Consider the following 95,460-nt stretch of genomic DNA (forward strand, 5'->3'; position numbering starts at 1 on the left):
CAGAGCCTCCACAAAACTGAACTGACCGCTCGGCTTCGTCGTCATCGCAAGATCCCTGTTTCAAAAACAGGGAATCACATCCACACAATTTTGCAACAGGCCCGCAAGGGGGGAGATTGGATGTCGCCACCGCTTTCGCTAATCGCCGACGTTGCAGGAAAAGCGCCGTCGTTAAAACTACCGATCTCCCCCCGTGCGGGGGAGATGGCCGGCAGGCCAGAGGTGGGTGCTGTCCCTCCACATTTCCAATTAATCGGCAGCTCCGGCGCGCCAAACAAGTGAGGCCTCTCATGACCGATTCCCGCGCCCGCGATATCCTGTCCCGCCAGTCCGAGCTCGAGAGCGAGCGCAGCCAGTATGAGGCTGTGTGGGAGCAGGTGGCGGAATTCTGCGACCCCGATGCGCCCGATATCTGGAGCGGCCGCCGAACCGGCGGCCCGGATTCCCAGGCCGAGCGGCAGGAGCGGCGTGGCGCCCGCGTCTATGCCAACACCATCAACTCGGCCGCCAACCGGCTCGCCGCCGGCCTGGAAAGCCTGATCATCCCGCAGTCGGAAAAATGGCATGGCCTGTCGACGGCGGCCATGAACGACGAGGAGACCGACGAGGAGAAGGAATGGGCGGAGGCCTTGCGCGATTTCCTGTTTGCGCTGCGCTACTCCGCCAATTCGAATTTCGTGCCGGCGACGCAGGCCTGCCTGCGCAATGTCGTGCGCTATGGCCCAGCCTATCTCTATGCCGAGGAAGGGTTCGGCGCGACGCTGATCCGCTATGCCTCGATCCCGGTGGTCGAGGGTTATCTCAGCCGCAACCGCTGGGGCCAGGTCGACATTTTCCACCGCCGCTACGAACGCACGGCGCGGCAGGCCGCGCAGCTGCTCGGCTATGACAAACTGCCGGTGCGCATCAAGGTTCTGGTCGACGATCCGGCCAAGTGCGAGACGAAGATCTCGCTGATCCAGTGCATCCAGCCGCGCGACGAGCGCAAGATGTATCGGCTCGGCGGCCAATACCAATATCTCGACACGGCCTTCGCCTCCTTCCACGTCATCGAGGACGAGGAGGAAATCGTCCGGGAAAGCGGTTTTCGCACGTTTCCGGTGTCGACCTTCAACTGGCGGCGTTACGAGGGCGACCCCTACGGCATCTCGCCGACCATAGAGGCGCTGACCACCGTGCGCGAGGAGAATGCCGTGCGCCGCTCGGGGCTTCGCGCGCTGCAGCAGATCACCGATCCGGCGACCGCCTCGAAGGCCCGGCTCGACTATGTGCCGGTGCTCAACCCAGGCGAGAATTATCCGGGCCTGATCGACGACAATGGCAGGCCGCTGATCGCGCCGATCTCGACCGGGCAGAACCCGACCTACGCCTTCAACTACGCGCAGAGCCGCGCCGACGAGATCCGCGACATGATGTTCGTCAACCTGTTCCAGACGCTGGTGCAGAACCCGCAGATGACGGCGACCGAAGCGTTGATCAGGCAAGAGGAAAAGGGCGCGCTGCTCGGCCCGTCCGGCTCGATCATCCAGGCCGGTTTCGCCAGCAATCTCGACCGCGAGCTCGGCATTCTCGAGGACAAGGGGCTCTATGACGAAGATAGCCGCTTTGTGCCGCCGGAGAGCCTCGCCGGCAAGGCGGTGCGGCCGACCTTCACCGGCCCGCTCGACGTGCTGCGCCGCTCGGCCGAAGCGCGCGACACCATCCAGGTGGTGACGACGGCCATGCAGATGGCGCAGTTCGACCCTGGCGTGATGGACAACATCGACAGTGACGAGGCGATCAAGATCGTGCAGAGCGCCGGCCGCAGCCCGCAGCGCATCTTTCGCCGCAAGGAAGAGGTGGACGAGTTGCGCGGCGCGAGAGCCAAGACCCAACAGGCGCAGGCCGGCATGGCGGCGATCGCCACGGCTGGGAAGGCCGCCAAGGACGCGGTGCCGGCTGCGGTGCAGGCCCGCGACAGCGGCCTGCTCGACGGCTTGCAAGGCATGCTGCAGGGTGGCCAAGGCGGGGAGCCCGTCGGCCCGGCAGGTAACGGCGCATGAGCCGGAAACGCTTCGCCCATTCCGGCCAGGCCGGCAGTCCTGCCAGGGCGCGCGACGCGCTGGCCAAGGCGTATCTCAGGGTGTTTTCAGGCGAGGATGGCGAGATGGTGCTCGCCGATCTCGCGGCGACGACCGGCTATTACCGGCGTCCGTCCTATGGCGAGTGGATGGCGCGCACCAGGACGCCCAATGGGTTCGAATTGCACAGCGCGCTCAGCAATGCGCGCGCCGAGGTGGTGCAGCATATTATGGGGTTCCTGACGCTGGACAATGCGCAGCTCGCGGCGCTGGAGAAGGCGGCGCGGGCGGAGGGGTAGGTGGGACGTAAAAGCTGCCAATCTCTCCCCTTGTGGGGGAGATGCCCGGTAGGGCAGAGGGGGGGCACTGTTCCGCCGACCTTGCCGCGTTCATCGCACGACAATCAAATCACAAGCGGCCGCTCAAGCTTGGCCGTAGGCGGCCAAGGTATGGGTATGTTCAAAGTTTGGCGACGACAGAGGTAGGCGCTCTACGGCGCCCCCTCTGTCCTGCCGGACATCTCCCCCACGAGGGGGGAGATTGGCTGCTTCGGCGCCGGCGCCTCAACAATTGCCGTTGCGATGGTGGTTGTCGCAAGGCGCCATATAGATGCGGCCATAGCGGTCGCGCGGCTCTGCGACGTGGTCGCGCTGCCGACAAGGTCCACTGACCCACCCGGGCAGCACCACTGCTCCAGGATTTTCCAGAAAAGTCGAGCCGACAGAACCCCACGAACGCGACAGCCAGCGTGCGATCGGCCGCGCCGTGATCGCCGGCGCCGCTTTTGTTCAAAGCCAGTTGGGCAGGAAACAGCCAATGGTCAGCGTCATCCCCCTCTCCATTGCCCAGCGCCGTCTCGATACCGGCAACGCGGTGCAATATCCGCAGGGGTCGCCGATCGGCGGCGCCATGCAGGGTCTCGGCGACCAGTTTTCCGCTGTCGCCGAGCGCTACCAGCAGATGAAGGACCAGCAGGAGGCGTTCGACGCCGAGCTGGAACGGCGCCGGTTCAACGGCCGCATCGCGCAGGCCGAAGACGAGGTGGCGGCGACCGCGCCGGCCGACGGCGCCGGGCTGCATGAGACGATGTATGGCCTGGTCGATCCGCGCAACGGCCGGGTGGTCAAAACAGGCCTGTTCGACACGCTGTTCGATGATGCCTTGCCTGGTATCCCCGAAAGCCAGCGCGCTGGTTTCGCGAGGCAGAAGGAGACGATGCGCGCGGTTGGCGCGCGGCGCATGGCGCAGCGGCAGCTCCAGCAGCGGCAGGACTACGAGCAGGCGCAGGTCGACACGGCGTTGAAGACCAGCGCCATCGCCATCGGCAACGCCAACCCCGACGATCACGTCACCTTCGAGGCGGCCAGGCAGGAAGGGCTCGACTTGATCGACAAGATGGGGCTCGACCCGGGGATCAAGCAGCAGAGGGTGAAGGACTGGTTCGGCACCGCCGCCAAGACGCGTTTCGAGGCGTTGATCGCCAAGGATCCGAAACGCGCGCTTGAGATGTTTGGCGAAGGGGCGCCGGTCTCCGGCCGCGATGCCCCCGGCGACCGCCTCGGCAAGAAAACACCTGATGAAACCGTGGCGCAGGCGTTTGCTGGCCGTGCTCCGGCGCCCGATCCGATCGCGACCAAGCCGGCAGGCGATCCTCTCGCCGACCTGTCTTCAGATGACGTTCAGCGACTGATCGACCGGGCGCACGCTTCGACGACGGCCCAACTGATCGAGGCGCGCACCAACATCGCCCTCGCTTCGCAGAATGCGCCGGACGCAATCGCCAATACGGGCAGCTATTCCGGCAAGATGCCCAGCCCCGCTGACTTCGCGGCCGTCTATGGCGCGGAGGACGGCGGCAATCGGTACCAGGACTTCAGCTTGAAGATGGATGTCGGCCGCCATGCCTTTGGCATGCGGACGATGCCCAACCAGGCGATCCACGCAGCGCTGCGCGATGCGGAGCCTGGGCCAGTCAGCTCCAACGACGAGGAGACACGGTATCGAGTTACGGCTGCCGCTGCGCTCAAGATTCTGGGCGTGAGGCGGGCGGATCCTGCTGGCTACGTCCGCGATGTCTTCGCCAATGTCGACGCCGCGTGGAGGGCGGCAACGAACCCGGACGGCAAATCGGAGACCAGCAATCCGGCGGCGTACAGATGGGCCATCGCCGTCTCTGTCGCAGCACAGAGGCAACTGGGCGTCGAGACCCCTCAACCCCTACCAAGGGCCATTGTCCAAAGCCTTGCCGACATCTTTAGCAATGAAGACGTGCCGCAGGCTGAGAAGGACATCATCCTGCATGATCTTCTGGCAGCAGCGCCCGATCCGGGTGTCCGCCAGGCCTTATCTCGGCAGTTGGATCAAGCTCGCCCTCCTCAGCCGGCCCACGTCGATTCGATCATCACCAGTGCGACAGGGCAGGGACGGGTTCCATCCGCACAACCTGGCCAGCCCCGGTCTGCATTCCAACAAGCCGCTGACGACTTCGGGGACTATCTCAGTGAGGGTTTCGAGGCCCTAGGCCGAATCCCGCATGACATCGGGATAGCTCTCCAGGATCTGCACGACGATCCGTTGGATGCCCTTAGTCAACTGCCGGTTACTTCCGCCTCCGGAGCAACGGTCGGCGGGGTCGCAGGCCTTCGGTGGTTAGGCGCCAATTTCCTCAAAGACGGGAAAATCGCCAGTGAAGTAATTGAGCCAGCTTTAAGAGTTTTCTCCAGAAAATATCAGAAGACGTTCTTTAAAGAATATCCTAAGTTAGCTGAGTTGGTATTTGTTCATCATCGAATAGAGCAAAAAGCGCTCAAGATATACATCGGAATTATGAACAAAGATATCATGCATTCACTTGAGAATCTCCGAGGAATACCGAAGGAATTGAATTCTACGCTGCATCTGAGTACCATTCGACGCGAATGGGACGCGTTCTACAGGCAAAATCCTACAACCACATTGCAGAAGTTGCTGGAAAAGGCCGCCGAAATAGATCAGAAATATGGTCACCTCTTCAATCCACCAATAGGTGAGAAATGAGATACTATTATCTTGAGCCAGAGGTATCTGGTGGTTTTGGCGATAACATCATTTTGGACGCGAGTGTCCATCCCCCTCTCATAACCCGTTTACATTATGAGTTTGATGGATGGCTGGGCGATAGTATGGTGGCGTCATTCCCGTGCTATCTTGTCACCGACGATGTTGCAGAGAAAATTCTCAAGAGTGAATTTTCAGGCGTAACCTTCGACAAGGTCGAGGTGACCACTTCTGAATTGTTCGAGGAGATGCAACCGGACCAGAAGCTTCCGCCCTTCGTATGGCTGAAAGTGAAAGGGGATGCCGGTCGCGATGATTTCGGAATGGCGAAAGATCTCCGCCTTGTCGTTTCCGAGCGGGTTCTCGATGCTCTCAAGCCTTCGGGAATCTCCAATGCCTTGATTGAACCTTTCGAGGCGTCTTGATGCCCTTAGTCTTGGCGGCTCTTTGGGGGGCGATGTTGAAGCGATGGATTGCTGGCCTGAGGGCGAAACTCGCCGACGCGACACGCGAGGCGGCACGGGGGCATCCGACCAACGGGTCGACCGGATACTTTAAAATAAGGCCGAACGTCGCTGGCGGGATCGGCGAAAACACCGTTCTCGACTCGAGCGTCCATCCGCCAATCGTGACCAAGCTTCACTATGAGGTAGAAGGCTGGTTCGGCGATGTGATCGTTGCGACATTCCCCTGTCTCCTCGTCACTGAAGAAACCCGGCGGGCACTGCAGAAGATGGGCTTTTCAGGTGCGACGTTCGCCGACGCCGAGGTGACTACCTCGGAAGAGTGTCAAGAGGATCAACCCGGGCTGGAGCTACCACCTTTCGTCTGGCTGAAGGTAAATGGAAGGCTGGCCACGACGATTTCGGGATCGCAATACCCTTCCGCCTCGTCATCTCGAAACGCATTCTTGATTTGCTGGAATCATTGGGAATACCGTTTGCTGTGGTCGAACCTTGCGAACAGTAATGGATTACGCTTTTTGATTGCGATGACAGTCCATTTGTCGGCTGCACCGATATGACTGCAGCGAACGTTTGGGCTGAGAACTGGAAAATAGTGCACTGTCACCGCAATTCGACGACGGAAAGACCCCGTTCGAGGCGCTAGATGGGTATATCGGTGCCCTTGAAGTCTGGGTTGAAGCTGCACGCAGCGGAAAGTCTGTAGCGGAATTGATACCGGTCGATGTCGACGCAAATCCCGCCAATGCCGAAATGCTGGCCAGCCGGCTCAAATTCCTTGATGAGAAGATTTTGCCAGAGCTTAAAAGGTAATTCGGACGATCGCTGCAAGCTGGAATTGGCGCCGTATTGCTCCTGTTTCCTAGCGGCTGCACCGCGAAACGCCGGTAGGCGGCTGAGGGGCGGCCCCTCAACCCCCTGCCGGGACCTTCTCCCCGTGAACGGGGAGAAGGGGCTAATGATCAATAATCGCCGTTGTAGTACCGGTCGTCGCAGGGCGCCGTGTAGATGCGGCCGCGACGGTCCTGGTAGCGGCACATCTGTTCGCCGCGGCGCTGCGGCGTGGTGGAGCTGCCGACAACCGCGCCCAGAAGGGCGCCGGCGCCGGCGCCGATGAGCGTGCTTTCGGTGTTGCCGCCGATGGCCTGGCCGACGAGGGCGCCGCCGGCGCCGCCGATCAGCGCGCCGGTTCCGGCGCGCTGCTGGCCCTCGGTCTGCGCGCAGCCTGCCAGTGCTGCGGTCATCAGCACGGCGGCGATGGCTTTGTGAAAGTTCATGTGAGGTCTCCCTTGAAGGCCTGAAATCCCTATGGCTCGTCCCGTGCGGTCGCATTGCGGCGGAACGGGGGCACGAGGCCTCACGATATAAGACATGGTTTCTCGGGCGTTGATAGGCCGAGGGCCGAAAACATCTCTTTCGAACAAGGCGCTAGCGGTGCTCGTTGTCAAAATGATTCAGCCTTCGACGGCTCGCCCTACTGTGGCTTGATTGGTCGAGCTGCCAGAATTGCCACTGAAAAAATGGAGAAATGCCATGACCCGAGGTCTTCCCCGGACGCTTGTTCGTGCCGCCGCCCGCGAGGCCGGCCTTGCCCCGCCCAGGCCGGGCCTGAAAGCCGTCACCACGGGGCAGGGCGGATCGTACCGTACCGTGTTCACCTTCGCCGGCATGCAGGTGCCGGTCACCGACGCGCTGGCCTATGCTGCCCAAAAGATCTTCGACTTTACCGAGGGCAAGGTGCGCATCAAGGGCGGCACGGCGCGGCTGCAGTTCGCTGTGCTCGGCGCCCGCGCGGCGACCATCAACGACAATGCGGCGCTGACCTGGTCGCTGGGCTCGGCCGCCGCATCGAGCGCGACGCTGGCCTCGACCATGGTCAACGTGCTGGCCTCGACGGCCCGCACACTCGACGGCACTGGCGCCGCACTCTCCACCGCCTTGACCGCCGACATCGCCGCCGCCGTGACGCTGGATGGCACGGTGACGCCGGTCGATCTCTATCTCAACCTGGCGTTTGCCACCGGCACGGATATCGATGCCGACGGTGTGCTGGCGATCACGGGTACGATCACGCTGCTTTGGGAGAACTGGGGGGATAACGCCTAGTTGCCGATGACGCGGCCAATCTCCCCCCCTCGTCGGGGAGATGCCCGGCAGGGCAGAGGGGGGGCGCTGTCCCACGAGCCTGTCCTGCTGATTAGCATTTGCATGCCTCGGGAGGGCATCGGGTGACGAAGAGCGTCGAACGCTTGCGTTCCTTCGCGCCCCCCTCTGTCCTGCCGGACATCTCCCCCACAGGTGGGGAGATTGGCAGCTTTGCCGCCGGCTCATTTCTAACCCCTAGCAAAGGAACATTACATGACAGATCTGGCAGACGCCGGGTCCGTGGCGGCGCGTGCGCAGCCGGCGGGCAACCCGGCACAGTCACCGGCAGGCACGGATAACGGGTCCGCCGCGCCTGGCGGCAAAAGTTGGTTTGACGGTCTTTCCGAAGGCAACCGCAAGCTCGCTGAAACCAAGGGCTGGACCAAGCCTGAAAGCCTCGATCGGGTTTTCACATCCTATGCGGAGCTGGAGCGGCAGCAGGGTGAGAGCCTGCGCCTTCCCGCCCCGGACGCGCCACCGGAAGACTGGGACCGGTTCCACGCCCGGCTGCCCGAGGCCATGCGTCCGGTCACGTCGTCCGAGAAGGTCGAATACCTCAGGCCGGAAGGCTTGCCGGAAAACTTCGCCTATTCGGACGAACTCGCTCAGGTGTCCTAGGCTTGGGCGGTCGAAGCGGGTGCCTCGCCGAAAACCGCGCAGGCCTATCACGACAGGTTCGTCGGCTACATGGCCGAGCAGGCCAAGCATCAGGAGATCGCGCTGGCCCGCTCGGTGGAAGCCACCCATGACGAGCTTGTCAGGGACTGGGGACCGACCGATAGCGACGGCTTTCGCCAGAGACTGGAGGTCGCCAACCGGGCGATGAAGAAGCTCGGCCTGGTCGACGCCTACAAGGCGAAGGGCATCCTTCTGCCTGACGGGGCGCTGACCGATCCGCAGATCGCCAGGGCGTTCCAGGCGATCGGCGAGGCGATGTTCCGGGAAGACACGATCGACGGCGGTGCTTCTTCCAGCGGAGCCAATCCGTTCAAGCGCAATGCCGCCGGCGAACGCAACCTGACCGATATTTCAGCCCTCGTCAAAAGCGACCCCGCCCGCGCAAGGCGGCTGGCTCGCGAGGCGGGGGAAAATCCCGACCGCTGGATGCCCAACAACCCGCGCTGACGATCGATCAGCCGCACTGAAACGCCCCTCATCCGGCCGCTTCGCGTCCACCTTCTCCTCGTCAGGGAGAAGAGGCGCGCCGACGTCGCAAGTCTCCTCTCCCCCGGAGAGGTCAGCCGAGCGAACCAGAGGCTGGGTGAGGGGGCACCCGCCGCCAACCCAAACCTGAAGGAAGAGAAAAATGGCAGATGCCTACACCCGTATCGCGGACGCGATCGTTCCGTCCGTCTATGCGCAATATGCTTTCGAGGAACATGTGCAGTCGCTCGAGATCTACCAGGCCGGAATCCTGTTTTCCGACCCGGCCATCTCGTCAAAGCTGTCGATGGGCGGCCGCTCCGTCGACATGCCCGGCTGGAAGGACCTCGGCAACGATCCGTCCGAACCGGTCAATGACGATCCGGCTGATTCCATCGAGATGAAGAAGATCGGCTCGCGCCGCGAGGTCGCCGCCCGCAATGTCCGCGCCCAGGCGTGGGGCGTTCCGGACCTGACCTCGATCCTAGCCGGCGACGATCCGCAGAAGCTGATCGTCAAGCGGCAGACCGAGTACTGGCAGCGCGCCAACAAGCTGACCCTGCTCGGCATCCTGAAAGGCGTCGTCGCTGACAACGTCGCCAATGACGGCGGCGACCTGGTGCGCACCACCGGCGCCTCCATCGTCGACACCGACATCATCGAGGCCGCCTATCTGATGGGCGACCGCGCGGACAAGTTCAAGACGATCTGGATGCACTCCAAGCAGATGAAGGCGCTGAAGCTCGCCGACCTCATCGACTATGTGCCGTCTTCCGAGCAGGGCGGACCGCTGATCCCCTATTATATGGGTCTGCGGGCCGTGGTCGACGACGATATCCCGGTCACGGCGGGCGTCTACACCGCCTTCATGTTCAAGGACAAGGCGATCCTGTGGAACGAGCTGCCGGTCAACACCGAGGGCGGCCCGCTGGAGTTCGACCGCAAGCCGCGCCAGGGCCATGGCGGCGGCATCACCGAAATGGTCGGCCGCCGGCATTTTGTGCCGCATGTGCCCGGCACCCGCTTCCTCGACGCCTCCTCGGCCGGCGAATTCGCCACCGATGCGGAACTGGCGCTGGCTGCGAACTGGGACCGCACCGCGTCGAGCGTCAAGAACATGACGTTCATCGCGCTGAAGACGACCGAGGCCTGATAGGACCGAGGCGGGGGGCGGGGGCGATGCGCTCCCGCTTCTTTTCTAAACTTGGCGCCGGCCATGTTCCGATCCTGGCGTGACAAACAGAGCCGGAATCCATCGCCGGCACAGGATTGGCCCGCCGAATCAATGCGTGGGCAACACGCTCGTTGGCGGCCTCTCCAAAATCCGGATCCGACGAAGGCATCGGCCTCGAGCGCCATTGCCGGCCGTGCCGCGGCGGCCGGGTGATTTTCGGCCGTTCAGCCCTCAGTGCTTCGTGAGCAGGGAACAGCCATGGTACACATCATCCCCCTTTCCATTGGCCAGCGCCGGCTCGACACCGGCAACGCGCCGCAATATCCGCAGGGGTCGCCAATCGGCGGCGCCATGCACGGGCTGGGCGATCACCTTTCCGCTGTCGCCGAGCGCTACCAGCAGATGAAGGACCAGCAGGAGGCGTTCGACGCCGAATTGGCCCGCCGCCGCTTCCACGGCCAGATCGCGCAGGCGGAAGATGAGGTGACGGCCAACGCCCCGGCTGACGGCGCCGGCCTGCATGAGACCATGTACGGCCAGGTCAATGCGTACGACGGCAGGGTCGTCAAGACCGGCCTGTTCGACAGGCTGTTCGACAAGGCTTTGCCGAACATGCCTGAGAGCCAGCGCGCCGCTTTCGCCGAGCACAAGGAGACGATGCGCAGGGTTGGCTCGCTGCGCATGGCGCAGCGGCAGCTTCAGCAGCGCGAAGACTATGAACAAGCGCAGGTCGACACGGTGCTCACGACCAGCGGCATCGCCATCGGCAACGCCGATCCCGACGATCCTGTCACCTTCGAAGTAGCCCGCCAGGAAGGGCTCGACTTGATCGCCAAGATGGGGCTCGACCCCGGGATCAGACAGCAGAAGGTGAAGGACTGGTTCGGCACCGCGGCCAAGACGCGTTTCGAGGCGCTGATCGCCAAGGATCCGAAACGCGCGCTGGAGACGTTTGGTGTCAGGACCCCGGAAGAGTCTTCGGGAGACGTTCAGCCGATCACTTGGGTTCTTGCCTCGGGCAGATCAGAGGCGGCTGCCGCGAAAGGCGATCGCGTTGGCAAGCTCACGCCAGACGAGCGCGTGGCGCAGGCGTTTGGGGACATTGCTCCGGCGCCTGATACGGCGATCAAGCCCGCAACCGACCATCTCGCCGACCTGTCTCCAGATGACATTCAGCGGCTGATCAACCAGGCACACGCCGCGAATACGGCCCAATTGATCGAGGCGCGCACCAACATCGCTCTCGCTGCGCAGAACGCCCCGAACGCGATCGCCAATACGGGAAGCTATTCCGGCAAGATGCCCAGCCCCGCCGACTTCGCCGCCGTTTATGGCGCCGAGGAGGGCGGCGATCGGTACCAAGACTTCAGCTTGAAGATGGATGTCGGCCGCCAAGCCTTTGGCATGCGGACGATGCCCAACCAGGCGATCCACGCAGCGCTGCGCGATGCGGAGCCTGGGCCGGTCGGCTCCAACGAAGAGGAGACACGGTATCGGGTTACGGCTGCCGCTGCGCTGAAGACCCTGGACATGAGGCGGGCGGACCCTGCTGGCTACGTCCGCGAGGTCTTCCCCAATGTCGACGCCGCGTGGAAGGCGACAACGAGCCCGGATGGCAAGTCGGAGACCGGCAATCCGGAGGCGTACAAATGGGCCATCGCCGTCTCTGTCGCAGCCCAGAGGCAACTCGGCATCGAGAGACCCCTCAACCTCTGCCGAAGGCCGTTGTCCAAAGCATAGCTGACACCTTCGGCGACAAAAACATGCCGCAGGCTAAGAAGGACATCATCCTGCGTGATCTTCTAGCAGCAGCGCCCGATCCGGGTGTCCGCCAGGCCTTATCTCAGCAGTTGGATCAAGCTGGCCTTTCTCGATCGGCCCAAGTCGGCCCGATCGTCACTGCTGCGACAGTGCAAGGACGGCTTCCATCAGCGCCTCCTGGCGAAGCCCGGTCTGCACTCCAACGAGCTGCGGACGACTTCGGCGATTATCTGAGCGAGGGTTTCGAGGCCCTAGGCCGAATCCCGCATGACATTGGGATAGCTCTCCAGGATCTGCACGATTCTCCTTTGGGTTTCCTTGAGCAACTGCCCGCCACCCCTGGCTCGGGGGCGGTTGCTGAAGGGCGCTTGGCATTAGAGACAGTCGGCGAAGCTGTTGCAAAAGGCTTGGCCATAATCCGCGGCGGGACCGGCAAGTTTGCCAAACCGCTGGAGGAGTTTGCAACAAGTGGTTCGCGCGCCACATCGGAGCTTGCCGCTGAGGGCGCGGTGGCTCGCCAAGCCGTCGGTGCGGAGGCTCGTGCAGTAAATGCAGCAAATGAGGCCGCTTACCGCTTGGGCACAGGTGCAAAGCCCGACAAGGCCGAGCTTCTTGAAATAATAAAGTCAATCGCGAGAGACCCCTCAAAGATAAGGTACGCGGGGGCATCGTTTGGCAAGGCTCTTTCAAAAAATTACCGCAAAACGTTTCTCGACGCGAACCCGAAACTGGAGGGTGAAGTTGTGGTCCACCACGCGGCTGAGCAGCAAATCTTGAACAGATATCTCGGGCTCGTGGCCGAAGAGGAGATGCACTCGCTTCAGAATCTGCGTGGGATTCCTAAAAGCTTGGACAACCTCTTGCACAACAAAATTTTCCGATACGAATGGGACGAATTTTATGCGTCGCATCCTCAGGCCACTCGTCAGCAGGTGCTGGACTACGTGGCTTATATCGACAAAAAATACGGACATCTGTTCAACCCTCCAATAGGTGGATAATGCAGTATTTCTATATCAGACCTGATGTGGCTGGTGGGCTTGGCAGAAACACCGTTTTGGACCCCAGCGTCCATCCTCCGATTGTGACCAAGCTCCACTACGTGGTAGAGGGCTGGACCGGTGATGTGCTCGTTACGACGTTCCCGTGTTACCTCGTCACCGAAGAAACCCAGCGTGCACTGCAGAACATAGGTTTTTCGGGTGCGACGTTCGCTGAAGCCGAAGTGACGACATCCGAAGAGTTTCATGAATATCAACCTGGGCAGGAACTTCCACCTTTCGTCTGGTTGAAAGTGAATGGGAAGGCTGGCCGCGACGACTTCGGGATCGCAGCAAACTATCGCCTTGTCATCTCGGAGCGCATTCTTGATTTGCTGGAATCATTTGGAATACCGTTTGCAGTGGTCGAACCCTACGAGCAGTAACGGATTACGCTTGTTGAATGCGATAACAGTCCGTCTTTTGTCGGCTGCACCATGTGACTGCAGCGTGCACTGTCACCGTAATTCCAGAAGACACTGCATCCGAATGGCCGAGGAGGATTTTCCCTATGGGGAAAAAATGAAGTTGCTGGATATCGTTGGACGGTTGTCGGAATTTGACGAGGAGGACCCGGTCTACGCAGCGGAGCCCACAATCTACGCGGCGGAGCCTTGGACCGAGGATTCAGACGCAATGGTTTTGCCTCAGCAGGATGGGGTGTTGGTACCAGCCGAGGCAGCTAAAGAGGGCCTGGCATACTTTCTCGAAATCAACCTTGCGATCGAGATTACCGAGGCTTTGGTTGCATCCGCAGAAAGAAAAGCCAAGCGTTTCCGCTATCTGCGAACGCGTTATTTATTATGCCACCTATGATGCGTGAGAGGTTAAATGTCGACTAACCCACGTTATGACGGACAGCCGCTGCTTAGACTGCTGGATGTTTATGTGCTCTGGGCGATCGGAGAACTTTCTCAAGAGTCGGAAGAGGGCTTGAAAAGAATGGCCCCCAAACTGCAATCTCTGTTTGGTGGCGATGGACGGTGGCATCACGCAATTGCCCAAGCCATGCACATGCCCGGAGGAATCCCGGCAGCAATCCGGGATATGTGGGCAAGGAATCTCAAAATCGCTCGCGTCAACGGCACGACCCTCCCGCCCGAGAGATTTGCCGAGATATTCGTGGACAACAACTTCGCGGATTGGGCGTTCTGTAGCGCCAGATTTTCAGACCTTCGCTGCCCCTCAACCTCCTGCCGGGACCTTCTCCCCGTCAACGGGGATGATCAATAATCGCCATTACCTCGATAAGAAATACTGAAATCTGTTCAATCCTCCGATAGGTGAGTGATGCAATATTTTTACATAGAACCGAACGTTGCTGGTGGGCTTGGCAACCACACCGTTCTTGACACGAGTGTCCATCCGCCGATTGTGACCAAGCTTCACTACGAGGTAGAGGGCTGGTTCGGCGATGTGCTCGTTACGACGTTCCCGTGTTACCTCGCCACCGAAGAAACCCAGCGCGCTCTGCACAAGATGGGCTTTTCAGGTGCGACGTTCGCCGAAGTCGAAGTGACAACCTCCGAAGAGTTCCATGAGGACCAGCCTGGGCAGGAACTTCCGCCATTTGTCTGGTTGAAAGTGAATGGCGAGGCTGGCCGCGACGACTTCGGTATCGCAGCAGATTATCGCCTCGTCATCTCGCAACGCATTCTCGATCTGCTGGAGTCGTTGGGAATACCGTTTGCCGTGGTCGAGCCTTACGAACAGTAACGGGATTACGCTTTTGAATTGCGACGACGGCTCATTTTTGTCGGCCGCACCCATGTGACTGCAGTGAATCTTCAGACTGAGAACTGGAAATAGTGCATTGTCACCGCAATTCCTCATGGGAACGGCATCGCTCCAATCTCATCCAGGCGTCAATAATGCAGCGGGTGCTTTGAGACATGCCGAATGGTCGGCCAAGATGGCGCAATCGCTTGGGGTCAACGAAGCGAAGAAGATATCGGATGCCTATGAGATATCCCATCCGAATGACCGATATGAGCGCGCGATGGATTTGATAAATAACAATGTCGGCCGTGTGTTGGGCGAAGCTTTACCCGGGGTCGCGCCCGACGAAATCGCGCGCCTTGCCCTGGAGGCCGGACTACTTCAGACTTCACTGCCTCCGGCAATGATCTTTCACGAGAAAAGAAAATGAAGAAAGTGATGGTTCTGACGACCGCAACTATCTTGGTGGCTGCTGCAATTTTTGTTTATTGCAGCCCTCTTCTCGTCAAGCTTGAGAAGGACGGATTTGTGGGCGGAACGCTGGAAATTGCAGGCACCAAACTGGATGAAGCGGCAGGATCTGGAACGACGTACCACCTCGTTTTCGTGAATGAGGAATCCAGCGCGAGCGTTTCTTGCAGCAAGGATGGGAAAGTTACAAGCCGGGATGGATATCTATCTCCATGGCTTGGGTGGTCCGTAAGTTTCCATCTTTCGAATTGCTCGATTAGTGGATTTCGTCCGATATTTTAAGGGTTGGAATCACGAATAACAGTGAGATGCCGGAGATCTCGCGCGTTTTGTCGATAGCATGTCCGGACTGAGACTTGGAAAATAGTGCGCTGCCGCCGTAGTTCCTCGTTCTGACAATATTTCTTAGCGCCCCCTCCGTCCTGCCGGCTTTCGTCATTCGGAAAGCCAAGCAGTTGGCTTTCCGTCCGCTACGCGGACCACTCTTCAACCCCACGAAGGGAGATCGGAGGGGGCGTAGAGCACGATCTCTGAATATCGCCATCCAAACCCCCAGCCGCTTCGCAGCGGCTTTTTTCATGCCCGGAGAAAATCATGACCCGACCCACATGGACGAGGCGCTGACCCATGGCCATCACCCCGCTCGATATCGCCAACATGGCGCTGGCCGTGCTCGACGAGGCGCCGATCGACAGTCTCGATCAGGACGTCAAGGCGGCACGGCTGCTCAACTTGCATTTCGACCTCGCAAGGGAAGCAGAACTTACCAAATGTGCCTGGGTGTTCGCCATCCTGCGCGCCACGGTTGCCGGGGCGGACACCGGCAGCGATTGCGGCTTGACCTTTGCCTATGAACTGCCGGCCGACTGCCTGCGGCCGCTGCCGCTGACCCGTGATGGCGAGCCGGACGGCGTGCCGATTTCGTGGCGCCAGGAGGCGGGGCTGATCTATTCCGACCAGTCCGGCCCGATGACCATCCGTTACGTCGCCAACCTCACCGATCCCAACGACTGGGATGCGCTGTTCACCGAGGTTCTGGTGGCGGCCCTTGCCGTCAAGGTGGCGCATCCGCTGACGCACAAGTCAGGCATGATCGATATTGCCCGCTCGGCCTATGACCGGGCGCTGGACGCGGCGCTCAACGCCAACGCCATCCAGCGCGGCAGCCGGCTCTACACCGCCTCGTGGTCCAATCAGCGCGGCGACAACAGGATTGCGCGCTGATGACGACGCTCTATCCCGTCCAGGACGTCTTCACCCGCGGCGAGATCTCGCCGCGCCTGCATGCACGCGCCTCGCTCGACTTCTATCGGGCGGCGCTGGCCAAATGCGAGAACTTCATCACCCTGCCGCATGGCGGCATCCGCAAGCGCGGCGGCACCTATTTTGCCGGCGAGGTGAAGATTTCCGCGAAGACGACGCGGCTGATCCCATTCATCTTCTCGGCCGATCAAGCCTATGCGCTCGAATTCGGCGACCGGTACATCCGCGTCCATGCCTATGGCGCGCGCGTCGACACGGTGGAGGTCGCTTCGCCCTATCTCGAGGCGGACCTGTTCGAGCTCGCCTATGTCCAGTCGGCCGACCAGATGTGGGTCACTCACCGGGACTATCCGCCCAAGGTGCTGACGCGCAGCGCACACACGGCGTGGGCTCTGACGGATTTTGAATTCCTCGACGGTCCCTACGACCCGGTCAACGACACGGCGACGACGCTGACACCGTCCGACACCGGGCATCTGACGCCGCAGATGACCAGCAACACGACGCCTTCCGGCACCGCTTCCACCGGCAGCGGCAGCGCCTCTGCCTGGCAGATGTTCGACCGCGACAAGACGCAGGATATCCAGATCTCTGGCGGCGGTGACGGCTATATCCGGTTCCGCAATGCCGGCGGTTCACAGCGCGTGGCCGATGCCTACTGGATCACCACGTCACGGGTGGCAACGGGCAATTATGATTTCTTCACCGCCTGGGAATTGCAGGGTTCCAATGATGGCACCAACTGGGTCACCCTGGATACTCGTACGGGCGAGCTCGGCTGGGGCAATGGCGAGACGCGCTTCTACGAATTCACGAACAAATCGGCCTTTGAATATCATCAACTGGTGTTCAGCGGCGGTGGCGGCGATGATGCCGAAAGCAGCGTTTCGGCCGAGCTTGCGATCCATGTCGCCGCATTCGACCAGACGCCGTTCGACATCACCGCGTCTTCAAGCATCGGCATCAACAATGACACCGGCTTCCAGGCGACCGATGTCGGCCGCGCCATCCGCTTGTTGGGCGCCGACGGCATCTGGCGGTGGGCGAGGATCACCAGCCGCACCAGCACGACGGTCGTCAAGATCATTCTCTACGGCCATGCGCTGCCGAACATGAACCCGATCACGCGCTGGCGGCTCGGCACCTTCGTGCCCGGCAAGTACGTCGAAAGCGGGTCGCTCTACGAGGAGCGGCTGGCCTTCAGCCGCAAATTCTCGGTCTATGCCTCGGCCACCGGCGATTTCGACAATTTTGCACTGGGCGAGAAGGACGACGACGCGCTGGAGTTCGTCCAGGCGGGCGGCGGCCAGGCCAACGACATTGTCTGGATCGCCGACAGCGACGGCGCGCTTCTGATCGGCACCTCAGGCGGCATCCGCGCCCTGTCGGGCTCGGGCATCGACGAGGCGCTGACGCCCTCCTCGTTCAAGAACCGGCGCTCGCGCACCTTTGGCTGCGCCCGCATCCGCCCGGTGGATGCCGGCCAGTCGTTCCTCTATGTCACACGCTCGCGCAAATCGATCGCCGAGCTGACGCAGACGGCGCAGAGCCGTTTTGCTTCGGACGATGTCGGCCAGGTCTCCGAGCATATTCCCAAAAAGGGTGTGGTCGAGCTCGCCTTCCAGACCGATCCCGACCCGTTGCTGTGGTTCCCGCTCGAGAATGGCGAGCTTGGCGGCTACACCCATCAGCCGAGCCAGGAGGTGCGCGGCATGCACCGGCATCGCCTGGGCGGCAACGTCAGCGGGGCGGGCTCCGATGGTTCAAATTGGGCTGATGTCGAAAGCGCTGCGGTCACCCCCGGCCAGGACGGCAATGACGATCTCTGGCTGATCGTGAAGCGCAGCATTGGCGGCGTGACCAGGCGCTACATCGAGATCAAGACCGCGCCGTTCGAATACGGCGCCATCGCGGACGCCTTCGAGGTCGATTGCGGCCTGTCCTACGCGGGTCTTGCGGTCACCACGGTGGGCGGCGCCATGCACCTTGCCGGCCAGTCCGTCGATGTGCTCGCCGACGGCAAGGTCTATCGCGGGCTGACCGTCAGCGGCGGCGGCACCGTCACGCTGCCGGGCGGTTCTACCGCCGCCAAATGGCAACTCGGCCTGCCCTACGCGGCGGGCGCCGACACGCTGGAGCTCGATGTCGGCGGCCGCGACGGCTCCATCATCGGCCGCCGCAAGAAGGTGGCGAAGGTGATCCTGTCGCTGCTGGAGACCGACACCACGGGGCTTCAAGTCCAGTCCTTGATGCGCGGCCGCTGGGAGCCGGTGCGCATGCCCTCGATCATCGCGCCGGACGGGCGGGCAACGCTGTTCACCGGCAATGTCGAGGTGCCGATCGACGACAGCTGGGAAGGGCAGGGCCGAGTGCGGATCCGCCATGTCAACCCGACGCCCTGCACGATCCGTGCGTTCACGCCGGTGTTCGACGCCGAGCCGTAGAGCGCCGGCATTGAAGATGGTGATTTCCCCCTTGAGGGGAGATGTCGCCGGAGGCGACAGAGGGGGTCGGTTCGACCGGACGCCAACCTCCTCCACGTTGAAAGAGGATGCCGACGCTCCACGCGAAGCGCCAATCTCATCTGCCGCGGTAGGTCGCACCCGGTCGTGCCGACCCCCCTCTGGCCTGCCGGCCATCTCCCCCTCGAGTGGGGAGATAACAATTCACCAAAGGATCCCCGAAATGACATCTCCCCATGCCGAAATCCTCGGGATGGCGCGGACGGCTGCCGAATTCGCCGCCGTCATCGCCTTGCTCGACACCGACCTCAACGACGCGCTTCACTGCAGAACCGAACTGGCGCAAGCCGAGGACCGCGCGGTCTTCGGCGATGGCGACCTGGCCGCCGCGCGTGCCGCGCTGGACGACTGCAACGACCAGATCGGGCTGCTGGAAAAGATCATCGTCGCTGCCGGCAAATGCCGTGCGGAGGCCGCGCAAGGCGAAGCGCGGGCCGACATCGCCGCGCTTGGCGACGAGATCAAGGCCAAAGCTGCAACGCTTGGCGAGCGCTGGGGCAGCGCCCGCCGGCTGGTCGAGCTGCTGCGCCAGGAATTGTTCGAGGCCGATGCGCTCGCCCGCACCATTGCCACCGCCAACGGCCTGTTCGATGCCGCCGGCGTCGCCGAGCTGAAGATCAATCTGACCACGACCCGCCGCGCCGCCATGGCCGGCCCGCGGGCCGCTGCACCCGCCCGTCTCAGCCGGCCGGCGTTGCAGGCCGACAGGCTGCTTGTGTCGTTCCTCACCCCCGGCGGTGCGCTCGACCCTCGCCCGGCGCTCGGCGCGCCGGTGGACGGCGTCAAAAGCAAATTCATTCCCGCAAACACCTCCTTTGGCGAACGAGGCTGAACCATGTGCACACTTGCCCTTATCGGCACCGCCCTTTCTGTTGGCGGCGCGCTGGTCGAAGGCCAGCAGTCGAAGCAGATGGCCGACTATCAGGCCAAGGCCTACGGGCAGCAAGCGCAGGCCGAGGCGCAGAGTTCCGCCTTCGAGCAGAGCCAGGAGCGCCATAAGCAGGATCTCCTGCTGGGCCAGGCGCGTGCGCAGGCCGGCGCCTCGGGCGTCGGCATATCAGGCTCGCCGGCCGAGGTGCTGGCCGCCAATGCCAGGCAGGGCCAGCTTGATCTCGACGCGATCCAGTACGGCTCGAAACTGCGCCAGAACAGTCTCAATACGCAAGCCGCGCTCTCGCGCTTCTCCGGCAAGCAGGCGGTCACGGCCTCGATCTTCAAGGCCGGCAGCAATCTCGTATCGGGTCTCTCCGGCCTCTACGACCCGACCAAGGCCGTGACCTTCGGCAAGGGCGCCTTCCCACCGCCGCCGGGCGGCTCGTCCACCGGAGGCCTCTACTGATGGCCACCATTCCGCTCCACATAGCGCAGCGCCGGCTCGATGCCGGCAATGCGGTGCCGTACCCCGGGGGATCGCCGATTGGCGGCGCCATGCAGGGTCTTGGCGACCAGTTCTCGGCTATCGCCGAGCGCTACCAGCAGATGAAGGACCAGCAGGACGCGTTCGACGCCGAACTGGCGCGGCGGCGGTTCACCAGCCGGATCGGGCAAGCCGAAGACGAGGTGGCGGCCAACGCCCCGGCTGACGGCGCCGGCCTGCATGAGGCCATGTACGGCCAGGTCAATCCGCGCGACGGCCGGGTGGTCAAAACAGGCCTGTTCGACAGGCTGTTCGGCGATGCCTTGCCTGATATGCCCGAAAGCCAGCGTGCTGGTTTCGCCAGGCAGAAGGAGACGATGCGCGCGATTGGCGCACGGCGCATGGCGCAGCGGCAGCTCCAGCGCCGTGACGAGTATGAGTTGGCCGAGTGGACCAAGGTCGACACCATGTCCACGGGTTCCATCGCACAGGGCGACCCGAACGACGCCGAGACATTCGAGGCGATCCGGCAGAGCGGCTTCGACCTGATCGCCAAGATCGGCAACTCGATCATTCGGCAAACAGCCGAGGCCACCTGGCGCACCAACACGGCCAAGGCGCTGGTCCAGGCAATGATTGCCCAGGATCCGAAGCGGGCGGCTGAGATGCTGGGTGCGGGGCGGGCTGGCAGCCGGATCAAAGATGATACGGCCGAGGCGGTTGGTGGCCCACAGGCAAATACCACAAGTTTTGTGGCGCCAAGAGACGATCGCCTTGGCGAGCCGACGCCATATGAGCGAGCGGTGCAGGTTGTCCGGGACGACATCCCGCCTGAAGACAGGCCAGCGTTGGCCCAGAAAGCGCGGACCGCTGAGATCGCACGGCAGGTCGAAACACGAACCAACATCGGCCTCGCCGAACAGAATGCGCCAAGCTCCATCAGGGAAACTGGAACCTATTCCGGCCCCGTGCAGACTCCGGAGCAGTTCATCGCTCTCTACGGCGCCACCGAAGGCGTCAGGCGCTTCCAAGCCTTCAGCCAAGCAATGGATGTCAGTCGGCAATTCTACAGCATGCGTGGCATGTCGAATGAGGCCGTTTTGGCCAGAGTCAAAGAGTCCTCGCCCAAGGCCGATAGTGCTACGCCGGAAGCGGACAGCGCGCGTCATGAAGTAATAGCCACGGCCGCCGACCTCACGCTCAAAGAGAGGCAGGGCGATCCGGGTGGCTATGTACGTAAGACGTTCGCGAATCTCGATGCGGCTTGGAACAATCTTTCGACGCCGGAAGACTATCAGGCAGCCATCATCGGCTCGATCGCCGCTCAGCAGCAACTGGGCTTCGAGAAGATTCAACCGCTGCCCAATTCCGTGGCGGGAGGCGTCGTCGACGGACTCAAAAACGGAACAAACCCGCAAGATCCCGCCCTAAACAACCTCTTTGCTGCACTGCCTACCGAAGCTGCCCAAAAGGCAATGCTAGACCACCTAATTCGGACAAGTGCAGCGCAGACAGAGAGAAGCCTAGCTGATCGAACACGTCGCGATTGGATAGTCGACCCCGAAATGCTGCTCGATCTGCGCCAAGCAGCCGAGTTGGGTCTGCGGGACTCGCATGTAGAAGTCACGAATTACATTCCTACGCCCCAAGATAAGCTTGGCTACCTTATCGCCGGCGATAGTAAGCCAAGCAGCGTGCGGCGTAAACTGGCGCGGATGCTGGTTGGCTCCGAGGGAGCCGGCGAGCAGGGCATCTCGCTGCTCGGCATTGCGCCCATGGTCGCGGCCGATAAGGCTGTTGCGTCCGCGATGTCTGGCAACGTCGGCGACACCATTCTCAATGTCTTAGGAACGCTCCCCACCGAGAAATTGGTATCCGTCGGCCTGCAACAAGCCGGCAAGATTGCGGGGCCTTTGGTTAAGGAACTCTCGCAGGTCTTGAGGCGGTCCGACGACCTAGCGGAGGGGGCCGAGGCGCTTGTTCGCAGAAGCAGCGGCAAGCTCGCCGACTCGACGGAGGACGCTCTTTCTGAAGGAGCGGATCTTTACAAAGGCGTAGACGACTTACCTACACCCGGGTCCGAACCGCTGACAGAAGAAGCAGGCGACGGCGCTAGTCGAGGGCCGACCGGTCAATTCTATAGTGTGGTGTTCGAGACAGAGATAGATTCTGCATTATATCCGAACGTTTCGCGCCCACGCCATTTCCAGGCGGCCAACGAAGCCCTGCTGGTGCTAATGGAAAGAGAGCCGGATTTCGCGAAAGCTCTGCAAGATGCGGGAATTAACCTCCAGCGGACAAAGAGGGGGCTCGTTCCCCGAAGAGCGCCCCCCGGCTACACTTGGCACCACGACACAAAAGCCGGTGTGATGCAACTTGTCCCTAGATCGCAGCATGATCCTGGGACTATCTTTCAGAAAGCATTGCACCCGAATCGTCGAGGAGGATTTTCTTTATGGGGAAAATAATCAAGTTGTTGGATATTGTTGGACGGTTGTCGGACTTTGACGAGGATGACACGATTTATGTGGCGGAGCCTTGGACTGAAGATTCCAATGCAATGGTTGCGACCGCACCCGACGATAGCACGGTGCCTCCGAAGGCGGCAGCCAAAGCGGGGCTTACATATTTCATCGAGATATTCATTGCGATTGAATTTACCGAGGCCTGGGTAGCTTCACTGAAGGAAAAGCCCAGCCTGTCGGCTATCTGCCAAAGACTCATCGAATACGCCACCAATGATGCGTGAGGGGAAACATGGCGACTAACCCACGTTACGATGGACAGCCGCTGCTTAGGCTGCTGGAGCTTTATGTGCTCTGGGCCATTGGAGAACTTTCTCAAGAGTCGGAGGGTGGCTTGAAAAAGATGGCCCCCAAACTGCAATCTATCTATGGCGGCGACGGACAATGGCATGATGCAGTTGCCCAAGCCATGCACATGCCCGAGGGAATGCCGGCAGCAATCCGGGATATGTGGGCAAAGAATCTCGAAATCGCCCGTGTCAATAATGTAACGCTTACGCCCCAGCAATTTGCCAAGATGTTCGTGGACAACAACTTCGCAGGTTGAACGCTGTTTTCTGATTGGAATTGCGGTGCTGGCTGGCGTTCTACGGCGCCCCCCTCGTCCTGCCCGACATCTCCCCGGAGGGGGATTACGGTGACGATGCACTTTTATGAATTCTATCGATACGGATCGGAGTGAAATCTAGACAAAGAAAATAGTGCAAGAGCACGACTCGCCAAATGTAGGCAGCCCCGAAGCAAGAGCCTGGGCGCGAAATTATCTAAAAGATCGATAGTGCGTGCGAAAAGCGCGGCAACTGGGTTGCTGACCGAGGCGAAAAGGCTGATGCCGACCTTGTGCTGCAGTTACGGTGACAGCGCACTTTTATCGGTCCCACCCATGTGACGGGGGTTAACCTCCCGACGCGCCCACGCCCCAAAATCAGACCCTTTTCACAGCCTCGCTTGCGCGGGGCTTTTTTCATGGAGCAAGCCTTATGGCCCGACCTGCAACCGCCGCCGTTCGCCTGTTGACCGGCGAGCGCGAACCCGTGCGCCTGGCAACGACGGCGAACCTGGAGACGATCGTCATCGACGGCGTTGCTTGGATCCAGGGCCTCAAAATGGTTGACGGCGTCCAGACAGCGACCGGCGACCGGGTGCTGGTCAAGGATCAGGCGGACGCCAGGCTGAACGGCATCTATACGGCCTCGGAAGGCTACTGGTACCGCGCCGCCGATGCGCGCACGGGGCGCACCATGCAGAAGGGAACGACGGTGCATGTCCAGGAGGGCACGGCTTCGGCCGCTTTCGTCTATGCCTTCCAGACAGTGAGCCCCGTGATCGGTGCCGACGACATTGTGCTGTCGTTTTACCAGTCCGACGACACCGTCGGCGATATCCAGGCAGCCGCGCAAGGCATCATCGACCGGGCCCAGGCCGCGGCGGACGTGGCGACGGGCGCCATGACGACGGTGCTCGATCCGCAATTCGCTACGCTCGCAGCCGCCCAGGCGTTTTCCCCGCCGATCGCCCCGACATACATCCGCACAGCCTTCTACGACAGTCACCAGGTAGCAGGCAGCGGCGCGATTTATCAGAAGAACGGAACGAGTGCCGGGGATCTGGTGATCATGCTGGCCGACCATGCGACGATTGTTGGCTATTCGCTGTCGGGCACTCCCACGGCGACCCAAAAAGGAGCGCGCAAAGACAACGTCAATGACGACGGCCCGGCGGTCCAGGCTGCTTACAATCTGGCGATCGGGGGCGTCGACCTTCCTGCTGGGACCTATAGGATGGTTCCCGGTCCTGTCTCACCCTTCACGCTCGCCGGACAACCCACAAATAACATCTATCGGGCAGTTGCGCTGACGGTGGACAATGTGGCGATCACCGGGCGCGAGGCGGTGCTTCACGGCGTGAGCCGCCCTGGCGTCAGCGCAAATGATGTTCAGCCGGTGTTCTCGACCGATATGAATATGGCGGTTGGAACGCGGAAGAACATCACCTTTGACGGCGTTACCTTCGATAGCGTCAACGATGCCGATGCAATTAACAGCAACCAGCGGCTTGCCTACGTGGTAGGCGTCGATGGGTTGCGATACCTGGATACAATCGGCCGTTCCAGCGGGGGGCGGCGCGGCTACTATTCCCACATTCAAAACTGCAAAAACGTCCAGATCAATGGGCATTTTCACCAAAAAATGACAGGTGGCTTCAATGTCCGCTACGTCGATAGCCTTGTGATTACGAACTTCATTTTTGATGATTTCTCAGAGGCGATCGATCTCGACGGGACAAGCAAGCGCGTCGTCATCCGAAATGGCGTTTTCAAGTCGACGTCTCGTCTGAACCAGTGCATTGACGTCAACGATCAGGTTGATGCCTCGATTGGCGACTTCTCTGTCTTCAATGTTGGCAATATCGCCACGATAAACTACAAAACCACGACACCGGAGATTTTCGCCGATTACGTCGCCGGAAACCCGGTCAGAAACTACCAACTTTCCAAGCGCATCCTTATCAGCAATATTTCCGGTTCAGCGGTCGGCACGACGGCCGCTCCCGTTTTCTACATCGGCTGGGATTGGGCGGCTGGCGGCCACCCAGGCGCTGGTCCAGTGCAGGACATCACGCTTGAAAACATCACGCTCGATGACCACAGTTATTTTTGGATACGCGAAGGCATCAACGTCAAGCTCAAGGACATTACATCCTACCGTGCGATTTGCGGGTTCAACCATGCTCTCACCTGTTTTTCAGCGGTGGGGAATGGCGATCAAATCGGGTGGTCAGACCTCGACATAGATATCGATGGCCTGCGCATTGAGGCCTCCGACAAAGGTGGCATTAGCATTCAGTCGGCGTCTCGTGTGAAAGTGCGACGCCTGGTGACGCGCGGCAACAACACGGCTGGTGGCACTCAAACTGATCTGACCATTACAAATCTCGGCGAGCTGGCCGCGCCTCAGTTGATGATTGTGACATCGAAGGCGATGTGATCTTGAACGGAGACAGCACTGCCATCCCTGCTTGGGCTCCCGACACTATCTACAAGCGCAACGCTCTTGTGACAAACGGCGGCAACGTCTACCGCGCCACAGCCGAAGGTCGGTCGGCGGGCAGTGGCGGGCCGGCCGGAACGGCGCTGTCGGTGACGGACGACGGCTCAGCTTCAATTGCCGCGTGGGCGGTATCGACTGCCTATGCGGTCGACAATGTGGTCTCGCACGGTGGTGCCTTCTTTATCTGCGTAGGGGCGGGCATCTCGGCGGCGGCAGGAGGACCTGCGGGGACCGATAATCGCATTTTCGACGGAACGATCATCTGGCGCCCCATACAGGGCGCGGTGAAATGGCAGTATCAGCTTTACCCCTATGCGATCATGTGGGGGAAAAACAACAAGGTCCGTGGAACTGTGACGGTGCAGGGTGATGCGCAGAAATACATCTTCGCCGAAAGTATTGCGGCGCAACTTGACGATTACGCCGCGACTGGCACGATAAACAAGAGCGTGTTTGTTGCCCGCCGTCGCGGTCGCATCGTTCGCGCCAGCTACCAAACTACAGCCGACGTCGCAGCCGACGCAGTCAACTACCGCAACTTGATCGTTCGCCGCTTTCGCGGCGGGATCTCCACAAACGTTTCCACTATTGATACCACAGCAGTCGGGCTGACAGCCTTTGTCACGCGCGACGGTGGAGTAGCCAGCAACTCCGCTGGCGCTGATCTCGAGCCCGGCGACGTTGTCATAGTAAATTCAAACTCCGCCGGCGCCGGGCGGGTGCTTGCCGGTGTCGCTGTTACTATCGATTTCATGGAGTTTTGACTGGCCCCTGCGTCGCATCGATACAGGATCCGCGCACCTACTGCGCGAGCGTCCGAGCTGCATTTATATGCCAGGGGCGATCCTATGATTGCACTTTGAAGTGGGGGACGACCACAAATACAGACAATAGAAAGCGCTCGGGCCGCCAGCACCACAAGGGACCGCTACAGTTCGCGCACCATCTGCGGCTCCTCATCGATGCGGAGTCGTCCCCAGGTTCTCTTTCGATTGTGAATTTCTCATGATTCGGCGCCGTGCGCGCATCGCCATGACAAGTCTCGAAGGCGCCGCCGCGCAGTCAGCTAGCGGCTATGCCGCCGGCCTTACCCCTCTCAGCCTCGCTTTCGCGAGGCTTTTCCATGGAGCAAGCCAGCATGGCCCGATCTTCAGCCGCCGCCGTTCGCCTTCTGACCGGCGAGCGCGAACCCGTTCGTCTGGCGACGACCGCCAGCATTGCGTTTTTCGGCCTTCAGACCATCGACGGGGTGGCGACGGAGGTGGGCGACCGCGTGCTGGTCAAGGACCAGGCCGACCAGACGCAAAACGGTATCTATACGGTAAGCGAAGGCCGATGGTTCCGCGCCGCCGATGCCCGCACCGGGCGCACCATGCAGAAGGGAACGACGGTGCATGTCCAGCAGGGCAACGCCTCGGCCGATTTCGTCTTTGCCTTCCAGACGCTGAACCCTGTGATCGGAACCGATGACATTGTGCTGTCGTTCTACCAGTCCGACGACACCGTCGGGGATATCCAGGCAGCCGCGCAAGGCATCATCGACCAGGCACAGGCCGCTGCGGACGTAGCGACGGGCGCCATGACAACCTTGCTCGATCCGCAATTCGCGACCAAGGCGACGGCGGAGGCCTATTCGCCGCCGATAGCACCCACATACATCCGCACCGCCTTCTACGACAGCTCTCAGGTGGCAGGCAGCGGCGCTGTGTACCGCAAGAATGGAACGAATGCCGGGGATTTGGTGATCACGCTGAGCGATGGCATGATGAAGACGGGCTGTACTCTCGCCTCAACCCCGGTGACGGCATCAATGCTCGGGGCGCGTGGTGGCGGTGCGAATGCCACGGCTGCAATAGGTGCACTGCTCGCGGGCAGCTATCCGCATGTGCTGATTGACGGCTCCTACCAGACCGACGGCAACCACACGATCTCGACAGCGAAGAAGCGCGTCGAATGCCTGGGCGGCTCTGCCCTGATCCTGCGCGCGCCAGTCGGTACCGTTACCGGCCACCATCCCGTCATCGATATCGCCGCCGATGACGTCCTGATAGACGGGGGCCTCACGATCGATGGTGGATCACATGCCGGCTACCAGGCTTCTATCGGTATTCGCGTCGGCCTCTCCACTGGTGCACGCCGGAAGCGGCCGACAATTCGTGGCGTGAAAGTCCGCAATCTTGGCCTTGCCGGCGTGATGGCGCTCTGTGTCGACAGCCCGACGATTGAGGACATTGACGGCTATAACATCGTCACGCCAACCGGCGGCGAGTTTGGCGACACGGTTTACGTGGCCGGCGTCCGTAAGCCGATCGTGCGCAACATCCGGTCGGCGAAGTGCAAACGCGACGGCGTCGTGTTGACCTATACGGGGAATCTAAACACCACCGACGTGTTGGTCGACGGGGTTTTCGCAGATGCACATCTCGACAGCCCCTCCGCCGGTGTCTGGGTGGAGATGACCGGTGCGCGAGATCCACGAGGGATCATAACCAACGTGGTGGCGAATGACTGTCTGGTTGGCATAGCCGCGACTGACGCCAACAGCGAGATCGTCATTTCGAATGTCAAGGCAATCGGCAACCGGCTCTCCGGTAGTTCTGCCGGTAACGTCTTCGGCGTTCAGATTCAGTCGGGCCGGCTCGATAACTGGTACGTCGATCGCTACAACACCGCTCTGCAATTGGAGCCAAACGGCGAATATCAGTTCGCCCTCAGCTCGCAAGTTGGATCGTTTGCGACTGGCGAAACGGTCAGCGGCGGCACCTCTGGCTCGACCGGAACCCTGCGGTTCCAACATTTTGAAATCGTCATCACCGGTTCAACCGTCGACTATGAACTCGGTGAGACGGTGACTGGCGGTTCATCCGGCGCGACGGGCATCTTGGTCGACTTCTTTGCCAACGTGCTGAGGGTCTTGCCGGTAAGCGGGACATTTCAGGCCGCTGAAACAATCACTGGAGGCATCTCTGCGGTTGCCAAAACGGCAAACAGCGCGACCCGGCGCATCTATGTGCGCGGTTCGGCCGGCATCTTTCCAGCTGGCGAGACAATCAGGGGCGGAACGTCAGGTGCCACAGCTGTAATCGCCGCGCCCTACCAGACGCCTCTTGCGATCGGCCCGGGCACGTTGATGAACTGCTCGACCGACGCCATTGTCGTTGCGAACGTCGTGACACCGGCGAGCCTTAGCCTTTCTAGCATCAGGGGAAACACCCAGTCGCATGGTATCCGGTTCAACCTTTCCGTGGGCCAGCGGCTGCGCAAAGCCAGTCTCAGGGACATCGCCCTGAAGAACTCTACCGCCATTGGCGTTGCCTTTCGGGTGACCACCGGCGGCGCGATAGACGAAATGCTGGTCGATGGTTTCGACATGTCGGAATGGGTTGGCGATGGCACCGGCAGTTCCATCACGGCCGGCACCGTGACTAGGTTTATTGGCGGCAACAATCCCGGTCTGCAGGGGACGTCGAGTGTGCCGATCAATCTGACCGTCAACACGACGCTGTCTGGGCTTCACAACCGGGCACTCTGCCACAACAACGGCGCCGGCGCGACGTGGACACATACGCTGCCGCCTGCCGTGCCTGGCCTTCGGATCGGCTTTGCCGGAGTACACGCAACCCATGTCATGAACATCAAGCCCAACGGGACGGATACGATCAAGGGCGGCGGTGCAGGAAAATATCTCATTCTCGATCCCGGCGAGCGCGTAACACTGGAGGCCTATACGGTAGGACTGTGGGTTGTCAGTTCGGCTATCGGCTGGTTAGGGGATTTCGAAGCCTAGGATGAATTCGCAACTTTGCGTAAGGGTACTGCGTCATGCCTAAGTTGATCGTTGCGAGGATGACGAAAACTAGAGGATACGTCAGCTTCAATTTTGTGGCCAACAACACAACCGACAGGCCAATGCCCAAGAGCGGCAAGCTCGACAAATACATGGCAATCCCTACAACTGCCCATAAGCCGTATCGGAGCAGAAAGTCGAGGCCAACGCCGAGATAGCCAAATGTGAAGAACATCGGTATCTGACTTTCGCTTAGGCCAAACAGCGTTATCCGCTGGTAGGAAAATGCCCACTCCATCATCTGATCGTGCTGCGTGCCCTCGATATAGAGTTGCGATCTTGTTTCAAGAGTCAGCAACGCCCAATATATGATGATTGAAAGCAGCGCTATACCGACGGCGGCCACAAGAAGTCTCCATCTTCGAGCAGCAAAAAATTGGTGGAGCCCAACAACTCCGCAGAACATTGCGACGAACATCATGCCGCCAAGCGACATCGTCGCGATCGCTGAAAGAATGCCTAAAATTGATACCTTGGAGAGCTTGCGCGAAAGGGCGTACTCGCCAGCAAGCAGGCTTGCGATCATAGTCGAATGGGTGCCTGGTTCATTCGACAAGCCTGCAAAGCGCGGCACTCTGCCGACAGCAAGCTCAAGTCCTTTCTTACTCATGACCGTCTGGTCACCAAGGCCAAGACTTGCAAGCGGGTCAAAATAAGTTCGGAACGCCGCGAAATAGAAAATCTGGAACAGGACCATAAGCGCGTGCGCAGCGATCGCCCATCGCAAACCAACCAACAAAGGGCGACTATCTTTGGCAAAGCAAGCTGGAACGAGGATGAGAGCCAAGCTGCTGCCAATAGTGCCTAGGACTGCTTTGGTGCCGCCCCCTTCGGTGAAAGTTCCGCACATCCCGACTAGTAGGAAAGCAACGATCCAAAAAGCACTCGCCTTGACCGGCGCACTTAATAGAGGGATCAGCATGAGAAGCCCGAGGTAGCAAAAGGCGGCCACCCCGAATTGAGACAGGTAGACACTTTGCAGACTCATTGCGATGACGGCAGCGGCGGCGTAAATTGTCTTAAGTTTGTCAGCAAAAGTTGACTGCCTATCGATTGTAATACTTTTTGTTTTTGTGTAATAGTGCGACATCGTGCTAGCAGGACTTGTAGACAGGGATCGTCCCGCAAAGGAATCCGGATTCTGTCAACGCCGTTGCTAAGTCAAGCGCCCCGTCAATCTTGCATTGCGCTACGATAAATCTACCCAAGGTTGCCACCGTCTTCCCATCGCATGGGGTGCCGCCGCCAACAGGCTTACATTTCACATAGGCATTTTCATAAGAAAGCCTAACGCTATGGGCTACTTTTTCCGCAGACGTCGTACCTGATGGCCTAACTCCACAGAGAACAATGGAAGTGCCATCCACCTCGAACGAATTAGCGGTGAGCACGGTCAGTCGACCTTTGATGTCCTTTATTTCTGCCAGCTTCGGCACGGCTTTGGGAACCTTGGGAGTGGCGAATGCTAGGACGCCGATAGTCATGACCGCTCCAAGTCCGACGGCAATGGCAATGAAAGCAATTGGTCTCACGGCTGTCTCACCTCGAATCGGCTATCACTGCGCCTTTATAAACGCGATTGTTCCCCCAGTTCGGCCAAACTCTGTAAATCCACGCCTGGTTATGTTCCGCTCCAACTCCAGCGCTTCGGCAGGGCCGGTCAATTTGGGGTGGAACTCGATGATGAGTTTTTCAAATAACTCAAAATGGTTTGGCGGAATGCTCGTTTCAGCGCCTTCGATATCCATGATCAAGACGGTTGGTCTAAACGGCAGGTCTGAAACGATTGTCGGGATTGAGAGCATAGGTATTGTGAGTCGTTCGGCTTCGTTGTCTCGACGCAACGCGCTGGATGACCAGAAATTTCGGCTGATACCGAAGCTGATAGAACCGTCGGCCGGACCTACAGCGACGGTCCTAAGAACGGGCAAGCTTATCCCATTGAGGCGAAAGTTCTCGCGGATGGATGCCTCTAGGCGAGGGTTTGCTTCGACCATGCAGTAATCATCGATGCCGATGTCGATCATGCAGTTCAACGCCATGAAGCCGATCGCGCTGCCGGCCTCCAGAACCTTGTCGTGGTGGCTCAAAAAGCGCGAAGCCAGAGCCGCATCTTGATCCTCGTAACCTCTGGCCATCACGTACCGCATGCGGCGGGAGACGCCATCCAAAGACAGGGCGATGTTCCGGACTGTTACCGTTCTTCTGCCGGCGGTAAGAATTTCAAAGCCAATATCGCGCACGTTCCGTATAGCTTCCAAGATCATCTCGGTTCCTTACGAGCTGGAATCAGCAGCCGAAAGTAAACGCGCCGGCCCAACTTCTGGCAAGGTGCATGACTCATATCCACGGCTTGCCCGGTTCATGGTTTTCTCCGACTGCGGACTTCCTGATCATCGCATCACTCTGCAGCGCCCTGCGTTTTTCCCGCCTCGCATTTCCTCGACCGTGAAGTTCCTCCACGGTCTCCCCGACCATAGTTCAATCATCAAAGGAAACACCATGGACCGCAACTTCGCTCGGGCGCTTGCGCTTGTTCTCAAATCGGAAGGCGGGTGGTCGGACAATCCGGCTGACCCCGGCGGCGCCACCATGAAGGGCATGACGCTTGCCAGCTTCCGCCGCTATGTGAAGGCCGACGCGACGAAGGCGGATCTGCGTGCGATCAGCGACGCGCAGGTCGCCACCGTTTATCGCCGCTTCTACTGGGACGCTGTGCTCGGCGCCGAATTGCCCGATGGCGTCGACCATGCGGTGTTCGATTTCGCCGTCAACAGCGGGCCTGGCCGGGCGGCCAAATATTTGCAGGCGGCCGTCGGCGTTGCGCAGGACGGGCGGATCGGACCGGTCACCGTCGCGGCGGCCAAGGCAAAGCCGGCCGGCGTCACCATCGATGCGCTTTGCGATGCGCGGCTGGCGTTCCTCAAGCGGTTGCCGACATGGGCAACATTCGGGCGCGGCTGGTCCGATCGTGTCAGGTCGGTGCGGGTTCAGGCCCTGCTGATGTCGGCGCAGGGCCCCGCGGCACCGGTGGCCGCGCCGGCGTCGCCCAGGTTTGAGACATCGGCTGATGTGATGCCGGCGACCCAGCCCGTGCAGCCGGCATCCGGCGGCAAGACGGCTGCCGCGGCCGGCATCCTCGTTCTCATGGCCGGAGCGCTCGCGGCCTTCCGGCATCGGGTCGCCGATTTTTTCGGGGGCCTGTTTCAATGACATGGTTCAACACCAATGCGCTGCACAATCTCCTCAACACGCTGATCGCCATCATCTGCGGCGGCGCGCTCGCCGGCTTCGACTGGACGCTGCTCGGGGTGAGCGACCGCACCGCGCTTCAGATCAGCGGCGCCATTGCCCTTGCCAAGATCATCATCAACGCGGTGCGTGACGGGCCGCGCGGCATGGTCGCGCCGCCGGCCAAGGAGACATGAGATGGGAACACTCGCCCTCGCGCTGCTTGGCCAGGCCTGGCCGTATCTTCTGGCAATGGGCGCCGCGCTTGCCGGTGTCTGGACCGCCTATGCCAAGGGCAAGGCCAGCCAGAAGGCCAGGCAGGATGCCGCCGACGCAGCGGCGCGCACCGAAGCCCAGAAGATCGACGATGCCGTCGCCGGCCGGGCGCCGGACGACAACAGGGGGAGGCTGGCCAGATGGTCAAAATCATAGCGCTCTCGCTCCTGCTGGCCGGCTGCACCAAATCAGGCGGGTCGTTCTGCGCGGCCGGGCATCCCCTCCGGCCGACAAGGGCAGAGGCGGCGACCCTTTCCGATGCGTCGGTGGCGGCGATCCTGGCTCACAACGAAAAGGGCCAGAAACTTTGCGGCTGGAGGCCATGATGAACGATCTTTTCGACCTGCTCGGCATCAAGGGACCGGTCGTGGCGGCGGGTCTCGCCGGCGGCGTTCTGCGCGCGCTGTCGCGGCATCGCTACAAGCTGCGCGAAATGGTGGCCTCGCCGATCTGCGGCGCACTTGCGGCGGCCTACCTGACGCTACCGGCGGTTTCCTACGCCAGGATCGCCGGCCTGCCGATGCCCGATCCCGCCGACGACACCACCACGCTGGCGGCTGCCTTCCTGATCGGCGTCTGCGCCATGTGGATTTCGGACGTGCTGTTCGACTTTGTGGTGCGGAGATTCAAGCCGGGGGTGGAGGAGTAGCTATTGGCACCGCGTCGTCTGTTGGCTACTGCCTCGGAATTACCGAGGCAGGCAACCTGGCGCGGCGCTGCTCTCATTTCCAGAAACGACCGCTGCCCGCTTCGGCTCACGCCGGGGCGGCTTTTTTGTATTTCCGATCGGCTATTGCTGAGCGGCATTCGATCTGACCGGTCTCGTCATCGCCCGTTGTCACAAGCAAGTTAATCATGTCGGTTATGCATAATGATTATTGTTAATTTTTGATTGATGTACTGAAACTAGATAAAGACTTGAGCGGATGAAGTGTTCATATATTGTTAAACAAGAGGTAGACCACAGAAGACGGAAGCCATCTCCATCATCAAACGGGAGTAGCTTTCATGAACAAGTTCACTGTTATTTTAGCCGCTGTTGCAGTTGCATCGTCCGTTGGAGCCGCCGAGGCAGGTTGTGGGTGCGGAGGTTCGGGCGGCTGGGGAGGCAATTCGGGCAGCCTGATCAATGTTTCGCCATCCATCGACCTTGGCAAGATCACCGCGCTGAACGACGTGCTCAGCGGCAACAACATCCTGAGCGGCAATGTCGTCTCAGGCATTCTGAACGGCAACAAGACCAACATCGTCGGTGGCGTTCTGAGCGGGCTCGGCGTCAACCTGCTGGGCGGCAACAGCTACAGGCTGGGCAAGCGCCACTAGTTCGGCGCTGCATTCCAATCATCGAAGACAACCCAAAATAGCCCGTTCCGGTTCGCCGGGCGGGCTATTTTCGCGTGTCGGGCCGATCAAGCGAGGATGTTGACCGCGCGTGCCGCGACCAGCGCGATGGTCAGCAGCGAGATCATGGCCTCGGCCATCATCAGCAGCTTGGCGCGCTGGGAGAGTGGCAAGGTATCGGTGGGCGAAAATGCGGTCGCATTGGTGAAGGCGAGGAAGAAATAATCGACGAAGCCGGGCAGCCAATCTCGAAGCTCACGGTCGTTCAACGTCATCTGCGCGAACAGGAAATCGGCCTGTGCGAGCTTGACGAGGCCGCAGGTCGGCGGACCGCCGCGGTCGGTGCTCCAGAACCACAAGGCAAACACGATGACGTTGGTAACCCAGATGTTGAGTGCGTCGATCAGCAGCGTCGTACCGCTGTTGCCGGCATGGCCCTCCAGCAAGGCACGCACCAGCAGGACCAGCGAACCGCAATTCATGATGCTGATGATGGCGGTCATGGTCAGGGCTGTTCTGCGGATCATGACCCGAAACTGGCCGATCGCATGCCACTCGTGGTCCTCGACCGCCTTTCGGGTGGCGGCCTGTGTCCAGGCGGTGGCCACCGACAAGGGCAGCAGCAGGGCCGCCTCCAGCGCGGGCGCCACCCAGCGCGGCCCGAATGAGAGATTGTTGATGACCAGAAGCTGCAGGCAGATGATGACGAGAACGGCCGCACGGGCCATCCAGAAATCGAGCGCACGGTAATGAATGACGGCATGGTGGTGGCGCATTTTTCAAATCCTGGATGCTTTTTTGGGGACGGGAGCCGGTCAGGCGTAGGCGACACCTGCCGCGATCACGCCCAAGGCGCCATGCCCGGCATGTTCAGGGTGCTGCGGGATGGCGTGTTCCATTGTTGTCTTGCTGGCATGTGATGACGGGAGAGGCGGCATGGTGGCGCGAAACTCTGCCTCAATCTTGGTTTTGCCATGGTCGGCCAAGTATACATTTTCGTAAGCTTCAAGTTCTGGGCTGTTCGTAAAACCGTCCGGTGTGATTTATCCACCGCATGACGCGAATCGACGAACCCATGAACGGTTGGCTGCCGGTCGGCAGTTCTGTTCCAGGCGACTGGCGGCAGTCGTCGATCTGGCCGGGTCTGATGCGCTATCCAGAAGCCGGCCTGGCGCTTTTATGCCTGACGCAGATCCTGTGCTGGACCGTGGTTCCGGCGCTTGTCGATGCCGCCCCGCCCGGCGATGTCGTCGAGAGCTTCATGTGGGGCCGCGAATGGGTGCTTTTGACCTACAAGCATCCGCAGCTCCCCGGCTGGCTGCTCGAGATCAGCCATCTTCTGACCGGATCGTTCCGCTGGCCGCAATATCTGCTCGCCCAGCTTGTCGTCTCGGCGACCTTCGTCTTCGTCTACCTGCTGGCCCGCGACATGCTCGGGAGAACCCGCGCGCTGGCCGCCGTGCTTTTGATGCCGTCATTGTATTTCTTCGGCTGGCCGACACCGCAGTTCAATCATGATTACGCGCAGATGCCCTTCTGGGCCGCAATCTGCTGGCTGCTGTGGCGTGCGGGCCGTGGCGGTGGGCCGGGCTGGTGGCTGCCGCTCGGACTGGTGTCGGGCGTCGGGCTCTATGCCAAGTTTTCCACCGGGTTGCTGTTGCTCTTCGGGGCGATCTGGCTGTTGTCGGACACACGGGCACGCAACCGGCTCGCCACGCCCTGGCCCTGGCTTGGGCTCGCGGTTTTCCTCGCCGTCGCCGCGCCGCTGGCCGTCCAGCTCTACCGCATCGATTTCCTGCCGCTGACCTATGTCGCCGGCCGCGATGAATGGGTGTTGGTCCACCGCGCCCGCCTTTACTATATCGGTGTCCAAATGGCGGGGCTCTGCGGCTTATTGCTGGTGCTGGCGATATCGGGGCTGTTGCGGCGTTCGCCCGCGCCGGAACAGCCCATCGAGCGCGGCGCGCTGGCCTATCTCGTGTGGATGGGGCTTGGTCCGGCGGTGCTTGTCATGGTGGCTTCGCTGTTCACCGGCGCCGGCGAGGCGTGGGGCGCGCCGATGTACAATCTGGTCGGCGTTGTGGCGCTCGCCTTGCTGGGTCATCGGCTCGGCGCCGTCGAACTGCGACGGCTGGCGATCTGCGCGTTCGCCTGCATCCTCGGCATGTCCGGTGCCTATGCGGGCATCCGCTGGACGAGTTGCAATTTGCGCGGGCGCATGGATGCCGTCTGCTGGCCAGCGCGGCAGATTTCGGACGAAGCCGAGGCGGTCTGGCACGCGGCGGTGCCCGGTCGGCTCGACATCGTCGGCGGCGATACCCGCATCGCGTTGCTGGCGGGCCTCAACGCCTATGACAAGCCGTCGATCTTCACCGACCTCGACATGCGGCTCGCCCCCTGGATCACCAGCCAGCGGCTGCGCGATCACGGCATGCTCCTGGTCTGGCCCGGGAGCGGCGTGCCACCTCGGCTGCTGGCGTGGCTGGGCAACATCCCCGCCAAGACCGTTCTTTTCGACTGGTCGCTCAGGGCACCACCGGTGGCGATCAGCTTTGCCGCCATTCCGCCTGGCATGAAGCTACCGGGTTTGATCGACAGGCTCGCCCAAACGAGCAACTGAAGTAGATCCACCGCGTCCGCTGGACGAAGCAGGTGACAATGCCCATTTATGGCGAGACCACTTGCTTTTACGCAATTCCAGACGGAAAACCGCTACACACTTTTCCTGGAATTGCTTTTGAGGAGACGTGACATGGCGACTTCGACCGAACGTGCAGTCCTTGCCGGCGGCTGTTTCTGGGGCATGCAGGATTTGATACGGCGCTATCCAGGCGTCATCTCCACCCGCGTCGGCTACAGCGGCGGCGACGTGCCCAACGCCACCTATCGCAACCATGGCAGCCACGCCGAAGCGATCGAGATCAATTTCGATCCGGCCATCATAAGCTATCGCACGCTGCTGGAACGCTTTTTCCAGATCCACGATCCGACGACGCGCAACCGCCAGGGCAACGATGTCGGGACGAGTTATCGCTCGGCGATCTATTACACCAGCGACGAACAGAAGCGCGTCGCCGAGGACACCATCGCCGATGTCGATGCCTCGGGCCTGTGGCCGGGCAAGGTTGTCACCGAAGTCGCACCCGTTGGTCCATTCTGGGAAGCCGAGCCCGAGCATCAGGACTATCTGGAGAAATATCCCAACGGATACACCTGCCACTTCGTCAGGCCAGGCTGGAAGCTGCCGGTTCGCGAGACGGCGGTTTCGTAGATTTGCAACTGCGATTTGCCCTGCATTGCTGCTCGACGGTGTCGTCGAGCAGATCATCGCATCCAAACCCCTTTCGGTCAGCGCGGCTTGTCGCGTCGGTGAAGCCATCGAGCTTTCACCAATGTGCGAAAGCGCCCTTCGAACACCTTCGTCAACGGCGAATGCGGATGCGGTAGGCAAACACGGTCAGGCGGTTGACAGCCTGCCGTATCGCGGTCCAACTGCGCAGGAAGAGTTGATTTCGGGAGACGGGCCGTGAAAAAAGTTTACGAAAAACCAGTGTTTGTAAAACGCGAGCGTCTTTCGGTTGTCACTGCCTTGGCATCGCCTTCCACTCAGCCGACCTGACAAGCTCGCCCTGACCTGTCGGCCCGTTTGAGCCGCCGAAGATGAGGCCGATCGAATCGACCGATCACTCGGAGCCGATCACAGCCGTTTTTGTCCTCGATATCTCTAACTATACGGGGCCTCTGCTCGCCGGCTGGCTAGAGGCTGGAAATGCAATTGGCGCGATCATCGTGCCCGGGTTCCGGCGTCGTCCCACCGGTTTCAGCATTGGCAATTTCCGGCGAAGGCTTCAACGCAAGCTGCTGCTCAGGCGGTTTATCGGTAACACGCCTGTCAAGTTGATCGAATTTGGCCGCCCTTACGATTGGAATGCGCTTGGTCGGCAATTGTCTGACGTCCGCGCCGATGTGCTGGTCTGCTACACTTTGCCTGTCTTGATCCCTCAAGAGGTTCTTGGCCATTTTTCCAAAGGCGGGGTCAACCTCCACCCGGCGCTGCTCCCCGACTATCGAGGGCCCCACCCGATCCAGCGCTTGGCCGTGGACGGCCGGCATGCGGCTCATGGCGGCGTCACGCTCCACAAGATGTCCGCCGGTTTTGACGAGGGTGACATTCTCGGGCAGGTGCCGTTTTCCGAAGCTGACTGGACATCGAGAGAAGCCCTGGTCGACAGCACGGCAACCGCTATGCGGATTCTGGTGAGCGAGGCGGTGCCGACCTACTGCCGGGGGCTGTTGTCAGGAATGCCGCAGCCGAAAGGCGATTTCGTCTGGGCGCGGCTTCAGCCCAGCCACCTGATAATCTCGCCGGCCATGTCGGTCGAGCATGTTGTACGGCTATGGCATGTGCTTGGCCTTCTGCCAGGCATCTATTTTGAAATCGGAACGCGCAAAGTCAGGCTGGGATTCCAGATCAGAAGGCTGGGGCCCTGCACAGGAAAGGCTCCGGTCAGGCGGTGGGGAACAGTGGAATTTGATCTCGCCAACGGTCGGGTCCTGTATTTTACCTACGGTAGAGTGCTCAAACGGCTGCTCAATTCGAAACACCTATTTTCGCGCCCGCCCGCCGGGAGACCCGCTCCAGAAATCCGGCTGTTCGGCAAAGCGAGTGCTGCGGACCAGAAAAACGGATGAAGCCGCTGGGCGACGCCCAGCGGCTTCATCCGTTTGCGACGTGGTTACTTGCCACAATGATTATCGTTTACCGTTGGCGCCGTCGCGTTACCATCGGCGTCCGGCTGCGCGCCTTGCGGGTTGGTCGGGCAATTCCGATCCGCGTTCGAATTCATGTCCCCTACCGTGCCAGTCGTGCTGTTGGTCGTGCCCGGGTCGACAGTGTCCGGCTCGATCGTATTCGGGGAAGCCGGCGTGTTCGGCTCAACCGTCACCGACTTGCCGCTGCCGCTTCCATTTGCGTTGTTGCTGCCGGCGCTTTGCGCCATGGCTGACGTGGCCAGACCAATGGTGAGAACCGAAGCTGCGAGGATTTTCATGAACATGGTTTGTCTCCATTTCTGTGAAGTCGTCGCTTATTTTCTACGAAAGTGATCGCGTTGCGACTGTGGGGACAACCGGTCGCGGCGGCGAAGGTTCCCGACAAAATTCCGCTCAGGTACACCGTGACTGGCGCAATGCTTTTGGCGCAGTGCTCTGAAAAAACGGCTTTCCCTTGAACTCGAATGATGCTTTAAGGCGCACATCCACAGGGGTGCTCCGTACGGTCGGGGCTGAGACGGGGGCGGCAAGCCCACAGACCCTAGAAGCTGATCTGGGTAATACCAGCGGAGCGAGGCGGGCGATGTTTTCAGGCGCACAGATTTCCCTATACCCCATGACCGACGATTTCGTCGGTGTCATTCTTGGCGCGCTCGGTGCGCTCGATCCCTGGCGCGACAAGCTCAGGATCGAGACCGACGACATCTCGACCTTGCTGGTCGGGCCGCCCGAAGTGCTGTTTCCCGCCATGCGCGACCTCTTCGTGGCGGCGGCACGTAGCGGCAAACATTGGGTGTTGTCGGCCACCATCTCGCGCGGGTGCCCTGGCGAGCCGGATGATCCGATCTGCCGCTCCGATGCACTTGGCGGGCCTGTCGGGCCACTCGGCCCGCGCAAGGATGCGGCCATCGCGGCGGTGCGCAATGCTGCTGCCACCGGCCAGCCGGCGGCGGCGCAGTTCTCGCTCTATGTGATGGGCACCGACGACCACATGGACGAGATCTACGGCTGCATCGATTTTCTCAAGCAGTCCGGCGTCTATGAGCGTTCCAAGCATTTCTGCACGAAACTGCGCGGTGATGCCGGTGCGATCTTTTCGGCGCTGGACGAGGCCTTCTGCCGCTTCGGACCAGGCGCCGGCCACGTAACCCTCGACGTCACGGTCTCGGCCAACAGCCCGTCGGCTGTCTGAGCCAGCCGCGCTTTCGCGGCCGTCAAAGGTTATCTCCCGTGGTCTCATCATCAGTCGCTTCGCGCCCGATCGCGAGCTTTCTTGTCAAGGCAATGCCGGCCATGATCTCGGTCGGTTTGCTCCTAGTGGCGTGGGAGCTTTATGCCACCTATTCCGGCATCAGGCCGACGATAATGCCGGCGCCGTCGCGCGTTTTCGAGCAAGCGCTGCTCAATCGCCAGGCGCTGGCCGACAACGCCATTCCGACCATCGGCGCCACGCTGCTCGGCTTTGCCTGTTCGCTCAGTGCCGCCTTTGCGCTGTCGGTGCTGGTCGACTTCTTCCAGCCGCTGCGGCGTGCGCTGTTTCCCGTCTTCATCGTCAGCCAGACATTGCCGCTGGTGGCGATCGCGCCGCTGGTGGTGCTGTGGTTCGGCTTCGGACTGGCGCCCAAGATCATGCTGGTGGCACTGGTCACCTTCTTTCCAATGCTGGTGGCATTGGTCGAAGGTTACGAGTCGACCGAGGCCGAGATCGGGCAGATGCTGCGCGCCATGGGGGCGGGGCGCTGGCGCGTCTTCGTGCTGGCGCGGCTGCCTTCGGCGCTGCCTTACTTCTTTGCGGGCCTGAGGATCTCCATCTCTTATGCCGTGGTCGGCGCCATTTTCGCCGAATATGCAGGTGCCGCGAAGGGCTTGGGCATCTATATGCTCAACGCCAAGAACAATTTCCGCCCCGACCTGGTGCTGGCCGCCGTCGGTGTCAGCGCTGCGCTCACACTTGTCCTGTTCGGGTTGACTGTAGTGCTGCAGCGCCTTGCCATGCCTTGGGAGCATGCCGGCAAGGAAGCCGCAGGGAAGCGGCGATGAGCCGCCTCGAGCTAAGGCATGTGTGCAAGGCGTTCGGTGGGCTCGACGTTCTGGCCGACATTTCGCTGAGTGTCGGCGCTGGTGAATTCGTCTCGATCCTTGGGCCCTCGGGCGCCGGCAAGTCGACGCTGTTCCAGCTTCTGACCGGCGCCGAGCATGGCGAGGGCGAGATGTTGTTCGACGGCGCACCCCTCGACGACCACGGCAGGCATTTCGCCTTTATGCCGCAACGCGACGCGCTGATGCCGTGGCGGCGGATCCTCGACAACACGACGCTCGGGCTCGAAGTGCAAGGCATGAGGAGACAGGCGGCGCGGGCGCGCGTTGCGCCGTTGTTTGCCGAATTCGGGCTTGCCCGCTTCGAGCGGCATTTTCCAGCGCAACTGTCCGGCGGTATGCGCCAGCGCGCGGCCTTGCTGCGCACGGTGGTGCAGCAACGCGACATGCTTTTGCTCGACGAGCCGTTCGGCGCGCTCGACGCGCTGACCCGCACGGCCATGCAGCGCTGGCTGGAACAGATGTGGCGGCATCATCGCTGGACGGCGCTCCTGATCACCCATGACGTGCGCGAAGCCGTGTTCCTGTCCGACCGCATCTATGTGCTGTCGGCGCGCCCGGCCCGCATCGTGCGTGAAATCAAGGTGCCGCTGCCGCGCCCGCGCAGCCTTGGCGGCGATGCCGCGCGCCAGGCAAGTGCGCTCGAGGCCGAGATTCTCGACATCATCCTCAACCCCACCCCATCCAAAGGACACGATCATGATTGACTTGACGCGCCGGCAGGCCTTGTTGCTGACCCTTGCCACAGGCCTTCCGCTCATTGCCGGATCGGGGCGAGCCCAAGCACAATCGGCACAAAAGGTCACCGTTGCCCTCGACTGGACGGTCAACACCAACCACATCGGACTGTTCGTCGCCCGCGACAAGGGCTTCTATCGCGAGGCCGGGCTCGAGGTCGACATCCTGCCTTACAGCGATACCGGTGCGGGCACGCTGGTAGCAAATCGCGTCGCCGATTTCGGCATCAACGGCACCATCAGCCTGTTCACCCAGAGAACCGCCGGAGCGGACCTGAAGGGCGTCTATGCGGTGGTGCAATCGGAAACCGGCCGCGTGGTCTTCAATGCGGCCCGCAGCGAGATAGTAAGCCCGAGAAACCTCGACGGCCTGACCTATGGCGGCTTCGGCAGCGCCTGGGAAAACGCCCTGATATCGACCATCATCCGCCATGATGGCGGCAAGGGCAATTTCGAGACGGTGACGCTCGGCACCTCAGCCTATGAGGCGCTGGCCAATGGTTTGGTCGATTTCACGCTCGAAGTCTCGACCTGGGAAGGTGTCGAAGCCGAGCTCAAGGGCGTCAAACAACGCAGCTTCATCTATGCCGATTACGGCGTGCCTGACGAGCATACGACACTGATCTCTTCGAGCGAAGCCTATCTCCAGGCAAACCCCAAGCCTGCGGCAGCCTTTGTCCAGGCGACACGGCGCGGCTACCAGTTCGCGGTCGATCACCCCGAAGATGCGGCAGCCCTGCTGATCGCGGCCAACAACGATGCGTTGACCAATCCGGCGCTGATCCACGCCTCGCTGAAGGCGCTGATCGACGGCCATTATCTGCGCAGCCAAAGCGGCGCCATCGGGACGATGGATTCGGCCAAGATGGAAGCGATCGGCGACTATCTCTTCGCGTCCGGAATCTTGCGCGATGCCGATGGCAAGCTGGTTGCTCAACGCCCGGATTTCGGGAGCTATTTCCGCAACGACTATCTGAGCTAGTCTGCCAAGATCAAATGAAATGGGTCGCCCGTCTTTCTGGACGACCGCGTGGAGCAGGGTCGTCTGGATGTGGTACCCTGGCTCCCCGACAGCCAGTTTAACACCGATCTGATCTTGTTGATTAACTGCCCGGCAATGGTTGCGTGCAAAGGTCGCCTCGAGGATCATCGGGGTGTTTGCATTGCTCATATCAAAAAGCGAGGCGCTTTCGCACGTCAGTGACGGCAGGATTCTGTCCGCAGCCCGAAAGCGCGAAATCCTGGCGGATTTGCGCGAAGGTTTCTTTCGGATCTGCGCGCTGGCCTTCGCGGGCATGTTCGTCTACCGCGGCGTATATCACCTGATGCTCGACCCGACCCGCATCAATGTGGCGCTGGTGGCAATCTCCGAGATCCTGACCTTTACCTGGCTGCTTCTGTCGCGGCGACCGCAGGTACGCGACTGGAACCCGCTGACGGTGGTTGTTTCGGTGGTCGCCAGCTTCGGTGTCGGCTTCATCGACCTGGAACCGGGCGTGGCCATCATCCCGGTCTATGCCGCTGCGCCGCTGCAAGTCCTGGCGTTGGGGTTCGTGATCTGGGGGAAGATATCGCTAGGGCGTTCTTTCGCCATTCTGCCGGGCAATCGCGGCGTGATGACCGACGGTGCCTACCGCCTGGTGCGGCACCCGATCTATGCCGGATACCTTGCCGGTCATGTCCTGTTCCTGCTGTCGGCCTTTTCCTTCTACAATCTTGCTGTCTACGCCGCGATCACCTTCTTCCAGGTTCATCGCATCCTGCGCGAAGAGGCGCTGTTAGCCGCCACGCCGGAATACCGGGACTATATGAAGCGCGCCCACTACAGGCTGTTCTACGGGATCGTCTGACAAGCGGGCCGGCGCAGAATCGTTCGGCCTGCAATCACGCTTGCACTCTCTCACTCCCGCATCCGGCCGCCGATAGACTCTGGCCACTTGCAATCATCGCGGCGGTCTTGCTGATCTTGCGAGAGGCCTATCCATGTCCAGCGCGGTGTGCGGCATGGAGCAGAGTAACGTCCGATCGCCAATGCCTTACGAATTGTTCGTGTAAAGAACAATTATTCAAACTTTAATATCATTTTGTTTCAGAAATTTTGTTGATGTACACCACGCCTCAGGTTCAGTATTCTCTCTCTGAAACTGAAATTCACCACCTCGCGTAGTTGATCTTGCAATCGGCCTCTCGCCAATTGCTTTAGCGCAACGACAACAGGAGAGTGTTATGGCTCACACCATCAAGACAGTCGCCAATATGTTGGCGGGTAGTGCGGTAATTTTAGCTCTTTCCCTGCCCGCCAATGCTGCGGGAATCGGCCTTGGCGTTGGTGCCTCGGTGGGTGGTAGCGGCGGCGTCAATGCCGGTGTCGGGGCTTCCGTTGGCGGCAGTGGCGGCATCAGTGCCGGAGTGGGCGCCTCGGTCGGCGGCAGCGGTGGTGTAAATGCCGGTGCCGGTGCCAATGTTGGCGGCTCGAGCGGTGTCAATGCTGGTCTCGGCGCTTCGGTCGGCGGCAGCAACGGCATCAATGCCGGCGCGGGCGCCAACATCGGAGGGTCTGGCGGCATTACGGCCGGCCTTGGCGCCAATGTAGGCGGGACGAGCGGCGTCGGCGTGGGTATTGGTGGCGGCATCAATCCAGGCAATCCGTCGAACCCGAGCAATCCGTCCAATCCGTCAAACCCCAGCAGGCCGAGCCTGCCGGGTGTCGTGGCCCAGATGTCGGATAGCAACGTGGCGCGAATGAAGAAGCGCTGCGTCGACGTGCTCAGCAGCGAAGGCGCCTACGACCGCGATCTACGGCAACTCTGCCTCCTGATCGCTCGTCGCTGATACTGGAGGGGCCGGGGATTGGAAGTGCCGAATCAGCCGTGAGGCTCGACCGCACTCTCCTGGCCTCCGGCCGGTAGGAAAGCCCGCCACGCTGGCGGGCTTTCTGCGTCCACAGGCGTGCCGGAATCAAATTCTGGTTGCCATCATCTGGATGGCCGCTTCTGTTGCCGGCAGACCTCTTCCGCACGCGATGCCCGCCACAATCGCGCGGAACGGTAGAGCCTTTGGAGCGCTCGTCTTTGAACATCGCTATGAGTCTTGGAACCATACCGATCATCATTGCGCTGCTTGGCGGCCTCAGCGGCCTCGGTGGCGGTCCGTTCTACGGCACCGGCTACTATGGCGGCGGCGGCCTTGGGCTCGTGCTGCTCATCGCCATCGTGCTTGTCGTGCTCGGGCGTATCTAGCCGGGTTATCGCAACTGATCGCAATCTCGTGAGCGCCCCCAATATCGGCGTGCACCGGATTGTGATGCAGGCAAGCCGGCTTGTGATCCTGCACTCTGCAAAACTTTCGTATGGTCATTGCGGTCCACACCCCCCCGTGGAAACAAGAGGAGAGGGTCCCACCCCTTGTCCTCCTCCAAGGCCCGCTCCGGTTCACCGTAGCGGGCTTTTGCTTGCTGGCGAGGGGAAACCGGCTCGCATCAAACCCTATGGGCAAGGCATCCAGAAGCTGACGCCAGTCGACTATTCCATGTCAGGTACGTCGCCGCTGACGAAGAGCGTGTTCGGCGGGCCGTATTCGCCCAGCGTCGGATCGGCCTCGCGGCTCCAGGCGATGACGCCGGCATGCTTTGCCGCTAGAGCCCTGGCGGTGCGTATGGCGCGGTCTTCGCTCTGCTGGTCGGCGGGTCCAAAGGCTGGGAACAACTCGCCATCCTCACCGCGATCGAACGCGACCACGACGATCAGCCTGGGATTTTTCTGGCCACTGGAATCGGACATCTTGCACCTTTGTCGCGGAACCTATCACATTGCGCGGGGTTGAAGGCCGCGAATCGATGAATGCCGACTTTGGGGAGTGGCATCGTGCAAGATCAGCGTTTCGATGAGCCGGTCAGGATTGCGCTCGGCCCATCGCGAAACTCGATCTTCAACGTGGAGCGGGTCGCTCAGGCTGCCGACATCCTGCTGAACCGCTGGCCGGTTGCACCCGGGCAAAAGCATATGGTTGCCCGTAAGGTCTGTCTGGCCGTGCTAGAGGGAAAGAAAGAAGTCTCGGCGGCAAGGGCGGCGTTCATCAACGCCGCTATCGAGGCGGACATTCTCGTTGAGCCGCGTGAGGTGTCGATCCCGTAGCCTGCCCGGTGAAATTGAATCAAGGATCGGCTCTATCCTCTTGGTTGATCTCGGTCTTTCACACCAGCTTTTCCGGGCCATGGCAACCGGCCAGTTCGGCGCGCTCTGCGGACAATCCGAAATTCGGGGTTCATTGGGCCTGTTTCCGGCATCTGTTGACACGGCATTTCTATCCAGATATTGAACAGGACTATACAGGTTCACTGAACAGGTACCTATATGAAGCGGCGCGCGGTTCAACTGTCTCCCGGTACGGGCAAACCCGAGCAGATCGCCACCGTTCTCGAACATGAAATCCGCTCCGGTGTTCTCGGCTTCGGCGACCGCCTGCAAAGCGAGAATGAACTTGTCCAGCGCTTCTCCGTCAGTCGCAATACGGTCCGCAAGGGCCTCGAAGAACTGTCCAGCCGCGGGCTGATCACGACCAGGGTTGGTATTGGCTCGTTCGTCACCTTCGACGGCAAGCCGGTCGATGACTCCATCGGTTGGTCGCGCGCGCTGGCCGATGCCGGCGCCAATGCCGAGACGCGGACGCTGCGGCTGGAGGTCATCGAAGACCCCGATCTGGCTGCGCTGCTTGGTATCGAAAGCCCGTTCTTCATTGCCGTTGACCGGGTGCGCACCAACGCCAGCGACGGCCATGCGATCTCCATCGAGCGCAGCCGGCTGCCATTGTCCTCCGAGCTTGAGGACGTACCGTTGCGCGGACTGCGCGAGGGCTCGCTGCACCAGACGCTGCGCGCCGCCGGCCTCATTCCCGACCATGGCGAGGAATGGGTCGAGATCGAGATGCTCAATGCCGAGGATGCGGCCATCCTCGGTTGCCCACAAGGCACGCCCTTCCTGCGCGGCCGCCGGCTGACGCGTGCGGCTGACGATCGGCCGATCGAGTATGTCACCAGCCTGCTCAACCCGGCACATTTTGCGCTGCATATGAGGTTCTGAGCGATGTCGGATGCAACCAGCAAGGCCATCGATCGCGCCATGGGCGCGCTTGTCGGCGGAGCGCTGGGAGATGCGCTCGGCATGCCGACGCAGCTTTTGTCGCCGGTTCGCATTGCCGAACTCCACGGCCATGTCGAGGATTTCATCGAGCCTTTCGCCGATCATCCGGTGTCGAAGGGACTGGCTGCCGGCACCATCACCGACGACACCGAACAGGCGCTGCTGCTCGGCCGCATCCTGGTCGAATCCGGCGACCGTTTCGACCACGCGCGCTGGGTCAATGCGCTGCTCGACTGGGAGCGCGAGGTCAAGGCGCGCGGCAGCTATGATCTCTTGGGGCCGTCGACCAAACGGGCCATCGACGCCATCAACAATGGCGTACCGGCCGAGGAAGCGGGACGCAGCGGCGACACCAATGGCGCGGCCATGCGCATCGGGCCTGTCGGCATCATGATGCCGCTCGAACCATTGGAGGCGTTCGTCGCCAAGGTGGCGGAGACCTGCCGGGCGACGCACAACACCTCGATCGCAATCGCTTCCGCTGCTGCCGTTGCCGCTGCCGTCAGCCGCGGCATCGCCGGCGGTGGCTGGCGCGATGCTTCCGCCAGCGCCGTCGCGGCGGCGAGGCGAGGGGCGACGCTTGGTCATTGGGTCACCGGCGGCGACATCGCCGCGCGTATCGTCTGGGCGCAGGACATCGTGCGCGGCAAGGCGATCAGGGATGCCATTCGGCTGATCACCGATCTGGTGGGTACCGGCGTCGCCAGCCAGGAATCCGTCCCGGCGGCCTTCGCCGTGCTGGAAGTCGCCCGTGGCGACCCATGGCAAGCAGCTATCATCAGCGCCAATATCGGCGGCGACACCGATACGATCGGCGCCATCGCCGCCGGCATGGCCGGCGCCTGCAGCGGTTTTTCCCGATTGCCGCAACAGCATATCGCCCGGCTTGTCGGCCTCGACATGTCAGAGGTTCGCGCGCTTGCCGCCGACCTCGTGGCAGCAAGGGTGGCGAAAATCGGTTCCGGCAAGGATGCGGCGGAATGAGCGGCCGTCTCGTCCATGTCGGCAGTGCCGTGGTCGACTATGTCTACCGCATCGACGCCCTGCCGGCGCCCGGCATGGAAAAGACGGCGTCGAGCTTCGCCCAGGTCGCCGGCGGCGGCTTCAACATGATGGTCGCGGCCAGCCGCACCGGCATGCAGGTGGTGTTCGGCGGCCAACTCGGCAGCGGACCCAATGGCGATTTCCTGCGTGCCGCTTTCGCCGCCGAGGGCATCGCGACGCTGACGCCGCCATCGCCATTGACGGACAGCGGCAACTGCGTCGCCATGATTTCGAGCGACGCCGAACGCACCTTCGTGTCGTGGCCAGGGGCGGAGAGCGTGCTCAGCCGCGACCTGATGGCGCCGGTCGCGGTGGCGCCGGGAGACTGGGTGTTCACCTCCGGCTACACGCTAAGCTATCCCAAGAGCCGCGATGCGCTCACCGATTGGATCGAGGCACTTCCGGCAGATATTCCCTTCGTCTTCGATCCGACCCCGGTCATCTCGGACATTCCGCGCCCGATCCTGTCGCGGGTGCTTGCCCGCACCACATGGCTGAGCTGCAACAGGACGGAGGCGGTCGAGATTGCTGGCCCGGGCGATGTCGAGGACCTCGCGGCGCGACTTCTGGTCGACCATTGCCCGCAAGCTGCCGGTGTGGTCATCCGTTCCGGGCCAAAGGGGTGCCACGTACGGTTGGCCAATGGGTCAGCGCAGACCATTGCCGGCTTCAAGGTCAACGCCGTCGACACCAATGGCGCCGGTGACACCCATATCGGCGCTTTCGTCAGCGCGCTGGCTCGGGGCATCCCGCCCTTCGAGGCAGCGCGCTATGCCAATGCTGCGGCGGCGATTTCGGTCACCCGCCATGGCGGCTCGTCGGCGCCGAGCGATCACGAAATCCAGACATTCCTGAGCCATGCCGCCGACCCGCCGGGCGCAGGCCGGACACAAAAGGCCAATGCATAACAGCTGGAAAGCCTGACAAGCCCGGGAACCGGGCAAACCCCCAGAGAGGAACCAACCATGCGCATGCCCGACTTGACTGCTCTGCTGACGGCGACCGCCGTCTTTACCTCCGCACTCGCGTTCGCCGCCAAGGCCGACGAAGTGCATGTGCTCAACTGGAAAGGCTACGGCGCCGACGAGCCGTGGGCCGTCGAGGCTTTCGAAAAGGCGACCGGCAACAAGGTCGTCAACGACTTCTTCAATTCCGAACAGGAAATGCTGACCAAGATCCGGACCAATCCCGGCCTCTACGACGTGGTCATGATCAACGCCGCCTTCAACGACCAGGCGATGGCCGGGAAACTGATCCAGCCGATCGATACGTCCAAGCTGCCGAACTACGCCGACATCAGCAAGGACAAGGCGGGATCGCCGATGCTCGTCCATGACGGCAAGGTCTATGGCGTGCCGTGGGTGTGGGGCCTCACCGCGCTCGCCATCAACGAAAAATCCTTCGACAAGCCGCCGACAAGCATCGCCGAGATGTGGGATGCCGCCCACAAGGGCCGCGTCGTCATTCGCGACGACGCCGTTGAAGCGGTGCAGTTCGGCGCCATTGCCACCGGCCAGAACATCAACGACATCAAGGATATGGATGCGGTCAAGGCGAAGCTCACCTCGCTGATGCCGCAGATCAAGACCTTCTGGAGTTCGGAGAACGACTGGAACCAGATGGTCGCCTCCAACCAGATCGACATCGGCACCTACTGGAGCGGCTCGGCCGATCGCGCCAAGACGCATTTCAAGCTGCCGGTCTCGCTGGTGGTGCCGCAGGAAGGCGCCGTTGCCTGGCTCGACGCGTTTTCCATTCCGGTCGGCGCCAAGAACGTAGCCGGCGCCGAGGCCTTCATCAACTACATGATCGACCCGAAATTCTACGTCGAATGGGTCACCAAGGTCGGTGCTCCCGTCTCCGCCAACACCAAGGCGGTGGAAGCGCTGCCCGAGGATGCCTTCAACCGCAAGGTCATGGGTGATCCCGAAGTGGCCAAGCGCATCCAGTTCCAGGCGCCGATCACCGACGCCCAGCGCGAAGCCTATCTGGCGCTCTGGCAGCAGCTTAAGGTCGACGTGAAGTAATCACAGCCAGGCCAGCCGGCGGTTCGCGTCGGCTGGTTCTTCCAATACTGGGAGGAGGGTACCATGGCAGCTGCGACAGCGTCGCGAAGCGGGCTGAGATCGGCATTGCCGCTGCTGGCGCCAGCCTATCTCTGGCTGACGGTGGCGATCTTCCTGCCGCTGTCGGCCATGGTCTTTTTCTCGTTCATGACCGAGCTGCCGCTGTCGGGAAAACCGTGGGCGTTCACGCTTGGCAACTATGCCGCCTTCTTCTCGCAAAGCCTCCATCTGACGCTGCTGCTGGCCTCGCTGCGGCTTGGCCTCGAAGTGACGCTGTGGTGCGTCGTCATCGGCTATCCCGCGGCTTACGTGCTCGCCAAGGTGCTGAAGGGGCGCAGCCGCGAGGCGATCTTCCTGCTCGTCATCCTGCCGTTCTGGTCGAACGGGCTGGTGCGCATCTTCTCCTGGGCGATGGTTTTGCGCGAAGGTGGCATCCTTGACACCGCGCTCAACGCGGTGCTGCCGTTCAAGATCAACATCGACCTGATGTATTCCTATCCGGCCGTCATCATCGGGCTGGTGCATTCCTATGTGCCGTACATGGTGCTGACCTGTTATCTCACGCTGCAGGCGATCGACGACTCGTTGATCGAGGCCGGGCGTTCGCTTGGAGCCTCGCGGTTGCAGGTGCTGAAGCGGGTGATCATCCCGCTGTCGATGCCGGGGTTGGTCGCGGGTGCGGCGCTGATCTTCGTGCCGGTCGTCGGCTCGTTCATGGAACCGCGCATCCTCGGCGGCCGCACCGGCACCTTCTACGGCACGGTCATCGAGGACCAGTTCGTCGCCGTGTTCAACTGGCCGCTCGGTGCAGCGCTCTCCTTCATCCTGCTGGCGGTGGTGCTGGTCATCCTGGCGGTGGCGTCGCCGGTGCTGCGGAGGGCCGCGTGATGGCGACGACCCGCATCCTCGAATGGCTCGGCCGTCTCTACATCTGGCTGCTGCTCGCCTTTCTTTATCTGCCGATCATCATCATGGCGCTGATGTCGTTCAATGTTTCGCCCTTCTACCAACTGCCGTTCGAATGGACGACCGAATGGTACGCCTCGCTGTGGCAGAACGACCAGCTGATCGCGGCCACCTGGAACAGCGTCGAGATCGCGGTCATCACCACGATCATCTGCGTGGTGCTCGGCTCGGCTGCATCATTGGCGCTCTATCGCTACGAATTTCGCGGCAAGAAGTTCCTGCAGGCGATGCTGTTTCCGCCGATCGCCATACCGTGGCTGATCACCGGCACGGCGATGCTGATTTTCTTCTTCGGTGTCGGCATCGGCCGCGGCCTGCATGCGATCCTGCTCGGCCATGTCGCGCTGGCGCTGCCCTATGTCATCGTCGTCGTCTCGGCCCGGCTGCAGACCTTCGCGCCGGAGCTGGAAGAGGCGGCGCGCTCGCTCGGCGCCAACCAGTGGCAGGTGACGAGGCGCGTTACGCTGCCCTGGATCATGCCCGGCGTCATCGCCGGCGGGCTGTTTGCGTTTGCCGTTTCGTTCGATCAGTTCGTCGTGTCCTATTTCCTGGCGACGCCGGGCCAGACGACGCTGCCGGTCGAAATCTACGCCGCGATCCGCAAGGGTTTTACGCCCGAGATCAACGCGGTCTCGACCATCATCATTGTCGTGTCGATGGCGCTGATGCTGCTGACAGCGCGGTTCTTCAAATTCGGCGGAGAGAAATAATGGCCGGCGTGCAGGTATCTGATGTCTCGCGCAGTTTCGGCGCGCACAAGGCACTGGACGATGTCTCTATCGATTTCGCCGATGGCGGCTTCTATGCGCTGCTCGGGCCATCGGGCAGCGGCAAGACCACGCTGCTCAGGCAGATCGCGGGGTTCGATTTTCCCGATTCCGGCCGCATCACCATCGGCGGCGAAAGCGTTGAGCGGGTGCCGGTCGAAAAGCGGCGCATCGGCATGGTGTTTCAGAACTATGCGCTGTTTCCCAATATGAGCGTTGCCGACAATGTCGCCTTCGGCCTGTCGGTGCGCGGCGAGGCCAGGGCGATCATCGCTACCGAGGTGCAGCGCGCGCTCGATCTGGTGCAGCTCGGCAAGCTTGGTGGCCGCCGGCCGCACCAGCTCTCCGGCGGTCAGCGGCAGCGTGTGGCTCTCGCCCGCGCCATCGTCACCAAGCCGCGCGTGCTGCTGCTCGACGAGCCATTGGGCGCGCTCGACAAGGCGTTGCGTGTCGACATGCAGATCGAGCTCAAACGTATCCAGCGCGAGATCGGCATCACCACGATCTTCGTCACGCACGACCAGGAAGAAGCGCTGACGATGAGCGACCGCATCGGCATATTGCGCGACGGCAGGCTGGTGCAGGAGGGGCCGCCGGAGGAGATCTATAACAGGCCGAAGAGCGAGTTCGCCGCCACCTTCCTCGGCGACGCCAACCTTTTTCGCGGCGATACGACGGGCGATGGCATCCGGCTGCCGGACGGCACGGCGATTGCCGCTGGCGCGGGTGCCAAGCTTGCCGCCGGCGCCAAGGCGAGCTGCGCCGTGCGCCCCGAACGCATCCGCATCGCCACGGATGCCGGAGCACCAGATGGCACCGCCAACATGCTCAAGGGGCAGGTTTCCAAGCGCATCTTCGCCGGCAACAACAGCACCTATTTCGTCGAGCGTGGCGGCCAGACGTTGAAGGTGATTGTGCAGAACACGGGTGTCGACAGGCTGGCGGAAGGTCAGGAGGTCGTTCTGCGCTGGTCGCCGGAGAGTACGGTGTTGATCGCGGCGGGATAGTCGACGCGGTTCGATAGATGGGGCTGTTGGCGTTCCTTCGCACCCCCCTCTGCCCTGCCGGGCATCTCCCCCGCAAGGGGGGAGATCGGCTGCTTCAGCGCCGATGCTCTTCCCGAAGCGTTGGGAATTTGCGAAGGCGGATATGAGGGCCAATCTCCCCCCTTGCGGGGGAGATGCCCGGCAGGGCAGAGGGGGGTGCTGTCCCGCCACAAAATCGAGTAAGGTCCGGAGCACACCCATGACGTTGGAATTGACCGCAGAGGACCGGTCCATGCTCGACGGCGAGCAGGGTCCGTCCGCCGCCGCTGCCATGAAAATCCTGGTCGCGTTTTCGAATGCGGTCGGGGCGGGCGGCCTGCTCGACATTGCCGGCGCCCATATCGATGGCTGTCTCTACCATGGCAAGGCCGGTCTCGATTTCGTCGAGCGGCTGGTCGAAGGCGGTGGCCGCGTGCAGGTGCCGACGACGCTCAATGTCGGTTCGTTCGATCTCATCCATCCCGGCATGGTAAAGATGCCGGCGGCGGAAGAGGTGCCGGCGCGGCGGCTGATGAAGGCGCATCTGGAGCTTGGCTGCCAGGCGACATTCACTTGCGCACCCTACCAGACGCGCTTCCGGCCAGCCTTCGGCCAGCAGATCGCCTGGGGCGAATCCAACGCCATCGTCTTTGCCAATTCAGTGATCGGCTCGCGCACCAATCGCTATGGCGATTTCATCGATCTGTGCTGCGCCATGACCGGCCGCGCGCCGGCCTGGGGTCTGCATCTCGGCGAGAACCGGCGCGGCCGGATCCTGTTCGAACTGGATGTTCTGGACGGCGAGCCGAGCGACAGCCTTTTCGTCGGCGTCGGGCTATTCATCGGGCAAGCGAGCGGCGACCGCGTTCCGGTGATTGCCGGTCTGCCGCAGCCGCGCGATGAGGACCAGCTAAAGGCGCTGGGCGCGGCGGCTGCAACGACGGGTGCTGTGGCGCTGTTCCATGCGGTCGGCATCACGCCGGAAGCGATGACGCTCGATGAGGCGTTCCAGGGTCATGCGCCTGACGAGACGATCCGCATCACCCGCGCCGATATCGACCATGCGCTGGCCAGGCTATCGAGCGTACGGGATGGCGCGCCGGTGGCGGCCGTGTCGCTCGGCACGCCGCATTTTTCGTATGAGGAGTGGATGCGACTGTTGCCGTTGCTGCGCGAGGCAGCACCCGGAAGGCGCATCCCGATCTACGTCAACACGGGCCGTGCGACCTTGGCGCGACTGCAGGAGGAGGGCGCGCTGGCGGGGATGGAGGCGTTTGGTCTGGTCCCGGTCGCCGACACCTGCACCTATGTCACATCGATCCTGGAACGCCTCGACGGCGTCGTGATGACCAATTCCGGCAAATGGGCGCATTATGCACCGGGCAATATCGGCGTGTCCGTCGCCTTTGCCGAGATGGAGGATTGCATCCGCTCCGCTGCCGTCGGGCATGTCGTGCGGAGCGCCTCATGACGCGACCGGTGGCACGAACCGGCACCTTCCAGTTGGCCGGCGAAGCCAAGGGCCAGGCGCTGGTGTTCTCGCAACCCCTCAGCTTCTGGGGCGGTATCGATGCCGAGACCGGCGACATAACAGACCATTCGCATCCCGGCCTCGGCCAAAATGTCGCCGGCAGGATTTTGGTCATGCCGAGCGGGCGCGGCTCATCGTCTTCATCCTCGGTGCTGGCCGAGGCGATCCGCAGAGGCACGGCGCCGGCCGGTCTTCTTCTGGAGCGGCCGGACCCGATCCTGGCGGTGGGCGCCATCGTTGCCGAGTTTCTTTATGACATCCGCATGCCGCTGGTGGTGTGCGATATTTCGAACCTTGTCTCCGGTGATCAAATTGATATCGGCATCGGCAAAGACGGCGGGCCGATCATCAGAGTTCACCCCGCCATCAATCCGGCAGAGCCACGCCGCCAATAGGCAGCCGCCAGCGTCTGATCGCGACCAAGTCCCAGCGTGTCGCGCCAATATTCGCGCACGATCTTGGCGGCAGCGGCTTCCGCCGCGAACCAGCCGAAGGCCGAACCGTCCTGCGGCCACGCCACCGAGCGGACAGCCTCGGCCAGCCGTCTGTCCTCGCCCGCCGCCACGCCATCCCGTGTCAGCCAATGCACTTCGATGCGGGTGGGGTTGGCGATCTTCTGCCGTTCACCGTCATTGGCGATCTCGACGAAGGCAACGCCTTTTGTCTCGGCCGGCAGCGTCTCCAGCAGCCGCGCCAGCGCCGGCAGGCCGGTTTCATCGGCACCCAAGACATACCATTCTGCCTGCCGCACCGGACGGCCGACCGGTCCCATGATGCCGACCTTCATGCCGGGCGCTGCCTGCATGGCCCAGGTGGAGCCGACGCTCTCGCCGGTATGAATCAGGAAGTCGACATTGATGATGCCCTTTTCCACGTCGAGCGCGCGGATGGTGTAGACGCGCGCCACCGGGCGCCGGTCATCGGCGGGCCAGACCGGCAAGCCATTGCCGCCGAGCACCGGCCACAGCGGATCGGGCACCTCCCTGGTCGGAAACAGCATGCGGATATGCATGCCGCCGAATTTGGCGAAACGGCTGAGATCCTCGCCGGCCAGCCGGATGCGGCGCATATGCGGGGTGAGGTCGCGAATATCCGTCACCACCATCTCGCGGAACTGAGCGAGGCTGGTTTCGCCTGAGAGATCGCCGGTCCAGACGATCTCGGGATTTTCCTCCTTGGCGTAGACCTGTACGGCCGTGGCCAGCAGGTCCTTGATACGGGCCAGCCCGTCGCGGTCGGCGGCATTGGCCCGCATCACCAGCCGTTCCATGTCGAAAGAGGCGCCACCGAAGGCAAAGCGGAAATCGATGCGCTGTCCCTGATGCGAAGCATCGGCCTCGAAGCTCTGCAGTCTGTCGCTGATGCTGTCCATGTAATCGGGCAGATGTCGCAGGTTGAGCTGTGCCTCACAGGCCAGTTCACGCACCGATGCTTGGCTCATTGTCAGCCTCCGATCCTGCCGGTGAGCGCCACCTTGAAGGTGCGGCCCTTGCCCTGTTCGGTTGCCGCCGAGGTCGACCATGCGCTTTGCGGGTCGGTGTAGGCGGTGTTGAAGATGTTATCGACGCCGAAGTCGAGCTTGAGGTTGTCATTGACGCGCCAGTTGGCGAAGACGTTGACCAGATCGAAACCGTCATCGACGACCGGCACGGCGTTGGGATTGGTGCGGCTGGTGCGGGTGATCTTGCCGACGCTGAGATATTGCGCGCCGACGGTGAGCTGGTCCTCCAGCATGCGGAAGCCGATGGTGGCCGAGAAGCGGTCGAGCGGCGTGTTGTTCAGCGCCTGGCCGGAATAGACGCCGCTGACGACCTTGGCGTCGATCAACGCGCCGGCAAGGTTCACAAAACCCCGGTTGTAGTCATAAACCATCTCGGCCTCGATGCCCTTCAGCCGGGCGTCGCCGATGTTGATCGCGGTGCGCGGCAGGACGGTCAGGTCGACGTCGATGTAATCCTCGACGGCAGTGTGGAAGACGTTGAGCTTGGCGCGCAACCGGTCGCCCGCCGTCAGAACATCGTCATACTTGACGTTGATGCCGGCCTCCCAGTTCTTCGCCGTCTCGGGCTGCAGCAGAAGATTGGGCCGGTATGTATCGCCGCCGCCATGCGCGCCGCCGCCGCGGAAGACATCCTGCAGGCCCGGCGCCCGATAGCCTTCGGAATAGGTGCCATAGAGCTGGAAGCCATCGAATGGCGTGACGCCGACGGTGAGGCGCGGCGACCAACGATCGCCGGAGATCGAGGCTTCCTGCGGCGACGGGATGCGCGTTTCGCCATCGAGCTGGTAGCCGTCATACCGCATCGCAGTGATGACCTGCAGCCAGTCCTCGTAATCGCCCTGCCACTGCAGGAAGCCGCCATAGCCCTGCTGTTCGCCAGCGCCGAAATGCGCCGCTTCCGAGGAGGCCTCGAGATAGTAGTAATCGAGTCCGTAGGTCAGCGTATGTGCTAGTCCCCAGGCGTCGAAACGTGAGGAGTTCTTCACGTTGAAGCCGGATGTGGCGACATCGTAAAAACGGAAATTGCCGATCCCTGAGGCAGGCGCGACCTGCGTCTGCTCGGTGCGGGTGCGGTTGTGGTAGGCATTGGCGCTGAAGTCGATCAGCTCGTTGTCGTCTGGCTTCCAGGTGTAGGCGGCGGTGTAGGTCTGGTTGGTGGTGTTGGTGTCGTAGCGGCTCAGCGTCGGCGAGGTCGAGCCGCTGGATCCGGTGATCTGGTCGTTGTAGCGCTGCAGGATGGCGCCGAGCTTCAGCTCATGGTCATCGGCCGGCCGCAGCGTCGTCTTCAGATAGCCGCTGGTCACCCGCTCGCCGGTCCATGGCACGGTCTCGCCATTGCCGTCGGTGTAGCTGTCGCGGTCGCGGTAGATGAGGTTGCCGATGATGTCGGCATCGTCGCTGAAGCGGTAGGCACCGGTGGTGCTGGTGGTGAAGCCGTCGCCATTGTCCTCGTAGCCGAGCTTCTCGCTCAGCGCCCAGCGCTCGTCCTTCTTGAGGAAATCGCCGGCGTCCTTGGTCTCGAAGGAGACGACGCCGCCGATGCCGCCTGACCCATAGGCATTCGACACCGGGCCACGAATGACGGTGGCTTCCTTGATCAGGTCCGGTTCGACATAGAACGAGCCAGAGCCATGACCGACGCGCCAATAGTCCTGACGGGCGCCGTCGAGCGTCACGACGACGCGGCCATATTGCTCCAGGCCGCGAATGTTGATGGCGGTTGCGGGATCGTCGCCATTCATCGAGGCAGCGACGCCGGGCGTGGTGCGGAAGATGTCGGCCGCTGTGTCGGGCTGAATGCGGTCGAGTTCGTCCTGATCGACGGCGCTGATGGCGGCCATCGATTCGATCACCGCCGTTTTGATCATCGTCGCCGAGATGGTGATCACGTCGAGCATCGTCGCCGGCTGATTCTGCGCGGCACTGGCCGGCGCCAGGCGGCCGGCCTTGGCGGCGGCCTTTTTCTCCTGGTCCTGTTCCTGCGCGCTGGCAAGAGGCACGGCGCAGAGGCCGAGCACGAAGGCGAGCGCGGTGCTCGCCATCAAGGTCGTGTTTGTTGTCGTTGTCATCGTCATGCAGCCCCCAAGCAAAAGCAAAACTGCTGGCGGTGGCTGAAGGGCCTTGGCTGGCATGATCGAGAATCCCTCGACCAGGCGGGCCGGGGCAGGGGTCACATATTAAAACATGATGACACAAGTCAACTTTAAATTTATAGCCGACCATCATCGAGAAGCATCTGGCACGGGAACAGCGGCATGGTCGGCAGTTTAGGCGAAGGCAAGACGACCCACTGGTCGCAACCTGGCAGGATCGCGGCGGTGCTGCTTCTGGCGCTGTCGGTGCTGGCGCCTTCCTGTGGTTTCCAGGCGCTGGCCGCCGAGGGCGTTGTCGACGCGCTGGGGCGAACCGTCGTGCCGGGCGCGGCGACCCGAATCGTGACGCTCGGCTCCGACGTCACCGAGATCGTCCACGCGCTGGGCGCCGGCGAGCGGATCATCTCCGTCGATCGCGGCAGCAAATATCCGCCTGAAGTCGCGCAAAAACCCAATGTCGGCTACCGCCGCCAGCTTTCGGTCGAGGGGCTGGCCAGCCTGCGTCCCGACCTGATCCTGGCGGCCGAGGACAGCGGACCGCCGGAGGCGGTCGAGGTGCTAAAATCACTGGCGATCCCGATCGTCTTCGTCCCGCAGGACAACAGCCCGCAAGGCATCGAGCGGAAGATCACCCTGATCGCCGCCAGCCTTAGGCTCGAGGACAAGGGCAAGGTGGTTTCCGCCGAGGTGCTCACCGCCTTTCAGACGGCAGCCGATCTGGCAGCAAAAATCCCGCCGGAGCGGCGCAAGAAGGTGGTGTTCTTCCATGGCCTCGTGAAGCTGAGCGCTGCCGGCGCCGGCACCTCTGCCGACGCCATCATTCGCTATGCCGGCGGCCTCAACCCGATGGATGTCGTGCATGGCTACAGGGCGGCATCGGAGGAAAAGCTGATCGAGATGGCGCCTGACGTCATCCTGATGATGAGCGACGGCAAGAGCGGGCCGACGCCCGAGCAGGTGTTCGGCAACCGCGCGCTGGCGGCAACGCCGGCGGCGGCCAACAAGGCGCTGGTCGTGCTTGACGGCGCCTACATGATCGGCTTCGGGCCGCGCACATCAGATGCGATCCGCGATCTGGCGAAGGCGCTTTATCCGGAAGGGGAATGACGCCGTAAAATCGCAAGGCGGTTCGGCTGGGCAGTACCAATTCGTCGGCGAACCAGTTGAGCTTGATAAATCCTGTCCGTCCGGATTTCTCCGGATCGGCTTCCGCCCGAACAAACTTGGCGGCTCGGCCTGAAACATTGGCACGATATTCTAAGCCGCGCGGTTGACCGCGAATGCGCTATCCAGCCTATAATTATACTAAATTCATTGACTAACTGCGGACGTTCAGGGCGCTCGCACCTTGGCCTGTGAAAATGGTTGCACAAGGGAGCGCATCGATGCCGAAGACAGAGTCCAATCCGATCGACCTCGGCACCAGGGCGGCCGATTTCCTGTTGCCCGACGCGCAAGGCGTGCTGCACCGCCTCGCCGATTTCGACGCCAAGCCGGCCCTGCTCGTCGCCTTCATTTCCAACCGTTGCCCGTTCGTCGTGCTGATCCGCGAGCAGCTTGCCGCTTTCGCCAGGGATTATGCGGGCAAGGGGCTGCAAGTGGTGGCGATCAACGCCAACGACCACGAAGCGCATCCGGAAGAAACGCTTGCCCGTATCGGCGAAGAGGCCGAAAAATTTGGCTATTCCTTCCCCTATCTCAAGGATGCGTCGCAGCAGACGGCGAAAGCCTATGGCGCGGCCTGCACGCCCGACTTCTTCCTGTTTGATACCGACCGGCGGCTCGCCTATCACGGCCAGTTCGACGAGGCGCGGCCGGGCAACGGCAAGCCGGTGACGGGTGCCGATCTGCGAGCGGCGGTCGACACGGTGTTGGAGGGCGGCAGGCCCATTGCCAGCCAAGTGCCGTCGATCGGCTGCAACATCAAATGGAGTGCCGGCAACGAGCCGGTCTGGTCTTCCAGCGCGGCGCGCGCGGCCTAGCGCCGGCCTCGACGCATTCGCCAGGTGTCCATGCACAAGCCGCAAAAATCCGCTTCCGACAGCTTGCTGCTCCAGGCAGACGTGCTGGTGCTGGGCGGCGGCCCGTCGGCCGCCTGGGCGGCAGTCGCGGCGGCCGAGGGCGGCGCCAAGGTGGTGCTGGCCGACAAGGGCTATCTCGGCACCAGCGGCGCCACCGCGCCGTCCAACACCGGCACCTGGTGCGTGCCGCCGGGTGACAACAGGCACGCCGTGGTCGAACGACGCTGGCAGCGCACCGGCGAACTCGCCGACCCGCGCTGGATGCTGCGCTGCGTCGACACCGCCTACCGCAACCTGCTCAGGCTGTCCGAATGGGGCTATCCCTTTCCGAGCGAGGATGACGGACGGCTCTACATCGCCAATCTGCGCGGCCCGGACTACATGCGCTTCATGCGCCGCCGGGTGCTTTTGGCCGGCGTCACCGTGCTCGACCATCATCCGGCGCTCGAACTTCTGTCCGACGGCGATGCCATTGTCGGCGCCGCCGGTGTTGCGAGACAGATCGGCCAGGACTGGCGCGTCGACGCCAACGCCGTGGTGCTGGCGACCGGCGGCTGCGCCTTTCGCGAACGCATCCTCGGCGCCACCGGGCTGACTGGCGACGGCTATCTGATGGCGGCCGAAGCCGGCGCCAGCCTGTCGGGCATGGAGTTCACCGGCAAATACACGCTGGCGCCCTATGGCTCATCGCTGAACAAGGGCCTGCCGTTCCGCTGGGCCTCGTTCCATCGCGAAGATGGCTCGCCGATCGTCGGACCGACCGGCGAGCCGTTGCGTAACGGCATCGGCGACCGCGAGGAGGAAGTGGCGCGCGCGCTGATCGACGGCCCGGTCTATGCGCGGCTCGATCAGGCCGAACCGGCGCTGCAAGGCTGGCTGCGCCAGGGCCAGCCGAATTGCTTCGTGCCCTATGACCGCGTCGGCATCGACCCGTTCAGCGAGTTGTTCCGCATCACCTTGCGCGCCGAAGGCACGGTGCGCGGCACCGGCGGCATCGACATCGTCTCCGACGATTGCGCCACCGGCGTGCCCGGCCTCTACGTCGCCGGTGATGCCGCCAGCCGCGAGATGATGACCGGGGCCGTGTCGGGCGGCGGCGCCGTCAATTCATCCTGGGCGCTGGCCAGCGGCTGGTGGGCCGGCAAGGGCGCCTCGACCCATGCCAAGCGCCGCACCGGCAAGGCGTTCCGCAGTGCGGTGCAGTCGCTCGGCCAAGCCGGGTTGCGTCCGGCATCGTCGGCGAGTGCCGACATCTCGGCGAGCGAAGTTATCGAGGTGGTGCGTAGCGAAGTGACGCCGCTCGGCAAGAATTTCTTCCGCACCGGCGAGGGCCTGGAGAAAAGCGGCGAGCGGCTGGAGAGTGTCTGGCGCGACGTGCGCGACCATCTGCAAGGCGAGGGGCTGGATCGGGTCCGCACGCGCGAGGCGGCATCGATCGCCGCTGCCGGGCGCTGGTCCGTGGCCGCAGCGCTGCACCGCACCGAGAGCCGCGGCATGCATCGCCGCACCGACCTACCGGGCAAGAGCCCGGCCTTCGCGCACCGGCTGGTCATCACCGGTGTGGATGAGTTCCGCATCGCAGGTGCGCCTGAGCGGCTGGCGGAGCTGGCGTCATGATCGAGATCGTCTCGGCCACGCGCTGCGTCGAATGCGACATCTGCGTCAAGGTGTGCCCGGCCAACGTCTTCGACGCGACCGACAATGGCGTGCCGGTGATCGCTCGCCAGGAGGACTGCCAGACCTGCTTTCTCTGCGAGATCTACTGCCCGACCGACGCGCTTTATGTGGCCGAGTTCGCCGAAGGGCCGACCGGCATCACGGAAGCTCAGGCCGACGCCCGACGGCTGTTCGGCTCCTATGCCCGCGCGCTTGGCTGGAAGCGCGGCAAGGCGGGCGGCTCGGAATTCGACCCGACGCACCGCATCCGCGTGGCGCAGTGAACCGATCGGAGACAGATATGGATCGCCCGAACATGGACCGGATCGTCGTCAGCGACATCAGCAAGACGTTCCAGCTCAAGCCGGGGCAGTTCGTCACCGTCGATGGCGAGGCGACCGACCGCGTCACCGTGCTCGACGGCGTTGATCTCTCGATCCGCAAAGGCGAGTTCATCACGCTGGTCGGCCCGAGCGGCTCGGGCAAGTCGGTGCTGCTCGATATCATTGGCGGGCTGACGCAGGCGACCGGCGGCAATGTCCAGCTCGACGGCAGGCGCATCACCAGGCCCGATCCAAAGACCGGCTATGTCTTCCAGCAATATGCGTTGTTTCCCTGGCGCACGGCGCTCGCCAACATCGAATATGCGCTGGAAGTGCGCTGCGTGGCCAAGGCCGAGCGTACCGCCACAGCCCGCCATCTGTTGGCGCTGTTCGGCCTTGCTGGTTTCGAGGACCGTTTTCCCAACCAGCTGTCCGGCGGCATGCAGCAGCGTGTGGCAATCGCGCGTGCGCTGGCCAGCAACCCGGAAGTGCTGCTGATGGATGAGCCGTTCGCGGCGCTCGACCAGCAGACGCGTGAACTGCTGCAAGGCGAGCTGCTGCGGATCTGGGGCAAGATCAACACGACTGTCATTTTCGTCACCCACTCGATCGACGAGGCGATCTTCCTCGCCGATCGCGTGGTGGTGATGACGGCGCGGCCGGGCGCGGTGAAGGAGATCATCGATATCGACCTGCCACGGCCGCGCGACGGCGACATCCGCGCCAGCGCCGAATTCAACGCCTATCGCGCCCGCGTCTGGGACGAGCTGCGCGACGAGGTCAACAAGGCGCAGAAGGACTGGACCCTGTCACCAGCCTTCAGTCACTGAGGAGCTGGACCAATGGCCTATCTGACCGAGAAGTTTGGCTCCGCTGGAGCGCTCCACCTGTTTGCCGGCGCTGGCGAAACGGTCGCCGTCGCTAGGGTCCCGGCCATCAAGGCCAGCGCCAAGAACCGGAGCAAGAAAGCGAGCCACGGCACGTTCCTCTATGGCTTGCCGCTGCTCGGCCTGTTCTTCCTGCTGTGGGAGATCGCGCCCCGGCTCGGCTGGCTGAACCGGATCTTCTTTCCGCCGCTGAGCGAGGTGCTGGTCGCCTGGTGGGCGCTGCTCGCCTCGGGCGTGCTGATCGAGCATATCGGCATAAGCCTGCAGCGCGCTGCGATCGGCTTCGCACTCGGCGTGGTGGTGGCCATCCCGCTCGGTCTGTTGATGGGGCGCTATTGGCTGTTCGAGAAGGTTTCCGACCTTCTGGTGCAGACGCTGCGCAACACATCGCAATTCGCACTGCTGCCGGTGTTCATCCTTTTGCTCGGCATTGGTGAGGAATCGAAGGTGGCGATCACCTTCTACTCCTCGGTTTTCTTTCTCCTCGTCAACACGATCAGCGGCGTCAAGTCGGTGGATCCGCTGCTGATCAAGGCGGCGCGCTCGATGGGCACGTCCGACTTCGATCTGTTCCGGAAAGTCATCCTGCCGGCCAGCATTCCCTCGATCGTCGCCGGCGCGCGGCTGGCGGTGAAATCCTCGCTGTTCGCGGTCATTGGCGCCGAGATGCTGGCGGCCAAATCCGGCCTCGGTTTCCTCATCCAGAACTCGCAGCTGATGATGGAAACGGCCGACATGTATGCCGGCATCCTGACGCTGACCGTCATCGGCCTGACCGTCAACTACCTGCTTGTCTGGTTCGAGCGCTGGGCGACAGCCTGGAAAGGCCAGTCCGAGACCTCGCTCATCTGAGCCGTCCATTCATTCCAATCAGGAAGGATTTTCCCATGCCCAGCATTCCATTCGATGCACTTCGCCGACTGCTCCTGAAGGGCGCCATTGCCGTCGTCATCGGCCTTGGCGGCATGCCTGCCTTCGCCCAGGACAAGCCGGAAATCATCCGCATCGGCAGTACCGCGCCGGGGCATCTCAAATTCATCCTCGCCCAGAAGGACGGCTGGTGGGAGAAGGAATTCGCCAAGGACGGCATCAAGGTCGAACTGGTGACTTTCAATGGCGGTTCGGAGGCGACGACAGCGTTGGCCACCGGCGCGATCGAATTCACCTATACCGGCAACAATCCAGCGCTGCGGGTTGCTGCGTCCGGCGCCGACGTCAAGCTGATCGGCCTGTCGAGCTATGTGAAGGCCGGCGGTTCCTACATCGTCGTCAAGACCGACTCGCCGCTGAGGACACTGCAGGATCTCAAGGGTAAGAAGGTCGCCTATTTGACCGGCACGGTGCGGCATTCGAATTTCAGCAAGGCGCTGAACAGCGTCGGCCTGACCACCAATGATGTCGAAGGTCTGAACCTGCCTTTCGAGGCATCCGGCCCGGCGCTGCTGCGCGGCGATATCGACGCCATTGTCGAGACCGATTCGACGGCGGCCAAGCTGGTCGACACCGGCGAGGCGCGCGTCCTGTTCGACACCAGCACCCATCCGGAATGGAACGTGCCCAACGTCATCTCGGTCAACGGCGCCTTCGCGGCGAAATATCCCGATCTGGTCAAGCGGCTGCTGAAGGTCGATATCGAGATTTCGCGCTGGGCCGACGCCCATCCGGACCAGACGATCAAGACCTTTGTCGAGGCGACCAAGTCGTCGGAAAAATCCGTCCGCAAGACCTATGCCGACGGGGTGTTCCATCAGGATCCGAAACTCACGGACGACGCGATCGCCGCCTTGCAGGGCGAGGAGAAATTCATGGCCAGCGCCGGGCTCCTGAAGGGCTCGATCGACTATGGCAAATGGGTCGACAAGAGCTTTGTCGATGGCGCCGCGGCTGAAGTCGCTGCCGTCCAATAGGCCCGGAAAGATCGAGCGGGCGGCGCTTTGCGGCGCCGCCTCGTACAGGTCAAATCTCCGGAATGTTCTCCTTGAAGACCACCTGCAGCCTTGGCTGGTGCAATTCGTAGGGCAGCCCCCGGACCGCATGGATCAGGGTGTTGAGCGCTTCGCGGGCCTCGACGCGCGGGTTCTGGTCGATCACCGCGTCGAGCGTGCCGTCGAGCAGAAGGTCCTTGGTGCCGTCCGTCACTTCGTGGCCGAGGAAGACCATGGATTGGGCGCGGCCGCGCTCCTTGAGCGCGCGGGCGATGCCGGTGTTGCCGGCGCCGACATTGTAGATCGCGGCAAGGTCGGGGTGCCGCTCCAGCAGGGCCGATGCCTCCGAATAGGCCTTCTCGCGGTCGTCGAGCATTTCGCGCATCTCGACGATCTGCAGATTGGGTGATTCCTCGGTCAATACGTGGCGGAACCCCATCTCGCGTTCCTCGTGGCCGCGATAAGACAGCGAGCCGGCGAACAGCGCCACCTTGCCCGGACGCCCCGATCCCATGAAGCGGTTGAGCAGATAGCCGGCCAGCCGCCCGGCGGCGCGGTTGTCGATGCCGATATAGGCGACCCTGGGTACATGCAGGATGTCGGAGGCGATGGTCACCACCTTGATGTCGTTGGCCGACAGGGAGCGGATTGCTTCGCGCACCGTCGGATGGTCGAGCGCGATGACGCCGACGCCTTGCGTCTGTCCGCGCAGATCCTGCAACAGGCGAGCAAGCCGGTCAGGATTGAAGCCCTCGATGGTGGCGATATGGACATCGAGGTCGGGCCGCGCCAGAGCCTGTGCCTCGATCTGGCGGTGCAGCATCTTGATGAAGGAATTGGTGCCGGCCGGCAGGGCGAAGTCGAGCCGGATGACCTCGCCGGGCGAGGGTCGTGGCGGCGCGCCGTTCGGGCCTTCGGCGATGTAGCCGAGTCGCTGCGCCATTTCGAGCACGATTTCCCGTGTGCGCGCCCGTACGCCGGGTCGGTTGTTGAGCACGCGGTCGACGGTGGCGGCCGAGACGCCGGCCTCCCGGGCTATGTCAGTCAGGGTGGAACGCACCGTCTTTCATCTCCTGCATGCGTCAGATCGGCTGGTGACGGCTTCCCCGCCATCGGCGATTCTGATGGGAAATGATGTATCCGCCCTTGGCCGATGTGCAAGCCGCCGCGCTAAATCAAATCGTCCGGCAGGGCTGCGCAGCGCCGGTAAGGGCCGGGTGCCCTCAAATTGAGGCATTCGGCGTGACGCATGGATCCCGTTTTTGTGCATTTCCTTGCCTTGTTGCAACGTTATGAGGTGTTTTGATTATTTATGATGTTGACAGCCTTGCCATGCTGCCGTCAATATCCCTCATAAGGGCCGTGGAGGAAACGTGGCCCTGAGGGAGGAGTTTCAATGTCTGACTTGATCCGCATCTCGCGGCGCCGGCTGCTGGCATCCGGAGGAAAGGCGGCTGTGATCATGGCCGCCGCTGGTATCGCACCCCAATTCATTCGTCCCGGACGTGCCTATGCGGCCGACGCGCTGGCGCCCGGCATGATCGGCGGCCCGACGGGCTTCGAAGGGGCCGAGCGCTACCAGTATGGCGCCGATACGCCGGAAGGCCGCGCCATCGAGGCGGCCAAGGCGCTGAAGGGCGCCGGCAAGGCGCCGGCCAAGATCGTGCTCGGCCTGTCCGACGGCTCGATCGGCCAGCTCACGCAGCCGTTCCCGGCCGGTGCGCCGTCGATCAAGGAGCTGTGGGAAAAGGAAACCGGCATCGCGATCGAAATCGTCGGTTTGCCGAACGGCCAGGAATTCACCAAGACGATGCAGGACATCTCCACCAAGGGTGGGGCCTACGACATCTACTCGACCGAATGGAACCGTCTTGGCGACCTCGCCGAAACCGGCGGCATCGCCAAGCTCGACGACTTTGTCGCGCAGCATAAGCCTGAATGGGACGATCCGGTCAGCGGCTATGTCAACGGCGCCAAGGGCGTGTCGCTGCTCAACAAATACCGCGGCTCGAACTATGGCGTGTCGCTGGACGGCGACTTCCAGACTTGGGTCTACCGCGCCGACCTGTTCGGCGACGAAGCCGAGAAGAAGGCCTTCAAGGACAAATACGGCTACGATCTGGCGCCGCCGAAGACCTGGAAGCAGCATGGCGACATAGCCGCCTTCTTCCAGCGACCGGACAAGGGCCTGTTCGGCTCGACCGACCTGCGTAACCAGGGCTGGGGCTACACGAACTGGTACCAGCGCTATGTCTCGATGGCTTCGCCCAACCAGTTCCTGTTTGGCGATGACGGCAAGCCGATGATCAATTCCGAGCAAGGCATTGCCGCCACCAATGAATATGTCGCTTCGCTCGCGCATCATTCGCCGGATGCGATCTCCTGGGGTTGGCCGGAGCAATACGGCAACTTCGCCAAGGGTGGTGCGGCGATGACCTGCGCCTTCTCCAACTTGCCGAAATTCCTCGACAATGCCGGCAACAAGGATTCAGCCGTCACCGGCAAGATCGGCTCGATGCTGCCGCCCGGCCGCGAGATCGGCGGCAAGCTGATCAGCCGTTCCGTGTTGTGGTTCTCGCTGACCGGCATGGTCTCGTCGCAGTCGAAAAACCAGGAGGTCGCCTATCTCCTGCTGCAATGGCTGGGCTCGGCCCGTATCTACGCATGGATGAGCGCCAACCCCGGCGGTTATCTGGACCCGTTCCGGCTTTCGGACTTCTCCGATCCGCTGGTGCGCCAGACCTATCATGCCTACCACATGGACGTCGTGCGCGAGACGGTCGCCCGCACCGTGCCGACCATCAACTATCCCGGCGCGACAGCCTTCCACAATGCGCTCGACGAGAACCTGATGGCGGCGCTGACCAAGGCCAAGACATCGGAGCAGGCGATGGCCGATACCGAGGCAGAGTGGAAAAAGATCGCACGGCGCACCGGCGAGGACAAACTGCTCGAAGCCATCAAGACCAACAAGGAGGCCTGGCCGACAGTTCTCGATCCAATCGTCTGATCCTTCTCCCTGGATCATATCGAAGGAGGGGAGGAGCTTGCTTCTCCCCTCCGCCCACAACGCCACCAGCAAAGCCGCCAGATGAAGCGTTCCGTTCCTTTCCTGATATTCCGCTATGCCGCGATCTTCGCGGCCATGGCGGTGACGCTGGTGCCGATCCTGTGGATGGTATCGATGGCCTTCAAGCCGATCGCCGAATGGTCGGCGACCGGCGCCGACCTGACCTGGTGGCCGAAGAACCCGACGCTCAGCAATTTCCGTTTCGTCTTCGGCGAGTCGACCAACAATTTGATCGTCGCGCTCGACCGTAACGCGCTGAAGCCGATCCTCGCATCGCTGCTGTCGGCGGTTTTCGGCACGGTGATCGCCATGTCGGCGGGCACTGCCGCGGCTTATGGGCTGTCGCGTTTCGGCTCCGGCCAGAACCTGCCGCTGGCGCTGATCCAGCTCCGGATCTTTCCGCCGATGGCGGTCATGATCCCGGTGATGATCATGTGGGCTTTCCTCAACTTCACCGATAGCTGGTGGGGCCTGGCGCTGATCTACGGCATCGTCACCTTGCCGTTCGCCTTCTGGCTGATGAAGACCTTCTTCGACGACATGCCGCGCGAGATCGAGGAGGCGGCGCTTGTCGAAGGCTGTTCGCGGCTGCGCGTCTTCACGCGCATCACGCTGCCGATGATGCGCGCGCCGCTCGCCAGTGCGGCGCTCTTCGTCTTCATCCTCAACTGGTCGGACTATTTGATCGCGCTGCTTCTGACGACACGCGAATGGGTGACCATCCCGGTCTACATGGCCTCTCTGTCCTCCTCGATGACCGGGCAGCTCTATGGCGCCAAGGCGGCGCTTGGCCTGATCGCGGCCGTGCCGCCGGTCATCATGGGCATCGCCATCCAACGCCATCTGGTGCGCGGGTTGACGTTCGGGGCGCTCAAGCAATGAGCGCGGTGACTGTCATGACTTCCAAGGATGAGATGAAAGCCGTCGGAACAAGGCCGGGTTCGCGTGACGAGGGCGCAAGGCTGGGTTTCCGGCTGACATTGCCCGCTCAGATCCTCGTGCTGTTCATCTCGGCCTTCCCGCTGTTGATGCAGCTCTACATCAGCGTCACCGACTGGTCGCCTCTGTCGGGCACCGGCTGGTGGAACGCCTGGTCGATGTGGAACAGCTTTGCCAACTACACCGATCTCGCCGCCGACGCGCGCTTCTGGAGCGCGCTGAAGCGTACGGCCATCGTCATGATCGTCTGCGTGCCGGCGGAATTCCTGCTTGGCCTGGCACTGGCGACGCTGTTTGCCGACGATTTCCCGGGCAAGCGCGTCTTCTACTCGATCCTGCTGATGCCGATGATGGTGGTGCCGGCGGTGGCCGGCTACATGTTCTTCATGCTGTTCCAGTCAGGCGGCCCGGTGAACGACATCTTGTCGTCGCTGACCGGTTCTCCCGTCACCATCGCCTGGCTGTCGGATCCGACGCTGGCGCTGATCGCTGTCATGATCGCCGACATCTGGCAATGGACGCCGCTGATGTTCCTCATCCTGCTCGCCGGCCTGGTCGGCGTGCCGGAGGACCAGATCAAGGCGGCGACGCTGCTCGGCGCCAATCCCTGGCAGCGCTTCGTCACCATCGTGCTGCCGAAGATGAAGACGATCATCATCATCGCGCTGGCGATCCGGGTGATAGAGAACTTCAAGATCTTCGACACGCTCTACATCATGACCGGCGGCGGTCCAGGCGTCGCCACCGAAACCATCTCGGTCTACATCTACAAGCTCACCACGCAGGACCTGATCTGGGGCTATGTGGCGGCGATCGCGCTGGCCATTTTGGTCGTGCTGTCGATCGTCGCGGTGTTCGCCATGAAGCGCATGGCGCGGGCACGCGAGGTGGCGGCATGAGCGCAATTCACCTGCAAAACCTGGTCAAGAAATTCGGCGACTTCACCGCGCTGAAAACCATGGATTTGGAAATTGCCGATGGCGAGTTCATGGCGCTGCTCGGCCCGTCGGGCTGCGGCAAGTCGACGACGATGAACATGATCGCCGGCATGGAAGAGCCGACCGGCGGCAAGATCCTGTTCGGCGAGCGCGACATGGCCGGTGTGCCGATGGGCCGGCGCGGCGTCGGCTTCGTCTTCCAGAACTACGCCATCTTCACGCATATGACGGTGCGCCAGAACCTTGCCTATGGGCCAAAAATGCGAGGGGCTGCCAAAGCCGAGATCGATCGCCGTGTCGGCGCCATCGCCGAGATGCTGCAACTGACGCCGCTGCTCGACCGCAAGGCCGACAGGCTGTCAGTCAACATATTGCAGCGGGTGGCGATCGGCCGCTCGGCGATCATGGAGCCGGCGATCTTCCTGCTCGACGAGCCGCTCTCCAATGTCGACGCCGCTTTCCGGGCCGTCATGCGCACCGAACTGAAGCAGCTGCAGCGGCAGTTCCGCCAGACCATGGTCTACGTCACCCACGACCAACTCGAGGCGATGACCATGGCCGACCGCATCGCGGTCATGGATCATGGCGTGCTGCAGCAGGTCGGCACGCCACTCGAGGTCTACAACGATCCCGCCAATGTCTTCGTCGCCCGCTTTATCGGTGCGCCGGGCATGAATCTGCTCAAGGGCAGGCCGGTGGAAAGCGACCGCGGACTGGTCGTCGATCTCGGAGCGTTGGGCACTACGCCGCCGCTGCCGGGCGAACTCGCGGCGGCCATGCGCGGGGCGCGCGGCGAGGTGCTTTACGGATTTCGGCCGGAGCAGGCGACGCTGGTGCAGAATGGGCAAGGTCTTGCCATGCAGGTCACCTTTGTCGAGCGGATCGGTGCGCGCACCATCGTTCATCTCGGCCAGGGCGAGGCGGCTGTGAAAACGGTGTTCGACAATGATGTCGGACTGGCTATCGGCGACACCGCTGTCATTGCCCCCACTACGTCGTCGGTGCGCGTCTTCGACGCCGCTACCGGCCTTGCGATAAAGGCAGGTTGAGATGGCCGATATCGTCTTTCGCAATGTGACCAAACGCTACGGCAATATACTCGCCGTCGACGACGCCTCGTTCACCGTCAACGACAATGAGTTCTTCTGCTTCTTCGGACCGCCGCTGTCAGGCAAGTCGACCATTCTGCGCCTGGTGCTCGGGCTGGAGACACCTGACACCGGTGAAGTCCTGATCGGAGGCAGGCCGGTCAACGCGATGTCGCCGGCCGAGCGCAACGTGGCGATGGTGTTCCAGAACCTGGCGCTGTTTCCGCATATGAGCGCGCTCGAAAATGTCCGCTTTCCCCTGGTCGAACGCCGGGTCGCCGAGGCCGAGATCAAGTGGCGGGTCACGGACGTCGCGGCGAAGCTGCATATCGGCCATATCCTGCACAAGCCGCCGGGACAGCTTTCGGGCGGGGAGCGGCAGCGCGTGGCGATCGCGCGGGCTCTGGTGCGCGATCCCAATGCCTATCTGATGGATGATCCGATCTCGGCGCTAGACGCCAGGCTGCGCGAGGAAACGCGCGTCGAGCTGAAGCGCATCCAGCGCGAACTCGGCAAGACGCTGATCTATGTCACGCATGACCAGGAAGAGGCGATGTCGGTCGCCGACCGCATCGCCATCCTGGAGGACGGCAAGATCAGGCAGATCGGCACGCCGGCAGAGATCTACGACCGCCCGGCCAGCACGTATGTGGCAAGGCTGCTTGGCTCGCCGATGATGAACATTCTCAGATCGGCGCGCAGCGAGGGCGGTGTCGAAGCGGCTGAAGGGACGATCCGCATCGAAGACAAGACAGCGCCCGCCGACGCCGTGGAGATCGGCCTGAGGCCGGAAGACATCAAGGTTAGACCGTGGGCGGATGGGGGCCCGGGCCGCCCGGCGCGAGTGTTCGAGGTCGAGCCGCTTGGCGGCTATACCGTGGTGACGCTCGCTGCCGGGCAGGCGCGGCTAAAGGCATTGCTGCGCGGCCAGCCCGACGTCCGGCCGGATGCCATGGTGGCGATATCCTGCGAGCCGGCCAGAGTGCATTATTTCGAACAGAGCGGCGGAGCGTTGGCACGATGACGGCCGCCGCAAGGAAAGAGTTTCGGGAGGAAGAGATGGCAAGCAAAGACTTCGAGCCGGACGTGAAGGTCCGCACGAAGGAATACAGGATCGGCTGCGTCGGCGCCGGCATGATCATGGCCGAGTGCCATCTCGCCGCCTACAAGGAAGCTGGATTCCCGGTGGTGGCGATCGCCTCGCGCACCAGGGCCAGCGCCGAGAAGGTGGCGACGCGCTGGAGCATCCCCACGGTCCACGACACGCCCGAAAAACTGATCGAGGACGAGAATGTCGAGATCATCGATCTTGCCTTCCCGCCCGACCTGCAGCCGGCGCTGATCCGTCACGCGCTGAAGCAGAAGCACATCAAGGCGATCCTGGCGCAGAAGCCGTTGGCCTTGTCGGTCGACGAAGCGGTCAAGCTGCGTGACGAGGCGGCCAAGGCCGGCAAGATCCTCTCGGTCAATCAGAACATGCGCTACGACCAGTCGATGCGCGTCTTGAAGCAGATCATCGACAGCGGCGCGCTGGGCGAGATCATCTTCGCCCAGATCGACATGCACGCCATCCCCCACTGGCAAAGCTTCCTCGAGGATTACGACCGGCTGACGCTGGCCAATATGAGCGTGCATCATCTCGATGTGCTGCGCTTCCTGTTCGGTGACCCCTCAGAGATCACCACGCTGACGCGGAAGGATCCGCGCACGACATTCGACCATTCCGACGGCATCACCGTGTCGACGCTGCGCTTCCCGTCCGGCGTGCTCGCCGTGTCGCTGGAGGATGTCTGGTCCGGTCCGCGCCAGGATGGCTACAAGGACGACCAGCACATCAACTGGCGCGTCGACGGCACCAAGGGCGTCGCGAAGGGCACCATCGGCTGGCCGACGGGCGCGGCCTCGACGCTGACCTATGCCTCGACCGAGACGACCGGCGGCGAATGGGTCAGCCCGAGTTGGGACACGATGTGGTTCCCGCATGCCTTTATCGGCGTGATGGAGCAGCTCCAGCATGCGGTGAAGACCGGCACGCCGCCGGCGCTGTCGGTGGCCGACAACGTCAAGACCATGGCGCTGGTCGAGGCGGGCTATCGCTCGATCGACGAGGGCCGCACTGTCAAGCTTTCCGAAATCGCTATCTGATCACCGCAACTGAAACACCAGACAACTGAATCGCTTACAGGGAGGAATTCACACCATGATGCAGGCAGGTATTTTCACGGGCTATTTCCCGTACGGCCTCGAAGAGACGGCGAAGAAGATCCGCGGGCTCGATTTCAACACGGTGCAGCTCGACCTGCATTTCAAGGACGTCGACCTGTCGGCGGGGCAGATCACCAAGGACAAGGCCAAGAAGGTGCGCGACGTCTTCCGCGATCATCACCTGCCGGTGTGCTGCATTTCCGGCTACACAAACATCATCCATCCCGACAAGGCCGAGCGCGACAAGCGTGTCGGCTATCTCAAGGAGATCATCCGCAACGCCCGCCATTTCGGCAGCCCGTATGTGATCTCGGAAACCGGCACCTACAACACCGAATCCGACTGGGTGCATCACCCCAAGAACAAGACCGAGGAAGGGTTCGAGGAGTGCCGCAAGGTGGTCGCCGAGCTCGCCCAGACGGCCTATGACCACGGCGCGGTCTTCCTGCTCGAAACCTACGTCAACAACGTCGTCGGCTCGGTCGAGGAGACGGTGAAGATGTTCGCGCAGGTCGACCATCCCGGCCTTGGTCTGCTGATGGACCCGACCAATTATTTCGAGACGCATAACATCGACAGGATGGACCAGATCCTGAACCAGGTGTTCGACACGCTGACCGACAAGATCAGAATAGCTCACGCCAAGGACGTCAAGCGTTCGGGCGGCGACAAGTCCGAGAAGCACGCCGATATCGGCGACGAGGACGCGCTGGAGAGCCACACCTTCCGTGGCGTCGGCGAGATCGAGCTGCCGGCACCGGGCCTCGGTTCGCTGAACTACGATCTCTACCTCCAGCGGCTGGCGGAAAAGCATCCGAACATTCCTGTGATCATCGAGCATCTCTCGGAAGACGACGTGCCGCGCGCCAAGAAATTCCTCGATGGGAAGTTCCGCGCCAACGGTCTGTGACGGTCACTGCGCGCTGTCGGTTCGCGGCGGCGCGGCCCAAAAGCAAGGGAGGAAAGAATGTTGAAGTTCGCATTGAAACTGGCGGCTGCCGCAACGCTGCTCGCCAGCGTCGCGCTAGGCTCGCCGGCAATGGCGCAGGATGGCCAGAAGACGTTTTACCTGCTGTCGCATGGCGGTCCCTCGGATGCGTTCTGGCTCGACTGGAATGCCGGCGCGACCAAAGCCTGCGACCAGCTCAAGGTGACCTGCAAGATCTCCTTTAGCGGCGGCGACATGGCGGCGCAGAAGGAGGCCTTCAATTCCGCGCTTGCGGCCAAGCCCGACGGCATCGCCACCACCTCGGCCCAGCCGGGCTTGTGGACCGAGGAAGTGAAGGTTGCCAAGGCGGCCGGGATCCCGATCGTGTTCTTCAACACAGACGATCCGGCGACCGGACGGCAGGCCTATGTCGGCGCCGATCTCAAGGAGGCGGGCGTCATCTGGGCCAAGTATCTCGTCGACCGCAAGATGGTGAAGCAGGGCGACAAGGTGTTCCTGCCGGTGGAAGTGCCCGGCGCCAGCTATCAGCAGCTGGAGACCGAAGGCATCGCCAGCGTCTTCGATCCGTTGGGGATCAAATATGATGTGGTCGATTGCGGCACCGACCCGGCCGGCATCATTGCCAAGATGACCGACTATATGGTGGCCAACAATCCGCCGGCGATCATCGCGCTCGGCGATTCCGTGGCGGCCAGCGTCAAACGGGTGTTCGACGGCGCAGGTGTGCCGGCCGGCAAGATCCCGGTCGTCGGCTGGGGCAATTCGAAGGAAACCGCCGAGGCCGTCAAATCCGGCTTCGTCAACGCGGCCGCCTGGCAGTTTCCGTCTGCGCAGGGCTTCATGCCGGTGGCGCTGCTCGGGCTCGCCGCGTCGGGCGAACCGATCGGCTACGACATCCATACTTTCAGCCTTTACGACGCCTCAAGCGTCGAACCGATCCTGAAACTCTACGACACGAAGTGAAAACCGGTGCCCGCGGCGCAGGCCGCGGGCACCACTTCAAAGCATGGTTCAAGCAGTCATGATGATCGCCGCAGAAGACGAAATGCCTGTCGGGAAACGCAGATCGAGCCTTATACGCTCGCCGCAATTCTCCTCGCTCGTCATCCTCATTGTCCTGCTCGCGATTTTCGCCATCGCCGATGCCAATTTCCTGTCGCCGCTCAACATCTCCAACATGATGGCGTTCCTCCCCGAGCTCGGCATCATCGCGCTCGGCATGACGCTGCTTCTGACGGCGGGCGAATTCGACCTGTCGGTTGGTGCCGTGTTCGGGCTGGCGCCGGTCGTCGTCATGCTTCTGGTGCAGAACGGAGGCGTCGATATCGGCTTCGCGCTTCTGGCCGGGCTTCTGCTGTGCGTCGCCATCGGCGCGATCAACGGGTTGATCGTCACCAAGATCGGCATTTCGTCCTTCCTGGTCACGCTGTCCATGCTGCTCGTGGTGCGCGGGGCGGCGCTCTACATCACGCAGGGCTTTCCGCTGAAATCCTGGGACCAGCCAGGCTTTTTCGTCACGCTGCTGGCCGGCAGCTTCAATGTCGGTTCGTTCAGGTTCTACACCTCGCTGTGGTGGTTCATCGGTCTCTCGCTGCTGGCGATCTACGTGCTGCGCTATGCCAAGCTCGGCAACTGGATCAGCGCCATCGGCTCCAACCGGAACGCGGCGGTGGCGCGCGGCGTGCCGGCGGACGCAGTCAAGGTGTGGCTGTTCATCCTGACTTCGGTCCTGGCGGGACTGGCCGGCATGATCAGCGCTTTCCGCATCTCGGCCGCCTCACCGGTGGCCGGCACCGGCTACGAGCTCGAAGTGATCGCCATGGTGGTGGTCGGCGGCACGGCGCTGACCGGCGGACGCGGCACGATCCTCGGCACCATCGTCGGCGCGCTGATGCTGCGCGCGATCCGCAACGGCATCGTGCTGATCGGCGTGCCGGGCCTCGCCTACAACATCTTCGTCGGCCTCATCATCCTCGCCATGCTCATCCTGCACGCTTTGCTGCAGAAGAACGCTGCGAGGGGCTGATCATGGAAGTTCTCCGGCTGCAGAATCTGCAAAAATCCTTCGGCAGCGTTCGGGCGCTGAAGAATGCGTCCTTTGCCCTCAAGGAGGGCGAGGTGGTGGCCTTGCTCGGAGACAATGGCGCCGGCAAATCGACGCTGATCAAGGCGATCTCGGGCGTGTTTCCAGCCGATCGGGGCGACATCTATGTGCGCGGCGAAAAGGTTTCGATCCGCTCGACGCGCGATGCGATGGACCTCGGCATAGAGACCATCCACCAGGACACGTCGCTGGCGCCGGATCTCAGCATTGCGCGCAATCTTTTCCTTGGGCGCGAACCGGTCAAGCTGAAATGGCTGGGCGTGTTCGCGCCGCTCGATTTCGCCAAATTGCGCGACGCGGCGTCGGCGCTGTTGAAGCGCGTCGGCATCTCGAAGAAACTCGACGCCGATGCGCTGGTCTTAACGCTGTCGGGCGGCGAGCGCCAGTCGATTGCGATTTCTCGCGCCATGCAGTTCGCCGCCAAGGTCATTATCCTCGACGAACCGACCAACAATCTCGGTGTCGAGGAAACCCATGGCGTGCTGCGCTTCGTCAAGGAGGTGCGTGACGCCGGCCATTCGGTGCTCTTGATCACCCACAACATCCATCACGTGTTCCAGGTCGCCGACCGTATCATCGTCATGCGCCGCGGCGAGATCGTCGCCGAGCAGACGGTTGCCGATACCGATCTCCTGACCGTGGAAAGCATCATCACCGGCGCCGACATGTCGGCCCTGCTGAAAGAGACGAGAGCGAAGTGAAGAAGTTGGCCGTCACATGGTAGAACTTTACGGCAAGACGCTTTCGCGCCGGCAGGTGTCGGAACGTTCGGGCATGCTGTCGCAATTTGCCGGCGTGCGGCTGATGACGCTTGGCGACGGGGTGGAACGCGGCATTCGCATGCTGGAGTTCCGTACTGGCACGGGGCTGCGCTTCACCGCGCTGGTCGACCGGGCGCTCGACATCGCCGACTGCGACTTCAAGGGCCAGGCGATCGGCTGGCATTCGCCGAGCGGCTTTCGTCATCCCGGCCTGCACGATTACGAGGGGGAGGGCGGGCTCGCCTGGGCACGCTCGTTTTCTGGGCTGCTTGTCACCTGCGGCCTCGACCACATATTGGGCCGCGAAGAGGTGCCGGCCGATAGCTACAACTACCCGGGAAAGAAGACCGTGATCCATTCGCTGCATGGCCGCGTCGGTACCATTCCGGCGCGGTTGACCGGTTATGGCGAGACCTGGGATGGCGACCGCTGCGTGCTTTGGGCCGAAGGCGTCGTTCAGCAATCGGCGGTGTTCGGCGAGGATCTGCACCTGCTGCGGCGCATCGAGGCCGATGTCGGCGGCAACGAGATCCGGCTGTCGGACCGCGTCGTCAATCACGGCTTCAACCGCACGCCGCATATGTATTTCTACCACGTCAACGTCAGCCATCCCTTGCTCGATGAGGGCTCGCGCTATCTGGCACCGATCCGCGATGTCGTCTGGGCCGGTCATGACGGCGAGCGTTACCAGGCGCAGAAGGTCGGCTACCGCACGATGCCGGCGCCACAGTCGGGTTTCAGCGAGCAGGTCTGGCAACATGAGATGGCGGCCGATGCCAATGGCGAGGTGCCTGTGGCTGTGGTCAACGATCGGCTCGGACTCGGCTTCGAAGTGGTGACGCGCAAGGACCAGCTGCCTTGCGCCTATCAATGGCAGAATTTCCAGGCAGGGCAGTATGCGCTGGGCATAGAGCCGTCGACACACCATGTCTTGGGCAATCTCGCGGCGCGCGAGCGAGGCGAGATGATCTGGCTGGAGCATGGCGAAAGCCGTTCCTACGACGCGATGTTCCGAGTGCTCGACGGTGCCGGCGAGATCGCCGCGACGGAAGAGAGGATCGCTTCGATCGCCAGGCAACCGCAACAGGATTATCCTGCGCCGTCGGGCAATTTTCCGGGATTGGCGGACAGGGCATGATGCGAAACGAATGCTCCGGCTGGCGGGCCGGAAATCGGAGGTCGATGTGATGGCGAAAAAGCGCGACTACAGCCTGGTCGGGGAAAGCACGCGCACCGCGATCGAGACCGGGCTGGCCTCGGCCGAGTGGTATCACACCGATGTGCCGCGCAAGGCGATGAAAGAGCTGATGCAACGCTCGGACGGGCCGGCGATCCGCGACACGATCATCTGGATCGTTGCCATATTGGGCTCTGCCGCCGGGATCGCCTGGTTCTGGGGCACGTGGTGGGTGGTGCCGTTCCTGCTCGTCTATGGCGTGCTCTACGGCTCGTCCAGCGACTCGCGCTGGCACGAGTGCGGCCACGGCACCGCTTTCCGCACGCGCTGGATGAACGATGCCGTCTACCAGATCGCCAGCTTCATGCTGATGCGCAACCCTGTGACCTGGCGCTGGAGCCATGCCCGCCATCACACCGACACGATCATCGTCGGCCGCGACGCCGAGATCGCGGTGATGCGTCCGCCGGACCTTCTGCGCGCCGCACTCGCCTTCACCGGCATTCTCGATTTCCGCTATTCGCTGCCGACGCTGGTGCGCAATGCGTTCGGCAGCATCTCGCCCGACGAGAAAAGCTTTATTCCCGAGATGGAGCTTCACAAGGTGGTCACAGCCGCGCGCTGGCATGTCGCTATCTATGTCGCGGCGATCGCGCTGGCGCTTTATCTGTGGTCGTTCCTGCCGCTGGTGCTTATCGGCCTGCCGCGCCTCTACGGCAGCTGGCACATGGTGCTGACCGGCCTGCTGCAGCATATCGGCCTGGCCGATAATGTCACCGACCACCGGCTGAACACGCGCACCGTCTACATGAACCCGATCAGCCGCTTCATCTACTGGAACATGAACTACCATGTCGAACATCACATGTTCCCGATGGTGCCGTATCACGCGCTGCCGAGGCTGCATGAATTGATCAAGCATGATCTGCCCGCGCCGAACCCTTCGATGTGGCATGCCTATCGCGAGGTCTGGCCGGTGCTGCTGAAGCAGCTTCAGTACGAGGACTATTTCCTCAAGCGCGAGCTGCCGCCGACGGCGCGGCCGTATCGGGACGAGTTTCATGCGCTGACCGTTCCGGCGGCGGCGGAATAGGGGAGAGGCAGATGGCCGACTGGGTTGAAGCGTGCGGCGTCGACGATGTCGAGGAAGAGGATGTCATCCGCTTCGATCATGGCGGCCGTACCTTCGCCATCTATCGCAGTCCCGATGACGAGTACTTCGCCACCGACGGATACTGCACGCATGAGAAGGCGCATTTGGCCGATGGGCTGGTGATGGACGACATCATCGAATGCCCCAAGCACAATGGCCGCTTCAACTACAAGACGGGTGTGGCCCGAGGCGCACCGGTATGCGTCAATCTCGCCACCTATCCGGTGAAGGTCGAGGCTGGCAAAGTGATGATCCAGATCGGCTGACCTGCCGCCGAATGCAACTGAGGGAACCCATTTGATGAGCCGAAAAAGACCGACGGTGGCGGATTTGCGCGCCATGAAGGGCAAGCGACAGCTGACCATGCTGCGCGTGCTGACGATGGACGAGGCCGAGGCCGCCGAGCGCGCCGGGGTCGACATCGTCTCGGTGCCGCCCGAACTGGTGCTCAACCCGCAATTTCGGGACGCCGCACCCAGCCTGTTCACCATGCCGGGCGACAATTTCTACGAGATCGGCACGGCGGACGATTTCGTGCGCTGGGCCTTCCGGCTCTACAAGGCCGGCGCCGACGCGGTCTATTGCAGCGCCGGCTACGCTACGATCAAGCGGATGGCCGATGACAATATCCCGGTGATCGGCCATGTCGGGCTGATCCCGTCACGGGCCACCTGGACCGGCGGCTTCAAGGCGGTTGGCAAGACCGCCGATACCGCCATGGAGGTCTTCGCGGCGGTGAAACAACTGGAGGCCGCAGGCGCCATCGGCGCCGAGATCGAGGTCGTGCCGATCGAGGTGGCCAAGGCGATCTCGGAACGCACATCGTTGATCATGCTGTCGATGGGGGCGGGCATTGGCTGCGACGCGCAGTATCTGTTCGCCGACGACATCCTCGGCCAGAACCGTGGCCACATGCCCCGCCACTCCAAGGTCTATCGCAATTTTGCCGCCGAATATGATCGTTTGCAAGCCGAGCGCATCGCCGCGTTCTCGGAGTATGTCGCCGATGTCAACAGTCTGGCCTATCCCGAAGACAAGCATGTGGTGCATATGGATCCGGCTGAACTCAGCCTGTTCATGAAGAGGGTCGACGGGGCGTGAAATCTCAAGGCAATGATGCGACGGACGACGCCGCGCCGGTTCATATTCTTACGCTTTCTTGCGAGGACCAGCCGGGGATCGTCGCCGCGGTCACGGCGGAGCTTGCCGCGAACGGCGCCAACATCGCCGAAAGCAGCCAGTTCTGGGACCGGCAGACCAATCGCTTTTTCATGCGGATCGCCTTCATCAGCCCGCCAGGCTCGACCAGGGACAGTCTGGAACGGGCCTTGAAATCAAGTGTCGACCGGTTCGGCATGAAGACCGCGCTCGTCGATCAGGGGCGCCGCCCGAAGATCATCGTCATGGTCTCCAGGTTCGACCACGCGCTTCTGCATCTGCTGTACCAGATCAGGGTCGGCTGGCTGAACGCGGAGGTTGCCGCCGTCGTCTCCAACCACGAGGATGCCCGCCGCTTCGCCGAGCTGGAGGGCATTCCCTACCACCATTGGCCGACCACCAGGGAGAACAAGGCCGAGCAGGAACAGAAGCTGCTGGACCTGGTGCAGCAAACAGGGGCCGAACTGGTCATCCTGGCGCGCTACATGCAGGTGTTCTCGAAAAGCCTGTCGGACCGGCTGTTCGGACGGGCGATCAACATCCACCATTCCTTCCTGCCGAGCTTCAAGGGCGCCAAGCCTTATCACCAGGCCTTCGACCGCGGCGTCAAGCTGATCGGTGCGACGGCGCATTACGTCACGTCCGACCTCGACGAGGGCCCGATCATCGATCAGGAGACCGAACGCGTCACCCATGCGATGAGCGCCGAGGATTTCGTCGCCGTCGGGCGCGACATCGAAAGCCGGGTGCTGGCGCGCGCGGTCAAGCTGCATCTCGAAGCCCGCGTCATGCTCAACGGCCACAAGACCGTCGTCTTCTGAGAAGCCGCGTCAGGCCGGCCAATTTCCACCGGCGAGCGCGGCGTAGAGCGCCTCGGCGTCGATGCCGAGCGGCCGGTCCTCCTTCAGAGCAGGGACCAGCGCGCGGATCGCCGTGTGAATTGCGGCGGTGCGTGGCGCTGGCGTGAAACCGTCGCGCAGGTCGACCGCTTGTGCGGCCGCCATCAGCTCGAAAGCGATCAGGCGGCGCCATAGCGCGATCATCCCGGCGCATTTCGCAACCGCCAGAGGTGTCTGCGTGGCGTGATCCTCGACGCCCTCCGAAACCGGAAGAAAGTCGAGCATCACCGGATTGGCCTTGTGGCGGATGGCGGCCAGGATCGAGGTCACTGTCTTCTGTAGCGGCACGAAGCCGGCCGAGGCGCCGCCGACCGGCGACAGATATTTCGGCAGGCCATTGCGGCCCGAACCGGTAAGCTGGATGAAGCGCGCGGCACTGGCCGCGGCACATTGGGCGATCGCCAGGCCGAGCGTCTCAAAGGCGAGCGCCAGTGCGGCGGTGTGGAAATTGCCGGTCGACAGCACCAGCTCATCATCGCCCAGCACCAGCGGGTTGTCGGCGGCGGCGTTGAGTTCGATCTCGACAGCCTGTCTCGCCTGACCGATCGCCTCGATCAGCGCGCCATGGATCGACGGCATGCAGCGGATCGACAGCGGGTCCTGCAAGGTGGTCGGCACCAGCGCCTCGTCGCGGACGAGCAGATCGTGCAGCACCTTGGCTGCTTCCTGCTGGCCGGCCGCCGGGCGCGCCATATGCAGGCGCGGATCGAGGATGGTGCGGTTGGCACCAAAACCTTCCATGGTCAGCGCCCCGGCCTGCTGTTGCTGGGCAAGGGCGGACAGCGCATCCGTCACCGCAAGCGCGCCGCTGCCGGCGGATACCGCCGAAGCGTTGATCAGCGACAGCCCGTCCTTGGGCGCCAGGCTGATAGGGGCGAGGCGCGCCATCATCAACGCCTTGGCTGCCGGCATGCGACGGCCCTGATAGTCGGCTTCGCCTTCGCCGGTGAGCATGCGGGCGAGTGCCGTCATCAGCACCAGGTCGCCGGCGCCGATCGAGCCGAGCGACGGCATGACGGGATGGACGCCGGCATTGAGCGCGTCGACCAAAGCGACGAAGACGAAGGGCGAAAGGCCGGAGCCGCCAACCGACAGCATCGCGGCGCGGGCAAGCATAGTAGCGCGCACGGCTTCGACCGGCAGCGCTTCGCCGACCGCGCCGTTGCGTCCCTCCAGCAATTGGCGCTGGAAAGCGCTGGCGTCGCCCTCTACAGCAGTGCCGAGATTGGCGCCGAGCCCGGTGTTGAGGCCATAGATCTGCTGGCCGGACGCGGCGGCCTGGTCAAGCACTTTTCGCGCCTTCTCCAGCCTGCCGATGACATCAGGTCCGATTTCCACCTTGCGCGCTTCGCGGGCGACCGCAGCGACATCGCCAATGCCGACGCCGGTTCCGGCGAGGACGAGCGCGCTCATGCGAAGCGCAGCCTCTGGCCGATACCTTGCACTTGCGCCTTGGCCAGCATCGCCTTGCCCAGTGCAATGTCGGACAGCGACAGGCCGCGATGCCAGAACAGGATCGTTTCGTCGTCGCTTTCTCGCCCGACTTTCAGACCGGCGGCGATCTGGCCGAGCTCGGCATGCAGCGTCTTCTCGCTCAGCCGCCCGGTCTCGACATGGGCGCGCAGTGAGCCGAACTTGCCGCCCTTGCATTGGCCCCAATCGTCGACGACCATTTTCTGCATGATGTCGGTCAGCGACAGTTCGACCGCGCTCATCGTGCCATAGGGCACGACCAGCGCGCCGGGCTTGATCCATTCGGTCTTGAGCAGCGGTTGCGGCTCCGGCAGCCGCGAGGCTTCGACGACGATGTCGGCGCCCTCGATGCAGCTCTTCCAGTCGGCCACCGCCGTCACCGTCTTGCCGAAATCGGCGGAGAGTTTGGCGGCAAAACCGTCGCGGCTTTCCGGCCGGCGCGAATGGACGCGGATCTCGTCGAAGTCGCAGAGATGGTCGAGCAGGCGCACGTTCCAGTAGGCGGTGCCGCGCGCGCCGATATGGGCCAGCACCTTGGAATTCTTGCGCGCCAGATGTTTGGCGCCGATGGCGGTGACAGCGCCTGTGCGCATGTCGGTGATGACGGTGGCGTCGAGGATGGCGCGCGGCGCGCCGGTGCGCGGGTCGAACAGATTGAGAATGCCGAATTCGGAAGGCAGGCCGTGCAGGTAGTTGTCGACATAGTCGCCGACGATCTTGACGCCGGCGGTGTCGAGCGGCGCGACGTAGCCGCGCAGCACATTGAAATGGCCGTGGAAGGACGGATCCGGCTCCAGATGGACGCGCGGTTCGATCACCGTCTGGCCATTGCCTTGCGCCACCAGGCCAGCCTCCACGGCAGCAATGATTTCGCCATCGGTCATGGCAAGGGCGTCGATGTCGAGGGCATTGAGGTAGTCGATATAGATGGGCTTCATGTTACGCGGACACTTTCCTCGGCCACCCCGTTCATCCCATAGCAGGCCGTGGCGGCACACGAAAGTTTGTTGCGACGTCTCTGGACGCGGCCGGTGAGATGCTGTTCAAACCGGTTCCGTCATGACTGCCATTCCCGATACCGAAATCTTACCCGAAACGGCCACCAATGCGCGGCGCGTGGCGCTGATCGTCGCCATCGCCTTCTTCATGCAGTTGCTGGATTCGACGATCATCTCGACCTCGCTGCCGCAGATGGGCGCGTCCTTCGGCGTGTCGCCGGTGGCGATGAGCATCGGCATCACCGTATACATGCTGACCATGGCGGTGTTCGTGCCGCTGTCGGGCTGGCTCGCCGACCGGTTCGGGGCGCGAAACATCTTCCTGTTGGCGATCGTCCTGTTCACCCTGGCTTCGCTCGCCTGCGGCCTCTCGCAAACCCTGACCCAGTTTGTCGCCGCCCGTGTCGTGCAAGGGCTCGGCAGCGCGCTGATGACGCCGGTCGGGCGGATTCTCGTCCTGCGCAATGCGTCGAAATCCGAATTGCTCAACGCCACGGCGCTGATCACCTGGCCAGCACTGTTTGCGCCGGTGGTCGGGCCGGTACTCGGCGGCTTCATCACCACCTATCTGTCCTGGCACTGGAATTTCTTCATCAACATCCCGCTCGGCGTGATCGGGCTGGCGCTGGTCGCTCGCTTCATTCCGGGCGACCGTGAGGCTGACCCCAAGCCGCTCGACTGGCCGGGTTTTTTCCTGACATCGGCCGGACTTGCCCTGCTGCTCTATGGCCTTGAACGCATTGCTCATCCGGAGGACGGCGTGCTGCCGACAGCGCTGCTGATCGTTGCCGGCATCGTCATAGGCTGGCTGGCGGTACGGCATCTCCGGCGGGCGCCGCATCCGCTGCTCGATCTCTCCTCGTTCAAGGTGCTGACCTTCGCCATCTCGACATTGGCCGCCGGCACCATTTTCCGGGTGGCGATCAACGCCACGCCGTTCCTGCTGCCACTGCTGTTCCAGGTCGGCTTCGGCCTCTCGCCCGTCGATGCCGGCTTGATGATCCTGGCCTATTTCCTCGGCAATCTCGGCATGAAGACAGTAACGACGCCAACGCTGCGGCGTTTCGGTTTCCGCTCGGTGATGGTCGTCAACGGCATCATCGCCTCGGTCTCGATCATGGCTTGCGGGGCGGTCTCGCCGCAGACGCCACAGGCGCTGGTGGTGGCGCTGATGCTGATTGCCGGCCTGACGCGCTCGATGCAGTTCACCGCGCTCAACACACTGGCCTTCGCCGACATCGATGCGGCGCAGCGCAGCTCGGCGGCGACGCTATCATCGATGCTGCAGCAGGTGGCGATGCTGTTCGGCGTCGCGGTGGCGGCGGCGATCCTCAATCTGTCGCAAATAGTCAGGGACCGGCCCGCTCTCGATCTCGTCGATTTTCGAATCGCCTTCCTGGCGATCGGCGCCATCGGGCTGGTGGCGGCGTTGCGTTTTCTCGTGCTGCCGCCAAGTGCGGGCGCGGAGGTTTCCGGCCACTCGCCGGGGAACTGAAATCCAATTCTCCACCTGATGTGGAGATAAATTCCGTCTTGTCCTTTCGCCTTGGTGCCGCGCTTTCGCGAGTGGCCGCAATGGCGCAACCAATTGCCAAAAAACCAGAGTTTTCCACGCATTGCGCCAGCTTGGGCAATTGATGCATCCACTCGCTGAATATCCGCTGCCATCCGGGTTCGAGCGCGGATTCATTTGACGAACCGGCGCTGAGCCGATTAGCTTTCTTCCTAGGGATGGCAGCGCTGCCATCGGGGCAAACGCAGACATGAACACGATCGGCTGGCCGAATTTCAGGAGCCTGAATCAGGAAGGCATTGTCTTTGCCATCGCGGTGGTGCTGTTCGTTGCAGCGGCCATCGGCCTGCCGGGCTTCATCGACCCCAACAATCTCGTCGCCATCGTCCGCTCCGTGTCGGTGCTGGGCATCCTTGCGCTCGGCATGGCCGTCGTCATCATCGGCCGCGGCATCGACCTCTCCGCCGTCGCGATCATGGCGATGTCTGTCGCCTGGTATCTGCAACTTCTGAATTCGGGGACGCCGGACGGGCTGGCCTTCGCCTATGTGCTGGCCGGTGTGCTGGCCATCGGCCTGCTCAATGGCTTTCTCGTCGCCTATGCCGACGTGCCGGCGATCTTCGTGACGCTGGCGACAGGCTCCTTCGTCTTCGGCTATGTGCGCTCGCAACTGATCACGCAGGATGCCGTGCCGGTGCCGCAGGGCCATTGGGTCGAGCTGCTCGGCGGCCTGCGCTTCCTCGATGTTCCCATCGAGGTGTTCGTCTTCGCCGGCCTGGCATTCCTGTTCTTCCTGTTCCTGCGCTACACCAAATGGGGACGCTACATCTATTTCGCCGGCGACAATCCGGTGGCGGCGCGCAACATCGGCATTCCGGTGCGGCCGATGCTGGTGCTGCGCTATGTGCTTTCCGCCCTGGTCGCACTGGTCGCCGGCCTGCTGACGGCGGCGAGCCTGCATTCGATCAACACCCGGGTCGTCAACTCAACGCTGCTCTACGATATCGTGCTGGTGGCGGTGATCGGCGGCATCGGCCTGTCCGGCGGGCGCGGCGGGGTGCGCAACGTGCTGGTCGGTGCGGCACTGATCGGCATCCTGCTCAACGCCATGACCATCATCGACATTCCGCTGCTCTACCAGAACCTGATCAAGGCAGCGATCCTGCTCGGCGCCATCATCGTCGACGGCATCATCAATCCACGTGACGAGCAGACCGCCCAGCAAGGCGATATCTAAACCTACCGCGGACGGTTGGGGCCGGCCGTGAACAGCAACAGCAAAAACAGAGGATCTGACATGAAACTGATCAAGACACTTATGGCCGCCGCCACGGCGCTTGCCGTTACCACTTTCGTGGCGCCAACCTTTGCCGCCGATGATCCAGGCCCGGCCGCCTATGCGCAGGCGCTCAAGGGCAAGCGCGTCATGCTGGTGCCGCTGGCGATGGGCTTCGACCTGGCGCAGGGTTGGTCGCATTACCTGAAGACAGAAGTCGAGGCCTGGGGCGGCGTATTCGAGACGCGTGACCCGAACTGGGTCGTCGATGCCGGCGCGCAGGCGATCACCGACGCCATCTCGTCGGACACCAGGCCGGACGTGCTGATCATCCATGCGCCGGACCTCAACTCCTATTCCAAGCTGATGAAGAAGGCGCAGGCCGCGGGCACCTACGTGATACTGGTCGACAATCCGGCGAACTTCCCGGCTGATGCCTTTGTCGGCAGCGACTGGGACCGGCTCGGCCAGCTCGAGGCCGAAGCGGCGATCAAGGGCTGCGGCCCGAACTCGTCAAAGAAGATCGGCCTTGTGCAGGGTGACCAGGCCAACTCCTCCAGCCTCTATCAGTATGCCGGCATCATGAAGGTGCTGGACAAGAATCCCGACTTCAAGGTGGTGGCAAAGCCCGATTCAAATTGGGATGCGACGACCTCGCGCAACGTGACGACGACGATGCTGCAGCAGAACCCGGACATCTGCTCGATCATCGATTTCTGGGATGGTGACGCCACCGGCGCTTCCGCCGCGATCCGCGACGCCAAGCTCGACGGCAAGGTGTTCCTAGTCACCACGGGCGGCGGCGAAAAGGCGGCCGATTGCGACAAGCTGCAGGACGGCACCTATGGCGCCGTGGTGATGACCGATCTTGCCCGCCAGTCGGGCGACATGAACGCCATCATCAAGTTCCTGCTGCAGAGCGGCCAGCCGGCCGGCACGTCGCACACCTACATCTACACGCTGGAGAAGGCGACGACCAAGGCCGACCTGAAGCCCGACAGCTGCTGGGACCTGAAGGCGCTGCAGGCGCAAGCGGCTGCGAAATAAGCCGATCCTTGCCAACACCGATCAACGAGGTGGCCGGATTGCCCGGCCACCTCTTTCTCATGGAATAGCAGCAGCCGATGTCCTTTCGCGAACGCCTCCAGTCCTGGCGGTACAATCTCGTGCCCGACCATGTCGTCGGCGAGATACTGACCAAACGCTGGACCGACAACGCCATTCCGTTCCTGGCGCTGGTGGCGACGCTGGCAACCTTCGGCTCGATCATTCCGGGCTTCTTCAAGCTGACAGCGCTGCAGGAATCGACCCGCCAGCTCGGCGAGTTCTCGATGGTCGTCACCGGCATGACGGTGGTGATGCTGGGTGGCGGCATCGACCTGTCGGTCGGCTCGATCTTCGCGCTGTCCTGCTTTTCCGCCGTCTATGTCTTCTTCATCCTCGAACAGTCGATCTGGCTGGCGCTGGCTGCGTCGCTGGCCACCGGTCTCATCTTTGGCGCCATCAACGGCTATCTCGTCGGTTATCTCAGGTTGCGCGCCTTTCTGACCACGCTGGTCACCTTCATCTTCGGGCGGGCGCTGTTTGATATCCTGGTCACCACCTATGCCGCCGACGTGCAGCTTTCGACCGCGACATCGGATGTGCTCGATTTCATCGGCGACAGCACGTTCTGGGGGCTGTCCGTCTCGGTGTGGCTGGCGATCATCCTGGCCATCGTCACCCATATCGCGCTGACCCGTTCACGGCCGGGCTGGCATGTGCTGGCGGTCGGCGGTTCCAGGCGCTCGGCGCACAATGCCGGCATCCGCGTGCGCCGCACGGTGTTCATGACCTACGTTTTTTCAGGCTTCTGCGCCTCGATCGGCGGTTTTTTGATCGCCTGCCGGTTGAGCGGGGCAGGGCCGGGCACCGGCCTCAACCTCGAGATCATGGCGCTGACGGCGGCGGTGGTCGGCGGCGTCAGCCTCGGCGGCGGGCGCGGCTCGGTGATCAAGGGCCTGATGGGCGCCATCATCGTGCTGACCATGACCAACGGCCTGATCCGGCTGGGCTACGGCACCGGCACCAACCAGATGGTGCTGGGCATCATGCTGGCGGTGGCGGTGACCATTGACATTCGCTGGCTGAAGAACCGCCACAAGGTGCTCAACGAGGTCTATGTCGCGCCTGTCTATCTCAGAATGGGCGAAACGCAGTCGGCCGCACCCGGCTCGGGCACGCCCTACGAGCTTGATAACAGGCTGTCGGCAGCCGACCATATCGGGCTTGGCGAGCTGGAGGGGCCAGAAGACGTCATCCTCGACCGCGACGACAATCTCTATTGCGGCACGCGCCATGGCGAGATCGTCCGCTTCTTCGCGCCGGACTATGTCAAATCGGAAGTGTTTGCCCATATCGGCGGCTTTCCGCTCGGCCTCGCCTTCGACAAATCGGGCAATCTGATCAGCTGCGTCGGCGCCATGGGGCTTTACTCCGTCTCGCCGGATCGGGAGGTCAAACGCCTGTCGGCCGAAACGTCGCGCTCCTGGACCTCGATCGTCGACGATGCGCGGCTGCGTGACCCCAACGACTGCGACATCGCACCCGACGGCCGCATCTATTTCACCGACTCGACCAAGCGCTACGACGCCCATGACTGGGCGCTTGACTCGATCGAGAACCGCGCCACCGGCCGGCTGCTGGTCTATGAGCCGAAGGACGGGTCGACCAAGACCTTGCTCGACGGCTACCGCTACACCAATGGTGTGTGCATGGCGCATGACGGCAAGTCGCTGTTCTTCGCCGAAAGCTGGGCCTGCCGCGTGCATCGCTACTGGCTGGAAGGGCCGAAGGCCGGCACCGCCGAATGCGTCATCCGCGATATGCCGGGCTATCCCGACAACATCAACCGCGCCTCCGACGGCAATTACTGGATGGCGTGGCTTGGCATGCGCACGCCGAGTTTCGACCTGTCGCTGCGCCACCCCGACATGCGCAAGCGCATGACGCGGCGGCTGCCGCAGGACGAATGGCTGTTCCCCAACATCAACACCGGCGGCGTGGTGAAGTTCAACGAGAAAGGCGGCATCGTCGAGGCGATGGGCGACCTCACCGGCGGCGCGCACCCGATGGTCACCTCGATGCGCGAGCACAAGGGATATCTGTTCGTCGGCGGCATCCTCAACAACCGCATCGGCCGCTACAAGATTTCAGGCGCAGACCCGAACTGGACCAGCCCCGCTTCCTATTGGGGAGCAAAGCCATGATCCTCGATCCTGTGCTGGACCTGTTTCGCGGCAAGGCGGTGACCATCCCGCCGCTCGATGGCGCTTTCCGACCCAACACATTGCTGGATGACGCGCCGGCTTTTACTGAGCTGACCGAGCCGGACAATCTGCTGGTTGCCGATGGCAGGCTGCTGGCCTCCAGCGGCAACGCAATCTATTCGATTGCTGCCGGAACCGAGCCCAGGGTTGTCGAAACCTTTCCGTCTCCGGTCACGGCGCTGGCGCTGTCGCCATCGGGCGAACTGACGGTGGGGCTGGAAAGCGGCAAGCTGCTGATATCAGGCAAGGAGGTTTCGCTGCCGGCCGAGATCCGCTGCATAACCGCGCTTGCCTACGCGGATGACGGCACGCTGTGGCTGGCCAACGGCTCGGTCGAGCATGCTCCATCGCAATGGGCCGCCGATCTGATGAACAAGGGGGCTTCCGGTTCGCTCTGGAAGCGAGACGCAGCAGGCGGTGATTTCCGCAAGGTCGCCGGTGACATTGCCTTTCCCTATGGGCTGCATCCTGCAGGCAGGGATGTGCTGGTCAGCGAAAGCTGGCGTCACCAGCTCATCCGTTTCGACGGCGCGACTGGTAACCGCTCGACGGTGCTGACGCATCTGCCGGGCTATCCGGCACGGCTGTCGTCCTCCGCCGGTGGCGGCGCCTGGCTGACCCTGTTTGCGCCGCGCAACCGGCTGATCGAATTCGTGCTGCAGGAAACGCACTACCGCCAGGACATGCTGAACCAGGTGCTGCCGGCCTACTGGATCGCGCCTGCACTGGCCTCCAGCCGCAGCTTCCTCGAGCCGCTGCAATGCGGCGGCATCCGCACCATGGGCATCCACAAGCCGTGGTCGCCGAGCCGCTCCTACGGGCTGGTGGTCAGGCTCGACCAGAAGATGCAGCCGCAGTTCAGCCTGCACAGCCGCGCCAACGGCACGCGCCATGGCATCTGCAGCGTTGCGGAAAAAGACGGCCTTCTGTTCGTCGCCTCCAAAGGCGGCGACTGCATCCTTTCCGTCGCCATGGGAGGTTTCTGATGGAACCGATCGTCCGTCTGGAGAATGTCACCAAGAACTACCGCGGCGTGCCCGCGGTGAAGAATGTCAGCTTCGACCTGCGCAAGGGTGAGATCCATGCGCTGCTCGGCGAAAATGGCGCGGGAAAATCGACGCTGACCAAGATCATCGCTGGGGTGGTCGACGCCACTTCAGGCAAGATGTTCCACAAGCGACAAGAGATCGCCTACGCCTCGCCGCACGCAGCGCTTGAAGCCGGCATTGCGATGGTGTTCCAGGAGACGAGCCTGGTGCCGTCGATGACGGTGGCGCAGAACCTCTATCTCGGCACCGAAAAGTTCCTCAACCGGCTGCGCGGCACCTACATTTCGGCGCAGCAATTCCTGCAATCGCTGAACTTTCCCGTCGACCCGAACGCGATGGTGGCGACGCTGGGTGCTGCCAAGCGGCAGATGGTCGAGATCGCGCGCGCGGTGCACCACAATGCCGAGATCATCATCTTCGACGAGCCGACGGCGACGCTGACGCCGGAAGAAAAGCGGCACTTCTTCGCGTTGATCCGCCGGCTGAAGGCGAGCGGCGTGTCGATCGTCTTCATCAGCCATGCATTGGAAGAAGCGCTTGATATTGCCGACCGCATCACCATTCTGCGCGACGGCGAGCTTGTCATCACCGACGACACGTCAGCCTTCGACCGCGACCGGATCGTCGCCGCTATGGTCGGGCGCACTTTGTCGGGGCAGATCTACCGCCAGCGTGACGAGGCAAAGCTGCGCAAGGCGGGCCGGAAGGTGCTGTCGGTGCAGGACATCTCGATGAGCAATGTCGTGCGCAACACATCCTTTTCGATCTTCGAGGGCCAGATCACTGGCGTGTTCGGGCTGATCGGCTCCGGCCGCACCGAGACATTCAAGATCGTTTCCGGCATCTACAAGCGCGATTTCCTGCGCGGCGGCGCCATCGAGCTGGACGACAAGCCCGTGCGCTATCTCGTACCAAGCGAAGCGGTGGCGGACGGCATCGTCTACGTCACCGAGGACCGCAAGAGCGAAGGCATCTTCGAGACGATGGGCATTGCCGAAAACCTGTTCGGCGGACTGCTGGCGGCGGGCCGCGAAAAGGCCTGGGTGATCAACGCGCAGGAGATGCGCGCACTGTCAGCCGAATGGACGAAGACGCTGAACATCAAGGCGATCAACGACAATGCGCGGGTGGTCGAACTGTCCGGCGGCAACCAGCAGAAGGTGGTGATCGGCAAGGGGTTGGTGCAGCAGCCGCGCATCGTCATCTTCGACGAGCCGACGCGCGGCGTCGATGTCGGCGCGATCGCCGAGATCCACCAGATCATCAACCGGCTGGCCGACGAGGGCCTGGCCGTCGTCGTCATCTCGTCCTACCTGCCGGAGATCATGAACCTGTCCGACCGCATCCTGGTCTGCCGTCAGGGCCGTATCGTCGAGGAGTTTTCGCCGGCCGAGGCCACGGAGGAGAAGATCATGTACGCTGCGGTGCATTAGGGTTCTGGCCGATGCGTACGTCGATAATTGGCGCGCACATCCATCCCTTCGTCATCCACGGGCGAAGCAAGGAGCGTAGCGACGCGGCGCAGACCCGAGGATCCATGCCGGGACTCCGTAGCGCTGCTGCGGTGCAGAATTCTGCTCCGTTGCACTCCGCGGCTGACGTCACGGAATGGATCCTCGGGTCTCCGCGACGGCGCTTCGCGCCTGCTTCGCCCTAGGATGACGAAGTTTAGGTGCCTCGGCTAATCTTCAACGCTATTGCGCCAAAAACTGAGTCAAAGAAGCTGGTTAGCCGCCTTTGCTCGAAACTTGATTCAACGAGCCAGTTCATCGATCGAAAGGAAAGGAAATACCATGGCCACCACAAGACTTCTGAGCGACGCCGAGGTCGAAAAGATCCCGGCCGTGAAGGCCGTCTTCGATGACATCCGCGCGACGCGCAAATCGGACTTCGTCAACAATTTCTGGCGCGGGCTGGCCAATGATCCCGCGGCGCTGAAGCGGATCTGGGAACAGTTGAAGGTGGTGATGGTTGCCGAGAGCGCCATCGATCCGCTGACCAAAGAGATGATCTACATCGCGGTGTCGACTGCCAATGGCTGCTCGTACTGCGTCCATTCGCATACGGCGGCAGCGCGAGCCAAGGGCATGACCGATGCGCAGCATGGCGAGCTGGTGTCGATCATCGGATTGGCTGGGCAGACCAACCATCTGGTGACGGCGATGCAAATCCCGGTCGATCCGCAGTTCGAGGTTAAGTGAAGCGTCACACCGGCCGGTAAACCTTCTCCGCCGTGTTCCAGAAAATATCCGCCTCCGCCGCCGCACCATGCCTGGCCACCGCATCGCGGTGCGCCCTGATCAGCTCGGCGTGGCTGGTCCACAGCTTCTCGATCGGGAAGTTCGAGCCGAACATCAGATGGTCGGCGCCGAGGATGTCGATCGCGTTGTCGACGATATAGGCGATCAGCGCCGGGTCGTTGCGGTGGACGAAGGTGCCGAGGCCGGACAGCTTGGCGTAGAAATTGGGCGCCGCCGACAGCGTGCGCAGGCCTTCTTTCCAGGCTTCGGTGGTGTCCGGTTCCATGCCGGTCAGCATGCCGGCATGGGTGAGGATGAAATTCGTTTCGGGGTTCTCGCCGACCAGCGTCAGCCCGTCCTTCATCTGGGCGGGGAAAAGCTGCAGGTCGAAGGACAGGCCATAGTCCTTGAGCCGCGCCACATTGGCGCGCACCTTCGGGTCGATCACCTGGTCGGCCGAGGCGGCGAAACGGAAGGCCGGTGTCTCGTGCCAATGCAGCTGCATGCGCACGCCGCGCAGCAGCGGATATTTCTTCAAGCGATCGATCTGGGGCCTGATATCGTCGACGGTCATGTCGGTGTAGCCGACGATGGCATGCGGCCAGCCGGTTTCGTCGGATGTCTTCTGCAGGAAGGCGACTTCCTTCTCGAAATCCTCCTTGGCCCAGTTGGTCTGGACATAGACGGCCTTCTCGACGCCCGACCCCTTCTGGTCTTCGAGAAACTCCTCGATCGGATAGTCGCGGCGGATCGGCTCGTAGGGACCAAAAATACGCGGCACCATCGGCCCGACCAGCCAGGGCTGGTCCTTTTGGCGCCAGATGTGGAAATGCGCGTCGATGGTTTTCTGCATCATGAAACCCTCCTCCAGATTGTCGCCGCCGCCGGAGCAGGGCGGGCGAGCGACAGGATGAAATCGGTGAGGCCTTTCACCGACGAGCCGTCGACGAGGTCGTCCAGCACCGGCAGGATGGCGCGCAGTGCCGCCGTTGCCGGCCGGAAGCGCGGATCGCCGGCCAAGGGTGTGGCCAGCGACAGTCGGAAAGCGCGGGCGCTCAGCCGTCGCATGGCTGTCTCCAACTCGCCATGATCGCCGCGCTCCAGCGCGTCGGACAGGATCACGACCGTGGCACCGCGTGCAAACGACGAGAAGCGCGGCACCGAGAGGAAGGCGAGCAGCGTCGGCCCCATGCGGGTGCCGCCGTCCCAATCGTCAACCTGCGCGGCCGCGCGCGCCAATGCCTGATCGCGGTCGCGGATGCGCAATGCCCCGGTGATGCGGGTCAGCCGCGTGCCGAAGGTGAAGATTTCGGCGCGATCGGCGCCCTGCACCGCGGCATGGGCGAGCTTGAGATAGTCCGCTGTGTGCAGCTTCATCGAGCCGGACACGTCGATCAGGATCAGCAGCTTGCGCGGCACGGTCTGGCGGCGGCGCAGAAGCGGCGAGGGGACGTCGCCATCGGCGCTGACGATTTCCCGCAGCGAGCGGCGCAGATCGAGCTTGCCGCGCGAATGCGTGCGCACGGTGCGGAAGGAGCGACGGGCGGGCAGGGCGGATGCGAGCTTGCCGCGGAAAGCGGCAACGCCGTCATCGTCACGCTGGAAGTCGCGGCTGCTCAACTGCTCCAGCGCCGAGGACAGCTCGCCGCCCTCTTGCCGCTGGTCGGCCTCGATCCGTTCGTCGTCGGCGCCGCCATCATCCTTGATGCGGGTTTCCTCGTCTGCGTCGCCTTCGGCCACGGCGGATGTGTTGCCATAAAAGTGGCTCTGGAAATGCGCCTCGAATTCGTCGCGGCGATCGGGCGGGGGTGCAAGGGTGGCAAGGGCGGCCTCGCGGATGTCTGCCATCGAGCGGGGCCCGAGCAATGTCACCGCCTGCATGAAGCCAGAGATCTGCTCCGGCGCTATGGCAAAGCCGTAGCGGCGCAGCAACCGGGCGAAGCTGAGCAAGGGCGCTGCCGCGCGGGGTAAGCTTGTTTCCCGCATCATTGCGTGGCGCCCCCCTCTGTCCTGCCGGACATCTCCCCCTCAAGGGGGTGTTTGGACCGGAGACATCGCGAACAGGTGTGCGAGGACATCGCGACCAGTTTGGCGTGCTTTGCGCCGGGAGGTTCGCGATGCCATTTGGGAACACCAGCGTGATGGATGGGAAGTTGGAGTTTGTGCGTCTTGCGGTGCAGGATGGCA

The 95,460-nt window shown here is 62.4% G+C and carries 98 protein-coding genes, 1 pseudogene and 1 riboswitch; of the genes and pseudogenes, 84 read left to right on the top strand and 15 right to left on the bottom strand.

Annotation, left to right across the window (positions count from 1 at the left end):
• From NKK51_RS23300 to NKK51_RS23325, 6 genes and pseudogenes are all read left to right on the top strand, one after another.
• Positions 1 to 282, top strand: a pseudogene (locus NKK51_RS23300) (hypothetical protein); the annotation flags it as partial.
• 8 nt (positions 283 to 290) lie between these two features.
• A complete protein-coding gene (locus NKK51_RS23305) occupies positions 291 to 2,042 on the top strand; it encodes a portal protein (protein WP_023813801.1) in 1,752 nt (583 codons plus the stop codon).
• A complete protein-coding gene (locus NKK51_RS23310; protein ID WP_352554719.1) occupies positions 2,039 to 2,359 on the top strand; it encodes a Bbp19 family protein in 321 nt (106 codons plus the stop codon). Before NKK51_RS23305 ends, NKK51_RS23310 begins: the two co-directional genes overlap by 4 nt.
• A 517-nt stretch (positions 2,360 to 2,876) precedes the next feature.
• Positions 2,877 to 5,096: a hypothetical protein gene (locus NKK51_RS23315; protein WP_023813798.1), complete on the top strand. Its 2,220-nt coding sequence runs from the start codon at positions 2,877 to 2,879 to the stop codon at positions 5,094 to 5,096.
• Complete coding sequence (locus NKK51_RS23320; protein WP_023813797.1) at positions 5,093 to 5,521, top strand: hypothetical protein; 429 nt, start codon at positions 5,093 to 5,095, stop codon at positions 5,519 to 5,521. The genes NKK51_RS23315 and NKK51_RS23320 overlap by 4 nt, the downstream gene beginning before the upstream one ends.
• Positions 5,521 to 6,120 carry a hypothetical protein gene (locus NKK51_RS23325; RefSeq protein ID WP_050592753.1) on the top strand — a complete coding sequence of 200 codons (600 nt, stop codon included), beginning with the start codon at positions 5,521 to 5,523 and terminating at the stop codon, positions 6,118 to 6,120. Before NKK51_RS23320 ends, NKK51_RS23325 begins: the two co-directional genes overlap by 1 nt.
• A gap of 402 nt (positions 6,121 to 6,522) precedes the next feature.
• Here the strand turns inward: NKK51_RS23325 and NKK51_RS23330 are convergent, their stop codons facing one another.
• A complete protein-coding gene (locus NKK51_RS23330; RefSeq protein ID WP_027040217.1) occupies positions 6,523 to 6,837 on the bottom strand; it encodes a YMGG-like glycine zipper-containing protein in 315 nt (104 codons plus the stop codon).
• A 256-nt stretch (positions 6,838 to 7,093) separates the two neighbouring features.
• Between NKK51_RS23330 and NKK51_RS23335 the strand changes: the two genes are divergently transcribed.
• From NKK51_RS23335 to NKK51_RS23440, 22 genes are all read left to right on the top strand, one after another.
• Positions 7,094 to 7,666, top strand: coding sequence for a hypothetical protein (locus NKK51_RS23335; protein WP_352554720.1), 573 nt, complete (start codon positions 7,094 to 7,096; stop codon positions 7,664 to 7,666).
• Positions 7,667 to 7,918: 252 nt separating this feature from the next.
• Complete coding sequence (locus NKK51_RS23340) at positions 7,919 to 8,323, top strand: hypothetical protein (protein WP_352554721.1); 405 nt, start codon at positions 7,919 to 7,921, stop codon at positions 8,321 to 8,323.
• 69 nt (positions 8,324 to 8,392) lie between these two features.
• Positions 8,393 to 8,830, top strand: a complete 438-nt coding sequence (locus tag NKK51_RS23345; RefSeq protein ID WP_352554722.1) for a hypothetical protein — start codon at positions 8,393 to 8,395, stop codon at positions 8,828 to 8,830.
• A gap of 181 nt (positions 8,831 to 9,011) precedes the next feature.
• Entirely contained in the window at positions 9,012 to 10,001 is a 990-nt protein-coding gene (locus NKK51_RS23350) for a Coat protein (protein ID WP_352554723.1), read from the top strand.
• A 279-nt stretch (positions 10,002 to 10,280) separates the two neighbouring features.
• Positions 10,281 to 11,762: a hypothetical protein gene (locus tag NKK51_RS23355; protein WP_352554724.1), complete on the top strand. Its 1,482-nt coding sequence runs from the start codon at positions 10,281 to 10,283 to the stop codon at positions 11,760 to 11,762.
• 23 nt (positions 11,763 to 11,785) lie between these two features.
• The gene (locus NKK51_RS23360; RefSeq protein WP_352554725.1) at positions 11,786 to 12,784 is read left to right on the top strand and encodes a hypothetical protein; all 999 of its coding nucleotides are present in this window, start codon (positions 11,786 to 11,788) and stop codon (positions 12,782 to 12,784) included.
• Positions 12,784 to 13,209 (top strand): hypothetical protein, encoded by a 426-nt coding sequence (locus NKK51_RS23365; RefSeq protein WP_352554726.1) that lies wholly within the window; start codon positions 12,784 to 12,786, stop codon positions 13,207 to 13,209. The genes NKK51_RS23360 and NKK51_RS23365 overlap by 1 nt, the downstream gene beginning before the upstream one ends.
• A gap of 103 nt (positions 13,210 to 13,312) precedes the next feature.
• Positions 13,313 to 13,639, top strand: a complete 327-nt coding sequence (locus NKK51_RS23370) for a hypothetical protein (RefSeq protein WP_023814094.1) — start codon at positions 13,313 to 13,315, stop codon at positions 13,637 to 13,639.
• Between the two features lie 15 nt (positions 13,640 to 13,654).
• Positions 13,655 to 14,056 carry a hypothetical protein gene (locus NKK51_RS23375; RefSeq protein WP_023814093.1) on the top strand — a complete coding sequence of 134 codons (402 nt, stop codon included), beginning with the start codon at positions 13,655 to 13,657 and terminating at the stop codon, positions 14,054 to 14,056.
• A 57-nt stretch (positions 14,057 to 14,113) separates the two neighbouring features.
• Complete coding sequence (locus NKK51_RS23380; protein ID WP_023814092.1) at positions 14,114 to 14,539, top strand: hypothetical protein; 426 nt, start codon at positions 14,114 to 14,116, stop codon at positions 14,537 to 14,539.
• 97 nt (positions 14,540 to 14,636) lie between these two features.
• Positions 14,637 to 14,972 (top strand): DUF6973 domain-containing protein, encoded by a 336-nt coding sequence (locus NKK51_RS23385; protein WP_128304615.1) that lies wholly within the window; start codon positions 14,637 to 14,639, stop codon positions 14,970 to 14,972.
• Positions 14,969 to 15,295, top strand: coding sequence for a hypothetical protein (locus NKK51_RS23390; protein WP_352554727.1), 327 nt, complete (start codon positions 14,969 to 14,971; stop codon positions 15,293 to 15,295). Before NKK51_RS23385 ends, NKK51_RS23390 begins: the two co-directional genes overlap by 4 nt.
• Positions 15,296 to 15,640: 345 nt before the next feature.
• Positions 15,641 to 16,237: a phage connector family protein gene (locus NKK51_RS23395; RefSeq protein WP_352554728.1), complete on the top strand. Its 597-nt coding sequence runs from the start codon at positions 15,641 to 15,643 to the stop codon at positions 16,235 to 16,237.
• Complete coding sequence (locus tag NKK51_RS23400; protein ID WP_352554729.1) at positions 16,237 to 18,720, top strand: phage tail protein; 2,484 nt, start codon at positions 16,237 to 16,239, stop codon at positions 18,718 to 18,720. The genes NKK51_RS23395 and NKK51_RS23400 overlap by 1 nt, the downstream gene beginning before the upstream one ends.
• A gap of 241 nt (positions 18,721 to 18,961) precedes the next feature.
• Positions 18,962 to 19,630 carry a hypothetical protein gene (locus tag NKK51_RS23405; RefSeq protein WP_352554730.1) on the top strand — a complete coding sequence of 223 codons (669 nt, stop codon included), beginning with the start codon at positions 18,962 to 18,964 and terminating at the stop codon, positions 19,628 to 19,630.
• A gap of 3 nt (positions 19,631 to 19,633) precedes the next feature.
• Positions 19,634 to 20,137, top strand: coding sequence for a hypothetical protein (locus NKK51_RS23410; protein ID WP_031213873.1), 504 nt, complete (start codon positions 19,634 to 19,636; stop codon positions 20,135 to 20,137).
• On the top strand, positions 20,137 to 22,623 hold the full coding sequence (locus tag NKK51_RS23415; protein WP_352554731.1) for an HNH endonuclease: 2,487 nt from the start codon (positions 20,137 to 20,139) through the stop codon (positions 22,621 to 22,623). Before NKK51_RS23410 ends, NKK51_RS23415 begins: the two co-directional genes overlap by 1 nt.
• Positions 22,611 to 22,904: a hypothetical protein gene (locus NKK51_RS23420; RefSeq protein ID WP_023814084.1), complete on the top strand. Its 294-nt coding sequence runs from the start codon at positions 22,611 to 22,613 to the stop codon at positions 22,902 to 22,904. The genes NKK51_RS23415 and NKK51_RS23420 overlap by 13 nt, the downstream gene beginning before the upstream one ends.
• Before the next feature lie 8 nt (positions 22,905 to 22,912).
• Positions 22,913 to 23,227, top strand: coding sequence for a hypothetical protein (locus tag NKK51_RS23425; protein ID WP_352554732.1), 315 nt, complete (start codon positions 22,913 to 22,915; stop codon positions 23,225 to 23,227).
• Between the two features lie 433 nt (positions 23,228 to 23,660).
• Entirely contained in the window at positions 23,661 to 25,667 is a 2,007-nt protein-coding gene (locus NKK51_RS23430; protein ID WP_352554733.1) for a hypothetical protein, read from the top strand.
• Between the two features lie 2 nt (positions 25,668 to 25,669).
• Positions 25,670 to 26,494 carry a hypothetical protein gene (locus NKK51_RS23435; RefSeq protein ID WP_352554734.1) on the top strand — a complete coding sequence of 275 codons (825 nt, stop codon included), beginning with the start codon at positions 25,670 to 25,672 and terminating at the stop codon, positions 26,492 to 26,494.
• A 359-nt stretch (positions 26,495 to 26,853) separates the two neighbouring features.
• On the top strand, positions 26,854 to 29,517 hold the full coding sequence (locus NKK51_RS23440; protein WP_352554735.1) for a right-handed parallel beta-helix repeat-containing protein: 2,664 nt from the start codon (positions 26,854 to 26,856) through the stop codon (positions 29,515 to 29,517).
• On the opposite strand, the gene NKK51_RS23445 is transcribed toward NKK51_RS23440, so the two are convergent.
• From NKK51_RS23445 to NKK51_RS23455, 3 genes are all read right to left on the bottom strand, one after another.
• A complete protein-coding gene (locus tag NKK51_RS23445; RefSeq protein ID WP_352554736.1) occupies positions 29,486 to 30,667 on the bottom strand; it encodes a hypothetical protein in 1,182 nt (393 codons plus the stop codon). The genes NKK51_RS23440 and NKK51_RS23445 overlap by 32 nt on opposite strands.
• 4 nt (positions 30,668 to 30,671) lie before the next feature.
• Positions 30,672 to 31,061, bottom strand: coding sequence for a hypothetical protein (locus NKK51_RS23450; RefSeq protein ID WP_128304619.1), 390 nt, complete (start codon positions 31,059 to 31,061; stop codon positions 30,672 to 30,674).
• 72 nt (positions 31,062 to 31,133) lie between these two features.
• Positions 31,134 to 31,844: an FkbM family methyltransferase gene (locus NKK51_RS23455; RefSeq protein WP_164892974.1), complete on the bottom strand. Its 711-nt coding sequence runs from the start codon at positions 31,842 to 31,844 to the stop codon at positions 31,134 to 31,136.
• Positions 31,845 to 32,079: 235 nt separating this feature from the next.
• Here NKK51_RS23455 and NKK51_RS23460 point away from each other — a divergent pair, with 235 nt between their 5' ends.
• From NKK51_RS23460 to NKK51_RS23485, 6 genes are all read left to right on the top strand, one after another.
• Positions 32,080 to 32,790, top strand: a complete 711-nt coding sequence (locus NKK51_RS23460; RefSeq protein WP_352554737.1) for a glycoside hydrolase family 108 protein — start codon at positions 32,080 to 32,082, stop codon at positions 32,788 to 32,790.
• The gene (locus NKK51_RS23465) at positions 32,787 to 33,005 is read left to right on the top strand and encodes a hypothetical protein (RefSeq protein WP_224699536.1); all 219 of its coding nucleotides are present in this window, start codon (positions 32,787 to 32,789) and stop codon (positions 33,003 to 33,005) included. Before NKK51_RS23460 ends, NKK51_RS23465 begins: the two co-directional genes overlap by 4 nt.
• Position 33,006: 1 nt before the next feature.
• A complete protein-coding gene (locus tag NKK51_RS23470; protein WP_023814075.1) occupies positions 33,007 to 33,240 on the top strand; it encodes a hypothetical protein in 234 nt (77 codons plus the stop codon).
• Complete coding sequence (locus tag NKK51_RS23475; protein ID WP_032909564.1) at positions 33,225 to 33,410, top strand: hypothetical protein; 186 nt, start codon at positions 33,225 to 33,227, stop codon at positions 33,408 to 33,410. Before NKK51_RS23470 ends, NKK51_RS23475 begins: the two co-directional genes overlap by 16 nt.
• On the top strand, positions 33,410 to 33,733 hold the full coding sequence (locus NKK51_RS23480; RefSeq protein WP_352554764.1) for a hypothetical protein: 324 nt from the start codon (positions 33,410 to 33,412) through the stop codon (positions 33,731 to 33,733). Before NKK51_RS23475 ends, NKK51_RS23480 begins: the two co-directional genes overlap by 1 nt.
• 359 nt (positions 33,734 to 34,092) lie before the next feature.
• A complete protein-coding gene (locus tag NKK51_RS23485) occupies positions 34,093 to 34,407 on the top strand; it encodes a hypothetical protein (protein ID WP_127297818.1) in 315 nt (104 codons plus the stop codon).
• Positions 34,408 to 34,493: 86 nt separating this feature from the next.
• Here NKK51_RS23485 and NKK51_RS23490 read toward each other — a convergent pair whose 3' ends face one another.
• Together NKK51_RS23490 and NKK51_RS23495 are read right to left on the bottom strand one after the other, a co-directional pair.
• The gene (locus NKK51_RS23490; RefSeq protein ID WP_023814072.1) at positions 34,494 to 35,201 is read right to left on the bottom strand and encodes a hypothetical protein; all 708 of its coding nucleotides are present in this window, start codon (positions 35,199 to 35,201) and stop codon (positions 34,494 to 34,496) included.
• Between the two features lie 39 nt (positions 35,202 to 35,240).
• Entirely contained in the window at positions 35,241 to 35,411 is a 171-nt protein-coding gene (locus tag NKK51_RS23495) for a hypothetical protein (RefSeq protein WP_164762750.1), read from the bottom strand.
• 89 nt (positions 35,412 to 35,500) lie between these two features.
• On the opposite strand from NKK51_RS23495, the gene NKK51_RS23500 reads away from it, so the two are divergent.
• The 4 genes from NKK51_RS23500 to NKK51_RS23515 all read left to right on the top strand — a co-directional run bounded on the left by NKK51_RS23500 (position 35,501) and on the right by NKK51_RS23515 (position 39,117).
• Positions 35,501 to 37,045 (top strand): glycosyltransferase family 39 protein, encoded by a 1,545-nt coding sequence (locus tag NKK51_RS23500; RefSeq protein ID WP_352554738.1) that lies wholly within the window; start codon positions 35,501 to 35,503, stop codon positions 37,043 to 37,045.
• Between the two features lie 132 nt (positions 37,046 to 37,177).
• Entirely contained in the window at positions 37,178 to 37,696 is a 519-nt protein-coding gene (gene msrA, locus NKK51_RS23505) for a peptide-methionine (S)-S-oxide reductase MsrA (RefSeq protein WP_127297815.1), read from the top strand.
• Between the two features lie 25 nt (positions 37,697 to 37,721).
• Positions 37,722 to 37,955: a hypothetical protein gene (locus tag NKK51_RS23510; protein WP_155930624.1), complete on the top strand. Its 234-nt coding sequence runs from the start codon at positions 37,722 to 37,724 to the stop codon at positions 37,953 to 37,955.
• Positions 37,956 to 38,085: 130 nt separating this feature from the next.
• Complete coding sequence (locus NKK51_RS23515; protein ID WP_352554739.1) at positions 38,086 to 39,117, top strand: formyltransferase family protein; 1,032 nt, start codon at positions 38,086 to 38,088, stop codon at positions 39,115 to 39,117.
• Between the two features lie 44 nt (positions 39,118 to 39,161).
• Here NKK51_RS23515 and NKK51_RS23520 read toward each other — a convergent pair whose 3' ends face one another.
• Positions 39,162 to 39,482, bottom strand: coding sequence for a hypothetical protein (locus NKK51_RS23520; protein ID WP_352554740.1), 321 nt, complete (start codon positions 39,480 to 39,482; stop codon positions 39,162 to 39,164).
• 195 nt (positions 39,483 to 39,677) lie between these two features.
• Positions 39,678 to 39,791: riboswitch (TPP riboswitch) on the top strand.
• On the opposite strand from NKK51_RS23520, the gene NKK51_RS23525 reads away from it, so the two are divergent.
• The 7 genes from NKK51_RS23525 to NKK51_RS23555 all read left to right on the top strand — a co-directional run bounded on the left by NKK51_RS23525 (position 39,782) and on the right by NKK51_RS23555 (position 45,271).
• Entirely contained in the window at positions 39,782 to 40,390 is a 609-nt protein-coding gene (locus NKK51_RS23525; protein ID WP_352554741.1) for a YkoF family thiamine/hydroxymethylpyrimidine-binding protein, read from the top strand. (Overlaps the previous riboswitch by 10 nt.)
• A gap of 92 nt (positions 40,391 to 40,482) precedes the next feature.
• On the top strand, positions 40,483 to 41,238 hold the full coding sequence (locus tag NKK51_RS23530; RefSeq protein ID WP_352554765.1) for an ABC transporter permease: 756 nt from the start codon (positions 40,483 to 40,485) through the stop codon (positions 41,236 to 41,238).
• Positions 41,235 to 42,002, top strand: a complete 768-nt coding sequence (locus NKK51_RS23535) for an ABC transporter ATP-binding protein (protein WP_352554742.1) — start codon at positions 41,235 to 41,237, stop codon at positions 42,000 to 42,002. Before NKK51_RS23530 ends, NKK51_RS23535 begins: the two co-directional genes overlap by 4 nt.
• Complete coding sequence (locus NKK51_RS23540; RefSeq protein WP_023814064.1) at positions 41,995 to 43,014, top strand: ABC transporter substrate-binding protein; 1,020 nt, start codon at positions 41,995 to 41,997, stop codon at positions 43,012 to 43,014. Before NKK51_RS23535 ends, NKK51_RS23540 begins: the two co-directional genes overlap by 8 nt.
• A gap of 172 nt (positions 43,015 to 43,186) precedes the next feature.
• On the top strand, positions 43,187 to 43,882 hold the full coding sequence (locus NKK51_RS23545; RefSeq protein ID WP_031213862.1) for a methyltransferase family protein: 696 nt from the start codon (positions 43,187 to 43,189) through the stop codon (positions 43,880 to 43,882).
• Positions 43,883 to 44,258: 376 nt separating this feature from the next.
• Positions 44,259 to 44,864: a hypothetical protein gene (locus tag NKK51_RS23550; RefSeq protein WP_031213861.1), complete on the top strand. Its 606-nt coding sequence runs from the start codon at positions 44,259 to 44,261 to the stop codon at positions 44,862 to 44,864.
• A gap of 251 nt (positions 44,865 to 45,115) precedes the next feature.
• The gene (locus NKK51_RS23555) at positions 45,116 to 45,271 is read left to right on the top strand and encodes a DUF3309 family protein (RefSeq protein WP_023814061.1); all 156 of its coding nucleotides are present in this window, start codon (positions 45,116 to 45,118) and stop codon (positions 45,269 to 45,271) included.
• 282 nt (positions 45,272 to 45,553) lie between these two features.
• On the opposite strand, the gene NKK51_RS23560 is transcribed toward NKK51_RS23555, so the two are convergent.
• Entirely contained in the window at positions 45,554 to 45,811 is a 258-nt protein-coding gene (locus tag NKK51_RS23560) for a hypothetical protein (protein ID WP_023814060.1), read from the bottom strand.
• A gap of 84 nt (positions 45,812 to 45,895) precedes the next feature.
• Between NKK51_RS23560 and NKK51_RS23565 the strand changes: the two genes are divergently transcribed.
• The 10 genes from NKK51_RS23565 (at position 45,896) to NKK51_RS23610 (ending at position 54,964) form a co-directional block, all read left to right on the top strand.
• Positions 45,896 to 46,165 (top strand): DUF982 domain-containing protein, encoded by a 270-nt coding sequence (locus NKK51_RS23565; protein WP_031213859.1) that lies wholly within the window; start codon positions 45,896 to 45,898, stop codon positions 46,163 to 46,165.
• A 219-nt stretch (positions 46,166 to 46,384) separates the two neighbouring features.
• Positions 46,385 to 47,110, top strand: coding sequence for a GntR family transcriptional regulator (locus NKK51_RS23570; protein ID WP_023814058.1), 726 nt, complete (start codon positions 46,385 to 46,387; stop codon positions 47,108 to 47,110).
• A gap of 3 nt (positions 47,111 to 47,113) precedes the next feature.
• Entirely contained in the window at positions 47,114 to 48,154 is a 1,041-nt protein-coding gene (locus NKK51_RS23575; protein ID WP_023814057.1) for an ADP-ribosylglycohydrolase family protein, read from the top strand.
• Positions 48,151 to 49,122 carry a PfkB family carbohydrate kinase gene (locus tag NKK51_RS23580; protein WP_023814056.1) on the top strand — a complete coding sequence of 324 codons (972 nt, stop codon included), beginning with the start codon at positions 48,151 to 48,153 and terminating at the stop codon, positions 49,120 to 49,122. Before NKK51_RS23575 ends, NKK51_RS23580 begins: the two co-directional genes overlap by 4 nt.
• Before the next feature lie 57 nt (positions 49,123 to 49,179).
• Positions 49,180 to 50,241, top strand: a complete 1,062-nt coding sequence (locus tag NKK51_RS23585; protein WP_031213857.1) for an ABC transporter substrate-binding protein — start codon at positions 49,180 to 49,182, stop codon at positions 50,239 to 50,241.
• Positions 50,242 to 50,304: 63 nt separating this feature from the next.
• Entirely contained in the window at positions 50,305 to 51,168 is an 864-nt protein-coding gene (locus NKK51_RS23590) for an ABC transporter permease (RefSeq protein ID WP_352554743.1), read from the top strand.
• Positions 51,168 to 51,956 carry an ABC transporter permease gene (locus tag NKK51_RS23595; RefSeq protein WP_023814053.1) on the top strand — a complete coding sequence of 263 codons (789 nt, stop codon included), beginning with the start codon at positions 51,168 to 51,170 and terminating at the stop codon, positions 51,954 to 51,956. The genes NKK51_RS23590 and NKK51_RS23595 overlap by 1 nt, the downstream gene beginning before the upstream one ends.
• Positions 51,956 to 53,020, top strand: a complete 1,065-nt coding sequence (locus NKK51_RS23600) for an ABC transporter ATP-binding protein (RefSeq protein WP_023814052.1) — start codon at positions 51,956 to 51,958, stop codon at positions 53,018 to 53,020. Before NKK51_RS23595 ends, NKK51_RS23600 begins: the two co-directional genes overlap by 1 nt.
• A gap of 238 nt (positions 53,021 to 53,258) precedes the next feature.
• A complete protein-coding gene (locus tag NKK51_RS23605; protein WP_352554744.1) occupies positions 53,259 to 54,509 on the top strand; it encodes an aconitase X in 1,251 nt (416 codons plus the stop codon).
• Positions 54,506 to 54,964 carry an aconitase X swivel domain-containing protein gene (locus NKK51_RS23610; protein WP_352441197.1) on the top strand — a complete coding sequence of 153 codons (459 nt, stop codon included), beginning with the start codon at positions 54,506 to 54,508 and terminating at the stop codon, positions 54,962 to 54,964. The genes NKK51_RS23605 and NKK51_RS23610 overlap by 4 nt, the downstream gene beginning before the upstream one ends.
• Here NKK51_RS23610 and NKK51_RS23615 read toward each other — a convergent pair.
• Both NKK51_RS23615 and NKK51_RS23620 read right to left on the bottom strand, forming a co-directional pair.
• A complete protein-coding gene (locus tag NKK51_RS23615) occupies positions 54,925 to 56,010 on the bottom strand; it encodes an SIP domain-containing protein (protein WP_352554745.1) in 1,086 nt (361 codons plus the stop codon). The two genes, NKK51_RS23610 and NKK51_RS23615, sit on opposite strands and share 40 nt — an antisense overlap.
• Positions 56,011 to 56,012: 2 nt before the next feature.
• A complete protein-coding gene (locus NKK51_RS23620) occupies positions 56,013 to 58,139 on the bottom strand; it encodes a TonB-dependent hemoglobin/transferrin/lactoferrin family receptor (protein WP_352554746.1) in 2,127 nt (708 codons plus the stop codon).
• Between the two features lie 186 nt (positions 58,140 to 58,325).
• Here NKK51_RS23620 and NKK51_RS23625 point away from each other — a divergent pair, with 186 nt between their 5' ends.
• From NKK51_RS23625 to NKK51_RS23655, 7 genes are all read left to right on the top strand, one after another.
• Positions 58,326 to 59,270, top strand: coding sequence for a heme/hemin ABC transporter substrate-binding protein (locus NKK51_RS23625; protein WP_352554747.1), 945 nt, complete (start codon positions 58,326 to 58,328; stop codon positions 59,268 to 59,270).
• Between the two features lie 278 nt (positions 59,271 to 59,548).
• On the top strand, positions 59,549 to 60,145 hold the full coding sequence (locus NKK51_RS23630; RefSeq protein ID WP_023814046.1) for a thioredoxin family protein: 597 nt from the start codon (positions 59,549 to 59,551) through the stop codon (positions 60,143 to 60,145).
• Between the two features lie 30 nt (positions 60,146 to 60,175).
• The gene (locus tag NKK51_RS23635) at positions 60,176 to 61,801 is read left to right on the top strand and encodes an FAD-binding protein (RefSeq protein WP_352554748.1); all 1,626 of its coding nucleotides are present in this window, start codon (positions 60,176 to 60,178) and stop codon (positions 61,799 to 61,801) included.
• Positions 61,798 to 62,124 carry a 4Fe-4S dicluster domain-containing protein gene (locus NKK51_RS23640; protein WP_023814043.1) on the top strand — a complete coding sequence of 109 codons (327 nt, stop codon included), beginning with the start codon at positions 61,798 to 61,800 and terminating at the stop codon, positions 62,122 to 62,124. The genes NKK51_RS23635 and NKK51_RS23640 overlap by 4 nt, the downstream gene beginning before the upstream one ends.
• A 32-nt stretch (positions 62,125 to 62,156) precedes the next feature.
• Positions 62,157 to 62,993, top strand: coding sequence for an ABC transporter ATP-binding protein (locus NKK51_RS23645; protein WP_352554766.1), 837 nt, complete (start codon positions 62,157 to 62,159; stop codon positions 62,991 to 62,993).
• A 12-nt stretch (positions 62,994 to 63,005) separates the two neighbouring features.
• Positions 63,006 to 63,902, top strand: a complete 897-nt coding sequence (locus NKK51_RS23650; protein ID WP_352554749.1) for an ABC transporter permease — start codon at positions 63,006 to 63,008, stop codon at positions 63,900 to 63,902.
• A gap of 35 nt (positions 63,903 to 63,937) precedes the next feature.
• The gene (locus NKK51_RS23655) at positions 63,938 to 64,957 is read left to right on the top strand and encodes an aliphatic sulfonate ABC transporter substrate-binding protein (protein ID WP_352554750.1); all 1,020 of its coding nucleotides are present in this window, start codon (positions 63,938 to 63,940) and stop codon (positions 64,955 to 64,957) included.
• A gap of 49 nt (positions 64,958 to 65,006) precedes the next feature.
• On the opposite strand, the gene NKK51_RS23660 is transcribed toward NKK51_RS23655, so the two are convergent.
• The gene (locus NKK51_RS23660; RefSeq protein WP_352554751.1) at positions 65,007 to 66,035 is read right to left on the bottom strand and encodes a LacI family DNA-binding transcriptional regulator; all 1,029 of its coding nucleotides are present in this window, start codon (positions 66,033 to 66,035) and stop codon (positions 65,007 to 65,009) included.
• A 336-nt stretch (positions 66,036 to 66,371) separates the two neighbouring features.
• Here NKK51_RS23660 and NKK51_RS23665 point away from each other — a divergent pair, with 336 nt between their 5' ends.
• From NKK51_RS23665 to purU, 15 genes are all read left to right on the top strand, one after another.
• Positions 66,372 to 67,985, top strand: coding sequence for an extracellular solute-binding protein (locus NKK51_RS23665; protein WP_023814038.1), 1,614 nt, complete (start codon positions 66,372 to 66,374; stop codon positions 67,983 to 67,985).
• A gap of 81 nt (positions 67,986 to 68,066) precedes the next feature.
• Positions 68,067 to 68,927: a carbohydrate ABC transporter permease gene (locus NKK51_RS23670; protein ID WP_013530821.1), complete on the top strand. Its 861-nt coding sequence runs from the start codon at positions 68,067 to 68,069 to the stop codon at positions 68,925 to 68,927.
• Positions 68,924 to 69,883, top strand: coding sequence for a carbohydrate ABC transporter permease (locus NKK51_RS23675; RefSeq protein WP_352441189.1), 960 nt, complete (start codon positions 68,924 to 68,926; stop codon positions 69,881 to 69,883). The genes NKK51_RS23670 and NKK51_RS23675 overlap by 4 nt, the downstream gene beginning before the upstream one ends.
• On the top strand, positions 69,880 to 70,971 hold the full coding sequence (locus NKK51_RS23680; RefSeq protein ID WP_352554752.1) for an ABC transporter ATP-binding protein: 1,092 nt from the start codon (positions 69,880 to 69,882) through the stop codon (positions 70,969 to 70,971). Before NKK51_RS23675 ends, NKK51_RS23680 begins: the two co-directional genes overlap by 4 nt.
• 1 nt (position 70,972) lies before the next feature.
• Positions 70,973 to 72,034, top strand: a complete 1,062-nt coding sequence (locus NKK51_RS23685) for an ABC transporter ATP-binding protein (protein ID WP_023814034.1) — start codon at positions 70,973 to 70,975, stop codon at positions 72,032 to 72,034.
• 35 nt (positions 72,035 to 72,069) lie between these two features.
• Entirely contained in the window at positions 72,070 to 73,155 is a 1,086-nt protein-coding gene (locus tag NKK51_RS23690; RefSeq protein ID WP_352554753.1) for a Gfo/Idh/MocA family protein, read from the top strand.
• Positions 73,156 to 73,210: 55 nt separating this feature from the next.
• The gene (locus NKK51_RS23695) at positions 73,211 to 74,125 is read left to right on the top strand and encodes a sugar phosphate isomerase/epimerase family protein (RefSeq protein ID WP_023814032.1); all 915 of its coding nucleotides are present in this window, start codon (positions 73,211 to 73,213) and stop codon (positions 74,123 to 74,125) included.
• A gap of 57 nt (positions 74,126 to 74,182) precedes the next feature.
• Positions 74,183 to 75,127, top strand: coding sequence for a sugar ABC transporter substrate-binding protein (locus NKK51_RS23700; protein ID WP_023814031.1), 945 nt, complete (start codon positions 74,183 to 74,185; stop codon positions 75,125 to 75,127).
• A gap of 82 nt (positions 75,128 to 75,209) precedes the next feature.
• Positions 75,210 to 76,190, top strand: coding sequence for an ABC transporter permease (locus NKK51_RS23705; RefSeq protein ID WP_031213848.1), 981 nt, complete (start codon positions 75,210 to 75,212; stop codon positions 76,188 to 76,190).
• Entirely contained in the window at positions 76,187 to 76,969 is a 783-nt protein-coding gene (locus NKK51_RS23710) for an ATP-binding cassette domain-containing protein (RefSeq protein WP_196815367.1), read from the top strand. The genes NKK51_RS23705 and NKK51_RS23710 overlap by 4 nt, the downstream gene beginning before the upstream one ends.
• Positions 76,970 to 76,985: 16 nt before the next feature.
• Entirely contained in the window at positions 76,986 to 78,167 is a 1,182-nt protein-coding gene (locus tag NKK51_RS23715) for an aldose 1-epimerase family protein (protein ID WP_352554754.1), read from the top strand.
• Positions 78,168 to 78,216: 49 nt separating this feature from the next.
• Complete coding sequence (locus NKK51_RS23720) at positions 78,217 to 79,299, top strand: fatty acid desaturase family protein (RefSeq protein ID WP_352554755.1); 1,083 nt, start codon at positions 78,217 to 78,219, stop codon at positions 79,297 to 79,299.
• Between the two features lie 11 nt (positions 79,300 to 79,310).
• The gene (locus NKK51_RS23725) at positions 79,311 to 79,625 is read left to right on the top strand and encodes a MocE family 2Fe-2S type ferredoxin (protein WP_013530832.1); all 315 of its coding nucleotides are present in this window, start codon (positions 79,311 to 79,313) and stop codon (positions 79,623 to 79,625) included.
• Positions 79,626 to 79,659: 34 nt separating this feature from the next.
• A complete protein-coding gene (locus NKK51_RS23730; protein ID WP_352554756.1) occupies positions 79,660 to 80,460 on the top strand; it encodes a 3-methyl-2-oxobutanoate hydroxymethyltransferase in 801 nt (266 codons plus the stop codon).
• Complete coding sequence (purU, locus tag NKK51_RS23735; protein ID WP_023814025.1) at positions 80,457 to 81,338, top strand: formyltetrahydrofolate deformylase; 882 nt, start codon at positions 80,457 to 80,459, stop codon at positions 81,336 to 81,338. Before NKK51_RS23730 ends, purU begins: the two co-directional genes overlap by 4 nt.
• A gap of 9 nt (positions 81,339 to 81,347) precedes the next feature.
• Here purU and NKK51_RS23740 read toward each other — a convergent pair whose 3' ends face one another.
• The gene (locus NKK51_RS23740; RefSeq protein ID WP_352554757.1) at positions 81,348 to 82,829 is read right to left on the bottom strand and encodes an HAL/PAL/TAL family ammonia-lyase; all 1,482 of its coding nucleotides are present in this window, start codon (positions 82,827 to 82,829) and stop codon (positions 81,348 to 81,350) included.
• Positions 82,826 to 83,827, bottom strand: a complete 1,002-nt coding sequence (locus NKK51_RS23745; RefSeq protein ID WP_352554758.1) for an ornithine cyclodeaminase family protein — start codon at positions 83,825 to 83,827, stop codon at positions 82,826 to 82,828. The genes NKK51_RS23740 and NKK51_RS23745 overlap by 4 nt, the downstream gene beginning before the upstream one ends.
• Positions 83,828 to 83,948: 121 nt before the next feature.
• On the opposite strand from NKK51_RS23745, the gene NKK51_RS23750 reads away from it, so the two are divergent.
• From NKK51_RS23750 to NKK51_RS23780, 7 genes are all read left to right on the top strand, one after another.
• Positions 83,949 to 85,382, top strand: a complete 1,434-nt coding sequence (locus tag NKK51_RS23750) for a DHA2 family efflux MFS transporter permease subunit (protein ID WP_352554759.1) — start codon at positions 83,949 to 83,951, stop codon at positions 85,380 to 85,382.
• Positions 85,383 to 85,650: 268 nt separating this feature from the next.
• Positions 85,651 to 86,637 (top strand): ABC transporter permease, encoded by a 987-nt coding sequence (locus tag NKK51_RS23755; RefSeq protein WP_128303419.1) that lies wholly within the window; start codon positions 85,651 to 85,653, stop codon positions 86,635 to 86,637.
• Between the two features lie 60 nt (positions 86,638 to 86,697).
• Positions 86,698 to 87,723 carry a sugar ABC transporter substrate-binding protein gene (locus NKK51_RS23760; protein WP_352441179.1) on the top strand — a complete coding sequence of 342 codons (1,026 nt, stop codon included), beginning with the start codon at positions 86,698 to 86,700 and terminating at the stop codon, positions 87,721 to 87,723.
• Positions 87,724 to 87,800: 77 nt separating this feature from the next.
• Complete coding sequence (locus NKK51_RS23765) at positions 87,801 to 89,924, top strand: ABC transporter permease (RefSeq protein WP_023814019.1); 2,124 nt, start codon at positions 87,801 to 87,803, stop codon at positions 89,922 to 89,924.
• On the top strand, positions 89,921 to 90,970 hold the full coding sequence (locus tag NKK51_RS23770; RefSeq protein WP_352554760.1) for an SMP-30/gluconolactonase/LRE family protein: 1,050 nt from the start codon (positions 89,921 to 89,923) through the stop codon (positions 90,968 to 90,970). The genes NKK51_RS23765 and NKK51_RS23770 overlap by 4 nt, the downstream gene beginning before the upstream one ends.
• The gene (locus tag NKK51_RS23775) at positions 90,970 to 92,466 is read left to right on the top strand and encodes a sugar ABC transporter ATP-binding protein (protein WP_352554761.1); all 1,497 of its coding nucleotides are present in this window, start codon (positions 90,970 to 90,972) and stop codon (positions 92,464 to 92,466) included. The genes NKK51_RS23770 and NKK51_RS23775 overlap by 1 nt, the downstream gene beginning before the upstream one ends.
• Positions 92,467 to 92,826: 360 nt before the next feature.
• Complete coding sequence (locus tag NKK51_RS23780) at positions 92,827 to 93,234, top strand: carboxymuconolactone decarboxylase family protein (RefSeq protein WP_352554762.1); 408 nt, start codon at positions 92,827 to 92,829, stop codon at positions 93,232 to 93,234.
• A gap of 4 nt (positions 93,235 to 93,238) precedes the next feature.
• On the opposite strand, the gene NKK51_RS23785 is transcribed toward NKK51_RS23780, so the two are convergent.
• Complete coding sequence (locus NKK51_RS23785; protein WP_164892900.1) at positions 93,239 to 94,126, bottom strand: amidohydrolase family protein; 888 nt, start codon at positions 94,124 to 94,126, stop codon at positions 93,239 to 93,241.
• Positions 94,126 to 95,262: a vWA domain-containing protein gene (locus tag NKK51_RS23790; RefSeq protein ID WP_352554763.1), complete on the bottom strand. Its 1,137-nt coding sequence runs from the start codon at positions 95,260 to 95,262 to the stop codon at positions 94,126 to 94,128. The genes NKK51_RS23785 and NKK51_RS23790 overlap by 1 nt, the downstream gene beginning before the upstream one ends.
• Between the last annotated feature and the right edge of the window lie 198 nt (positions 95,263 to 95,460).

The organism is Mesorhizobium sp. M0011, assembly GCF_040324155.1.
In the GTDB taxonomy this organism is placed as follows: Bacteria; Pseudomonadota; Alphaproteobacteria; order Rhizobiales; family Rhizobiaceae; genus Mesorhizobium.

Bases quoted from the DNA above. Each gene is read 5' to 3' on its own strand.
- NKK51_RS23305 (WP_023813801.1), top strand. From the start codon at position 291: ATGACCGATTCCCGCGCCCGCGATATCCTGTCCCGCCAGTCCGAGCTC.
- NKK51_RS23310 (WP_352554719.1), top strand. From the start codon at position 2,039: ATGAGCCGGAAACGCTTCGCCCATTCCGGCCAGGCCGGCAGTCCTGCC.
- NKK51_RS23315 (WP_023813798.1), top strand. From the start codon at position 2,877: ATGGTCAGCGTCATCCCCCTCTCCATTGCCCAGCGCCGTCTCGATACC.
- NKK51_RS23320 (WP_023813797.1), top strand. From the start codon at position 5,093: ATGAGATACTATTATCTTGAGCCAGAGGTATCTGGTGGTTTTGGCGAT.
- NKK51_RS23325 (WP_050592753.1), top strand. From the start codon at position 5,521: ATGCCCTTAGTCTTGGCGGCTCTTTGGGGGGCGATGTTGAAGCGATGG.
- NKK51_RS23330 (WP_027040217.1), bottom strand. From the start codon at position 6,837: ATGAACTTTCACAAAGCCATCGCCGCCGTGCTGATGACCGCAGCACTG.
- NKK51_RS23335 (WP_352554720.1), top strand. From the start codon at position 7,094: ATGACCCGAGGTCTTCCCCGGACGCTTGTTCGTGCCGCCGCCCGCGAG.
- NKK51_RS23340 (WP_352554721.1), top strand. From the start codon at position 7,919: ATGACAGATCTGGCAGACGCCGGGTCCGTGGCGGCGCGTGCGCAGCCG.
- NKK51_RS23345 (WP_352554722.1), top strand. From the start codon at position 8,393: ATGGCCGAGCAGGCCAAGCATCAGGAGATCGCGCTGGCCCGCTCGGTG.
- NKK51_RS23350 (WP_352554723.1), top strand. From the start codon at position 9,012: ATGGCAGATGCCTACACCCGTATCGCGGACGCGATCGTTCCGTCCGTC.
- NKK51_RS23355 (WP_352554724.1), top strand. From the start codon at position 10,281: ATGGTACACATCATCCCCCTTTCCATTGGCCAGCGCCGGCTCGACACC.
- NKK51_RS23360 (WP_352554725.1), top strand. From the start codon at position 11,786: ATGCCGCAGGCTAAGAAGGACATCATCCTGCGTGATCTTCTAGCAGCA.
- NKK51_RS23365 (WP_352554726.1), top strand. From the start codon at position 12,784: ATGCAGTATTTCTATATCAGACCTGATGTGGCTGGTGGGCTTGGCAGA.
- NKK51_RS23370 (WP_023814094.1), top strand. From the start codon at position 13,313: ATGGCCGAGGAGGATTTTCCCTATGGGGAAAAAATGAAGTTGCTGGAT.
- NKK51_RS23375 (WP_023814093.1), top strand. From the start codon at position 13,655: ATGTCGACTAACCCACGTTATGACGGACAGCCGCTGCTTAGACTGCTG.
- NKK51_RS23380 (WP_023814092.1), top strand. From the start codon at position 14,114: ATGCAATATTTTTACATAGAACCGAACGTTGCTGGTGGGCTTGGCAAC.
- NKK51_RS23390 (WP_352554727.1), top strand. From the start codon at position 14,969: ATGAAGAAAGTGATGGTTCTGACGACCGCAACTATCTTGGTGGCTGCT.
- NKK51_RS23395 (WP_352554728.1), top strand. From the start codon at position 15,641: ATGGCCATCACCCCGCTCGATATCGCCAACATGGCGCTGGCCGTGCTC.
- NKK51_RS23400 (WP_352554729.1), top strand. From the start codon at position 16,237: ATGACGACGCTCTATCCCGTCCAGGACGTCTTCACCCGCGGCGAGATC.
- NKK51_RS23405 (WP_352554730.1), top strand. From the start codon at position 18,962: ATGACATCTCCCCATGCCGAAATCCTCGGGATGGCGCGGACGGCTGCC.
- NKK51_RS23410 (WP_031213873.1), top strand. From the start codon at position 19,634: ATGTGCACACTTGCCCTTATCGGCACCGCCCTTTCTGTTGGCGGCGCG.
- NKK51_RS23415 (WP_352554731.1), top strand. From the start codon at position 20,137: ATGGCCACCATTCCGCTCCACATAGCGCAGCGCCGGCTCGATGCCGGC.
- NKK51_RS23420 (WP_023814084.1), top strand. From the start codon at position 22,611: ATGGGGAAAATAATCAAGTTGTTGGATATTGTTGGACGGTTGTCGGAC.
- NKK51_RS23425 (WP_352554732.1), top strand. From the start codon at position 22,913: ATGGCGACTAACCCACGTTACGATGGACAGCCGCTGCTTAGGCTGCTG.
- NKK51_RS23430 (WP_352554733.1), top strand. From the start codon at position 23,661: ATGGCCCGACCTGCAACCGCCGCCGTTCGCCTGTTGACCGGCGAGCGC.
- NKK51_RS23440 (WP_352554735.1), top strand. From the start codon at position 26,854: ATGGAGCAAGCCAGCATGGCCCGATCTTCAGCCGCCGCCGTTCGCCTT.
- NKK51_RS23445 (WP_352554736.1), bottom strand. From the start codon at position 30,667: ATGTCGCACTATTACACAAAAACAAAAAGTATTACAATCGATAGGCAG.
- NKK51_RS23450 (WP_128304619.1), bottom strand. From the start codon at position 31,061: ATGACTATCGGCGTCCTAGCATTCGCCACTCCCAAGGTTCCCAAAGCC.
- NKK51_RS23455 (WP_164892974.1), bottom strand. From the start codon at position 31,844: ATGATCTTGGAAGCTATACGGAACGTGCGCGATATTGGCTTTGAAATT.
- NKK51_RS23460 (WP_352554737.1), top strand. From the start codon at position 32,080: ATGGACCGCAACTTCGCTCGGGCGCTTGCGCTTGTTCTCAAATCGGAA.
- NKK51_RS23465 (WP_224699536.1), top strand. From the start codon at position 32,787: ATGACATGGTTCAACACCAATGCGCTGCACAATCTCCTCAACACGCTG.
- NKK51_RS23470 (WP_023814075.1), top strand. From the start codon at position 33,007: ATGGGAACACTCGCCCTCGCGCTGCTTGGCCAGGCCTGGCCGTATCTT.
- NKK51_RS23475 (WP_032909564.1), top strand. From the start codon at position 33,225: ATGGTCAAAATCATAGCGCTCTCGCTCCTGCTGGCCGGCTGCACCAAA.
- NKK51_RS23480 (WP_352554764.1), top strand. From the start codon at position 33,410: ATGAACGATCTTTTCGACCTGCTCGGCATCAAGGGACCGGTCGTGGCG.
- NKK51_RS23485 (WP_127297818.1), top strand. From the start codon at position 34,093: ATGAACAAGTTCACTGTTATTTTAGCCGCTGTTGCAGTTGCATCGTCC.
- NKK51_RS23490 (WP_023814072.1), bottom strand. From the start codon at position 35,201: ATGCGCCACCACCATGCCGTCATTCATTACCGTGCGCTCGATTTCTGG.
- NKK51_RS23500 (WP_352554738.1), top strand. From the start codon at position 35,501: ATGAACGGTTGGCTGCCGGTCGGCAGTTCTGTTCCAGGCGACTGGCGG.
- msrA (WP_127297815.1), top strand. From the start codon at position 37,178: ATGGCGACTTCGACCGAACGTGCAGTCCTTGCCGGCGGCTGTTTCTGG.
- NKK51_RS23515 (WP_352554739.1), top strand. From the start codon at position 38,086: ATGAGGCCGATCGAATCGACCGATCACTCGGAGCCGATCACAGCCGTT.
- NKK51_RS23520 (WP_352554740.1), bottom strand. From the start codon at position 39,482: ATGTTCATGAAAATCCTCGCAGCTTCGGTTCTCACCATTGGTCTGGCC.
- NKK51_RS23525 (WP_352554741.1), top strand. From the start codon at position 39,782: ATGTTTTCAGGCGCACAGATTTCCCTATACCCCATGACCGACGATTTC.
- NKK51_RS23530 (WP_352554765.1), top strand. From the start codon at position 40,483: ATGCCGGCCATGATCTCGGTCGGTTTGCTCCTAGTGGCGTGGGAGCTT.
- NKK51_RS23535 (WP_352554742.1), top strand. From the start codon at position 41,235: ATGAGCCGCCTCGAGCTAAGGCATGTGTGCAAGGCGTTCGGTGGGCTC.
- NKK51_RS23540 (WP_023814064.1), top strand. From the start codon at position 41,995: ATGATTGACTTGACGCGCCGGCAGGCCTTGTTGCTGACCCTTGCCACA.
- NKK51_RS23550 (WP_031213861.1), top strand. From the start codon at position 44,259: ATGGCTCACACCATCAAGACAGTCGCCAATATGTTGGCGGGTAGTGCG.
- NKK51_RS23555 (WP_023814061.1), top strand. From the start codon at position 45,116: ATGAGTCTTGGAACCATACCGATCATCATTGCGCTGCTTGGCGGCCTC.
- NKK51_RS23560 (WP_023814060.1), bottom strand. From the start codon at position 45,811: ATGTCCGATTCCAGTGGCCAGAAAAATCCCAGGCTGATCGTCGTGGTC.
- NKK51_RS23570 (WP_023814058.1), top strand. From the start codon at position 46,385: ATGAAGCGGCGCGCGGTTCAACTGTCTCCCGGTACGGGCAAACCCGAG.
- NKK51_RS23575 (WP_023814057.1), top strand. From the start codon at position 47,114: ATGTCGGATGCAACCAGCAAGGCCATCGATCGCGCCATGGGCGCGCTT.
- NKK51_RS23580 (WP_023814056.1), top strand. From the start codon at position 48,151: ATGAGCGGCCGTCTCGTCCATGTCGGCAGTGCCGTGGTCGACTATGTC.
- NKK51_RS23585 (WP_031213857.1), top strand. From the start codon at position 49,180: ATGCGCATGCCCGACTTGACTGCTCTGCTGACGGCGACCGCCGTCTTT.
- NKK51_RS23590 (WP_352554743.1), top strand. From the start codon at position 50,305: ATGGCAGCTGCGACAGCGTCGCGAAGCGGGCTGAGATCGGCATTGCCG.
- NKK51_RS23595 (WP_023814053.1), top strand. From the start codon at position 51,168: ATGGCGACGACCCGCATCCTCGAATGGCTCGGCCGTCTCTACATCTGG.
- NKK51_RS23600 (WP_023814052.1), top strand. From the start codon at position 51,956: ATGGCCGGCGTGCAGGTATCTGATGTCTCGCGCAGTTTCGGCGCGCAC.
- NKK51_RS23605 (WP_352554744.1), top strand. From the start codon at position 53,259: ATGACGTTGGAATTGACCGCAGAGGACCGGTCCATGCTCGACGGCGAG.
- NKK51_RS23610 (WP_352441197.1), top strand. From the start codon at position 54,506: ATGACGCGACCGGTGGCACGAACCGGCACCTTCCAGTTGGCCGGCGAA.
- NKK51_RS23615 (WP_352554745.1), bottom strand. From the start codon at position 56,010: ATGAGCCAAGCATCGGTGCGTGAACTGGCCTGTGAGGCACAGCTCAAC.
- NKK51_RS23620 (WP_352554746.1), bottom strand. From the start codon at position 58,139: ATGACAACGACAACAAACACGACCTTGATGGCGAGCACCGCGCTCGCC.
- NKK51_RS23625 (WP_352554747.1), top strand. From the start codon at position 58,326: ATGGTCGGCAGTTTAGGCGAAGGCAAGACGACCCACTGGTCGCAACCT.
- NKK51_RS23630 (WP_023814046.1), top strand. From the start codon at position 59,549: ATGCCGAAGACAGAGTCCAATCCGATCGACCTCGGCACCAGGGCGGCC.
- NKK51_RS23635 (WP_352554748.1), top strand. From the start codon at position 60,176: ATGCACAAGCCGCAAAAATCCGCTTCCGACAGCTTGCTGCTCCAGGCA.
- NKK51_RS23640 (WP_023814043.1), top strand. From the start codon at position 61,798: ATGATCGAGATCGTCTCGGCCACGCGCTGCGTCGAATGCGACATCTGC.
- NKK51_RS23645 (WP_352554766.1), top strand. From the start codon at position 62,157: ATGGACCGGATCGTCGTCAGCGACATCAGCAAGACGTTCCAGCTCAAG.
- NKK51_RS23650 (WP_352554749.1), top strand. From the start codon at position 63,006: ATGGCCTATCTGACCGAGAAGTTTGGCTCCGCTGGAGCGCTCCACCTG.
- NKK51_RS23655 (WP_352554750.1), top strand. From the start codon at position 63,938: ATGCCCAGCATTCCATTCGATGCACTTCGCCGACTGCTCCTGAAGGGC.
- NKK51_RS23665 (WP_023814038.1), top strand. From the start codon at position 66,372: ATGTCTGACTTGATCCGCATCTCGCGGCGCCGGCTGCTGGCATCCGGA.
- NKK51_RS23670 (WP_013530821.1), top strand. From the start codon at position 68,067: ATGAAGCGTTCCGTTCCTTTCCTGATATTCCGCTATGCCGCGATCTTC.
- NKK51_RS23675 (WP_352441189.1), top strand. From the start codon at position 68,924: ATGAGCGCGGTGACTGTCATGACTTCCAAGGATGAGATGAAAGCCGTC.
- NKK51_RS23680 (WP_352554752.1), top strand. From the start codon at position 69,880: ATGAGCGCAATTCACCTGCAAAACCTGGTCAAGAAATTCGGCGACTTC.
- NKK51_RS23685 (WP_023814034.1), top strand. From the start codon at position 70,973: ATGGCCGATATCGTCTTTCGCAATGTGACCAAACGCTACGGCAATATA.
- NKK51_RS23690 (WP_352554753.1), top strand. From the start codon at position 72,070: ATGGCAAGCAAAGACTTCGAGCCGGACGTGAAGGTCCGCACGAAGGAA.
- NKK51_RS23695 (WP_023814032.1), top strand. From the start codon at position 73,211: ATGATGCAGGCAGGTATTTTCACGGGCTATTTCCCGTACGGCCTCGAA.
- NKK51_RS23700 (WP_023814031.1), top strand. From the start codon at position 74,183: ATGTTGAAGTTCGCATTGAAACTGGCGGCTGCCGCAACGCTGCTCGCC.
- NKK51_RS23705 (WP_031213848.1), top strand. From the start codon at position 75,210: ATGCCTGTCGGGAAACGCAGATCGAGCCTTATACGCTCGCCGCAATTC.
- NKK51_RS23715 (WP_352554754.1), top strand. From the start codon at position 76,986: ATGGTAGAACTTTACGGCAAGACGCTTTCGCGCCGGCAGGTGTCGGAA.
- NKK51_RS23720 (WP_352554755.1), top strand. From the start codon at position 78,217: ATGGCGAAAAAGCGCGACTACAGCCTGGTCGGGGAAAGCACGCGCACC.
- NKK51_RS23725 (WP_013530832.1), top strand. From the start codon at position 79,311: ATGGCCGACTGGGTTGAAGCGTGCGGCGTCGACGATGTCGAGGAAGAG.
- NKK51_RS23730 (WP_352554756.1), top strand. From the start codon at position 79,660: ATGAGCCGAAAAAGACCGACGGTGGCGGATTTGCGCGCCATGAAGGGC.
- NKK51_RS23740 (WP_352554757.1), bottom strand. From the start codon at position 82,829: ATGAGCGCGCTCGTCCTCGCCGGAACCGGCGTCGGCATTGGCGATGTC.
- NKK51_RS23745 (WP_352554758.1), bottom strand. From the start codon at position 83,827: ATGAAGCCCATCTATATCGACTACCTCAATGCCCTCGACATCGACGCC.
- NKK51_RS23750 (WP_352554759.1), top strand. From the start codon at position 83,949: ATGACTGCCATTCCCGATACCGAAATCTTACCCGAAACGGCCACCAAT.
- NKK51_RS23755 (WP_128303419.1), top strand. From the start codon at position 85,651: ATGAACACGATCGGCTGGCCGAATTTCAGGAGCCTGAATCAGGAAGGC.
- NKK51_RS23760 (WP_352441179.1), top strand. From the start codon at position 86,698: ATGAAACTGATCAAGACACTTATGGCCGCCGCCACGGCGCTTGCCGTT.
- NKK51_RS23765 (WP_023814019.1), top strand. From the start codon at position 87,801: ATGTCCTTTCGCGAACGCCTCCAGTCCTGGCGGTACAATCTCGTGCCC.
- NKK51_RS23770 (WP_352554760.1), top strand. From the start codon at position 89,921: ATGATCCTCGATCCTGTGCTGGACCTGTTTCGCGGCAAGGCGGTGACC.
- NKK51_RS23775 (WP_352554761.1), top strand. From the start codon at position 90,970: ATGGAACCGATCGTCCGTCTGGAGAATGTCACCAAGAACTACCGCGGC.
- NKK51_RS23780 (WP_352554762.1), top strand. From the start codon at position 92,827: ATGGCCACCACAAGACTTCTGAGCGACGCCGAGGTCGAAAAGATCCCG.
- NKK51_RS23785 (WP_164892900.1), bottom strand. From the start codon at position 94,126: ATGCAGAAAACCATCGACGCGCATTTCCACATCTGGCGCCAAAAGGAC.
- NKK51_RS23790 (WP_352554763.1), bottom strand. From the start codon at position 95,262: ATGATGCGGGAAACAAGCTTACCCCGCGCGGCAGCGCCCTTGCTCAGC.